General features: G+C 53.4%; 110 protein-coding genes and 1 riboswitch (2 of these 111 only partly in view). Of the genes, 38 read left to right on the top strand and 72 right to left on the bottom strand.

Going from position 1 to position 113361, the window contains the following annotated elements:
• Both HMPREF1207_RS17020 and HMPREF1207_RS17015 read right to left on the bottom strand, forming a co-directional pair.
• Positions 1-850 carry the 5' portion of a glycosyltransferase family 2 protein gene (locus tag HMPREF1207_RS17020; RefSeq protein ID WP_009672235.1) on the bottom strand. The gene continues 671 nt to the left of window position 1, outside the view, so the window shows 850 of its 1521 coding nt (coding positions 1-850); the start codon lies at positions 848-850; its stop codon lies beyond the left edge, outside the window.
• A gap of 102 nt (positions 851-952) precedes the next feature.
• Positions 953-1174, bottom strand: a complete 222-nt coding sequence (locus HMPREF1207_RS17015; RefSeq protein ID WP_009672156.1) for a bacteriocin-type signal sequence — start codon at positions 1172-1174, stop codon at positions 953-955.
• A 181-nt stretch (positions 1175-1355) separates the two neighbouring features.
• Between HMPREF1207_RS17015 and HMPREF1207_RS17010 the strand changes: the two genes are divergently transcribed.
• The 4 genes from HMPREF1207_RS17010 to HMPREF1207_RS16995 all read left to right on the top strand — a co-directional run bounded on the left by HMPREF1207_RS17010 (position 1356) and on the right by HMPREF1207_RS16995 (position 5693).
• Positions 1356-3545 carry a peptidase domain-containing ABC transporter gene (locus tag HMPREF1207_RS17010; RefSeq protein WP_016423833.1) on the top strand — a complete coding sequence of 730 codons (2190 nt, stop codon included), beginning with the start codon at positions 1356-1358 and terminating at the stop codon, positions 3543-3545.
• A 495-nt stretch (positions 3546-4040) separates the two neighbouring features.
• The gene (locus tag HMPREF1207_RS17005) at positions 4041-4523 is read left to right on the top strand and encodes an Lrp/AsnC family transcriptional regulator (RefSeq protein ID WP_009672074.1); all 483 of its coding nucleotides are present in this window, start codon (positions 4041-4043) and stop codon (positions 4521-4523) included.
• Between the two features lies 1 nt (position 4524).
• Positions 4525-5148, top strand: a complete 624-nt coding sequence (locus HMPREF1207_RS17000; protein WP_009672135.1) for a chromate transporter — start codon at positions 4525-4527, stop codon at positions 5146-5148.
• Positions 5148-5693 carry a chromate transporter gene (locus tag HMPREF1207_RS16995; RefSeq protein WP_269212178.1) on the top strand — a complete coding sequence of 182 codons (546 nt, stop codon included), beginning with the start codon at positions 5148-5150 and terminating at the stop codon, positions 5691-5693. Before HMPREF1207_RS17000 ends, HMPREF1207_RS16995 begins: the two co-directional genes overlap by 1 nt.
• Positions 5694-5871: 178 nt before the next feature.
• On the opposite strand, the gene HMPREF1207_RS16990 is transcribed toward HMPREF1207_RS16995, so the two are convergent.
• Entirely contained in the window at positions 5872-6663 is a 792-nt protein-coding gene (locus tag HMPREF1207_RS16990) for an NAD-dependent epimerase/dehydratase family protein (RefSeq protein WP_009672182.1), read from the bottom strand.
• A gap of 332 nt (positions 6664-6995) precedes the next feature.
• Here HMPREF1207_RS16990 and HMPREF1207_RS16985 point away from each other — a divergent pair, with 332 nt between their 5' ends.
• Both HMPREF1207_RS16985 and HMPREF1207_RS16980 read left to right on the top strand, forming a co-directional pair.
• A complete protein-coding gene (locus tag HMPREF1207_RS16985; RefSeq protein WP_009672126.1) occupies positions 6996-7823 on the top strand; it encodes a helix-turn-helix transcriptional regulator in 828 nt (275 codons plus the stop codon).
• 153 nt (positions 7824-7976) lie between these two features.
• Entirely contained in the window at positions 7977-9281 is a 1305-nt protein-coding gene (locus HMPREF1207_RS16980) for an NtaA/DmoA family FMN-dependent monooxygenase (RefSeq protein WP_016423832.1), read from the top strand.
• Between the two features lie 169 nt (positions 9282-9450).
• Here HMPREF1207_RS16980 and HMPREF1207_RS16975 read toward each other — a convergent pair whose 3' ends face one another.
• The 3 genes from HMPREF1207_RS16975 to rpoD form a co-directional block, all read right to left on the bottom strand.
• Entirely contained in the window at positions 9451-10641 is a 1191-nt protein-coding gene (locus HMPREF1207_RS16975) for a DHH family phosphoesterase (RefSeq protein WP_009672057.1), read from the bottom strand.
• 235 nt (positions 10642-10876) lie between these two features.
• On the bottom strand, positions 10877-11116 hold the full coding sequence (locus HMPREF1207_RS16970) for a hypothetical protein (protein WP_231392109.1): 240 nt from the start codon (positions 11114-11116) through the stop codon (positions 10877-10879).
• A 21-nt stretch (positions 11117-11137) separates the two neighbouring features.
• Positions 11138-12049 carry an RNA polymerase sigma factor RpoD gene (rpoD, locus tag HMPREF1207_RS16965; protein WP_196809670.1) on the bottom strand — a complete coding sequence of 304 codons (912 nt, stop codon included), beginning with the start codon at positions 12047-12049 and terminating at the stop codon, positions 11138-11140.
• 396 nt (positions 12050-12445) lie between these two features.
• Here rpoD and HMPREF1207_RS16960 point away from each other — a divergent pair, with 396 nt between their 5' ends.
• Positions 12446-13948, top strand: a complete 1503-nt coding sequence (locus tag HMPREF1207_RS16960) for a sensor domain-containing diguanylate cyclase (protein ID WP_148498302.1) — start codon at positions 12446-12448, stop codon at positions 13946-13948.
• Between the two features lie 177 nt (positions 13949-14125).
• Here HMPREF1207_RS16960 and HMPREF1207_RS16955 read toward each other — a convergent pair whose 3' ends face one another.
• Positions 14126-14455 carry a winged helix-turn-helix transcriptional regulator gene (locus HMPREF1207_RS16955; RefSeq protein ID WP_009672209.1) on the bottom strand — a complete coding sequence of 110 codons (330 nt, stop codon included), beginning with the start codon at positions 14453-14455 and terminating at the stop codon, positions 14126-14128.
• A 211-nt stretch (positions 14456-14666) separates the two neighbouring features.
• Between HMPREF1207_RS16955 and HMPREF1207_RS16950 the strand changes: the two genes are divergently transcribed.
• Positions 14667-15386 carry an SDR family oxidoreductase gene (locus HMPREF1207_RS16950; protein ID WP_009672272.1) on the top strand — a complete coding sequence of 240 codons (720 nt, stop codon included), beginning with the start codon at positions 14667-14669 and terminating at the stop codon, positions 15384-15386.
• A 57-nt stretch (positions 15387-15443) separates the two neighbouring features.
• Here HMPREF1207_RS16950 and HMPREF1207_RS16945 read toward each other — a convergent pair whose 3' ends face one another.
• From HMPREF1207_RS16945 to HMPREF1207_RS16910, 8 genes are all read right to left on the bottom strand, one after another.
• A complete protein-coding gene (locus HMPREF1207_RS16945) occupies positions 15444-15740 on the bottom strand; it encodes a spore coat protein (RefSeq protein WP_009672088.1) in 297 nt (98 codons plus the stop codon).
• Between the two features lie 11 nt (positions 15741-15751).
• Positions 15752-15955: a hypothetical protein gene (locus HMPREF1207_RS16940; RefSeq protein ID WP_009672022.1), complete on the bottom strand. Its 204-nt coding sequence runs from the start codon at positions 15953-15955 to the stop codon at positions 15752-15754.
• A 34-nt stretch (positions 15956-15989) separates the two neighbouring features.
• The gene (locus HMPREF1207_RS16935) at positions 15990-17126 is read right to left on the bottom strand and encodes a zinc-dependent alcohol dehydrogenase (RefSeq protein ID WP_009672237.1); all 1137 of its coding nucleotides are present in this window, start codon (positions 17124-17126) and stop codon (positions 15990-15992) included.
• A 19-nt stretch (positions 17127-17145) separates the two neighbouring features.
• Positions 17146-17508 carry a spore coat protein gene (locus tag HMPREF1207_RS16930; protein ID WP_009672158.1) on the bottom strand — a complete coding sequence of 121 codons (363 nt, stop codon included), beginning with the start codon at positions 17506-17508 and terminating at the stop codon, positions 17146-17148.
• A 35-nt stretch (positions 17509-17543) separates the two neighbouring features.
• Positions 17544-17750: a hypothetical protein gene (locus tag HMPREF1207_RS16925; protein ID WP_009672254.1), complete on the bottom strand. Its 207-nt coding sequence runs from the start codon at positions 17748-17750 to the stop codon at positions 17544-17546.
• 156 nt (positions 17751-17906) lie between these two features.
• A complete protein-coding gene (locus HMPREF1207_RS16920; RefSeq protein WP_009672076.1) occupies positions 17907-20492 on the bottom strand; it encodes an Ig-like domain-containing protein in 2586 nt (861 codons plus the stop codon).
• A gap of 468 nt (positions 20493-20960) precedes the next feature.
• Positions 20961-21995 (bottom strand): S-layer homology domain-containing protein, encoded by a 1035-nt coding sequence (locus HMPREF1207_RS16915; RefSeq protein ID WP_009672111.1) that lies wholly within the window; start codon positions 21993-21995, stop codon positions 20961-20963.
• Positions 21996-22321: 326 nt separating this feature from the next.
• Positions 22322-22537 (bottom strand): hypothetical protein, encoded by a 216-nt coding sequence (locus HMPREF1207_RS16910; protein WP_009672178.1) that lies wholly within the window; start codon positions 22535-22537, stop codon positions 22322-22324.
• Between the two features lie 321 nt (positions 22538-22858).
• Here HMPREF1207_RS16910 and HMPREF1207_RS16905 point away from each other — a divergent pair, with 321 nt between their 5' ends.
• Positions 22859-23458 carry a general stress protein gene (locus HMPREF1207_RS16905; protein ID WP_009672226.1) on the top strand — a complete coding sequence of 200 codons (600 nt, stop codon included), beginning with the start codon at positions 22859-22861 and terminating at the stop codon, positions 23456-23458.
• A 269-nt stretch (positions 23459-23727) separates the two neighbouring features.
• Here HMPREF1207_RS16905 and HMPREF1207_RS16900 read toward each other — a convergent pair whose 3' ends face one another.
• The 4 genes from HMPREF1207_RS16900 to sigI all read right to left on the bottom strand — a co-directional run bounded on the left by HMPREF1207_RS16900 (position 23728) and on the right by sigI (position 29467).
• On the bottom strand, positions 23728-25470 hold the full coding sequence (locus tag HMPREF1207_RS16900) for a leucyl aminopeptidase (RefSeq protein WP_009672047.1): 1743 nt from the start codon (positions 25468-25470) through the stop codon (positions 23728-23730).
• A 169-nt stretch (positions 25471-25639) separates the two neighbouring features.
• Complete coding sequence (locus HMPREF1207_RS16895; protein WP_009672262.1) at positions 25640-26998, bottom strand: ATP-binding protein; 1359 nt, start codon at positions 26996-26998, stop codon at positions 25640-25642.
• A gap of 350 nt (positions 26999-27348) precedes the next feature.
• On the bottom strand, positions 27349-28653 hold the full coding sequence (locus HMPREF1207_RS16890) for an anti-sigma factor domain-containing protein (RefSeq protein WP_009672101.1): 1305 nt from the start codon (positions 28651-28653) through the stop codon (positions 27349-27351).
• On the bottom strand, positions 28646-29467 hold the full coding sequence (gene sigI / locus HMPREF1207_RS16885; protein WP_009672036.1) for an RNA polymerase sigma factor SigI: 822 nt from the start codon (positions 29465-29467) through the stop codon (positions 28646-28648). Before sigI ends, HMPREF1207_RS16890 begins: the two co-directional genes overlap by 8 nt.
• Before the next feature lie 229 nt (positions 29468-29696).
• On the opposite strand from sigI, the gene HMPREF1207_RS16880 reads away from it, so the two are divergent.
• Positions 29697-30797 carry a hypothetical protein gene (locus HMPREF1207_RS16880; protein ID WP_009672221.1) on the top strand — a complete coding sequence of 367 codons (1101 nt, stop codon included), beginning with the start codon at positions 29697-29699 and terminating at the stop codon, positions 30795-30797.
• 148 nt (positions 30798-30945) lie between these two features.
• Here HMPREF1207_RS16880 and HMPREF1207_RS16875 read toward each other — a convergent pair whose 3' ends face one another.
• The gene (locus HMPREF1207_RS16875; RefSeq protein ID WP_009672238.1) at positions 30946-31371 is read right to left on the bottom strand and encodes a hypothetical protein; all 426 of its coding nucleotides are present in this window, start codon (positions 31369-31371) and stop codon (positions 30946-30948) included.
• Positions 31372-31689: 318 nt separating this feature from the next.
• On the opposite strand from HMPREF1207_RS16875, the gene HMPREF1207_RS16870 reads away from it, so the two are divergent.
• The 4 genes from HMPREF1207_RS16870 to HMPREF1207_RS16855 all read left to right on the top strand — a co-directional run bounded on the left by HMPREF1207_RS16870 (position 31690) and on the right by HMPREF1207_RS16855 (position 38164).
• Positions 31690-31905 carry a hypothetical protein gene (locus tag HMPREF1207_RS16870; protein ID WP_009672162.1) on the top strand — a complete coding sequence of 72 codons (216 nt, stop codon included), beginning with the start codon at positions 31690-31692 and terminating at the stop codon, positions 31903-31905.
• 244 nt (positions 31906-32149) lie between these two features.
• Entirely contained in the window at positions 32150-32602 is a 453-nt protein-coding gene (locus HMPREF1207_RS16865) for a DUF4912 domain-containing protein (protein ID WP_009672061.1), read from the top strand.
• Positions 32599-36126: a 1,4-alpha-glucan branching protein domain-containing protein gene (locus HMPREF1207_RS16860; RefSeq protein ID WP_009672230.1), complete on the top strand. Its 3528-nt coding sequence runs from the start codon at positions 32599-32601 to the stop codon at positions 36124-36126. Before HMPREF1207_RS16865 ends, HMPREF1207_RS16860 begins: the two co-directional genes overlap by 4 nt.
• A gap of 73 nt (positions 36127-36199) precedes the next feature.
• Positions 36200-38164: a glycoside hydrolase family 15 protein gene (locus HMPREF1207_RS16855; protein ID WP_009672233.1), complete on the top strand. Its 1965-nt coding sequence runs from the start codon at positions 36200-36202 to the stop codon at positions 38162-38164.
• 302 nt (positions 38165-38466) lie between these two features.
• Here HMPREF1207_RS16855 and gcvH read toward each other — a convergent pair whose 3' ends face one another.
• From gcvH to HMPREF1207_RS16790, 13 genes are all read right to left on the bottom strand, one after another.
• Positions 38467-38853 carry a glycine cleavage system protein GcvH gene (gene gcvH, locus HMPREF1207_RS16850; protein ID WP_009672168.1) on the bottom strand — a complete coding sequence of 129 codons (387 nt, stop codon included), beginning with the start codon at positions 38851-38853 and terminating at the stop codon, positions 38467-38469.
• Between the two features lie 111 nt (positions 38854-38964).
• A complete protein-coding gene (locus HMPREF1207_RS16845; protein ID WP_009672122.1) occupies positions 38965-39513 on the bottom strand; it encodes a peroxiredoxin in 549 nt (182 codons plus the stop codon).
• Between the two features lie 305 nt (positions 39514-39818).
• A complete protein-coding gene (gene leuB / locus HMPREF1207_RS16840; RefSeq protein WP_009672020.1) occupies positions 39819-40898 on the bottom strand; it encodes a 3-isopropylmalate dehydrogenase in 1080 nt (359 codons plus the stop codon).
• A 300-nt stretch (positions 40899-41198) separates the two neighbouring features.
• Complete coding sequence (locus HMPREF1207_RS16835) at positions 41199-42404, bottom strand: aminotransferase-like domain-containing protein (RefSeq protein WP_009672276.1); 1206 nt, start codon at positions 42402-42404, stop codon at positions 41199-41201.
• Between the two features lie 67 nt (positions 42405-42471).
• The gene (locus tag HMPREF1207_RS16830; RefSeq protein WP_009672140.1) at positions 42472-44019 is read right to left on the bottom strand and encodes a 2-isopropylmalate synthase; all 1548 of its coding nucleotides are present in this window, start codon (positions 44017-44019) and stop codon (positions 42472-42474) included.
• 49 nt (positions 44020-44068) lie between these two features.
• The gene (gene ilvC / locus HMPREF1207_RS16825; protein WP_009672081.1) at positions 44069-45061 is read right to left on the bottom strand and encodes a ketol-acid reductoisomerase; all 993 of its coding nucleotides are present in this window, start codon (positions 45059-45061) and stop codon (positions 44069-44071) included.
• A gap of 221 nt (positions 45062-45282) precedes the next feature.
• The gene (ilvN, locus tag HMPREF1207_RS16820) at positions 45283-45771 is read right to left on the bottom strand and encodes an acetolactate synthase small subunit (protein WP_009672217.1); all 489 of its coding nucleotides are present in this window, start codon (positions 45769-45771) and stop codon (positions 45283-45285) included.
• A 1-nt stretch (position 45772) separates the two neighbouring features.
• Positions 45773-47515, bottom strand: coding sequence for a biosynthetic-type acetolactate synthase large subunit (gene ilvB, locus HMPREF1207_RS16815; protein ID WP_009672153.1), 1743 nt, complete (start codon positions 47513-47515; stop codon positions 45773-45775).
• A 565-nt stretch (positions 47516-48080) separates the two neighbouring features.
• Positions 48081-48440, bottom strand: coding sequence for a 50S ribosomal protein L20 (gene rplT / locus HMPREF1207_RS16810; RefSeq protein ID WP_009672035.1), 360 nt, complete (start codon positions 48438-48440; stop codon positions 48081-48083).
• 44 nt (positions 48441-48484) lie between these two features.
• Positions 48485-48685 (bottom strand): 50S ribosomal protein L35, encoded by a 201-nt coding sequence (gene rpmI / locus HMPREF1207_RS16805; RefSeq protein WP_009672104.1) that lies wholly within the window; start codon positions 48683-48685, stop codon positions 48485-48487.
• 59 nt (positions 48686-48744) lie between these two features.
• Positions 48745-49245: a translation initiation factor IF-3 gene (gene infC / locus HMPREF1207_RS16800; RefSeq protein ID WP_036740165.1), complete on the bottom strand. Its 501-nt coding sequence runs from the start codon at positions 49243-49245 to the stop codon at positions 48745-48747.
• 280 nt (positions 49246-49525) lie between these two features.
• A complete protein-coding gene (locus tag HMPREF1207_RS16795) occupies positions 49526-50755 on the bottom strand; it encodes a glycosyltransferase family 2 protein (RefSeq protein ID WP_009672028.1) in 1230 nt (409 codons plus the stop codon).
• A gap of 413 nt (positions 50756-51168) precedes the next feature.
• The gene (locus HMPREF1207_RS16790; protein ID WP_009672133.1) at positions 51169-52341 is read right to left on the bottom strand and encodes a glycosyltransferase family 4 protein; all 1173 of its coding nucleotides are present in this window, start codon (positions 52339-52341) and stop codon (positions 51169-51171) included.
• Between the two features lie 341 nt (positions 52342-52682).
• On the opposite strand from HMPREF1207_RS16790, the gene HMPREF1207_RS16785 reads away from it, so the two are divergent.
• Together HMPREF1207_RS16785 and HMPREF1207_RS16780 are read left to right on the top strand one after the other, a co-directional pair.
• Positions 52683-53210, top strand: coding sequence for a phosphatase PAP2 family protein (locus HMPREF1207_RS16785; protein WP_009672199.1), 528 nt, complete (start codon positions 52683-52685; stop codon positions 53208-53210).
• Between the two features lie 55 nt (positions 53211-53265).
• Complete coding sequence (locus tag HMPREF1207_RS16780; RefSeq protein ID WP_009672245.1) at positions 53266-54402, top strand: UDP-N-acetylglucosamine--LPS N-acetylglucosamine transferase; 1137 nt, start codon at positions 53266-53268, stop codon at positions 54400-54402.
• On the opposite strand, the gene trmB is transcribed toward HMPREF1207_RS16780, so the two are convergent.
• The 3 genes from trmB to HMPREF1207_RS16765 all read right to left on the bottom strand — a co-directional run bounded on the left by trmB (position 54399) and on the right by HMPREF1207_RS16765 (position 56171).
• Positions 54399-55130: a tRNA (guanosine(46)-N7)-methyltransferase TrmB gene (gene trmB, locus HMPREF1207_RS16775; protein WP_009672170.1), complete on the bottom strand. Its 732-nt coding sequence runs from the start codon at positions 55128-55130 to the stop codon at positions 54399-54401. The two genes, HMPREF1207_RS16780 and trmB, sit on opposite strands and share 4 nt — an antisense overlap.
• A 165-nt stretch (positions 55131-55295) precedes the next feature.
• Complete coding sequence (locus HMPREF1207_RS16770; protein WP_009672050.1) at positions 55296-55481, bottom strand: hypothetical protein; 186 nt, start codon at positions 55479-55481, stop codon at positions 55296-55298.
• 93 nt (positions 55482-55574) lie between these two features.
• Positions 55575-56171 carry a WGxxGxxG-CTERM domain-containing protein gene (locus HMPREF1207_RS16765; protein WP_009672113.1) on the bottom strand — a complete coding sequence of 199 codons (597 nt, stop codon included), beginning with the start codon at positions 56169-56171 and terminating at the stop codon, positions 55575-55577.
• Between the two features lie 160 nt (positions 56172-56331).
• On the opposite strand from HMPREF1207_RS16765, the gene HMPREF1207_RS16760 reads away from it, so the two are divergent.
• Genes HMPREF1207_RS16760 through HMPREF1207_RS16750 form a run of 3 tightly spaced genes read left to right on the top strand, consistent with a single transcriptional unit; the run spans position 56332 to position 58880 of the window.
• Complete coding sequence (locus tag HMPREF1207_RS16760; protein WP_009672097.1) at positions 56332-57300, top strand: TIGR01212 family radical SAM protein; 969 nt, start codon at positions 56332-56334, stop codon at positions 57298-57300.
• A 12-nt stretch (positions 57301-57312) separates the two neighbouring features.
• Complete coding sequence (locus tag HMPREF1207_RS16755; RefSeq protein WP_009672267.1) at positions 57313-57918, top strand: class I SAM-dependent methyltransferase; 606 nt, start codon at positions 57313-57315, stop codon at positions 57916-57918.
• Positions 57915-58880 (top strand): type I phosphomannose isomerase catalytic subunit, encoded by a 966-nt coding sequence (locus tag HMPREF1207_RS16750; protein WP_009672060.1) that lies wholly within the window; start codon positions 57915-57917, stop codon positions 58878-58880. Before HMPREF1207_RS16755 ends, HMPREF1207_RS16750 begins: the two co-directional genes overlap by 4 nt.
• A gap of 127 nt (positions 58881-59007) precedes the next feature.
• On the opposite strand, the gene HMPREF1207_RS16745 is transcribed toward HMPREF1207_RS16750, so the two are convergent.
• Positions 59008-59817: a Cof-type HAD-IIB family hydrolase gene (locus HMPREF1207_RS16745; RefSeq protein ID WP_009672086.1), complete on the bottom strand. Its 810-nt coding sequence runs from the start codon at positions 59815-59817 to the stop codon at positions 59008-59010.
• A gap of 238 nt (positions 59818-60055) precedes the next feature.
• On the opposite strand from HMPREF1207_RS16745, the gene HMPREF1207_RS16740 reads away from it, so the two are divergent.
• Positions 60056-61033, top strand: a complete 978-nt coding sequence (locus HMPREF1207_RS16740) for a LacI family DNA-binding transcriptional regulator (RefSeq protein WP_009672019.1) — start codon at positions 60056-60058, stop codon at positions 61031-61033.
• Positions 61034-61385: 352 nt separating this feature from the next.
• Here HMPREF1207_RS16740 and HMPREF1207_RS16735 read toward each other — a convergent pair whose 3' ends face one another.
• Positions 61386-63167, bottom strand: a complete 1782-nt coding sequence (locus HMPREF1207_RS16735; RefSeq protein ID WP_009672137.1) for a B12-binding domain-containing radical SAM protein — start codon at positions 63165-63167, stop codon at positions 61386-61388.
• Positions 63168-63270: 103 nt separating this feature from the next.
• Positions 63271-63531 (bottom strand): hypothetical protein, encoded by a 261-nt coding sequence (locus HMPREF1207_RS16730; RefSeq protein WP_009672150.1) that lies wholly within the window; start codon positions 63529-63531, stop codon positions 63271-63273.
• Between the two features lie 214 nt (positions 63532-63745).
• On the opposite strand from HMPREF1207_RS16730, the gene HMPREF1207_RS16725 reads away from it, so the two are divergent.
• On the top strand, positions 63746-64459 hold the full coding sequence (locus HMPREF1207_RS16725; protein ID WP_009672218.1) for a stalk domain-containing protein: 714 nt from the start codon (positions 63746-63748) through the stop codon (positions 64457-64459).
• 98 nt (positions 64460-64557) lie between these two features.
• Here the strand turns inward: HMPREF1207_RS16725 and HMPREF1207_RS16720 are convergent, their stop codons facing one another.
• Both HMPREF1207_RS16720 and HMPREF1207_RS16715 read right to left on the bottom strand, forming a co-directional pair.
• Positions 64558-65658, bottom strand: a complete 1101-nt coding sequence (locus tag HMPREF1207_RS16720; RefSeq protein WP_009672118.1) for an ABC transporter permease — start codon at positions 65656-65658, stop codon at positions 64558-64560.
• A complete protein-coding gene (locus HMPREF1207_RS16715) occupies positions 65655-66626 on the bottom strand; it encodes an ABC transporter ATP-binding protein (RefSeq protein WP_009672206.1) in 972 nt (323 codons plus the stop codon). Before HMPREF1207_RS16715 ends, HMPREF1207_RS16720 begins: the two co-directional genes overlap by 4 nt.
• 206 nt (positions 66627-66832) lie before the next feature.
• Here HMPREF1207_RS16715 and HMPREF1207_RS16710 point away from each other — a divergent pair, with 206 nt between their 5' ends.
• From HMPREF1207_RS16710 to HMPREF1207_RS16685, 6 genes are all read left to right on the top strand, one after another.
• Positions 66833-67786: an RluA family pseudouridine synthase gene (locus tag HMPREF1207_RS16710; protein WP_009672252.1), complete on the top strand. Its 954-nt coding sequence runs from the start codon at positions 66833-66835 to the stop codon at positions 67784-67786.
• Between the two features lie 12 nt (positions 67787-67798).
• On the top strand, positions 67799-67999 hold the full coding sequence (locus HMPREF1207_RS16705) for a YwbE family protein (RefSeq protein ID WP_009672054.1): 201 nt from the start codon (positions 67799-67801) through the stop codon (positions 67997-67999).
• Between the two features lie 66 nt (positions 68000-68065).
• Positions 68066-68293 (top strand): hypothetical protein, encoded by a 228-nt coding sequence (locus HMPREF1207_RS16700; protein ID WP_009672142.1) that lies wholly within the window; start codon positions 68066-68068, stop codon positions 68291-68293.
• Positions 68294-68419: 126 nt separating this feature from the next.
• Complete coding sequence (locus HMPREF1207_RS16695; RefSeq protein ID WP_009672109.1) at positions 68420-68740, top strand: YnfA family protein; 321 nt, start codon at positions 68420-68422, stop codon at positions 68738-68740.
• A 28-nt stretch (positions 68741-68768) separates the two neighbouring features.
• Positions 68769-69164 carry a DnaJ family domain-containing protein gene (locus tag HMPREF1207_RS16690; protein WP_009672138.1) on the top strand — a complete coding sequence of 132 codons (396 nt, stop codon included), beginning with the start codon at positions 68769-68771 and terminating at the stop codon, positions 69162-69164.
• Between the two features lie 23 nt (positions 69165-69187).
• A complete protein-coding gene (locus HMPREF1207_RS16685) occupies positions 69188-69541 on the top strand; it encodes a cupin domain-containing protein (protein ID WP_009672040.1) in 354 nt (117 codons plus the stop codon).
• Between the two features lie 155 nt (positions 69542-69696).
• On the opposite strand, the gene HMPREF1207_RS16680 is transcribed toward HMPREF1207_RS16685, so the two are convergent.
• On the bottom strand, positions 69697-70518 hold the full coding sequence (locus HMPREF1207_RS16680; RefSeq protein WP_138918134.1) for an SDR family oxidoreductase: 822 nt from the start codon (positions 70516-70518) through the stop codon (positions 69697-69699).
• Positions 70519-70761: 243 nt separating this feature from the next.
• Positions 70762-70805: riboswitch (PreQ1 riboswitch) on the top strand.
• 195 nt (positions 70806-71000) lie between these two features.
• Between HMPREF1207_RS16680 and queC the strand changes: the two genes are divergently transcribed.
• From queC to HMPREF1207_RS16655, 5 genes are all read left to right on the top strand, one after another.
• A complete protein-coding gene (gene queC, locus HMPREF1207_RS16675; RefSeq protein ID WP_016423827.1) occupies positions 71001-71666 on the top strand; it encodes a 7-cyano-7-deazaguanine synthase QueC in 666 nt (221 codons plus the stop codon).
• Positions 71663-72151 (top strand): 6-carboxytetrahydropterin synthase QueD, encoded by a 489-nt coding sequence (gene queD, locus HMPREF1207_RS16670; protein WP_009672131.1) that lies wholly within the window; start codon positions 71663-71665, stop codon positions 72149-72151. The genes queC and queD overlap by 4 nt, the downstream gene beginning before the upstream one ends.
• The gene (queE, locus tag HMPREF1207_RS16665) at positions 72148-72975 is read left to right on the top strand and encodes a 7-carboxy-7-deazaguanine synthase QueE (protein WP_009672107.1); all 828 of its coding nucleotides are present in this window, start codon (positions 72148-72150) and stop codon (positions 72973-72975) included. The genes queD and queE overlap by 4 nt, the downstream gene beginning before the upstream one ends.
• A gap of 191 nt (positions 72976-73166) precedes the next feature.
• On the top strand, positions 73167-73661 hold the full coding sequence (gene queF / locus HMPREF1207_RS16660) for a preQ(1) synthase (protein WP_009672067.1): 495 nt from the start codon (positions 73167-73169) through the stop codon (positions 73659-73661).
• A gap of 217 nt (positions 73662-73878) precedes the next feature.
• The gene (locus HMPREF1207_RS16655; RefSeq protein WP_009672275.1) at positions 73879-75411 is read left to right on the top strand and encodes a sensor histidine kinase; all 1533 of its coding nucleotides are present in this window, start codon (positions 73879-73881) and stop codon (positions 75409-75411) included.
• 425 nt (positions 75412-75836) lie between these two features.
• Here HMPREF1207_RS16655 and HMPREF1207_RS16650 read toward each other — a convergent pair whose 3' ends face one another.
• Positions 75837-77336: a catalase gene (locus tag HMPREF1207_RS16650; RefSeq protein WP_009672160.1), complete on the bottom strand. Its 1500-nt coding sequence runs from the start codon at positions 77334-77336 to the stop codon at positions 75837-75839.
• A 257-nt stretch (positions 77337-77593) separates the two neighbouring features.
• Here HMPREF1207_RS16650 and HMPREF1207_RS16645 point away from each other — a divergent pair, with 257 nt between their 5' ends.
• Both HMPREF1207_RS16645 and HMPREF1207_RS16640 read left to right on the top strand, forming a co-directional pair.
• Positions 77594-78610, top strand: a complete 1017-nt coding sequence (locus HMPREF1207_RS16645; RefSeq protein WP_009672148.1) for a glycosyltransferase family 2 protein — start codon at positions 77594-77596, stop codon at positions 78608-78610.
• A 285-nt stretch (positions 78611-78895) separates the two neighbouring features.
• Entirely contained in the window at positions 78896-79186 is a 291-nt protein-coding gene (locus HMPREF1207_RS16640) for an alpha/beta-type small acid-soluble spore protein (protein ID WP_009672077.1), read from the top strand.
• Between the two features lie 90 nt (positions 79187-79276).
• On the opposite strand, the gene HMPREF1207_RS16635 is transcribed toward HMPREF1207_RS16640, so the two are convergent.
• From HMPREF1207_RS16635 to HMPREF1207_RS16625, 3 genes are all read right to left on the bottom strand, one after another.
• A complete protein-coding gene (locus tag HMPREF1207_RS16635) occupies positions 79277-79963 on the bottom strand; it encodes a hypothetical protein (RefSeq protein ID WP_009672180.1) in 687 nt (228 codons plus the stop codon).
• Between the two features lie 159 nt (positions 79964-80122).
• A complete protein-coding gene (locus tag HMPREF1207_RS16630; protein WP_016423826.1) occupies positions 80123-80401 on the bottom strand; it encodes a hypothetical protein in 279 nt (92 codons plus the stop codon).
• 238 nt (positions 80402-80639) lie between these two features.
• Complete coding sequence (locus tag HMPREF1207_RS16625) at positions 80640-80864, bottom strand: DUF1128 domain-containing protein (RefSeq protein WP_009672213.1); 225 nt, start codon at positions 80862-80864, stop codon at positions 80640-80642.
• A gap of 204 nt (positions 80865-81068) precedes the next feature.
• Between HMPREF1207_RS16625 and HMPREF1207_RS16620 the strand changes: the two genes are divergently transcribed.
• On the top strand, positions 81069-81470 hold the full coding sequence (locus HMPREF1207_RS16620) for a secondary thiamine-phosphate synthase enzyme YjbQ (protein ID WP_009672144.1): 402 nt from the start codon (positions 81069-81071) through the stop codon (positions 81468-81470).
• Here the strand turns inward: HMPREF1207_RS16620 and HMPREF1207_RS16615 are convergent.
• The 3 genes from HMPREF1207_RS16615 to HMPREF1207_RS16605 form a co-directional block, all read right to left on the bottom strand.
• Entirely contained in the window at positions 81451-82092 is a 642-nt protein-coding gene (locus HMPREF1207_RS16615; RefSeq protein ID WP_009672155.1) for a TetR/AcrR family transcriptional regulator, read from the bottom strand. The genes HMPREF1207_RS16620 and HMPREF1207_RS16615 overlap by 20 nt on opposite strands.
• Before the next feature lie 34 nt (positions 82093-82126).
• On the bottom strand, positions 82127-82765 hold the full coding sequence (locus tag HMPREF1207_RS16610; protein WP_009672084.1) for a YigZ family protein: 639 nt from the start codon (positions 82763-82765) through the stop codon (positions 82127-82129).
• A 196-nt stretch (positions 82766-82961) separates the two neighbouring features.
• Entirely contained in the window at positions 82962-84317 is a 1356-nt protein-coding gene (locus HMPREF1207_RS16605; protein ID WP_009672059.1) for a glucose-6-phosphate isomerase, read from the bottom strand.
• A 361-nt stretch (positions 84318-84678) separates the two neighbouring features.
• On the opposite strand from HMPREF1207_RS16605, the gene HMPREF1207_RS16600 reads away from it, so the two are divergent.
• Positions 84679-85578, top strand: a complete 900-nt coding sequence (locus HMPREF1207_RS16600; protein ID WP_009672260.1) for an NAD(P)-dependent oxidoreductase — start codon at positions 84679-84681, stop codon at positions 85576-85578.
• Positions 85579-86309: 731 nt separating this feature from the next.
• On the opposite strand, the gene ppnP is transcribed toward HMPREF1207_RS16600, so the two are convergent.
• Together ppnP and tkt are read right to left on the bottom strand one after the other, a co-directional pair.
• Complete coding sequence (ppnP, locus tag HMPREF1207_RS16595; RefSeq protein ID WP_009672106.1) at positions 86310-86627, bottom strand: pyrimidine/purine nucleoside phosphorylase; 318 nt, start codon at positions 86625-86627, stop codon at positions 86310-86312.
• 79 nt (positions 86628-86706) lie between these two features.
• The gene (gene tkt / locus HMPREF1207_RS16590) at positions 86707-88728 is read right to left on the bottom strand and encodes a transketolase (RefSeq protein WP_009672164.1); all 2022 of its coding nucleotides are present in this window, start codon (positions 88726-88728) and stop codon (positions 86707-86709) included.
• A 151-nt stretch (positions 88729-88879) separates the two neighbouring features.
• On the opposite strand from tkt, the gene HMPREF1207_RS16585 reads away from it, so the two are divergent.
• Complete coding sequence (locus tag HMPREF1207_RS16585) at positions 88880-89341, top strand: hypothetical protein (RefSeq protein ID WP_016423825.1); 462 nt, start codon at positions 88880-88882, stop codon at positions 89339-89341.
• Between the two features lie 122 nt (positions 89342-89463).
• Here the strand turns inward: HMPREF1207_RS16585 and purU are convergent, their stop codons facing one another.
• Together purU and HMPREF1207_RS16575 are read right to left on the bottom strand one after the other, a co-directional pair.
• Positions 89464-90351 carry a formyltetrahydrofolate deformylase gene (gene purU, locus HMPREF1207_RS16580; protein ID WP_009672196.1) on the bottom strand — a complete coding sequence of 296 codons (888 nt, stop codon included), beginning with the start codon at positions 90349-90351 and terminating at the stop codon, positions 89464-89466.
• An 81-nt stretch (positions 90352-90432) separates the two neighbouring features.
• The gene (locus HMPREF1207_RS16575; protein WP_009672265.1) at positions 90433-91560 is read right to left on the bottom strand and encodes a deoxyribonuclease IV; all 1128 of its coding nucleotides are present in this window, start codon (positions 91558-91560) and stop codon (positions 90433-90435) included.
• A gap of 167 nt (positions 91561-91727) precedes the next feature.
• On the opposite strand from HMPREF1207_RS16575, the gene HMPREF1207_RS16570 reads away from it, so the two are divergent.
• Positions 91728-92141 carry a DUF2621 domain-containing protein gene (locus HMPREF1207_RS16570; RefSeq protein ID WP_042229966.1) on the top strand — a complete coding sequence of 138 codons (414 nt, stop codon included), beginning with the start codon at positions 91728-91730 and terminating at the stop codon, positions 92139-92141.
• A 314-nt stretch (positions 92142-92455) separates the two neighbouring features.
• On the opposite strand, the gene HMPREF1207_RS16565 is transcribed toward HMPREF1207_RS16570, so the two are convergent.
• The 19 genes from HMPREF1207_RS16565 to HMPREF1207_RS16480 form a co-directional block, all read right to left on the bottom strand.
• Positions 92456-92674 carry a hypothetical protein gene (locus HMPREF1207_RS16565; RefSeq protein WP_009672203.1) on the bottom strand — a complete coding sequence of 73 codons (219 nt, stop codon included), beginning with the start codon at positions 92672-92674 and terminating at the stop codon, positions 92456-92458.
• A gap of 89 nt (positions 92675-92763) precedes the next feature.
• On the bottom strand, positions 92764-93342 hold the full coding sequence (locus tag HMPREF1207_RS16560) for a VanZ family protein (protein WP_016423823.1): 579 nt from the start codon (positions 93340-93342) through the stop codon (positions 92764-92766).
• Between the two features lie 57 nt (positions 93343-93399).
• Positions 93400-93573, bottom strand: coding sequence for a hypothetical protein (locus HMPREF1207_RS29865; protein WP_009672029.1), 174 nt, complete (start codon positions 93571-93573; stop codon positions 93400-93402).
• 19 nt (positions 93574-93592) lie between these two features.
• Entirely contained in the window at positions 93593-94756 is a 1164-nt protein-coding gene (locus HMPREF1207_RS16555) for a DegT/DnrJ/EryC1/StrS family aminotransferase (protein ID WP_009672139.1), read from the bottom strand.
• 5 nt (positions 94757-94761) lie between these two features.
• Positions 94762-95433: an acetyltransferase gene (locus HMPREF1207_RS16550; RefSeq protein WP_009672151.1), complete on the bottom strand. Its 672-nt coding sequence runs from the start codon at positions 95431-95433 to the stop codon at positions 94762-94764.
• Positions 95430-96041: a sugar transferase gene (locus HMPREF1207_RS16545; RefSeq protein ID WP_009672224.1), complete on the bottom strand. Its 612-nt coding sequence runs from the start codon at positions 96039-96041 to the stop codon at positions 95430-95432. Before HMPREF1207_RS16545 ends, HMPREF1207_RS16550 begins: the two co-directional genes overlap by 4 nt.
• A gap of 15 nt (positions 96042-96056) precedes the next feature.
• Complete coding sequence (locus tag HMPREF1207_RS16540; RefSeq protein ID WP_009672063.1) at positions 96057-97367, bottom strand: nucleotide sugar dehydrogenase; 1311 nt, start codon at positions 97365-97367, stop codon at positions 96057-96059.
• Positions 97368-97427: 60 nt separating this feature from the next.
• Complete coding sequence (locus HMPREF1207_RS16535) at positions 97428-98657, bottom strand: glycosyltransferase family 4 protein (protein WP_009672132.1); 1230 nt, start codon at positions 98655-98657, stop codon at positions 97428-97430.
• A complete protein-coding gene (locus HMPREF1207_RS16530; protein ID WP_009672169.1) occupies positions 98654-100777 on the bottom strand; it encodes an alginate lyase family protein in 2124 nt (707 codons plus the stop codon). Before HMPREF1207_RS16530 ends, HMPREF1207_RS16535 begins: the two co-directional genes overlap by 4 nt.
• Entirely contained in the window at positions 100770-102944 is a 2175-nt protein-coding gene (locus tag HMPREF1207_RS16525; protein WP_009672234.1) for a bi-domain-containing oxidoreductase, read from the bottom strand. The genes HMPREF1207_RS16530 and HMPREF1207_RS16525 overlap by 8 nt, the downstream gene beginning before the upstream one ends.
• Positions 102945-102997: 53 nt before the next feature.
• Entirely contained in the window at positions 102998-104152 is a 1155-nt protein-coding gene (locus tag HMPREF1207_RS16520) for a glycosyltransferase family 4 protein (RefSeq protein ID WP_009672274.1), read from the bottom strand.
• A 21-nt stretch (positions 104153-104173) separates the two neighbouring features.
• Positions 104174-105337 carry a glycosyltransferase gene (locus HMPREF1207_RS16515; RefSeq protein ID WP_009672046.1) on the bottom strand — a complete coding sequence of 388 codons (1164 nt, stop codon included), beginning with the start codon at positions 105335-105337 and terminating at the stop codon, positions 104174-104176.
• A complete protein-coding gene (locus HMPREF1207_RS16510) occupies positions 105327-106604 on the bottom strand; it encodes an O-antigen ligase family protein (RefSeq protein WP_231392107.1) in 1278 nt (425 codons plus the stop codon). Before HMPREF1207_RS16510 ends, HMPREF1207_RS16515 begins: the two co-directional genes overlap by 11 nt.
• A 94-nt stretch (positions 106605-106698) precedes the next feature.
• Positions 106699-107889, bottom strand: a complete 1191-nt coding sequence (locus HMPREF1207_RS16505; protein ID WP_009672041.1) for a glycosyltransferase — start codon at positions 107887-107889, stop codon at positions 106699-106701.
• Between the two features lie 3 nt (positions 107890-107892).
• Complete coding sequence (locus HMPREF1207_RS16500; protein WP_009672271.1) at positions 107893-109359, bottom strand: MOP flippase family protein; 1467 nt, start codon at positions 109357-109359, stop codon at positions 107893-107895.
• A gap of 26 nt (positions 109360-109385) precedes the next feature.
• On the bottom strand, positions 109386-111236 hold the full coding sequence (locus HMPREF1207_RS16495; protein ID WP_009672191.1) for a polysaccharide biosynthesis protein: 1851 nt from the start codon (positions 111234-111236) through the stop codon (positions 109386-109388).
• 38 nt (positions 111237-111274) lie between these two features.
• Positions 111275-112162 (bottom strand): UTP--glucose-1-phosphate uridylyltransferase GalU, encoded by an 888-nt coding sequence (gene galU / locus HMPREF1207_RS16490; RefSeq protein ID WP_009672048.1) that lies wholly within the window; start codon positions 112160-112162, stop codon positions 111275-111277.
• A gap of 247 nt (positions 112163-112409) precedes the next feature.
• A complete protein-coding gene (locus tag HMPREF1207_RS16485; RefSeq protein WP_009672244.1) occupies positions 112410-113102 on the bottom strand; it encodes a CpsD/CapB family tyrosine-protein kinase in 693 nt (230 codons plus the stop codon).
• A protein-coding gene (locus tag HMPREF1207_RS16480; RefSeq protein ID WP_009672268.1) for a YveK family protein crosses the window boundary here: on the bottom strand, positions 113083-113361 show its 3' end. Its footprint extends 480 nt past the window's final position; only the last 279 of its 759 coding nucleotides appear in the window; its start codon lies beyond the right edge, outside the window; the stop codon is at positions 113083-113085. The genes HMPREF1207_RS16485 and HMPREF1207_RS16480 overlap by 20 nt, the downstream gene beginning before the upstream one ends.

Below are 113361 nucleotides of genomic sequence, written 5' to 3'. Positions count from 1 at the left end.
CCATCTCCCTCCGGAGGTCCTCATGAATGACGCCGTAGTAGCGAAGCCCGTCTTCCCGGCGGTAAATTCTGCGGGTCAGCGTCAACTCCTGACCGTCGTGATTGACGATTCCGGGCGAGACGACAAGCGCCTCGGCCGGACAATCATAGAACAGCCGCAAAAAAGCTCTAAGCTCCGCCCCGTCGCCGATCAAAGCTTCGTCCGCATCCACGTGGAAGATCCAGTCTCCGGTCGCCAAGCCGTTCAGCCGGTTGCGGATTTCGGCAAAATCGTCCTTCCACTCCGTTAACTCGATCCGGACGTGGGGATAGCCGCTGCAGATCACGTCGACCGTGCCGTCCGTCGAGCCCGTATCGAGGACGATAATCTCGTCGGCCACCCCCTGCACACTGTCCAGACAGCGCGCGATGCACCGTTCTTCATTGAAGACGGGAATGACGACTGATATCGACGCCCGGCCGGACCGGAGCAGATCCTCGAGCAGCTCTCCGTATTCGCTGCCGCTCAGCGCCGCTATTTCTTCCCGCATGCCGGACGGCTCTTCTCCGATGAGCGAGACCAGCTCATCCGAGCATTCCCGCACCTTTTCCAGCAGGGTAATCCGCTCTTCGACCCGGCGGAGCAGGTTCTCCATTCGTCCGTCCGCGCTTAACGGTTGCGCGGAGTGGACAGACTCGGAGGACGGGAGCGGCGTCCCCGGCTCCGCTTGGGCGCGTGCCTCTCCGAATGCTTGCTCCGGCCCCGGGTTCCGGGACTCTTCCGCGGAACGAAGCAGCTCCTTATGTATGTTTTCAAAGAAAGGGAGATTATACCTGTACTTGTTCAGCCAATCCCGATCCGCGTTAACCATCCACTCACCCCTCTGCGCTATTGAACCCTTACGCTTCTATTATTTCCCTGGCTATCGAAATGAAAACAGGGCCGGTTAAACCGGCCCCGCCCCGTTTCCTGATTAGCAATTGCTGTTTTTGGCCGGATAAGGCGAGCAGCCCTTGGCCGGTTTGCTGTTGCCTCCGGTCACATCGCCGAGTCCGCAGCCGAGCGGATTAGAGAAGAGGCCCCGCAGGAAGTCAGCCGTCCAGCGCGCATGGTCTCTCCAGTCGCCGCCGTTGACATTCATCATTTCGGTTTCATCCAGCTTGGTGAAAGAGTGGTTACTTTTGAGTGTTTTCATTGTAAGTTCTCCTTTCCGAAGTAGGTTGAATAACCTCGACTTTATTTAACCCGGAGCTCCAAAATTTAATCGTGATTTGGATATATTATCCATTCATTTAGCGATTTTAACTATTAAAACTTGTTATTAATCTCTCTCTAACGGGTTATTTAAAGGTAATAACCTGCTGTAGGAAGGCGTGATGATGTTGAGCTTGAGCCGAAAACCGGTTTGTATCCGGCAGCACGACCGGAAAGATTGCGCCCCCGCCTGCCTGGCTGCCGTGGCCCGTTATTACGGCCTGAAAATGCCGCTCTCCCTGATCCGCGAAGCTTGCGGCACGGATCATACGGGGACGAACGCCTACGGCATCGTGCAGGGGGCCGAGAAGCTCGGCTTCACCGCCGAAGCGTTAAAAGGCGACGCCCCGGCTCTGTTCGCCGGGTTCGAACTTCCGGCTATCGCGCATGTGATCGACAAAGAAGTTCAGCATTATATCGTGATATACAAGATTACCGGGGATAAGGTCCTTGCAGCCGATCCGGCCGAAGGAATGCGGACATACAAAACAGAAGAATTCCTGAACCTGTGGACCGGCGTGCTTATTCTGCTGACGCCCGGCGAAAGCTTCGAACCCGGCAGCCGGGTGACGGGCGCTGCGAAGCGTTTCTTCCCCCTGCTCCGCAGCAACCGGAAGCTTCTCCTGCCGATTCTTGCCGCCTCGCTTCTCGTAACGGCGATCGGCATGGCCGGCGCTTTTTATTTTCAAATTCTGCTCGATACGATTATGGCCGAAAAGCTGCAAGGCACGCTCACGCTCGTTTCGGTCGGCATTATTGTCCTCTATGCGGTCCAGACCCTGCTTGACTTCGCGAGAAATCATCTGTTCCTGTATCTCGCCCAGCGGATCGACCGCGGTCTTGTGCTTCAATATTACAATCACGTCATTTCGCTGCCGATGAGCTTTTTCAGTTCGCGCAAAACAGGGGAAATCACCTCCAGACTGACCGACGCCTCCAACGTCCGAGACGCGCTCTCCGAAGCCTCTCTTCATATCGCGGTCGATTCCCTGACGCTGCTGATAGCGGCTGCCGTCCTTTATAACCAGAATCCGCTCCTCTTCGGCCTTACGCTGCTGCTCGTCCCGGTGTATGTGTTGATTATGGGAGGCTTCCGCGGATTTTTTGACCGGTATAACAGGAAGATGATGAACGAGAATGCCGAGCTGACTTCCTATGTCATCGAATCCATTAAAGGCATCGAGACCGTCAAAGCCTCCACCGCACAAAGGGAGGTAAAAGAGACCGCAAGGGCGAAATACGAAGCTTTTCTGGCTACGGCGTTTAAGTACGGTCTGATGAACAACGTCCAGTCGGCGTTGAAAACGGCCCTCCAGCTTATCAGCGGAGTCGTCCTGCTGTGGATCGGCGCCCGTCAGGTGCTGGAAGGGGAGATCACGGCCGGCCAGCTCATTACCTTTAACGTGCTCCTGGCCTATTTTCTAAGCCCGCTTCAGCGGCTGATCGACCTTCAGCCCGTACTCCAGTCGGCTTATGTCGCCGCTTCCAGGCTGGGTGAATATATGGATCTGGCGGCGGAAAAAGAGCTTTCGCCGGATGAAGCTGCCGTCTCCAGGGACGCCTTGGACCTGCGGGGAGATCTGCTGATCCGCCATCTCTCTTACCGCTACGGAAGCAGGCCCCTTACCTTAGACGATATAAATCTCACGATACGCGAGGGTTCCTCGACGGCTCTGGTCGGACCGAGCGGCTCCGGCAAAACGAGCCTCCTGAAGCTGATGATGAAATTTTTCGAAGCCGAGCAGGGAAGCATCGAGATCAACGGACACGATCTGCGCGATATTCCCGCCGGTGTCCTTCGCAGCCGGATCGCGTATGTGCCGCAGGAAACGTTTTTCTACCACGGCACGGTTTACGACAACTTGTGTCTGGGACTCGATCCCAAGCCATCCCTGGAAGAAGTTGCGGAAGTCTGCAAGCAGGCGCAAATTCACGATTTTATCGCCTCGCTTCCCCAGCATTACGAGACGGTGCTGGAGGAGAACGGCTCCAACTTGTCGGGAGGCCAGCGCCAGCGGCTTTCGGTAGCGAGGGCGCTCATGAAGAAGCCCCACCTGCTTCTGATGGACGAAGCGACAAGCAGCCTGGACGCCGTGACGGAGAAGGCCGTTACCTCGCTGGTCGCCGGCCTCGGCATCACGACAGTGATGATCTCTCACCGACTGAGCGGAGTGCGGCACTGCGACAGGATCTGCGTCATGGACAAAGGCCGTATCGTCGAGGCCGGCAGCCATGACGAGCTTATGCGGCGGGGCGGCGCTTACAGCGCTTTGTGGAACAGCCAGTTTGCGGAAGCGCAGGCCGCTTTGTAAGAAAGAGCGCGGGAGACCCGGTTTTGCTGCCGGGTCTTTTCGGTCGGGTCTTTTCGGTCGGCTCTTTTAGGTCAGCTCTTTTCGGTCGGGTCTTTTCGGCCTGCCCTTTCATGCGGCGGCCTCTTTCCGGTCAAACTAACCGGACGGCGGCTTGTTCTTCTCTATCCTCCGCAGCCTCACGCCCCCTTCTTCAATACCCGCAAGAGGGCTAAGAGGAAGCTCCTCGTCCGCTCCGGAATGGTCAAAGCATAACTCCAGGGGCCGGAACGAGATGCCGGATTTCCGGACCCAAGAGCTCCGTACCCGAAATTTCCGAACCCGGAAGCTCCGTCGTGCCGGGAATAAACCGGCTTATTTCCATGCGGACGCCACAATTTTCCGTAAAATAATTTGAAAACGAAAGAAAATACGTATATATTCTTACATAACGAAATATTTTCACTTTTTTATCCGACAATATGTTAACGAATAGAAATAAAAGGAGGCAATCCGAAAATGAACACCCAAGAGCCGCCGGGAACCAAATCCGTGGGAATCGACGAAACCGACCGCAAAATTATCCGGGCCTTGAACGCCAACGGCCGCATTTCCTATACCGACCTGGCCAAAGATATCGGGTTATCGCGTGTGGCCGTCCAGGGACGGATACAAGCTCTGATGGATACGGGAGTAATCGAAAGATTTACCGCGGTCATCAATCCCGAGAAAATCGGGATCGGGGTCTCCGCTTTTTTTAACGTGGAGGTAGAGCCCAAGTTTCTGCACCAAGTGGCCGACCGGCTGGCGGAAGAGCCTTCGGTGACGAGTCTCTATCACATGACGGGTCCGAGCAAGCTGCATATGCATGGGCTTTTTACGAATCATCAGGAGATGGAGCTGTTCCTCAAAGAAAAGCTGTACCCGCTGCCGGGCATTACGAGTGTGGACTGCCAGGTGCTGATTACCCGGTTCAAAAGCCGCATGGGAATGAGGTTGTAAGATGGAACAGGCTTCCCGCGGGCGAAAGCCCTACTACGAACTGACCTCGGCAATGGTCAAAACCGGCATTCTCGGCTACGGCGGAGGTCCGTCCGTCATTCCGCTGATCCGCTATGAGGCCGTCAATCATTACGGCTGGATGGAAGACGAGGAGTTCGGCGAAATTCTGGCGCTCGCCAACGCCCTCCCGGGTCCGATCGCGACGAAGATCGCCGCCTATCTCGGCTACCGGCAGAAAGGCACACCCGGCGCTATCGTCGCCGTCATCGCGCATATTCTGCCTTCGTCGGTGGCGATGATCGCGCTGCTTTCCGTGGTCGGCTACTTGAGCAGCTCAACCGTCGTGCAAGGGATGATCGCCGCCGTCGTCCCGGTCGTGGCCGTGATGATCGGCCTGATGGCCTACGAGTTCGCCGAACGGGCCGTCAAAGGGCTCGGCAAGCCGGCGGGCTTCGGATTTTTCGCGCTGTCGCTGGTGATGCTTGAGGTCATCCATATCCACGCGGCGATTGTGATCATCGCTTTCCTGGCCTACGGCGCGTTTCATTACAAAGCCGTCCGCCGGCTGCGGGGCAAGCTGGGCAAAAGCGGCACACCGGATGACGGAAAAGAGGACGGTTCATGATGGAAGAATGGCTGAACCTGTTCATCGGTTTTTTCGTCGCCAACGTCCTCGGTTACGGAGGAGGGCCCTCCTCCATTCCCCTCGTGTATCAGGAGGTTGTCACGCATTATCACTGGGCGGACGACCGCCAGTTCTCCAACATCCTTGCGCTGGGCAACACGCTGCCCGGGCCGATCGCGACGAAGATCGCCGCTTACGTCGGCTACGACGCCGCCGGCTGGTTCGGGCTGGCCGTCGCCATAGCCGCGACTGTCGTTCCTTCGGCGGTCGCTCTGATCGTGCTTCTGAAGCTGCTTCAGAAGCACCGGCAGTCCTCCGTCGTGAAAGGCATGACGCTGCTCGTCCAGCCCGTCATCGCCGTCATGATGGTCGTGCTGACCTGGCAGATGGCGGAAGGCTCCATCCAATCCATCGGCATCTGGCAGTCGCTCGGCATTGCCGCCGTCGCCTACTGGGCCATGCAAAGGCGCAAAATCCATCCGGCGTTCGTGATCATTGCCGCGTTCGTCTACGGCGGCGTGGTGATCGGGCATTTCGGGATCTGAGAGTGCCCGAAAAACGCCATCCCCTCCGCCGCCATCGGTGCCGGCACGCTTCAAAACCAAAAACCCCCGGTATTCTCTATACCGGGGGTTACGTTTATGCTTGCCTGCGTGCCGAGAGCCGGGTCCGGCTCCGGATACAACGGAAGTTACACGTAAACGTATAACTCCCGCGAGATTCCTAGGAAGGCTTCTTATCCACGAAGCTTCCCCCCTGATACGGAGTTTCGTCTTCCTTGATGTTCTCGCGCCGCTGCCGGGCTTCCTCCATCAGAACGGCGGAATCGTCCTGCGGAGCATAGCCGATCAGTTCTTTTAAATAGCCGATATCGTAATAATTGCCTGTATTCGCCGACGTTCCGTAGAGGACGAGGTACTTCATCGACGCGTCCGCTTCTATGCAGCGCTCGGCAAGCTGCACCATGTCCCGGGACGAAATCCAGATGTGAGCCGAACGTTCGGAATGAGGACGGTCATCGCCGGGAAAATTGCCGATCCGCATATTGAAGGAAGAAATCCCGTACTTATCCGCATACAAGCGCCCGAGCAGTTCGATAGTACACTTGCTGAGTCCGTAAAAGCTATCCGGCCGGTAAGGGTCCGTAACCTCCACGTCCTCCCCGACCTTGTAAAACCCCGTCGCATGATTGGAGCTGGCGAAAATGACCCGCTTCACTCCGTTCTTGCGGGCGGCTTCATAAACCCGGTAAGCGCCCGCCACGTTGATCGGCAGCACTTTCCCCAAGAAATCCTCGTCGTCCTTAGCCCAGGCAATGTGCAGAATCGTATCCACGCCTTTCGTCAGTTCCTCCAACCGGTCCGCATCCGTCACATCCAACCGGACGACTCCGGCCTCCTCATCGGCTTCCAGATCGGCCGCCGTGATGTCGTAACGGTCCAGGCTCCCCAGCCCGTCCAGCAGCGCGCTGCCGATTCTTCCCGACGCTCCCGTGATGAGAATTTTCCTTCTCACTGCCCTCTCCCCTTCCGAAAAACGTTTACGGGGCGGCTCCCTCGGCGGAAAGCGCCATTCACGGAAGTTTTCCCGCCCGTTATGTGTACACCTTACCCCCGATGCCCGCACCGTAATCTCCTTAAGGCCGTTCACCTTTAACGGCACAACAGATTTCATTCGAACAGGAGAGACAGCCGATTCAAATAGCTGAATTAATCGTATACATCCTTTGCGGCAGCGGTCCCCTTCCTCCGGGAAGCTGTTCTTTTATTTTGTAAAATGGGATAAATTATAAATGACATGAACCTTTAGGAAAGCCAATAGACCAGATAGGAAGCAGGTGTAGCACAATGATAGATTTGGATAAATTAGCCGAGATATATGCCAGCTGTTCCTGCGATATAGAAAGTGCCTACCGTTTAGTCATCCAGCCGGAAAGTATATTGAGCGACTTTAGGACCGTAAGCCACGGATTTCTTTTTATCATTCGCGGAGAAGCTAAAATGTGTGTGAACGGAACGGCCTACGAATTACTTCCGGGATCGGTATTCCATGCGGCTCCAGGCATGCGGCTGGACTCCCGAGTTATAGGACAATCAGAGCTCGAGTACTCTTTACTTTTTTATCGATTGGACAAATTAGGTGATGGAAATAGAGGTCATGAATGCGGCTCTCATTTCAAGCTTGAACCTGGAGTAAATCCGAGAGTGATACAGTTACTGATCATGCTCCATCAGAATGTCCATACCCTTGGAGGGATAGGAAAACTTCGCGTCAAGGAATTATTCTTAAGCATCGTGCATCAAGTTCTGGTAGGTTGCAGGTATCGGGAGAACGGCCATTTTCCAAATAAAAGAGTGATAGAGGAGGCCGTTGCATACATTAACGGGCATTATATGAATCCGTTGACACTCAGCGAGTTAGCTGAGCTGCATGCAATGAGTCCCAAACGCTTCTCCTACTTCTTTCACAAATATACGGGGCTGCGTCCCATCGATTATGTCATTCATTATCGTATGGAAAGAGCGAGTGAATTGCTTAAAGCAGGCCATTTTCCCATCCGCGATATTGCCGTCAGTGTCGGTTATGCCAATCAGCTCTATTTCAGCAGAGTATTTAAAAAGAAATTCGGTGTGTCTCCCTCCGCATACACACATAAAATAGAGAATCATAAATAACCGCACGGCAAGCCTGAATTAGATAATCATACATATAGCATTCGCGATTTGTGTATTTGCATTTTCTGTAGTCCTTGCTACACTATACATTGATAATGAGAATCATTATTACTATTGCGAAACTATTTTTATGATATAGAAAGGTTGATAGAATTGACCACTAACAGACAATTATGTATTGGATTGTCCTTATCTGCGACTTGGATGAAAGGAGACGGCTGGAGGCGTCCAGACAGCGGTGTGGAAAAAATGGATTCCATTGACTACTATATTGATTTGGCAAAGATGGCGGAGAAGGCAAAGCTCGACTTCCTTTTCAAAGCGGATTATCTTTATGTTAGCCCGCAGATGCTGGGCGATTCCGCTAATTTCGGCAGCCCCGACCCTACCATGATGTTTGCGGCGATTGCTCGTGAAACCAAGCGGATTGGATTGGTTACAACGGTTTCCACCACTTTCAATCCGCCGTATGTTGTCGCACGGCAGCTTCAGTCGCTGCACTGGCTCAGCAACGGTCGCGCCGGCTGGAATATCGTGACTTCGATTGAAGGCGCAGAAAATTTCGGTGATTCACCCATGCCTTCACCGCAAGAAAGATATGCGAAAGCCATGGAATTTACGGATGTCGTACGAAAGCTCTGGGAAAGTTTTCCGCATGAAGCAATTGTGATGGACCGCGAGTCAGGCCTATTTTCCGATAAGGACAAAATTTCCTCCATTCATCATTCGGGTGAGTTTTTCAGTGTCCGGGGACCGCTTACTTTGCCTGCCCATAAATCGGGATCCATTCCTTTATTTCAAGCAGGCGCGTCAGATATAGGACGAAACTTCGCCTCTTCCGTAGCGGATGCTATTTTTGCGGCGATGCCGGATCTTGAGTCCGGAGTGGAATTGCGAAATGATTTGAGAAGAAGAGCCCAGGAGCATGGACGCAATCCGGACGCCATCAGAGTTTTGCCCGGATTATATTTTTTCTTGGCTGAAACTCGCGAGGAGGCGCATGAATTACATAAGGCCGCACACGCACATTTGAGTACGGAGCGCAGACATGTATCGCTCAAATCCGTGCTTGGCCTTGATTTAAGCGGCTTTGCTTTGGATCATCGCGTAACTGCCGCTATGCTTCCCGATCCGGATCAGCCAGTCCGCAGCCGGACACATGCCGAGCTGTTGCGCCGGTATATTACAAACCATCAGCCTACAGTGGAAGAAGTGCTGGCAAGGCCGGAGGTCGTCGGATCCGCTCACTGGGTTTCCGTTGGAACGGTTGAGGACGTGTTGAACGATATTAGGGAGCGGTTTGAGGCTGGAGCGATTGACGGATTTATAGCTCTTCCGGGCGGTTCAGAACAATCTATGGAACTATTTTTTGAAAAACTTATGCCGCAGTTGGTTGAAAGAGGCTTGTTCAGAAGCGAATATGCAGGCTCGACTCTGAGGGCACATTTGGGTATTTAACATCCCATACTGATTAAAACATAGGACAGCCCTTATAAGCCTAAAGCTTGGAGGGACTGTCCCGTTTGTTTAAATAGGAAGCCGATGTTATCCCCATAAATTTGACAAAGTGCATACCGCGGGGTATGCACTTTGTCGTCTTCAGCAGCCTTCTGCCCGGCCGCACGGCTCAAGTTTCTTTTCTGAAATGCCTCATCAGAAATTTCACGAACACTTCATCCCGGACCAGCCACGCGGCATAATGCCGTTTAATAAAACGCTCGGCTTCCTCGTACGTTTCGTACGAAGCGTCGACTTCTTCGCCGTTACTCTCCATCTTCCACTTTCCGTCGAAGGGATAGAGGAAGAAGCGCGTGTCGCTGCGCCCTTCATACAGCGTTCCGAAGCTGCTGTTTTTCACGTTGTAGTAGTTGCGGAAAGCGTCCGTGCGGATCGGCTCGACGGAGAACGGCTCGGCCACATAGGCCGGGTAAACCTCGTCGGTCAGCGAGCAGCCGGAAGCCTTCGCATGACCGCCGCCGCCGTAGCGTCCGGCCACCTGGGAAACATCCACGTGATCGTGGATGGTCCGGAAGCTGACGCGCTTGCCGCCCATATTCAGAATCGCGATGTAGTCCAGATGCGGGTACTCCTTGCCCAGCTCGTTGCCCAGTTCGGAATGATACGATTCCGCGTGGACAATGCCTACGCAGTAATCGTGAATGAAGGTCTGGACGATTTCTCGGCGTTTTCTCCGGATATAGCGCTCGATTTTACTCTCTTCCATATCCAGAATTTTTTCTTCGAAATCATCGAAAGCGAACGGTTCGCTTCCCAGGAGTCGGGGCACCATTTTCTCCTCGAATTCGTCAATGGACACGAGGTAGAACAGATCGTTCAGCCGCTTGGCCTGCGCGTTGCCGTTCGCCTCCCATTCCCAAGTGTCGTACTGGCGGACCAGCTCGACGAATTCATCCAGCGCAGGAGTCGCTTTCAAAAACCCGTTCCGCATCAGGTGCTCGTAGAACAGGGACGTCGCGGAAGCGAGCCTCCCATCGGGATACGCCACGGTAACCGCCGCCCATGGATACGCATTGAAGTGCAGCGCCGTCTTATGGTGGTCGATCATGCTGATTTTGCCGCCGGATTGCGCGTATTCGTTCAGCTCCTGCTCGTTCTGTTCGTTAACGGACAAGTCTGTAATGTAGAGGTACTCGTGCTTGACCTTTCCCTGCCGGGCAAGTTCCAGAAACTTCTGGACCTGGACGTTCAGTCCTTCCACGGAGTTGTACCGGACCTCCGCTTCTTCACCGAACGCGCATTTGGCGAGAATGCCGCAGCCCACTCCGTCCAGGTCGTTATGTGTATACAAATGAATCATCGGACTCCGCCTCCTTGCCGTTAATTTCCCGTCCTTCGCCGGGCGGGCTTTAATCCCTGCTAATTTTTCCACAGAACGGCCGGACTATGCAACCCTCTTTCTTTCGCTTCAACAACAAAAGGCACTTCCGCCGGTGAGATACCGCGCCTCGCGCGAGTACCTGGACCGGGAAAGTGCCCTGCCGGAACGGCTCTATTCAATGCCATTGTTGAACGTGCAATCGGATGTTACCCGGTCAGTTGACCGGTTCCTTGCCGGATAAATCCCGCCATTTCACGACGAACTCGCTGTGAAACGCTTCGCCCTTGTATTCGCTGTGCTCCTCCAGAGCGTTCCCGCATTCGCAGGAAATCTGATCGGCGCCGTAATTGTCCGTGCCGAACACGATGCGCTCGTCCCGGTAAGCACGCTGGCCGGGCACCACTTTATGTTCTTCTCCGCAGTTCAGACAGCGGATGACAAACCCTGCAGTCATGCCTTTCATCTCCCCCTGCTCTTATGATTCGTCCAGAAAATCCTTCAACCGTTTGCTGCGGCTCGGGTGTCTAAGCTTACGCAGAGCCTTCGCCTCGATCTGGCGGATTCTTTCGCGGGTGACGCCGAATACCTGGCCGACCTCTTCCAGCGTGCGGGTACGCCCGTCGTCGAGCCCGAAGCGCAGGCGCAGCACGTTCTCCTCCCGCTCGCTCAGCGTGTCGAGCACGTCCTCCAGCTGCACCTTCAGCAGCTCGAACGCGGCGGCGTCGGCCGGAGCCATCGCGTCCTGGTCCTCGATGAAATCTCCCAGGTTCGTGTCGCTTTCTTCGCCGACAGGGGTTTCAAGCGACACCGGCTCCTGGGCGATCTTCATAATCTCGCGGACTTTCTCTACGCTGAGCTCCATCTCTTTGGCGATTTCCTCGGGAGCGGGCTCCCGTCCGAGATCCTGAAGGAGTTCGCGCGATACGCGGCTCAGCTTGTTGATCGTTTCCACCATATGAACGGGAATACGGATCGTGCGCGCCTGGTCGGCGATGGAGCGGGTGATGGCCTGACGGATCCACCAGGTCGCATAAGTACTGAATTTATATCCTTTGGTATAGTCGAACTTCTCGACGGCCTTCATCAGTCCCATATTGCCTTCCTGGATCAGATCAAGGAACAGCATGCCGCGGCCCGCGTATCTTCTGGCGATGCTGACGACCAGACGCAGATTCGCTTCCGCCAGAATACGCTTCGCTTCCTCGTCGCCCTGCTCGATCCGTTTGGCGATATTGACTTCCTCCTCAGCCGAAAGAAGCCCTACACGTCCGATTTCTTTCAGGTACATACGTACGGGATCATCCATGCGGATGCCATGCGGCAAAGATAGGTCATCCTGCTGCCCGCCCTGCTCCGCCTCCCGGGAGTCGTCTTTCCCCGGTTTCATAAACGGATCTAGTACCGGTTGGAATTGTCCTGCCTCTGTTCCTGTTTGTTGATCTTTTGTCATATGCTCAGCCCCCTGCTTCCCGAAACCGGAATCACGTCCAGTGCATTGTCGTTCTCTTCGTCTGCACCCGCCAAAGCCCCGGGTAATGACCGCAACTGCAACCGCTATAATTATGAGTATTGACACCAAGATGAAATTATGATATATTCTAAATATCTAACTTAAAAATAAGTACTTGTGATTTTATCACAACTTTCTTTAAAATTCAAGCCCTTTTTCACTTTCCGTGGAAAAGGGTTTTTCTATTTTTTTCTTCTCGTAAATCCGCCGAAAAAAGAATCGGCCTTTCCGCTTTTTGTGATAAAATGATTCATATTGTATAGCAGATAAAGGATGAGTACTTTGCGAGAATTGATCTTTCCCTCCAAACAGACCGGTGATTCGCTGCTGTTCACCCAGTCCCATCACGGACATTTGTTTCACCGGATCAAACTGGTTTCCATACTGCTGATTGCCGTCTATCCTTATTACTTCTACGCGGATTTTTTCCTTTACCTGGACGTTCCCGACGAGGCTTACAGATACGGCTCCATCGGCATACATTTGCTGAGTACGCTGATCTCGGTTCTGTTCCTCATCCTGTACCGTCTGCTCCGGAATCAGACAGCCGCTTCACGGACGATCTGGCCGCCCCTCCTTGTAACTGCCTACACGGCCCTCTACCTATTTATCGGCATGCTCTCTTCGATCAACAGCCAAAGCCTGACCGGAAACGTAGACGCCTATATCATCATTCTGCTGAGTGCGGCCATAATCCTTCCCATACACCCTAAGAATTTTTTGGTTATTCTATTAATTAACCATCCGGTGTTCCTAGTCCTTCTTTCTATGGCAAACAAAGACAAATTCGATCTGCTGACCAAGCAAATCAATACGACGGGGACGGCGGTTATCGCTTGCTTTATCGTCCTTACCTTGTATAACCTGAGAAAAAAAGATTTTATCAACACCCGGAAGCTTCGGGAAAACGAGATTCATTTCCGGAAGCTGTTCGCCGTGAATCCTTATCCGCTCGTCCTGTCCCGTATCCGGGACAATACCGTCGTGCAGCTGAACGCCGAAGCCGCGCATTTTTTTCAAATTCCGCTGGACAGCGGCACGCCTGCCGACGCCTCCATTACTTATCCAAGCAGCGCGGACAAGGATGAGATCCTCCATGAGCTGCTGCAAAAGGACAGCATCAAGAACCGTATCTGCCAGCTGTCCGTCTCGCCTCATTCCCAGAAATGGGTCATGATCAACTATGAGCTCATTATATACGACAACGAAACGTGCGTACTCGCGGGGATTACGGATATTACGGAGCTAAAAAAAGCCGAGGCCGAGCTCGCGCGCTACGCGTCCCTCGACGCCCTGACCGGTGTCCTGAACAGAGGCCATGGGATGGCCCTTCTCCAGCAGGAACTTGTCCAGTGCAGAGAGCAGGGCGGCGAGCTGGTCGTCTGCTTCGTCGATATCAACAATTTGAAGGAAGTCAACGACCGCTACGGTCACGCCGAAGGAGACTCGCTCATTAACAAGGCGTGCGAAGTACTGCAGAGAAACCTGGAGCCGGAAGATTATCTGTTCCGCTACGGAGGAGATGAATTCGTCCTGGTGTTCCATACCCGGCCGGACGCCGCCGACCTCATCTGGAGCCGCATCCGCGAAGATCTGCTCATTCTTAGCCGGGAGCCGGATAGTCCTTTTCCTGTTTCGGTCAGCCACGGTTTCTTTGCTGTCGGGCCCGGCACGGACATGTCCGCCGCCGAAGTTATCGAAGCCGCAGATAAAGAAATGTATATCGAGAAGCATTCGTACAAAAATAATACATGCTCCCCTCCGGATCCGATATAACCGTTACGTATCCCCGTTCGCCCGGTTCGTCGCTTTCCCTACCGGCTAAGAACGGGGATTTTTTTGTTGGCTGTACGGCAGTGAGAAGGACGCTATCTATGGTTCCTCCATGACTAGTTGGCTTCAGAGAGACGGCAGCTTTTAGCCGAAAGTAAAACAACCACTTGCTATGCCCCACTACAGTTTCAAGCCCCACACTTTCAGCTCGATGAAGATGGACTCCAGCTGTTTTCCCTTGTCGGTTAACGTGTATTCCACGCGGGGCGGCACTTCGGGATACACGGTTCTCACGACTATTCCGCTCTCTTCCAGCTCCCTCAGACGAACGGATAACGTTTTGGGGCTGATGCCCTCCAAAGATTTCAGCAGTTCTCCGAATCTCACCGTTCCGTCGATCAGCAAATCCCGGATAATAAGAAAGGTCCATTTGCTGCCGATTATCCCCAAGGCCGCCTCGATCGGACACTTCGTACCGGGGGCGCCCTTGCTTAATTTAACTTCTTCCACCGATAGACCTCCCGTTTTTATTGCGTGAATGGAACCAACTATATCACAATAGTTACTTTAGGGAAATAAGGTGAATTAAATATCACTACTTCCCTAAATGAATTTTTGGATTTAGAATAATCATCACCGGCCGCCCTTTGCCAATCTACCTATCCTGGTTACGGCAGAAACGGTCCATCATGGCGAACTCAAATCGAGGAGGAAATTTAACATGACACTCGCAGGAAAAAAAATCGTGATTATCGGAGGCAGCTCCGGAATCGGGCTGGAGACCGCGGCTTTGGCCCTGGAGCAGGGGGCCGAGGTTGTGATCGCCAGCCGATCGGCGGACAAGCTCCGACAAGCCCGGAATACGCTCGGGTCCTCCGTTTCGGCCTATGAGCTGGACATGGCCGACGAGCAGGCCGTCAAGGAATTTATGACGCGCGACGTCAAGCGCCTGGATCATCTGGTCGTCACCGCGGCGCAGACTTGGTCCGGCCCCTTCCTTGCCACCGAAACGGCCAAAGCCCGGCAGCTGTTTGACAGCAAATTCTGGGGGCAGTACCACGCGGCGAAGTATGCCGCTCCTCTCCTTGCGGAAGGCGGCTCCATCACTCTCTTCTCCGGCGTCGTTGCCTTCAAACCGATGGCCGGCTCCGCAAGCCTCGGTGCCGTGAATGCCGCCGTCGCTTCGCTCGGCCAGACGCTTGCCCTGGAGCTGGCTCCGCTGCGGGTCAATGTCGTCTCGCCCGGCATCATTGATACGCCTTCCCGTGCCGGCATGGATGACGCGGCCCGCAGCGCTTTCTACGAATCCGTGGCCACCAGACTGCCGGCCAAGCGGGTCGGCCGGTCCCGGGACGTGGCCGAGAGCGTGCTGTATCTGCTCCACAACAGCTTCGTAACCGGCACCGTCCTCCATGTCGAAGGCGGCCATCTGCTGACTTGATCGCAAAAAAAGACCAGGCTCTTCGGTGAGGAGAGCCTGGTCTTTTTCTTATACCTGTCAGGAAGGAATATTTAAAGTCGCCTGTACGTTTTGGCGGTCCAGCTTTATTTGCTCCACCGGATCATAGGGATGATAATATCCCTGCTCAATCATGTAATTCGTAATCCGCTCATGCGTGTGAACCGCTTCCCGCAAATGTTTGTGCAGAACCGCTTTGACTTCCGGAGTCGATGTCTCCGTAATCGCCACCGCGTAATTTTGAATGCCGGACTTTGCGGAAATAAGGAAATCCTGTGCAATTACCTGATCGGTCATGACATGCATGCCCGTTAAATACTCCAGTATGGGATTCACTTGTACGCCTCCTAATGGGATGTTCGGGACAGCAGCTGATCGAGCTCCTGGAGCTGGCGGCTCGATACCTGGACATCCTGCTGCAGGATGGATTTCAAGGCATCGTCGGAAACAAGCGCCTGCATGGTTTTCGCTTTAGTCAGACACACGTTTTTGAAGGCGGTGATTTCATGCAAATCCAGGGTCTCGTGCAGAGCCAATTTCGTAGGGGTCATTGTCTTCACCTCCGGACGGAAAATAAACCCAAAACTACGGTTTCAGAAGAACTTTAATGCAGCCGTCCGTCTTCGTATCGAAGACCTCGTACCCCTTCTTCGCTTCCGATAACGGAAGGATATGGGTGAACACATCCGACGGGTCCAGTTTGCCTTCTTCAATCAGATTATAGAGATACGGCATATAATGAATGACCGGCGCCTGTCCGGTGCGGAGATTGACGTTCCGCTGGAAAATATCGCCGAGAGGAAATCCGTTATATCGGGCTCCGTATACGCCGGTAATCTGGATCGTTCCGCCTTTACGGACGGCTTGGGTCGCGATTACAAGCGAGCCCATGGCTCCGCCCTGAAGCTTCAACCCCGTCGCCAGAAATTCCAGGGGCGTCATTTTTCCGTCCATTCCAACCGCGTCGATCACCACGTCGGCCCCGCCCTGAGTAATCTCTTTCAAGTGATTGCCGATGTTTTCTTCTTTCTCGAAATTGACGATTTCTACTTTATTCGTCCGTTTCGCATGCTCCAGCCGGTAGTCCACATAATCGACGGCAATAACCCGCTTGGCGCCCTTGAGCCAGGCGGCCTTCTGGGCAAGCAGTCCCACGGGTCCGCATCCCAGGATAATGACCGTGTCCCCGCTTTTTACGCCGGAGTTGTCCACACTCCAGTAAGCGGTCGACATGGCGTCCGCAAGCGGTGCCAGCTTCTCGTCTGGAAGTTCGCTGCTTTCGGGCACTTTAAACGGTGTAAAGTTGCCGTAAGGAACGCGCATGTATTCCGCTTGTCCGCCAGCATATCCTCCAGCCGTCTCCGAATAGCCGAAGTACGCGCCCATGTCCCCGTGCGGATTGGAATTGTCGCACTGGCTTTCCAGCTCGTGATTACAGTACCAGCACGATCCGCACGCCACGTTGAACGGGACAATAACCCTGTCGCCTTTTTTCAGCTTCGTAACCTCGGGACCGACTTCTTCCACGACTCCCATCGGCTCGTGGCCGATTATGTAATCCTGCGGAAAGTTCGGGATCATCCCGTGAATCAAATGAAGATCGGAGCCGCAGATGGCCGTGCTGGTCAGTTTGACGATAATGTCGTCCGCTTTCTCGATCCGCGGATCTTTCACTTCTTTGACCTGAACATTTTTAATGCCCTGGTAGGTGACTGCTTTCATAATCCGATATCCTCCTCCATTAATGTTCCAGGTCCGCAAACAAGCCGAGGCGCGCCGTATCTTCGGGAAATAATTTCATACCCGCTATTTGTACGGTCATCTGTGCGGAAGTCAGGTCCAACTGGAATTGTTCGCTTACATTGTACGGATGCAGCCACTTCTTATCGATCATCAGCTTGCTGATTTCCTCGTGAAGCTGTATGGCCTGCTCAAGCTGGCCCATCAACATCTTGCGCACTTCAGGTGTGGCCGTCTCCGATAACGCGAAAGCGCAGTTTCTTACCCCGTTCTTGACCGTAAGCAGAAAATCGAGCGCAAACATCGCATCCGCCTGATTTGGCATTCCTCTGGAATTAACGGGGTCCAGATAATCATTATTCATGGTAAGCTCCTCCATGCGCAGCCGCGCTAAATGGTTTACTGCACAGGTGCTTTGGCATAAAGCCCCTGCAGTTGTTGAATGGCCTGGACGGATTGCTGGACGTCTTTTTCCATCAGCGCTTTCAAATCCCTATCGAAAACAATCCCTTGCATAAATTTAGATTTAGTCAGGGCAACCGTCTTAAAATTTAGCATTTCGTGAATTTCCATCGTTTCATGCGGTGCCAGATGCTTTTGATCCATGTGCTAGTCACCTCATTTCCCGGCTTGTTAACAAGGCTATTTTCACCCCGTTCCGGTTGTTCATACGAGTGGATTCCCTTGTAAATCCTCCCAAAAGCCTTGCGATAATATGAAAAAAAGGACCTGCGGCTGCAGGTCCTTTTTGTATACATGCTATTAGTTGACCGTCACGTAGACTTTGGTCGATTTCTTCGCATACGTAACCGTAATCGTGGCCTTCCCTTTGCCGGTTGCCCGGATGATACCGTCTTTCACATCCGCTACACGGATGTTGGAAGATTTCCACAACGCCTGGACCGTAGCGTCCTGCTCGGACAGATCCTCGAACGTTGCCGTAGCCTTCACGTTCGCCGTAGCTCCCGCTTTCAGCTCCACGGTAACTTTGTCGGTCTGCAAGTATTTCAATTTGTCCACATCGACGGGAATCGAAATGCTCTTGCCGCCGAACGTTGCGGAAACCGTCGTGCTTCCCGCGCTGACGCCCGTCACTTTCCCTGCGCTCACATCCGCAATTTTGTAGTTGCTGGACTTCCAGAGGACGCTCGAAGTAACGTCTTTCTTGCTTCCGTCCGAAAGAGTCGCCGTTACTTTGATTTGAACGCTCGATCCGGATTTGGTCGTCACGAAACGCTTGTCCACTTCGAGAGTAGAAACGACGCCGATTTCGACCGGAATTGTAACCGTCTTGCCGCCGTACTTCGCGGTGATCGTCGTTTTGCCGCGGGAGACCGGAGTCACGAGACCGTTATCCACCGTCGCGACTGCCGCGCTGCTGGAGGTCCACTCCGCCTCTTTCGTCACGTCTTTCGGCGTTCCGCTTCCGTCCGTGCTCGTAAGGGTGATCAGTTTGTTCTCGCCGAGATCGAAATTCAGGAACGACGGATTCGCCGTCAGTTTGTCCGCCATATCGACTTGAACCTTGAATGTAACCGTCTTGTTATTGAAAGTGGCCGTAATGGTAGACTCGCCGGAAGCGACACCCGTTACCAGACCGGCATCTACGGTCGCCGCTTTCTCATTGGAGCTCGTCCAGGCCGCTTCTTTCGTCACATCTTCTTTGGTGCCGTCCGAATATGTCGCCGTCAGGTCCAGCACCTGAGTACCGGCCTTTTTCAATGAAATGGTGGTCTTGCTGCCGGTGGTCAACGTTTTCAATACACCTACGGACACTTGAACGACAGCCGTTCTCGTACCGTACTTAGCCGTCACTGTGGCGGCACCTGTACCTACGCCGGTAATCACGCCTTTGCGTACTTCCGCGATGTCCGCGGCGCTGGAGGTCCAGTCGGCTTTCTCCGTTACGTCTTCCACCTTGCCGTCGCTGTAGATCGCGTTCAGCGTTACCTTCTCGTAGCTCCCTACTTGGAAGTTAACGGTTTTCACGCTTGCTTTGATCGTGTTCGGAATATCGACCGACACTTTAACAGTAACGGTTTTGCCGCCGTAAGTCGCGGTTACGTTGGCTTCTCCGGCTTTACGTGCGGTCACTTTGCCGTCCGTCACGCTGACAACCGCTTCGTTGTCGACCGTCCATTTGGCTTCATCCGCCACGTCTTCCTTCGTATCGTCGGCATAGGTCGCCCATAGGACGATCTGCTCCTCTTTGCCGGTTTGCAGGAACAACGGCTCCTTCTCGGCTTCCAGACGCTTCGGAACATCCACGTCTACGACGACCGAAACGGTTTTCGTGCCGTACTTGGCCGTAACGGTCACTTCGCCCGTAGCATTCGCGAACAGCTTGCCTTTGACGACGCTGACGATATTCTCGTCGCTGGAAGTCCAGTCCGCGCGAGCCGTAATATCATCGGAGCTCCCGTCGGCATAAGTCGCTTTCAGGTTCAGCTGCTCCGTGCCGTTTTTCTTCAGCAGAACCGTTTCCTTGCCCAAGTCCAGCTTGATGGCATTGTCCACGTCTACCTTGATAGACGCCGACTTCGTGCCGTAGCTTGCCTTGATCGTAGCTTTACCCGGTCCATACCCGGTAACTTTGCCTTTCAGGACATCCGCCACATTCGGGTTGTCGGATTCCCACTCGGCGATGTCCGAAACATCCTCGGAAGTACCGTCGGGATAAGTCGCGATTAACGTGATCGCTTCCGAGTCTTTCAGAAGCATGGAGATCTGCGATTTATCGGGATCTACCCGCTTCGCGATTTCGATGCTGACCGGTACGGAAACGGTCTGGTTGTTATATTTCGCGGATACGATCGCCGTACCCGAGCTTTGACCTGTGACGAGACCGTTGACTACCGTAGCCACGGAACCGTTGTCGATGTTCCATTCGGCCTTCTTCGTTACGTCTTCGTTCGTACCGTCGTCATAGTAGGCCGTCAGTTTAATTTGTTCGGATTTGCCTTTGCGCAAATCAATCGTTTGTACGTCTTTAATGAGAGAACGGACATGCTTGCTTACCGTCACGTTGACGATAACCGTTTTCCCTTTATGGGTGGCCGTAATGACGGCTTTGCCTTCTTTCTTCGCCGTAACCGATCCCGCATACACGGATGCGATTTCCGGAGAACCTGAGGTCCAGTCGGTTTTAACCGTTACGTTCTCGGTCGCGCCGCTGTCGTAGACCGCGGTTGCCGTAAGGGAAGCGGTGCCGCCTACCTCCAGCGAAAGTTCGTTTTTGTTCAGCACCAGGCTGGTAACTTCCAACGCCATCGCGCTCATTGCGCCGAAGCTGCTCGATACCAGAGTTAAGGTAAGGAATAAAGCCAAAATCCTCATTGCCCGCATCATTTCATCTCCTAGTCTTTGTTCTTGTTGGACAGCTTCGCGGAAACCTGCTTAGACAAACATTCCTTCCGCAACTGTTCAAAAAGCTGACCTTCTTTTCGTGCCGAACCCGAACTGTAATTTCGACGTCCTTGTCGGTACCTGGAAAATGTGATCCTCCTTTTAGGTCAATGGCGTTCGCCCGGCAGAAACGGTAACTTCCGATTAAGCGTTTCATTAACGCTTGACTGGCGGTTTACCCAATTGTTGGAATACCCTCTTCTAATATCGACAAAAGAGAACAAAATGTTTAGCCTCAATCTCCATAAACAATCATCCGTGCAGAAAATTTTCGTCCTTTTTCCCGTTCGGTTCCCCTTGCTCACAAAAACGCATTGCCCGGCAGCACGTAAAAAAGCCCGAGACTTTGCCCGGGCTTTTAAGATTTCCGTTCCGCGCTCAACCCCAAGGTACAAGGGACGCATTCCGTTATTATTGGTTTTGGTGCTTTTCGAACAAATCGTTCAGCTTGCGCGCCGCCTCGTTATACGGCTGGATGCCGCCGTTATCGACGTGGAAATAGAAATTGCCGTCCGCGAAGCCCAGGTACATGAACTGATCCTTCGCCATCAGGATTTCCTCCGTCTGCTCCAGGTAATAATAAGTAGTGTCGAAGCCTTTGAAAACGGCCGCGCCCGGAAGCTCGACATCGCCGGACTTAAGCTTCTCATCTACCGCTTTATACATAATCCTCGATGTCTTGCCCTCATAGTAAGCGACATAGAAGTTTTTATACTCTTCCACAGCATCCCCGTCCAGTTCATCCTGCCCTTTCAGGAACGGAGTTCCGAGAATAGCGGAAACTTCCTCCGCCTTCTGCCCCAGATGCAGTCCGTTCAGGACAAATGCCCCGCCTTCCACACCGACAACCGGCTTGTCGAAGCGCTTGCCGTACTTGCCCGTTTTCTCCATGACACGGTCGATCAGGACGGCCGCTTCCGCACGGGTAACGGGAGCCTCCAAGGCCAGATCACCTTCGGCACGCCCCTGCAGGATGCCTTCTTTTACGCAGAGCGCCACGGCGTCCTCGTCCGGAACCGATTTAAACCTCCATTCCGGCTGAATCAGCTTGCTCACCACACGCACGATTTCGAGGCGGGAAGCCGGATCGAGCATCGTTTTCGAGAAAGCTTCGTCCACAAGACCGATCTCCGCTTGCGCTTTATTTAAATAAGCTCCGTACCAGGCTGCATAGCTGCCCAGATCGGGTTCGTAAGACGGATCGCTCGCCATCACGGCCATCTTCACGAACTGGATGCCCGTTACCTTCGCACCCGGATCGAACGTTTTCTCGGACACCCCGTCAATCACGCGCATTTGAGACGTGCTGATTAAACTCTCCTGCGCCCAAGGAACCCCGTCAATATCCTCGTAAAGCCAGTGAGCGCTTGCGGGCGACGCAGCCGTGACCAGCACGAGCGCGGTTCCGGCGACCAGTGCGCTTTTTTTCCAAAAAGACCATTTCATTCTCCTATGCTCCCCCTCATTGTTTGGATGTGCATTTTATCCCCACATGGTATGCAGTATTTTTCGCGATAGAAGCAGCAAAGTCCTCTCTTAAACGGAACGCTAAACAAACCAAGTGTCCTTAAAAACCTTTAGGACCGAATACGCTTTTGAAATCGCTTTCTTTTCTGCAATAAAAAGATGGCCCCCCAAGGTCATCTTTTTATGTCCGGGACCAGAGGCAAATTAATCGACCCGGCCCCTTCCTTTAACCTTTTCAGGCCCATCTTGTCCTCACATACTCGCCTGCGCGCTTGCGCGTCTCTTCAGGCTCCGCCGGCAGCCTCTTACTGCATTTTCCGCCGGTACACCACGCGGGACCACAGAAAAATCGCATTGCCTAGAAGCAGAATCGTAAACTCCCATCCCGTCTTCCCCGTGCTGAAAAAATTATAAAGCCCCCAGACAAGCAGCGCCGCCGTATAAAAAATAAAAGCAATCTTCGCCGACTTCTCCGTCTGATATCGTTCCATTTCATCCGCTTTACGCAGGTTCAGTTTCATACCCTTTTCCTCCCGGTCCATGATGAAAAAGCTCTTTTGTGATTTTATTTAAAATGTCAAATATATTTTACATACCTTCATTATAAAAGAACGGACAGGAATGTCAAATAGTTTTTACATTTTAAAAATCGCTTCCTTAAAGGGAAACGTTGTTCGCGCTTCATCACGGTTATTCGCGGGATCCGTTAATATCTGGAAACGTCCGTAAGTTGTCCGAAACCCGTTTACCGGCGGTGCCTGCGGGGTAAGGATATGCTGTAACCGGAAGAAAGCTAAGCGAAATGAGAGAATCCTGTACGAAACTTGAGGAGGTAGTTCAAAATGGATAAGAAAATTGTTGGTGTTTTCGATACAGAAAGAGAAGCTATTCAAGCGATCGATGGTCTTAAACAGCAAGGTTTCCATGCCGACGATATCTCCGTTATTGCCAAGGATAAACAAGATTCAGCCGATATTTTAGATGAAACCGGAACGAAAGCGCCTGAAGGCGTAGCCACGGGCGCAGCTACAGGCGGCGTTCTCGGCGGTGTGACCGGCCTGTTGGCCGGAATCGGCGCGCTGGCCATTCCAGGCGTCGGCCCCTTCATCGCGGCGGGACCAATTGCCGCTACATTGACGGGTGCCGCTGTCGGAGCGGGCGCAGGCGGTATCGTGGGCGGCCTGGTAGGCATGGGCATCCCGGAGGATGAAGCCCGGCAGTACGACAACTATGTCAATGACGGCAAAATCCTCGTCCTCGTCGATTCCGATGCCGAACGCGACGCTCACGTTTACGACACCTTCCGTACGAACCGCTCCCTGAACGCATCCACTTACGACGATCAGGTGTTCCGCGATACGGATACCCCGGCCTACGATGTCAATTCGGGTCTGCCTTACAATGCGCCGAATGATGACATTGACCGTTCGCGCCGTCTGTAAGACCGCGCCAAGCCGATCGGACACGTTCCCTATTCAAATAAAACCGAAAGACCCGGTCCTCGTATAAGGACCGGGTCTTTTCTTTATAAATTTCCTGACCGGGTTGACCAACGTGACCAGCGCCATGCTAGGCCATATTACAGCCCTTGAGCTTGTCCGGTGCGGAATGCTGTATGATCTAAGACCTGCCGAACCCGGACCGTGCACCTCGCCATTTCGACGGACAAGCCGTCTGTTCCGCCCGTGCAGAATGTATCGAAGGGAGTGGCTTACACTCCGGCGCCGCAAATATATTCGGCCAGCGTACGCACCATGGCGCCGGTGCCGCCCTTCGGATCGACACCCCGATCTCCCCAAAGCCACGCCGTACCGCCCGTATCCAGATGAATCCACGGCTTATCTTCGATGAACGCCTCGATAAACGAGCCGCCCATAATCGCTCCCGCCCACTTATGAGCGGCGGCATTTTTGATATCGGCGACCGTGCTGCGCAGCATTTCCCGGTATTCCGGAAAATTCGGGAGCTGCCACACCTTTTCTCCCGCTTGTATCGAGGCTTGCAGAACGGAAGCGAGGAAAGCATCGTCGTTCGTCTGGGCGCTTGTGGCAACATCGGCGAAAGAGACGAGAACCGCGCCTGTCAGCGTAGCGATATCGATCAGACGGGTCGCCCCTTTCTCAATCGCATACGTGACGCCGTCCGCAAGAATGAGCCGCCCTTCCGCATCCGTATTCAGCACTTCGACTGTGCGCCCGCTTAAGGTCGTGATAACATCTCCCGGGCGCATCGCCGTTCCGGACGGCATATTCTCGGCGGCCGGTATGACAATCCGCAGGTTGATGCGCGGCTTCAGCCGGCCCACCACGATCAGCAGCCCGAGCAGCACCGCCGCTCCGCCCATGTCGCTGATCATCTCTTCCATGCCTCCCGCAGGCTTGATGGAAATGCCGCCGGTGTCAAAGGTGACGCCTTTGCCGACAAGCCCCAGCACCTCACCCGACGACGGATCGCCGTCGTAGCTCAGCGTAATCATGCGCGGCGGGTTCGCGCTGCCGAGGCCGACGGCCGCGAGCGCTCCCATGCCGCGCTCCACAATCGCCTGCTCATCCAGCACCTCGCAGGCGATTCCGAACTGCCCGGCCAGCTTCTCCGCTTCCTCCGCCAGATCGGAAGGAAGCAGCAGATTGCCGGGCAGGTTCGTCAGGTCGCGCGCATAGTTCGTCGCGACCGCATACGCTTCGGCGGCGGCCACCGCCGCCTGCAGCGCTTCCCCGTTCAGCGCGTCCCGCTGAACGAACAGCTGCGCCGCGGCCAATTCCTGCCGCGGCTTCGCCTCCCGCGCGTACGTCGCGATGCGGTACGCGCCGAGCAGCAGCCCTTCCGCCACGGTGAACACCGTCGTGGCGGAAGAAGTAGCGCCCGCAGGCTCCGCGTCTGCCGCGCTCGCGCTCTGTGATGCAGGCCGCGCCTCTGCCGCCGTCCGTGCATCCGCTCCGCTCTCGCCCTGCGGCTCCGCTTGCACGCCGTCACCGCTTGCGCTTGCGGACTTCACCGAAGCGCCTCCCGCGGCGCCGGCTCCGCCTGCGCCCTGCGCCGCAAGCGGAGCCGCGTACGTCCCGCCGCGCGGGGGCTCAGCCGGGAAGGCTCCCTCCGGCAACAGCACGGCCAGGCGGCCCAGCCCGAGACGCTGTGCTTCGCGGGCCGCTTGTACCGCGGCAAGCCGCAGCGTGTCGCGGCCCGCCGGCGCCGCACCGAGACCGGCGGCGATCACGTACGGCGCGGCCAGGCGCCCGTATGCCGGAAGCACGGTTACTTCACCGGCGCCTCCTTTGAAGCGTCCGGTCCGCTTCAACCGGTCCAACTCAGCCCGGAGCTCCGCCGGCAGATCCGGCAGGCTCCCCGGGTCTTCCCCCTCAGTCGTGAAGAACAGCAGGGCATCCGCCTCCGCCGAGGCCCATCCGCCGCTTTCCGTGACAGAAATTTTCGTATTTGTTGTATAGTCCGCTCTCATCTAAGAATTCAGCCCCTCTCATGCCTTTGGCGGCAAGTCTTTCCCTTCGGTCCGCGTTTGCAGTATTCCCGTTCTAAATAGTCAAAACTCCCTCAGGCCGGCGAGTTGATCAGCAACATCGTCAGCGGGGAGCATATGGTATTCTTTTCTATTGTAATACACCGTAGCGTCAGTTTAAAGGGAGCTGAATCCGGAAGCTTGTCCCCTCCCCAACCTCGCTTTCCACATGAATGACGCCGCCATGGTTTTTGATGATGCGGTAGCAAACGGAAAGCCCCAGGCCGGTTCCGTCTTCTTTCGTCGTAAAAAACGGATCGAACAGCTTTGAAAGCGTTTTCTGATCCATTCCTCTGCCGTTGTCTTCTATGTAAATCCATACTTGATGATCCACTTTAATCGTCCGGATGCGAATAAGCCCATGCTCTTTCTGTCCGTCGGACATCACTTCTATGGCATTTTTAACAATGTTGAGCAGCACCTGCTTGATCTGCTTCACGTCCACCCATACGTATAAATTCGGGTCGGATTCGCTTAACTGGATATCGCAGCCTTTTAACAAAGCCTCGCTCTCGAACAACAGCACGACTTCCTTAATAAGCGAGGCGATCTGGATCTTCTGCTTCACCGGAGCCGTAGGCTTGGACGAATTCAGAAATTCAAAAATGATATCGTTGGCGCGGTCGATTTCACTTAAAATAATATCGGCGTAATCCTGTTTGCCCAGACGAAGCAGTTCAGGCTGCAAAAGCTGAATAAACCCGCGGATCGAGGTAAGCGGATTACGGATTTCGTGAGCGATGGAAGCCGCGATTTTGCCCAGCATGGCCAGCTTGTCGTTATAATAGACGGATTGCTCGATCCGCTTGAAGTCGGTCACGTCCTTGACGGAAATGAGAATGTCCCCGTCCAGCTCCTCATCGTACTTGGCCGTCACCAGAAAGTGCTGGCCCTTCTCGTCCAGAACTTCCTGAAAGGGCAGCCGGTACACGAACATCTCGCGGTGAAGCTTGATCAGAAGTTTACGCATGCCCCTCGAAAGCTTCCGCAGCCTGACCAGCTCGTAGAACGTGCGTCCGATCATGCTTTTGCGGGGCAGACCCAGGAATTGGCCGAGCTTTACGTTGGCAAACGAAAGAAAGCCTTCCTGGTCGAATAACGCTATCCCGCTGTCCATATGCTGGAGCACATTCTCATACTTGCTGTTGGACGACTGGTAGGAAGAGTCCTGCATCAATCTGCCGGTAAAGCGTCTTGACGGTTCTTTACCGGACTGCTCGGATTGAGACGTGCAAAAGGATATCGCTTCATTAAGTATTTGGAACGATTGCTGATAATACAGCAGAGCATCTTCAGGTCTGGCAGGGCCGGTTAACTCCCGCATGCATCTATCATGCAGAAGAGTCACCTCTTCCGGCAGCATAGAGGAGATAAGCGGCTTAAGGGTGCTGGAATATGAGCGGGCTTCCTCCGGTCCGCTTTGCATCAATACTTGCAAAACTTGCAGATACATCGTTCGGATATCCGGCATGTGACTCCTCCTAGATTATGCGTGGGGTTGTGTACCCGGCACGACGACACTTTTCGTCAAAAATCAAGGTTTTTTCGTCATTTTCTTACATTTCCTCGCGAATTTGCTAATTATCGGAATCTCACTCATTGTAACATAGGAAGGTTAAAATTACGATACGATTTGGAGCGTAAAAAGAGGAAAATGTAAAATCCCGCCTTAAAAACGGCAGCGTCTGCCTCTGCCGAAATCCACTTTCTGCCTGGATGTGCGAGCTAAATAACCCCGCGGTCGGCGGGGTTATCTTTTCTTATTAGAGCCTTTTTTGCAGATGGTCTGCTTATTCGTTCAAGCGTTGAACGGGCGCCCGCTCAGCCGATGTGATAATAAACCGGGCCCTCCTTGAATGGAATCCGGAAAGAATGTCCGCCCTTCCAGGAATCACGATCATCCCTGTCGTCGTCCTTCTCGTGATTCTTGTCTTTCTTTTCTTTTTCTTTCTGCTTCTCGCGTTCTTTCTCCCGTGCTTTTCTTTCTTTTTCTTCTTTTTCCTTCTGCGCTTCCTGTTTCCTCTTCAACTCTTCCTGAGCGCGCTTGTATTCCCGCTCCACCTTCTGACGAAGCCATTCTTCCCGTGCGTTGTCCGCGTTGCCGCTGCCGGTGTAGGTATTCTCCTTCTTCGGGGTCGGTGTAGGTACAGGCGTCACTTTGGTTCCGGAGGCCTTGCCGCCCGTATTCGCCGTGTTTCCTGCAGAATTGTCCGAAGGCGTAGGCGTAGGAACCGGCGTCTTGGAGGGAACCGGCTGATTCTTTTCTTCTTCACCAGGCAGAGCCACGTTATCCTTGTTCCAGGAGCCTTCCTTTTCCATGGCCAGCCAATTTGTAAGGTTGTCTTTGTTGATGGGCTGCGTGCGGTTATACAGCTTCCCCATTCCGCCCATCTGCTTGGCCAGTGTGTAAATGGACATCTCACGCAGCTGATCCAGGCTGATTTCGGTCCCCATACTCTTCGCGTTCAAATAAATCGCGTACTTGCCCGTGGACAGCTGATGCGTACCCGCTTCCTGCCGCAGTTCAGGCGGCGCCGCGAAAGCCGCGACCGCATATTTACTCAGGTCGGCATGGTTCGCGAGCAGATGGTCCGTTACCTGCTTCTCCATTTTGTCGGCCAGCAGAACGTCGCTCACCTTGCGCTCGTTGCCTACAACCGTACTCGAAATGATAATATCCCCTTCGCCTTTGGCGAGCGGGCCTTGATCAAGCCAATCCAGAATAACGGACGCGGCCTGGGTCAGGGGCTTGCCTTCCACATGAAGCGCCTTGGCCATCCGGGCGCCGTCCTGATTGAGCCCTCTGACCTCCCGTACGATCTCCTCATCGTCGAGCGCAAGCTCTACGCTCGGGTTAACGTCCATCGTCACATACGCCGCCACTTTTACCTGACTGCCCATGTTTAACAAGCCGCCGATGAAGACAAAACAAATAATCGCGGCAGCCGTAAGCCCGGATGTCAGCACCAAAATCTGAGAACGCCCGAATCCCCGTGTCGATTTGTAACGGATTTCTTGTCCGACTTGGCAGTTTCGCCCTTTCTTAGAAATGCGCTCGAAACGCCCCTCCTCCGTCATGACAATAATGCTGTTTCCCTTCAGCTCCATGACGATGCCTTTACTCATATGCCTCTCTTCTTTCCTGGAAAGTTTGCTTTGATTGCTCTTTAATATGCAGATATTCTTTGAGATATGGATAGGAGCCGGTGTGTATGAGCGCTATGGCAATCAAATACTTTCGGTTACGTTCCAGCGTTTTGCGGGAGACGCTAACCTTACCCAGAAGTTCCTTAATAGGAAGCTGCTTTTTGCTAAGCAGAAGACGCATCAGTTCAGGGTCTTCGGAGAGGAGCTTGCCGATCCCGAATAGCATGATACGAGAATCTTCGTGCTTGGGAGAGGCATCGACCAAATCGGTAAATTGAATGGAGAAAACGGCAAGATTGCGGTTAAATTCCACAATTTCTCCGCGGCGTTCTTCTATTCCCTTCTGTTTCTCATACTGTTCCAGCGCTTGATGAATCTCGATAGGATTCACGTAATGATCTTCTTCGTCTTCCTGGTCAAACGCACTGTACGGAATCTGTCCTTTGAACCGCTGCTCCTTTCTCAAATAGTCGATCAGTCTGCGGCGCATCACCGTCTCGGCAAAACCGAGAAACGAACGCCCCATGTCATGGGAGAACTGATTAATGGCCTCGTTAAATGCGGCTAAAGCAATACTAAATTCGTCGTCTCTGGCAGGATCAATGTATCTTTTGCAAAAGCGGCTTGCCACCTTGATGACAAACGGCTGGTAATCCGAGATAAACTGATTGCGCAGACGCAGGTCTCCCTGCTGTATTTTTTTCACAACCTCTTCAGGTTGCGGTGCGTTTTTTTGGTGGTGGCTGGACTGACGCTTGCTGCCGAATAACTTCTTAAACAGTACCAGAATCACTGTTCCACCTCACTTATACAATTCGATTTCCAGCAATTTCTTCGGGGGGTCAATCTTTGCTATTATAGCACAAGCTTTAATATCGGCGAAAAAGTTAAGAGATTTCACAGGAGTTTCTCAGAAAAAAGAGCCGAATACCACTCATTTTCTCAAAAAACGCAGAAAAAGCATAATTATATTCCAGCATAAGTAAATTAATGGTATTATCAGGTGGAAAGGAGTGAAGAAAATGTTTCACAAAAAATGGCTCGTTTCCGCCGTTGCCGTAAGCCTGCTTGTTTCGGGGAGCACCTTCGCCGCCTCAGCAGCCCCGGCATCCGGAGAAGCCGAAAACTGGGATAAACCGTCTACCGCTAAGTTTCAGTCTTATAAAATCGAACATAAGCTGCTGTACACGAAAGCAGACGTACGGTGGAGCGGCGAACAGCTTGACAAGTTTCAGAACACGGACCGCTACCGGCAGTTTTTTCCGGCCTTCCATTTGCAGGTCCAAGAATCGGTAGACACCCGCGCCAAATTAATGGTCTCCAACCTGCCGGGAGCCAAATTTACACGGACAAAAGCCGGGTATACGGACGGGGAGGAGATAAAACTTTCCGTTCTGGACACTTCCTCACTAACCCAGAATAAACCGTATACGTTCTATACGGCCTGGCTGAACCTACTGGAAGACCATCCCACCGTCTCTCTTAGTTCGCTTCAAAGATATTCCCAGCCCGGCGGCAGCCTGTACGATCTTTCCGGTCCCGCAGACCTGCTTCACAAGGAAAATTTTACAAATGCAGAGCCCTTGGATATGAAATATAACCGCTTGGGCCTGCCGTCCGGTTTTGACGACCTCTTCAAACAATATCCGCATCAAAAAGAACCTTCCGCAACCAAAGTAAAAAGTTATGCGCTTATCAATTCCAAGGAAGCCCTGGAGGCCTTCAAAAAGGAAGCTGCCAGGACGCTGCATAACTCTTTCGACAGCGAGAAAGTTCAATTTGCGGTTACGTTTACTAAACCTTTCACGGCGCAGCATTTAAAGCAACTCGAAGAGAAATACGAGTTGAATCTGGCTCAAATTTATGCGGCCGGAACTACAGCCAACAAAGAAGAGTACACCGTAAGCTGGTTTGACTCCGATGTGGAGACCGCTTCCTTGTTAAGAATCCCGCAAGCCGGATTTATTCACTTCAACTTGACCGAGCTGGAAGGCACCGCAACCGTGGAAGGCTTAAACAAACTCAGACTCGATCTGAACCCCGATGTTATAGAAATCGCGCCGCTTGATGAACCGGCCCCGACGGGTATCCATTGGCTGAACCGAAAATTTCTTAACCAATAATTCATCCACTTATCAATTAAGCTGTGTGGACCTCTTTTCACCCGGTTGTCCCAGAGCCTATGCACAAACCAAAAAGCCGGTCAGAACACTCTGACCGGCCTTTTTCGTATGAGAATACCATCTATGATAAGTGCAATTGCTTTGAGGCTTAAGGACTTTGAGGCGTACGCCCTTTAACAAGCTTGCTCCGGCGGCGGCTGAGCACCTGAAGACGTTTTTTGAGCTGGTCCTCCCACGCGCTGTCCCCGAGAGACTTAGCGACCGAAAGCAGATCCAGTCCCATGTCGATCTGATTCTGGACAATTTCCATCGGTTCCTCATCCTCGTGGTTCACGCAGTTCTCATAAATAGCCGGTCCCTGCTTGCCTTCCACATAGTCGATGAAATCAACCTCGGCGGCACCGTCTCCGTGCGCGTATTCGGCCAATAACTCGTACTCGTTTTCTATCAGATGATGAACCTCGATCCGGTGACAAACCGGACAGAAAAGGATCGGAACATTGTGAATGCTTGTTCGTATATGTTTAAGGGTCCCCTTCGACCCGATCATACTTGCACCGCAGCAGAAACTCATAATACTTCCCTCCCAAGGATCGTCCTGCAGACCTTCCCGGCCTGCGGAAGTGAATTTACGCATGTCGTTTGCATGTGATGCTTTATTTTACAACATTCCTATTCACCGGCACAAAGGAAAATTCCTCTTTTTCTAGCAAAATAGGCCTAGCTGGACTCCGATTTTTAATCCGCAACTGTAAGCTTATCCCTTTCGGGGCCAAGCTTTGCCGTGCTTCTAACTCTAACACAGCCCGCATAAAATGAGAGGAACAGGACTTCCGGGAACTGCGCTAACCATGCCGGAGTCCGTTTTACCACCAGATCGGAGGGACGTGCAATGACGATTATTCCCATCATTTCTCGGCAGATTGCTTTTGCCAAATTCGAGGGCCAGACCGGTGAATTCTCGGTCTATTACCACACGGGAAAGGTGGAGAATTACACCGGTTTCGACCTGGAAGACATTCAAGCCCTTTGGGACTCGGCGAACCGTTACGATACGCTGATGCGCTTGACGGAATCGCGGCGGCTTCCCCAGACCACCCCTACATGAAGATGACGGACCGGAGGTAAAATAAGCGGCAGTAACCGGACAGCGGGAAGCGGGACACCCTGCCGTCGCTACATTCTCCGGCTTCCTCCCCTCAAAGATTGGGAGCTTCCTTCCGCTGTGCTACAATAGAACCATTCAAAACGATACGGCATACGCCCGGCAAGGAAGAGAGGAATTTACTCTGCACGGTATCCGTCCAATCCATTCCCCGCTGCTGCAGCCCAAGCTCGGCAATGTGCATCTTATGATTCAGCAGCAGACGGTTCTGTTTGTTTACTGGTCGCTTTCATCCCGCCTGGCTTCCATGATCGCCGAGTACGGAGGAACCGAAGCCGAACAAGGTCTGGTATCCGTCCGCATAAGCGGATATGGTGAAGGCTCCGGCGAGTCTGTCGTCTATGAGGTCCGAACCATGCCACCGGCCGAAAATGCCGGTTCCGCCTATATCCGCACGCAAGGCCGGAAGGGTCTATGGCTGGCGGAATTGGGAATGCTGATTGCCAATGACGGCTTTCTTCCTTTATTGAGGTCCGCTCCCGTTAGGACGGGTGACGGTTCCGGCGAAAATCCATTCCCGGAAGAAGGGCGGCACAGCGAGAACAATCATCCCCCGTTTCCTCTTCTGCCGGTTGATTTTGGCTTCTATTCTACTTACACGATCTATCCGCCGCCCAAACAGGAAGGAGAAAAGCCGTGAGCATATCCCAGCCCGTTCCCGCTCTGCTCGTTTTTCACGCGCATTTGCCTTACGTCTACCGGCCCGACGGCGGTCTCACTCTAGAAGAATATTGGTTTCATGAAGCGATGTGCGACGTCTATCTGCCCTTCGTGGATTGTATGGATCGTCTGCTAAACGGCAAGGTCTGCTCTCCGGTGACCTTGTCCGTAAGCCCCGTGCTTCTGTCTATGTGGGAGAATCCCGAACTGCAGGAACGTACGCGGGAAATATTGAAACGGCGTGTGGAGCTGGGCCGCAAAGAAAAAGAACGGCTTACAGACAAGCCCGGGCCGGCCTCCCTTGCCTACCGCTATGCCGGAAGGTATGCGGACATGCTTGCTTTACTCGACAAGATAGACGGTAAAATGATCCCGCGGCTGCGCCTTTATGCCGACCGCGGCCTGATCCAGCTGATTCCCGCAGCCGCTACCCACCCTTTCCTCCCTTTGTTCAAAACGGAGGAAGCCGCGTTCGCGCAGCTGTATACCGCCGTGACGGAGTTCCGGCGGTATTTCGGCTTCGCCCCCTCCGGGATCTGGCTGCCGGAATGCGGGTACACGCCCAAGCTGGAGCCTATCCTGCTTAGGCTGGGGCTCCGCTTTACAATCCTGGAGGCGCCGGACGGCAAATCCGGGGCCGGGCAGGGATCGGCCGCTCCGTACGTCACACCGGACGGCCTCCAGGTTTTCACCCGGGATGCGGCCGCCTCGGCTCTCGTGTGGAGCCGGGATAGCGGCTACCCCGGCCATCCCGATTATCGCGAATATTACCGCGATATCGGGTATGAGCTCGGCCGCGGCACTCCGGCCGAGCAAGCTTACATCCGGCCGTACGTGCTGCCGGATGGCACTCCCGCTGCGACAGGCTACAAGTACTGTCGCATAACGGGCGCCGCCGGGGGCGGAGACGGAGCCGGAGGCAAAGCCCCGTACGACGCCGGCCGCGCCGCGGAGCTGGCCGCCGCGCATGCGAGGCATTTCCTCGCATCGCTCGGCGCAGCGGTGCCTCGGGGCAGCGAAGCGACAGCGCGCGGGGCGGCCGGCGTTGATGCCGCTGATTCCGCAGCCGATTGGGAAGCTGCCGTGCCGACCGCCCAGGCGGCAGCCGGGCTTGCCTCCTCCGTCTCCGCTGCCGCCAAACGCCAGCCTGCGGAGGCTTTCCCGGCTTCGGGCCTTGCGGGAGACGCCGCACGGCGAACGCAGGCTGCCTGCACAGCGCCGGAAGCCGAGCACACCCGCGCCTCCGGCTGTTATGCTGGGGAAGGCGGGGCCTCCCGACCGGCCGCTTCCGCTTCGGAGGCACGCCTCCTGCCGCCCCGGCCGGTTGCCGTCTGCGCCTTCGACCTGGAGCTTTTCGGACACTGGTGGCACGAAGGCCCCCTCTGGCTGGAAACCCTGCTGCGCGAAGGCGACCTTGAACAGCGGCGGCGGTATGCCGCCAGCGGTTCGCACAGCGGCCCTTCACTTCCCGATTCGGAGAAGCAGCCCGTGTTTCTTACGCCCTCTCTATATGAGGAGCGCTACGCTTTCGACAAAGGCACGGCCCCCGCTCTATCCAGCTGGGGACGGGGAGGGGATGCCAGAGTCTGGCTGAATCCGGCTACAGACTGGATGTATCCGCTTCTGCATGCCGCAGAAGAAGCCATGGCGCTGGCCGCCGCAAGAGCCGCCCGGACAGACACCGCAGCAGGAAAGGCTCACCAAGCCCTCGCTGCGGAACATGACGCCATTTCAAGCTCGGATCCTTTGTCCTTCCATTCCCCTGACTCCGGCCCGAATCGACGCGATCACGAAAATCTTTCGCACACCGCTCTCACCGACAGAATTTTGCGACAGGCTGCGCGGGAGCTTATGCTCGCCCAAAGCAGCGATTGGGCGTTTATGATCGAATCGGGAGACATGGCGGGCTATGCCGCCGAAAGATTTCACGAGCATAGGAATAACTTCTATCAACTGCTACCGATACTGGATGATATAGATGAGAGACAACCCGACGTTCTTTCACCCGGGAAGCTAGAATTGCTTCATAGAATGGAAAGAAGCGCTCCTATCTTTGCCGATGTGAATTGGAGAGCCTACCTCCCGAGGTATCTTTCCGAAACGCTAGCGGATAAAAAACCGTCCCGGGCCCCCGCCTTTGCTCCCGCCGGTCTTTCGCCTGAAGAGCAAACGGCCGCCGAAGAGCGCGAAACTGGCAAGCCATCCGCCGGAAGTTCACAGGCAAAACCGCCTGCCGCAAACAGCTTCACCGCTGCTCCGAATACCGACAAAAAAGCCTCCCTCCGCGTTCTCGTGCTGGCCTGGGAATTCCCGCCTCATCTAATTGGAGGGCTGGGGCGAGCGGTCGGAGACCTTGCGTCACAACTGGCCCGTGACGGCCATATTGTGCATGTGATAACATGCCGCCGGGATGACGAGGCCTCGGACAGTCTTTGGAACGGAGTGCACGTTCATCGCGTGGAAGTCCTGCAAAGCTCCGAATCCCCGGCTTTTCTCGACTGGGTGTTCAGGTTGAACATCGCCATGATTTTACGGGTGGAACGTCTGATGGAGGAAAATCAGGAGCTTCGGTTCGATACCCTCCACGCGCATGACTGGCTGGTGTATTACGCCGCCCGTGACTGCCGGCAGGCTCTTCGCCTGCCGCTTGTCGTTACCCTGCACGCAACCGAACACGGCCGCAAGCTGGGCCGGCTGGACGATCCCGTCTCCCGCAAAATTCACGCCGCCGAAAGCAGCCTGGCAGAGCTGGCCGACAAACTTATCGTTTGCAGCGATTCGATGGCGGAGGAAGTGACGTCGCTTTTCAACCGTAAAAAATCCGGCGTGACGGTCATTCCGAACGGTCTTCCTGCCTCTTCCGATGCGGAAAACAACCGGGAGCCGCATCCGGTTCCGGCATGTGCCGGAGATTCCGGATATCCGCAGCGCCCGCCGTCTGCAAAGCGCCGGATTCTATATCTCGGACGCCTCGTCCCCGAGAAGAACATTCCGCTGCTTCTGGCAGCGCTCCCCTACGTCCTGGAGCAGTTCCCGGAAACGGAACTGATCATTGCCGGAACGGGACCGGAGGAGGCTTTTATCGGCGGGCTGGCCTCTCCTTTCGGAGACCGCGTACGCTTTACGGGCTTCGCCGACGAAGCCGCCAAAGCCCGGCTTTTGGCGGAAGCCGATGTCTGCGCCATTCCGAGCCTATACGAGCCTTTCGGAATCGTGGCGCTTGAAGCGATGAGAGCGGGCGTCCCTCTCGTCGCTTCGGACACCGGCGGGCTCGCGGGACTTGTCGAAGACGGTGTAGACGGTTTCCGGCTTCCTCCTGCGGATCCCCGGGCTTGGGCCGGGAAGATTTGCCTTCTGCTGGTCGATCCGGAGCTTGCGGCTCTTTTTACGAAGCGCGCCTCCGCTAAATTACGCACATGCTTTAATATGAAGGAAATCGGAACCGCCACCACGAACGTTTACCAAAGCGCCATAAATTGCCAAAGATCGACAAAAACTTGTTGACCTCTTCTTCTGAAAACGGTAACCTTATGGCGAATAACCTGGATTTACCAGTAACCAGTAAGGAAGTGATTTTTTGCCCAGACATTTCGTTGTCGGTAACGGGAAGTTTCTCATCAATCTGGATGAACACTCTTACATGCGGGATTTGTACTATCCTTATGTAGGGCAGCTGAATCATATCGGCGGGTATCATTGTCGTGTCGGAATTTGGGTGGACGGTGCTTTTTCGTGGTTGGACGCGCCTGAATGGCAGTTTCAGCGTGCTTATGTGGAAGACTCCTTAGTGACCGACGTGAAGGCGACGCATCCCGGCCTCGGGGTTACGCTTCGCATTCAAGACGGCGTGCATCAGCGGGAGGATATTTTTCTGAAGCGGATTCAGATCACCAACCATCACTCGGCGGTGAAGGAAGTCCGGGTATTTTTTAACCAGGATCTCGTAATCAACGAGACGGAGGTCGGCGACACTGCCGCCTATTACCCGGCCAATCACACCGTTTTCCATTATAAAAAAGACAAATACTTCATGTTCAACGGAAGTACGGGAACGGACGGCATTTTTCAGTATACGACCGGGGTCAAGCGCTTTTACAATGCCGAAGGCACATGGCGCGACGCCGAGGACGGCCATCTGATGGGCAATCCGATCTCGCAAGGCTCGGTCGACAGCACCATTTCGTTCCGGATGTATGTGCCGCCTTCCGGCGATCATACCCTGTACTACTGGCTGAGTGCGGGCCACACGCTTGAGGACGTGAAAAAGCTCGATAAGTATGTCAAGGAAAGCCATCCCGGCAAGCTGCTCGACCGCGTTCAGATTTACTGGCAGCGCTGGGTCAACAAGACGGAGCGGTCGTTCGGCGATCTGAGCGAAGAAGTTATCCGCTTGTTCAAGCAGAGTCTCCTCATTGTGCGTACCCAAACCGACGTGAACGGCGCGATTATCGCGGCCAACGATTCGGACATCATGCAGAGCAACCGTGACCATTACAGCTACATGTGGCCTCGAGACGGCGCTCTGGTCGCCTACTCCATGTCCATGGCCGGCCATCAGGCGATGATGGAGCCGTTCTACCGCTTCTGCGCCAACGTGATTTCTCCCGAGGGGTATTTGCACCACAAATACAACCCGGACGGAACCGTCGGATCGAGCTGGCATCCGTATGTACACAACGGCGGCGAGCAGCTGCCGATTCAGGAAGACGAGACGGCGCTCGTGCTGTTCGCTCTCTGGCAGGACTATAAGAAGCACGGAAATCTGGAGCTGGTACAGTCCCTCTACCGCGATCTGATCCGCAAGGCCGCACGTTTCATGTCCACTTATATCGACCAGGAACTGAGCCTGCCTAAGCCGAGCTATGATCTGTGGGAAGAACGGTACGGCATCTATACGTTCACCGCTTCCGCGGTTTACGGAGGACTGATCGCCGCGGCTAACTTCTGCAACCTGTTCGGCGATGAGGAACGCAGCAGCCGCTACCGCCATACGGCCGAGAAAATCAAAAACGGCATCCTCACTCATCTCTGGGATGAGAAAGAAGGCCGTTTCGCCCGCGGTTTGTACCAAAAGGACGGAACCTGGGTCCGCGATATGACGCTGGAAAGCTCGGTCTACGGTATATTCGAGTTCGGCGTTCTGCCGGCGGACGACGACCGCGTGGTACGCACCATGCAGGCCAACAAGAACGGCCTGTCCATCAAGACCCCTGTCGGCGGCGTAGCCCGCTATCATCACGATTATTATTTCCAGCGGTCGCAGGATGTGGACCAAGTGCCAGGCAATCCCTGGATCATCTGTACGCTGTGGATCGCCGAATGGGAAATCGAATGCGCCAAGACGCTTGCAGACCTGGAGACACCGCGGCAGACGCTGGAATGGGTCGTAAACCATCAGATGGAGAGCGGAATTCTTCCCGAGCAGCTCGATCCGTATAACGGCGATCCTGTGTCCGTGGCCCCTCTCACCTGGTCGCACGCCACCTTTGTTCTCGCCGTCGTCAAATACTTGAGCAAATATGAGCAGCTTGCGGGAAAATAATCCTGCCTGCTCCTGAAAAAAACCGCAAGCCGTTCCAATTCGGCCTGCGGTTTTTTTCAGCACTTTCCTCTTTTATCAGGCGGTCAGCACGGTCCCTTGCAAAAGAGCAAAGCCACTCTCCACCCGAAAAGGTTTTACAGACGCTTATCGGCGGCTTAGAAGAGCGTTTCCGGCCCCCCACGGGCGGTGAAGATCTGCTGTTTTTATCCCCCGCCGCTGTACACGCTTGGACGCTCCGTTCCGCTGCACCGGAAAGAACGAAAGGCGTCAAGACCATACCGGCACCTCATGACCGGCGGCGTCTACAGCCGCTCTCCAAACACTTCGGCATATTTCTTCGCGCTCCATAAAGCCTCAAGCTCTTCCGGCTTGTTCATCTCAATCTGAATAAGCCATCCCGAGCCGTAGGGAAAACGGTTGATATAATGGGAGTTCTTAACCAGCTCCCGGTTAGTGGATACAATCGTTCCGGACAACGGCATAAACACATCCGCTTCCGCCGTAACGGACTCCATTGTCCCCAGAAGATCGCCGGCCTGCAGCTCCTCCCCTTCCTCCGGAAGCTCTGCAAACACAATCATTCCGATCTCCATTTGCGCGTAATCCGTCAATCCGATCGTAGCCCGGCTTCCGTCTACCCGGACCCACTCATGATTCGGGGTATACAACAGTTCCTGCGGGATATCCATCCTGCTCCTCCTTTCTTCCTGAAAGGCTAGGGCTTTCTCAATCGTAACAAAAGCTCCCCGCCCGCCGCCGTTAAGCGGAAAGTGAGGAGCTCCTATAATCAGTCCGTCATCTTACTTTACGGACAGGTTTTTGTCGCCGGGTTTCCAGTTCATCGGGCACAGGCCACCGGACTGAAGAGCTTGCAGGACGCGAAGAGTTTCTTCTACGCTGCGACCTACGTCGTTGTGGTTAACGACTTGGTATTTCAGTTCGCCTTCCGGATCGATGATGAACAGGCCGCGCAGAGCTACGCCTTCTTCTTCGATCAGGACGCCGTAGTCGCGAGCTACGGATTTCGTCAGGTCAGCCGCCAGCGGGAAGTTCAACTTGCCCAGGCCGTTGTCCTCACGAGCGGTGTTGATCCATGCACGGTGAGAGTGCTTGCTGTCCACGGAAACACCGAGGATTTCGGTTTTCAGATCCTTGAAAGTGGAAGCAGCTTCACTGAGCGCCGTAATTTCAGTCGGGCATACAAAAGTGAAATCAAGAGGATAGAAGAAAAGTACCAACCATTTGCCTTTGTAATCGGAAAGAGAAGCCGTACCAAAATCCGTTCCGTCTCCAAGTGCAGTTTCCATAGTGAAAGCCGGAGCCGGTTTACCTACCAAACGTTCTGCCATGTCAAAATTCCTCCTTTGATCTTTTCCTTGTCGAATAATAAAATGGTATCATCCACCCAAAAGAAAGTCAAGATTATAGAGTCTATTAAATAATAATTATTATAAAAATATGACCAATGTGCGAACATTTGCTGCCATTACGGCCTTCGGCTTCTTGATTTTTGTTCGCTAACGCGAAGTTTTCAAACGAATCTCTACCTATTATAATAGTGCGTATTTTGCATCCCGACGCCTACATCTTTTCTTTACAAAAGAAAACACGCAGAAAGCAAATTCTCTTCTGCGTGTCGGTATCAGGCATTCTTTTATTTACGGATGGCCGCGACAATCAGGTCGCCCATTTCTTTAGTGCCGATCGCTTTCGACTTATCGACCGCGATATCGCCCGTGCGGTGGCCCGCATCAAGCACTTCTTTCACGGCACGCTCGATCGCGTTCGCCGCTTCGTGGTAGCCGAACGTCAGGCGGAACATCAGCGCTACCGAGAGGATCGTCGCGATCGGGTTGGAGATCCCTTGACCGGCGATGTCCGGTGCGGAGCCGTGTACCGGCTCGTACAGGCCGAAGCTGCCTTCGCCCAGCGAGGCGGAAGAGAGCATGCCGATCGATCCGGTCAGCATCGCCGCTTCGTCGCTCAGGATGTCTCCGAACATGTTCTCGGTGACGATAACGTCGAAGCTGGAAGGACGGCGCAGAAGCTGCATCGCGCAGTTGTCGACGAGCACGTGCTCAAGTTCGACATCCGGGTAATCCGCGGAAATGCGGATGACCGTCTCTCTCCACAATCGGGAAGTCTCCAGCACGTTCGCCTTGTCGACCGAAGCCAGCTTCTTGCTGCGCGTGCGGGCGATTTCGAACGCCTGGCGTGCGATGCGTTCCACTTCGCTTACGTTGTAAGCGCAGGTATCGACCGCTTCTTGTCCGTTCTCTGTCTCGCGGCGGAATTTCTCGCCGAAGTAAATGCCTCCTGTCAGCTCGCGGACCACGATAAGATCCGTACCGTCAAGCACTTCCGGCTTGAGAGTGGACGCGTCCTTCAGGCAGTCGAACACGACAGCCGGGCGGATGTTCGAGAACAAGCCGAGCGCTTTGCGGATACCGAGGAGGCCCGTTTCCGGACGAAGCTCCTTCGGATTGTTGTCCCACTTCGGACCGCCTACGGCTCCGAGCAGCACCGCGTCGGCGCGCTGGCACAGTTCCAGCGTTTCCTGCGGCAGCGGCGTGCCTTTCTCGTCGATGGCGATGCCGCCGAACAAGCCGTGCTCCGTCTCAAAGCGATGACCGAAAAGCTCCTCGGTTTTCTTGAGAACTTTCTCCGCTTCCGCAACGACTTCCGGGCCGATTCCATCCCCCGCGATGACGGCGATTTTTTTCACGTCTGACATGTTCGTTCACTCCTTTGGATTGTCCGTAGCTGACAGGGCCGTGCTAATCCGATCCCTACTGCATCTCTACTTTCAGTTTTAACACATTTGGTAACGGATGACTAAGATATAAAAGCTATCAGTTTCATAGGAAAAACCTATAAACACCTTTTCGACGAGGCTGCCATCCTTTTTTTACTTCATGATGCCGTTGCCTCCATCCATTTTTTCATGAACGCAAAAAGACCCTCCCGGTTCCATCAGAGTTCTTAACGTTCTCCGACAAAACCAGGCAGGATCTTTTACTAACCTTTAAAAGCGTTATACTTTCGGCGCAGCCGCCAGCAGAGGCTGTAGAACAGCATCCAGGCGTTCGAGGCCCAGCCTGATCTCCGCTTCTCCGGCATGCGTGTAATTCAGGCGCATGGTGTTGCGCTCCGGCTCGTCGGCGAAGAAAGAAACGCCGGGCACGAAGGCCACTCCCTGCTGAACGGCGGCCGCCAGCAGCACCTGCGTGTCAATGTGCGCCGGAAGTTCCAGCCACAGGAACATGCCGCCTTGGGGATCGTTCCAGTGGACGCCCGGCCAGTTCTTCTCCTGAAGCACCTGCACCATCGTGCGCATCCGCTTTTCGTACTCGACCGAGATCAGCCCGATATGGGCATCCATGTCGAACTGCTCCATCAGCTGGAACAGCGTCATCTGATCGAGGGTGCTCGAGTGCAGATCCGCCGCCTGCTTGGCCTGGGCCATGCTGCGGATAACGGCGCGGTCGCCCATGACCCAACCGGTGCGCAGTGCGGGCGCCACGATTTTGGAGAACGTGCTCGTGTACACGACGCAGCTTCCCTCAGGATGCTGATCGAGCGAGAAGATGGACGGCATGATTTCGGTCGTGCCGAATTTCAGCTCGCCGTACGGATCATCCTCAAGGATGAGCACATCGTTCTGACGGCAGGCCGCCAGAAGGCCTTTGCGGCGCTCCAGACTCCACACGCGGCCGGCCGGGTTGGAGAAACTCGGATTCACATACACCATCTTCGGCCGGTGCTGCTTGATTTGGACGGCGAGATCCTCCAGGTCCATTCCGTGGCGGTCGCTCCGGACCGACACGATTTTGGCGCCGCGCGCCTGGAATACCTGAATGGCCGCGAGGTAGGTCGGACGCTCTACGAGAATGACGTCGCCTTCGTCGATATAGACGCGGGTAAGCAGATCAATCGACTGCTGGGAGCCTGTCGTCAGCAGCATGTCATCCGGCGTAACCTGCATGCCTTTCGTTGCCATGCGGTTGCAGATGCTCTGGCGCAGCGGAGTGTAGCCTTCCGTCAGCCCGTACTGCAGGGCGGACTTGCCGCCCTCCATGACTCTTCCGATCGCTTCTTTGACGGCTTCTACCGGAAAAAATTCCTCAGCCGGAAGGCCCCCGGCAAAAGAAATGATGGACTTGCCCTGCGTAAGCTTGAGAATTTCACGTACAGCGGAGGAGGAAAAAGCCTCCAAAGTTTTTGAGAACCGATATTTCATGATGCCGCCCCTTTCGTGTTAACAAAACACCTCACTTCCGCGCCCGGCGGGAGTGAGGTGCTGCGTATTAAATCAACGTGACATTGCTGCGTTTGGCAGTCGGTGTTTTACGCTTTTCGATCAGACGGTTCAAGGCGTCAATATAGGCTTTGGCACTTGCCTCCAGAATATCCGTGGAAATTCCGCGACCCTGTACGGAAACACCTTTTTGGCCCAAAATGACATGAACTTCGCCGAGAGCGTCTTTGCCGTAGGAAACCGATTTGATCGTGTAATCCTCCAGCTCCACTTCCTCGCCGGTCGTTTTATCGATTGCGTTGTAGATGGCATCTACGGAACCGTTGCCGTCTGCCGATTCTTCCAGCACTTTGCCGTCCTCGGCATGGATACGCACCGTAGCGTTCGGAACGGCTTGGTTGCTGTACGATACCTGCAGGGAATCCAGCACATATACTTCCGGCGTGCTGACCAGCTTCTCTTCGAGAAGAGCGCGGATGTCGTCATCCAGCACGTTCTTCTTCTTGTCGGCCAGATCCTTGAATTTAGCGAACGCCGCGTTCACCTGCTCGTCGCTGAGGTCGTACCCCATATCGATGAGCTTCTCGCGGAACGCGTGGCGGCCGGAATGCTTGCCGAGTACGAGCTTGCTTTCCTTGAGACCGATCGTCTCCGGGGACATGATCTCGTACGTCGTCTTCTCCTTCAGCATGCCATCCTGGTGGATGCCCGATTCATGCGCGAAGGCATTGGCGCCGACGATCGCTTTGTTGCCCGGCACATCCATCCCCGTCAATTTGCTGACGAGACGGCTAGTGCGGTAAATTTCGGAGAGCACCAGAGATGTCTTCGCCTGGAAAAACTCCTGGCGGGTTTCCAGCGCCATGGCGACTTCCTCGATCGACGTATTGCCGGCACGCTCGCCGATCCCGTTGATGGTGCCTTCGATTTGATCGGCACCGTTCAGAACCGCCGCCAGCGCGTTGGCCGTAGCCATGCCGAGGTCATCGTGACAGTGGGCGCTGAGCTGGATTTTCTCGATGCCCGGCACGTTTTCTTTCAGCGTTTTGAAAATGTTCCCGAACTCGCTCGGATTCAGAAATCCGACCGTATCCGGAATATTCACCACCGTAGCGCCTGCGCGGATCGCCATCTCGGTTACTTCGCAGAGGAAGTCGAGCTCGGTCCGTCCGGCATCTTCCGGGGAAAATTCGATTTTATCGAAATATTTCTTCGCATAGCGGATAGCGGCTTCAGCCGTCTCCAGCACCTGCTGCTTCTCCATCCGCAGCTTATGCTTGCGGTGAATCGGCGAAGTGGCCAAGAACAAATGCAGGCAAGGATCCTGAGCGTGCCTTAGCGCTTCGCGCGCCGCATCGATATCCTGTTCCCGCGAGCGGGAAAGACCGATAATCGTTGCGTTTCTCACAGCACGGGCTACGGAAGCGACGCCTTCCAGATCTCCCGGAGAAGCGGCCGGGAACCCGGCCTCGATCCGGTCAACGCCCAGCTTCTCAAGCTGAAGCGCAATTTCGACCTTCTCCTGCATGTTGAGATTGACCCCCGGTGACTGCTCTCCGTCCCGGAGCGTCGTATCAAACACATAGATTTTTCTCACTTGCGTTCACCTCCTGAAGCTTGAGTTTTGGCTATCTATTCGGCTCTGCTTACTTCTTGATCCAGTGCATCAGTTCACGCAGTTGGGAACCGACTTGCTCCAGCGGGTGCTCGGCTTCGTTTCTACGTGTCGCGTTCATGAACGCGTTGTTGGATTGGTTCTCAAGGATGAAGTCGCGTGCGAATTTACCTTGTTGGATATCCGTCAGCACGTCTTTCATCGCTTTTTTCGTTTCAGCCGTGATGATGCGAGGGCCCGTTACATAGTCGCCGTACTCCGCCGTGTTGGAGATGGAGCTGCGCATGGAAGACAGACCGCCTTCGTACATCATGTCAACGATCAGCTTCAGTTCGTGCAGACACTCGAAGTAAGCCATTTCAGGCGCATAACCCGCTTCAACCAGTGTTTCAAAACCGGCTTTAACGAGCTCGCTTGCACCGCCGCAAAGAACGGCTTGCTCACCGAACAGATCCGTTTCGGTTTCTTCTTTGAAGGTAGTTTCGATAACTCCCGCGCGTGTACAGCCGATCCCTTTGGCATAAGCGAGACCGATTTGCTTCGCGTTGCCGGTTGCGTCCTGCTCGATCGCGATCAGGCCGGGAACGCCGAAACCTTCCACATACGTACGGCGAACCATGTGGCCCGGGGATTTTGGCGCTACGAGGAATACGTCTGCGTCGGCAGGCGCTTTAATTTGGCCGAAGTGAATGTTGAAGCCGTGGGAGAACATGAGCGCTACGCCTTTTTTCATGTTCGGCTCGATCGCTTCTTTGTATACGCGTGCTTGCGTTTCGTCCGGCATAAGGATTTGGATTACGTCTGCGCGTGCAGCCGCTTCTTCAACCGTGAATACTTCAAATCCGTCGTTTTGTGCGGTGTTCCAGGATTTACCCTGGCGAAGACCGATGATTACATTCAGTCCGCTGTCGCGAAGGTTTTGCGCTTGAGCGTGACCTTGGGAACCGTAACCTACGATTGCGATCGTTTTACCTTGAAGGGATGCGAAGTCTGCGTCTTTTTCATAGTACATAGTAGCTGCCATTGGATAATATCCTCCTTAAATTAAATAACCGTGTATGATTTCCCCATTGAATGGGCCTTTCAGCTTTCAACCGTCAATGAATTACTGATTTGCAGCAGCAAAGAGTTAAGGGCTGAAAGTCCCATTCAAGGGGACTTAGCCGACGAATCGGCCTTTCTGATTTCCGTAAAGAACGAAGAATGAAGGTAGAAGGTTAAAAAGTCCGGCGGTATCCAACCGCTTTACTTGATAGCGCCCCGGATCATCGCGGTAACGCCCGTTCTGGAAAGCTCGCGTATTCCGTAAGGACGGAGCAGTTCAATCATCGCGTCGATTTTCTCGGAATCGCCGATTGTCTGGACAATCAGGGAGCTTGGACCGATATCGACTACAGCGGCCCGGAATGTGTCCACGATGCCGAGAATCTCAGGGCGCTGGGCGGGCTCCGAATTGACCTTGATCAATGCGAGCTCCCGGGCGACCATCGGATTTTTGCTGAGATCGATCACTTTGATCACATCGATCAATTTGTACAGCTGCTTCGAAATCTGCTCCAGCGTATTGTCGTCGCCTTCGGTGACGATCACCATCCGGGAGAGTCCGGCTTCTTCGGACTCTCCCACAGTGATGCTTTCGATGTTGTATCCTCTGCGGCCGAACAAGCCGGATACCCGCTGGAGGACGCCGGGCTGATTGTTAACCAGAATGGATATGGTATGTTTCGTGATCATATTAGTCGTCCTCCCCCATCAACATCTCGCTGATCGTGCTGCCTTGCGTTACCATCGGGAACACATTCTCGTGCTTGGCAACCACGAAATCGATTAGAACCGGCCCCGGCGTATCCAAAGCTTCCTGCCAAGCCCGCTGAGCTTCCTCTTTGTTCGTGGCCCGCAGACCCTTAACGCCGTAAGCTTCCGCCAGTTTGACAAAGTCCGGGCTTCCCGCGAGGTCGATATGGCTATACCGGTTGTCGTAAATAATTTCCTGCCACTGCCGGACCATGCCGAGCACCTGGTTATTGATGACAACGATTTTGACCGGAATGTTGTTGATGGCGCAGATGGCGAGTTCCTGGGAACACATCTGCATGCCGCCGTCCCCGTTGATCGAGACGACCAGCTTATCCGGATTGCCCATTTGCGCTCCGATGGCGGAAGGGAAACCGAAGCCCATCGTGCCCAGGCCGCCCGAGGAGATCCAGGAGCGCGGATGCTGGAATTTATAGTACTGGGCTACCCACATCTGGTGCTGGCCGACATCCGTCGTCACGATCGCTTCGCCTTTGGTCGTTTCGTTGATCATCTCGATCACGTACTGCGGCTTCAACACCGTGTCGGAGTCTTTATACTTCAGCGGGAAGTTCCGCTTGTTCTCCTGAAGCCGCGCGATCCAGTTTTCCGATTTGGCCGGCTTCGCTTTCGTATTGGCGTATTCCAGCACGGAGCGGATATCGCCGACAACCGGAATGTCCGTCTTCACGTTCTTGCCGATTTCGGCGGGGTCGATGTCGATGTGGGCGATTTTTTTCGCTTTCGGCGCGAAGCCGTCCAGCTTCATCGTCACCCGGTCGTCGAAGCGGGAGCCGATCGAGATCAGCAGATCCGCATTCTGGATCGCCTGGTTTGCCGTGTACGTGCCGTGCATGCCCGGCATTCCGACCCACAATTCGTGAGCGCTTGGGAATCCGCCAAGACCGAGAAGCGTCGTCGTAACCGGAATCCGTGTCTTGTTGATAAACTCCAGCAGTTCTTTGGACGCGTTGGAGTAAACGACTCCGCCCCCGGCGATGATAAGCGGCTGCTCCGCCTCTTCGATCGCCTTGATCAGCTTCTCTACCTGCAGCTTGTTCGGATGAACCGTCGGGTTGTAACCGCGGATGTTAACTTCGCTTGCCGGGTGGAACATGGCCGTCTGTGCCGATACGTCCTTCGGAATATCGATCAGCACCGGGCCTTTGCGTCCCGTATTTGCAATGAAGAAGGCCTCGTGAATGATCCGCGGCAGGTCGTTCACATCGCGTACCAGGTAACTGTGCTTCGTAATCGGCATCGTGATTCCCGTGATATCCGCTTCCTGGAAGGCATCCGTACCAATCGCCGTCGTCGCTACGTTGCCGGTGATGACGACAAGCGGTACGGAGTCCATGAACGCCGTTGCGATTCCGGTTACCAGGTTAGTTGCCCCCGGGCCCGACGTCGCGATGCAAACCCCCACGTTGCCAGTCGATCTCGCATAACCGTCCGCCGCGTGAATCGCGCCTTGCTCGTGCCGCGTCAGCAGGTGGTTAAAATCGGAGAATCCATGCATAGCGTCGTAAATATAAAGTACCGAGCCTCCGGGATAACCGAAGACGCATTCCACACCCTCGAGCACCAGGCTCCGCAGCAAGATTTCCGAACCGTTAATCAGTTCCGGCTTGCGCATCGCTTCCATCAATTCCTCTTTAGACCTTTTGGCTGTCCCCACATTCATGAGAATCCTCCTCTCGTTTCGTTTCCATTTTTTTAAAATCAACGCATGGCAGCATGCAAAAAACCCCAATCCTCCCGGCGCCGGAATTCCGGCGTCATACGGGACGAAAGGGGTTTGAATTCTTCCGTGGTACCACCCTAGTTTGTCGTGCGCCTCGCGGCACAGGACCTTAACAGGTTACATTATGTCAGACATAATGCACACTTGGCACGGTAACGTGTGCCGCTCCGATTCTCCCTAATCACCAAGCGTTAAGGCTTAACCAGCCCGCTTGCTTTTCAGGAAAACAGCTCCGAGGTGAGCTCGTACAAAGGGATTATGGCGATGGTTTCAGCGTTTCCGATCGCTCTCTGAGCATAAGGGCCCTTATAACTTCGTCCTCTTCATAGCCGATTTCTGATGAGTCTTACAATTTAGAATATTGATTTAGAGATAATTATATGCACGCCGCTCTCTATAGTCAACAACTTTTCTTTAAAATAATTGTAAGCCCGGTTTACAAGCTCTGACAAAAAAAGAATCGCCATGCGAGGTTATCACGCATGACGATTCGGAAAACGCCGGTTTAGGCGTTCACTTTTTGCTTTGCAGCCGTTGCCAGATCAGCGAAGCCTTTAGCGTCGTTGACAGCCAGATCAGCCAGGATTTTACGGTTAACTTCGATGCCGGCCAGTTTCAGACCATGCATCAGTTTGCTGTAGCTAAGTCCGTTTACGCGAGCAGCCGCGTTAATACGCACGATCCACAATCTGCGGAAATCGCGTTTTTTCGTACGACGGTCACGGTATGCGTAAAGCAGGGATTTCATTACCTGCTCATTAGCTGTTTTAAACAGACGGTGTTTGGAACCGAAATAACCTTTTGCGAGTTTCAGAACTTTTTTATGACGACGACGGGATGTGAATCCGCCCTTGACTCTTGCCATAATGATGACCTCCTAAACGATTTTGGGTAATGGAAACGAAGTGATTACTTAATTTGTGCAAGACCTTGCTTCAGGCGTCTAACGTCGCCAGGAGCCATAACCGGATTTGTAGCGAGTACGCGCTTTTGACGGCCGGATTTGCCGCTGAGCAGGTGGTTTCTGTAAGCTTTGTATCTTTTCACTTTACCGGTACCGGTAATTTTAAAACGGCCTTTCAAGCTGCTGTGGGTTTTCATCTTAGGCATCTGGAAGTCCTCCTCAAATAAAATTCATAGGCAGGGCGCGTTTACACGCGCCCAGAAATTTAGGTTGTTACTTTCGGTGTTAAGATCATGATCATGCTGCGTCCTTCGAGCTTAGGAGCGCGCTCCATGCTGGAGATCTCCTCAGTTTCGGTTGCAAGACGCTGCAGTACTTTCCTTCCGTTCTCGGCGTGAGCAATCTCACGGCCGCGGAAACGGACGGAAGCTTTCACTTTGTCACCGTCATTCAAAAATTTAACCGCATTGCGCAGCTTCGTTTGGAAATCATGTTCGTCGATCGTAGCGCTCAGGCGAATTTCTTTGATGTCCACGATTTTCTGGTTCTTGCGGGCTTCTTTTTCTTTCTTCTGCATCTCGTAACGGTATTTCCCATAGTCCATGATGCGGCATACCGGCGGTTTAGCCGTTGGCGCTACGTTCACCAGATCCAAGTTGGCGTCAATCGCCATTTGGAGCGCTTCACGAATCGGTTTAATGCCGAGCTGTTCGCTCTCGGGCCCGATCAAACGGACTTCTTTCGCGCGAATCTCATCGTTAACCATGTGATCTTTACTAATATTCTCCACCTCCAACCATTGTTTCCAAGCTTGTTGCAAGGACATAAAAAAGGGATGCAGGCTAACAGCCCACATCCCCACGGTTCGTTTGTCACATAAAAACAAAACGTTGACGTTATTTCATCGTAACCAGCCGACGGAATCGGTCAGGTGAGAAGCGGGCGCCTCTTCTTTCAAAAATATGCAGTTGTGCAATCACTCGTACTACTATACCACTCCGGAGAAGACAAGTCAACTTTATTCTGCTCGAATTCCCGTAAGTAAGTTAGCTGACCTGCTTGCTCTGCACTTCTTCCAGGCGGATAACACGCGTATGCTTCGTATGACTCCACTGCTTGTTGTTCTGCGTGAAGAACGCGTATACGGTAATCGGCCACCAGGACAGCATGAAGATCGGATAAGCGATCAGGTACTTGTATGTCTTGCCGGACGCCTTCTCGATAAACAACGAGATCGGCAGCATCACATAAATCGAGATGGCCAGGACGTTGACAATCGGAGCCAATTCGTACAGATTCATGTCCGTTCCGCCCGGTACGATGGCTTTGATCCAGATCGCCACGCTCAGGATGGAACCGAAGAAATAGTTATATACGTTAGCCGAATAGAAAGCGGCGTCGATTTTGGTCCAGCTGCGCTCTTTAAGTCCCTGCCACAGAAGCGGGAACAGATAGCGGCGGCAGACGTCGAAGTGTCCCTGCATCCAGCGCAGGCGCTGTTTGACGGACGCTCTGAACGTCAGCGGCTTCTCGTCGTAGACTTTCGCGTAGTAGTTCATCGTCGGCTTAACGCCGAGCTTTACGCAGCGCATCGAAAACTCAAGGTCTTCGACGAGGCTCGTCGCGCCCCAGCCGATCTGCTTCAGCAGGTTCGACTCAAAGCACATGCCTGTACCGCCAAGATAGTTGGCGAGGCCCAGATTCGTACGCGGAACCTGCCAGAAGCGGTTCGCGAAATAATACGAGATGGCGTAGGAAGCCGTAACCCAGGAATCGTTCGGATTCTTGGTGTCCAGATAAGCTTGGATGACTTGGGAACCGCTGCACAGGTCGTCGTTCATATGACGCAGATAGTCGTGGCCGACGAGGTTGTCGGCGTCGAACATCACGACGGCGTCATACTGGCGCGGACGCTTCCACAGCTCTTTGAGCATCCATTCGATGGCGTACCCTTTGCCCCGCAGATTCGGGTTGTTGCGCTCGCACGCATACAGTCCGTGGCTGCGCACAATATCGGCGGTGCTGTCCGTACAGTTGTCGCAAATGACGAAAACGTCGTACAGCTCTTTCGGATAGTCGAGCTGCTTCAGGTTTTCGAGCAAGGCCCCTACTACTTCTTCTTCGTTATGCGCCGCTACCAGAACTGCGAATGATTTCTGCGGCGGATGCTGCGTTTTCTTTTTCGGACGCTTCCAGCCAAAGAATGTTAGAAACAACTGATAAGCCCCGAATAACACCAATACAATTTGCAAGACCAGCAAAATTGTATCCAGCATCGTAAACCCCCCTTTTAATGTTCACAACAAAGTCTGTTTTTATATTTATCGCTTTGTATGTAACCCATTTTGTTCCAATTGAAGCCATTGTAATCATTTTTGTGTAGAAGCCAATGCAATCGTTCTTGATTGTGACGGGTTTCCATGCTTTTGTCAAAACCCTATTAATGGACTATTTGGTCGGTTCGAACATTTTAGCGCGAAAAGACCCCAGTAAAGTAATCGGCGCTCGTTCTCGTGTGCGATTGCGGCTTCTTCCCCCGGTTTTCTACTTTTTTGTGACTTTGGCCTCTGTAAAACTCCAAGTTTGCGGGCCTTTTTTGATTTTAATTTTCGGCGGGGCAGGCCGTCTGCTCCATTATAATCGAGCCGCAGGGCCAAAACAACTTGGACGGACTGTCCAGGCGCGGCGCTTATTTCACGATGCCCGCCGCCCTTCGGGCTCCGCCGCCGGCGTCTCCCGCAACCTCCCTATAGCTTTCGTAGAGGGTTGCGAAAATTGAGTCCCAACTCCTGGTAAGCGCATGCGACCGGCCCTCAAGCGCCAGTTTTCGACGCAGTTCGGGGGCTTCGTAAAGCCTTTGCACCGCCGCGGCCAAAGCGGACGCATCGTCAGGCGGACAAAGCAGGCCGGTATACCCATGCCTGACGTTATCCGCCACTCCGCCTGCGTTTACACCGACGACGGCCGTTCCCGACGCCATCGCCTCCAGCACCACGTTGCCGAACGTTTCCGAGGCGGACGGGAACACGAATACGTCGGCGGCCGCGTAGAGCTCCGCCAGCTCCCTGCCCTCCACGAAGCCGCAGAAGCGGACGTCCGGGTACGGGGCCAGCCGCTTCTCCAGCTCCGCCCGCATGGGGCCGTCTCCCGCAAGAATCAGCGCGCACTTCGCGCGGAAAACTTCGGGCAGATTGGCGAAGGCGCGCACCAGCGCATCCAAACCTTTTTCGGGCGCGAGGCGTCCTACATAGAGTAATACGAATTTGGCGGGCAAAAGGTTGTGCTTATGCAAAACTTTTCGTCTGTCCGTATGAGGGCGGAATTCGGCCGTATCGATGCCCCGCCCCCATAATTCGATACCCGTGAGCCCTTTTGTATGGAGTATTTTACCGGTCGAAGGCGAGGGTACATATATTTTTACACAGTTTTGGTGAAACCAAAGCAGATATTTCCAGAGCATCGGTTCCATCCATTGGAGGCGGTAATGCGCCAAATACTGGTCGAAATGCGTGTGATAGGAGGCGACCAGAGGGATGCGGTGCTTTTTCCCGTAGTGGAGGCCCGTCAGGCCGAGGTTAAACGGCGTCGCCAGATGGATGAGGGTCGGGCGGAATTCCTTGAGCATCCTGCCGACCAGCAGGGGATTGGGTATCGCCATTCTGCAATCCGGATACAATGAGAAAGGAATACTGTAAAATCGTTCCACGCTCCGGATGCCCGAGGTTCCAGCCTCCCCGGCCGCAGGCGCAAATACGCGGCACACCGCCCCACGGGACTCCAGGTAGCGGACCCAGCGTCCCAGCGTTTTGGCGACCCCGTTGACATCGGGAAGAAACGTATCCGTAAATAACGCGACTCTCATAAGACAGCCCTCCGTTTCCACAGCTCGGATGCCCCCCGGAAACTGCAGTCCGCTGCGCTCCGAGGAGTTTCTCTTCTCGATTGTATAGGGCGTTTGTTAACGAGAAAGCTTTGAAAAGTCATAACCCGGTTAATAACTTGTAAATATCCGGCGGCGGCCTCCGTTGATACTGCGCTAACAAAATGCTTTTATACTGAAGGTGTCAGAGGGAATTCCTCGTCAAAATTAGAAACGAAGAAAATCCATGAAAAATTAAACCTTTCTTAAGAATTAGCACTCGTTCTCGTTAAGAATTAACAGGTACACTACGGTTGTTAGCTATCAGGGAAGGAGGCATCATCATGAGCAAAGTCGTTCATTGGATGCACCGGCACGAAACACGCATGTTTCTCTATGTCAACCAGCGGTTCCGGCACACCATACTGGATGGTATCCTCGGGACGCTTACTCATCTCGGGGGAGCGACTGCCACCATTGCGATCACGCTGCTCCTGTCCCTATTCGGAAAAGGAGTCTGGCAGATCGCCGGCATTCAGGCGCTCGCCGCCCTTGCGATAAGCCATATTCCGGTAGCCATCGTCAAAAAACTGTATCCTCGCAGACGCCCGTATCTGGTTGTGCCCAATACGAGAACCGGCCGAAATCCGCTGCAGGACCACAGCTTTCCATCCGGTCATACGACCGCCATCTTCTCTGTGATCGTCCCGTTCGCGGCCCACATGCCCGTTCTAGGTTTCGTCCTCATTCCGCTCGCCCTGCTGGTTGCTCTGTCCCGCATGTACCTCGGGCTTCATTATCCCAGCGATTGCCTGGCCGGCGCGGTAATCGGCTCGGGAGCGGCTGCTGCCTCCGTTGCGCTGTGGCCTTAAATTGAGTATGGTAACAGGATGGAAATTCATGGATAAGAAGGAAAGGTGAATAGACTTGCGCAAAAAAAGAGTACTGCTATTATCCGAAGGCTTCGGTGCCGGACATACCCAGGCCGCTTACGCCCTTTCCGAAAATATGCGGCAGCTGTATCCAGGCATCCAGACGCGCGTTCTGGAACTCGGCGCTTTCCTTCACCCCACGTTAGCCAGATGGATTTTTTCCGCCTATCGCAAAACGCTTCATTCCCAGCCGAAATTATACGGAAAGCTTTATCGCTTCCAATACAAAAAATCATTGAATCCCATCACGCAAATGGCGCTTCACCGGATCTTTTACGCCCAAACGGCCCAGATCATCACCCAACTGCGTCCGGACGCTATCGTCTGCACGCACCCGTTCCCGAGCATCGTCGTATCCCGTCTGAAACGGGCCGGACTGTCTGTGCCTTTATGCACGGTCATAACGGACTATGACGTGCACGGCACCTGGATTTCGCCGGAAGTCAACAAATATCTCGTCTCTTCCGACAAAGTCAAAACCAAGCTGCTTCACCGCGGAGTGGCCGGCGACAAGATCGAAATCACCGGCATTCCGGTGCATCCCGGTTTCCGCCAGCCTCACGACAAGACGGAAATACGCCGCCGGTTCGAGCTGGCCTCCATTCCTACGGTGCTTGTCATGGGAGGGGGCTGGGGACTCATCGGGGGCGACACCGTTCTGGACGAAATGCTCCGCTGGCGCGACCGGGTTCAGCTTATTTTCTGCTTCGGCAGCAATCAGAAGGCATTGGCGAAATGCCAGGAGGACCCGCGGTTCCTTCATCCTCACGTGAAGCTGCTCGGCTTTACGAACGAAGTCGACAAGCTGATGGAAGTCTCGGATCTGCTGGTGACCAAGCCGGGCGGAATGACCTGCACGGAAGGTCTGGCCAAAGGCATTCCGATGCTCTTCCACAAGCCTATCCCGGGACAGGAAGAGGAAAATCTGCTGTTCTTCACGGAAAACGGCTTCGGGGAATCCATTTTGTCGGAAGAAACCATCCGCTTGTGGTTCAAAGGTTTATCGGAACGCGGAAACGAAATGCGGCGGATGCGGGAAGATATCCGGGAAAGCTGCCGCAATATGTTCCAAACGGACTACTCTCAAGTCATCATGACGCTTATACACAAAGAAGAACAGCAGTCCGTTTAGGACTGCTGTTCTTCTTTTAGGCGTTCCACGTGTTCGGCAAGAGCCCGGGACCCGAGCACCACTTCCACACGGTGTATGTTCATGCCCTGCTTGGCAAATTTCGTTTCGTACTCCGTCATGACGTGATCCGGATTAAACCCTTCCTCGAAACCGCCGTGCAGATCGAGAGAGATGTTCCGCATTCTCAGATCCAGATCCGCAAAAGAATTCAACGAGAATTCGAACAAGGATTTGGAGTCCGTTTTGAAGTGAATTTCGCCGCGCTCGTTAAGCGCGTGTTTGTATTTATGGACGAAGCCCGCATGAGTCAGGCGGCGTCTGGCATGTTTCTTCTTGGGCCACGGATCGCTGAAATTCAGATAAATCCGCTCCAGTTCATTCTCGTCGAAAACTTCTTCCAGCCGTTCGATATTGAACAGAGCAAGCCGGATGTTCTCAAGCGATACATCCACGGCCGATTCCTCGATGCCGTGCGCGATCCGGACTTTCTCGCTGGCTCTGCGGATCAGTTCATCGTACATATCTACCCCGATGAAATTGATCCCGGGATTGCGCCGGCTCATTTCACTGATGAACTGGCCTTTCCCCATCCCGAGCTCCACATGAATCGGATTGCCGTTCCCAAACACTTCCGCCCACTTTCCTTTATATAAAGCCGGTTCCAGAACAATGAGATCGCGCTGCTTCTCAATTGCTTCCCGGATGCCTTTTCTTCCTCTTAAACGCATTGCTTACCTCCCCTAATCCTTATCCGGTCACCTGCAGCCATTCCCTGTGGGATCACGGAAACATGCTTCAAATAATAGACGATTCCCCCGGAAAATGCAAAGGAAAATAAGCATCCGGCAAGCCCCGGAAACGTTAAAAATCAACGCTCTATCCGGCCAAAAGCCTCAGCGGTTAATCAAAACGGCATCCAATTGACGGCGTACTTTGCGGCGCGCTTCGGCCGCGGCCCGGGCGTCGTAAGCAAAATTTGCGGTTCCCGCCAGAATCATGGCTTCTTTCGGGGTAAGCTCCAGCGTGATTCCAGTCGTTTCCTGCCCCTGAAGGTCGCCGCTGCGGGTCAGAGTCAGCATCTCTTTTCACCTCCCTGTCAGCGAATTAACAATTTCGTTTAAAAAGACGGGAAAGGACATCTCCAAAAGAGATGCCCTTCTGCTTCCCGTGGATTAACGGTTATGAATTTCGTTCTCTCTTCTGTTGCGTCCGCCCAGACCGGCCAGACCGACGAGGCCGAGAAGACCGAGCCAGCCCCAGTTCGTATTGTTGCGGGTCGTTCCGTACGTACGGTAAGTGGACGTGTCGTAAGCACCGCGGTTGTTGGTGCCCGTCGTGCTCATGCGGTCCATCATACGGTTGCCGTTGGTACCGACCGTACCGGTCGTTCCGTACGTGCCTGTGTTGCCGTTATAACCCGTACCGTAGGTATTCACGCCGCTGGTTGTGCCTGTCGCTGCGCCTGTCGCCGCACCCGTTGCTGCGCCGTTTACGGCACCGGTGACGGCACCGGTCACACCGCCGGTTACAGCGCCTACCGTACCTGTTACGGCGTTACGGCCCGTGCTGTATGCGCGGTTCAGCTGATCCGGAGCTGTGGCGTTCGGGTTGACACCGTTCATGGTTGTCCCCGGAGTCGTCGTGCCGGTCACCGTCGTGTTGGTCGTTCCTGTTGTCGAACCTGTTCCCAACGTGCTGGCGTGCGCGGCACCCACCGTAAGCATAGAAGTCAGGGCAACAGCAAGCGTAGCATAGCGAAGCTTTTTCATGGACAGTCCCCTTTCAAAGCAGTTGTTTTATTGCTCCCTTAGGATGTCCGGCCCGGGTTGCTTTAAACGGGGTACATACTGGCAGAGGAAGGGGTGCATTCCCTTTTGTTTTGGGCTACAATAGGAAAAGTCAGATTTGAAAAAGGAGTACTGAAACCTCATGAACGCAATTACAACCGAGCCTCTCCTGTGGGGGGATAAACGGTTTCATACATGGAATTACGAGATGCGCCGCCAGTTCGGCGAGAAGGTATTTAAAGTCATGCTGGACGCGGGTTTCACATGCCCGAACAGGGACGGCAAAATCGCTACCGGAGGCTGCACATTCTGCAGCGCAAGAGGGTCCGGCGACTTTGCGGGAAGACGCCGCGACGACCTGGTGACGCAGTTTAACACGATCCGGGACCGCCAGCACCAGAAATGGCCGGATGCGAAGTACATCGGCTATTTTCAAGCCTACACCAACACTTACGCGCCCGTGGACGAGCTGCGGGAGTATTACGAAGTCATTCTTCAGCAGCCCGGCGTTGTAGGGCTCTCCATCGCCACGCGGCCGGACTGCCTGCCCGACGATGTCGTGGAATATCTGGCCGAGCTTAATGAGCGCACCTACCTGTGGGTCGAGATGGGCCTTCAGACCATTCACGAAAGCACGTCGACCCTTATTAACCGGGCCCATGACACGCAGTGCTACACGGAAGCGGTCGCCAAGCTGAGAAAACACAACATCCGCACTTGTGCGCATATTATTTACGGACTGCCTCAGGAAACCGATGATATGATGATCGAAACCGGGAAAGCCGTCGCCGCCATGGATGTGCAGGGCATCAAAATCCATCTGCTCCACCTGATGCGCAAAACGCCGATGGTGAAGCAGTACGAAGCGGGCCTGCTGCGCTTCCTGGAGCAGGATGAATACATCAAGCTCATCGTCGATACGCTCGAGCTGCTCCCGCCGGAAATGATCGTTCACCGGCTGACCGGCGATGCGCCGCGCGATCTGCTCATCGGCCCCATGTGGAGCCTGAAGAAATGGGAAGTGCTGAACGCGATCGACGCCGAACTCAAACGCCGGGATACTTGGCAGGGGAAGCTCTGGACGCCCGCAACCCCCGCCGGACCGGTATAAGCGGAGGCCGCCATGGGATTTCTCTCCATTCTGAGCTGCGCGCATAAATGGATCGAGGAACGTGTCCGCCCCGGCGATACGGTGGTAGATGCCACCGTAGGCAACGGAGTGGACACCCTCTTCCTCGCCAGGCTCGTCGGCCGCGTCGGCCGCGTGTACGGCTTCGATATCCAGCCGCAGGCGCTGGATACGGCCCGTACGCGGCTGGAACGCGAGCTGGACGGCTCCGGCGGCGCGCAGCGGGTCTCGCTTCTGCTGCGCAGCCATGCCGACATGGCGGACGCTGTCCCGGACGACTGCCTGGGACGGACGGCCGCCGTCATGTTCAACCTTGGGTATCTGCCCGGCGCAGATCCCGGGGTTATTACCGTGCCGGCTTCCACGCTGCCCGCTCTGGAAGCCGCGCTCCTACTTCTGCGCGAAGGCGGCATCCTCACCATCGCCCTGTATCCGGGCCACGATGGCGGAGCTTCCGAGGCGCAGGCGGTCGAAAGCTGGGCCGCCGCGCTTCCCCAGGAGATGTGGAGCGTGCTCTGCTACCGGTTTATCAACAGTGCGGCACGGTCGCCTTACTTGATTGGTATAGAGAAAAAGAAACCGAGAGGAGTACTGAAATGAAACCTTACCCGATTCATTTTCAACCCGATTTTAAACACCGTGTATGGGGCGGCCGCGCCCTGGAGGAATTCGGCTACGAGATTCCCGAAGGCCATGTCGGCGAAGGCTGGATGATCGCGGATCATGCGAACGGCACCTCTACCGTTACAAATGGAGAACTGAAAGGCCTCGGCCTGGACGAAGTCCGGGAAAAGCTGGGCGCCGAATGGTTCGGTACGAAAGGCGCTTCCGCCGGAAACGGACGTTTTCCTCTGCTCGTCAAGCTGCTTGACTGCAACGACGACCTCTCCGTTCAGGTGCACCCCGGCAATGACTATGAGAACCTCGCGCAGGGCGAGCTTGGAAAGACCGAGATGTGGTACGTGCTGGACGCCAAACCCGGAGCCAAGATCATTTACGGGCTGAAGGACGGAATCACGCGTTCCGAATTTCAAACGGCCGTTCAAGAGGATCGCATTCTCGATACCATGATGTCCGTGGAAGCCGAGAAGGGCGACAGCTTCTATATTCCTTCGGGTACGGTCCATGCGCTGGGCTCCGGCGTCCTGGTAGCGGAAATCCAGCAAAACTCGGATACGACTTACCGCCTGTACGACTATAACCGCCCCGGACTCGACGGCAAGCCGCGGGAACTTCATATCGAAGACTCCCTGAACGTCATCGCCTTCGGAAAGGCCGGCGCTACTTTCATGAAAACGATGGACGCTGCGCCGAACGAATGGCTGGAGCTGGCCGCTTCCCCTTATTTCGTGGTGGAAAAAGGCATCGTAACCGCTCCGTGGAACTTGTCCACGACACCGGAAAGCTTCACGCTGCTGATCGCCTGCGAAGGCAGCGGTTCGCTGGAATGGGCGGACGGCTCTCTGGCGATGAAGCCGGGCGACTGCTTCCTGCTCCCGGCCACGCTGGGCGGTTACACGCTAAGCGGCAGCCAGACGGTGCTGCGCTCTTATCTGCCTTAGGCCCGAGGCATCAGGCTCTTAGCCTATAGATAAGCCCCTGCGGCCGAACATAAAAAAAGCCTTCTTCCCTCCGTGCCGACGCACGAAAAGGAAGAAGGCTTTTTAGCGTTGTACGAGACGGAAGATCTCAACGGGCATGTTCGCCCAGGTTCTCCAGAGCCTCTTCGGGAAGCAGCCCTACCCGGACTAGTCCCTTGAGAATGCCGTCTTCGGAGCACGAGTCCGTGACCACATCCGCCGCGGCTTTCGCTTCGGGGGCCGCATTGCCCATCGCGATTCCCGTTCCTACGCTGGTGAGCATCTGAATATCGTTCAGCCCGTCGCCGAAAGCGTAACAATTCTCGTTCGGAATTCCGACGGCTTTGAGCATTTCCTGAATGCCGATCGCTTTGGAGCTTCCGGCAGGCAGAACATCAAGAGCATGCTCGTGCCAGCGGATGAACTGATAATGCGGGTACCGCTCGGCGTACAGTTTCTCGGCTTCGGCGTCGCAGAATAAATGTCCCTGAAATACCGCAGAATGTTTGTAAAACTCCGGATCGGCTTCCGGACACGGAATCTTGAGGTTATCGTAGCTTTCCTTTACATGCGGATGCGAGCTGCTTACGCGAGTCTCGGGGTGGCCGCAGTACGCCAGGGGATGGCCCTGCTCGTCCGCCGCTTGGACCAGTTCCGCAAGCTTCGCGGGATCCATCGGATTCGAATAAATTTCACGGCCTTCGAACAGCACGTACTGTCCGTTAATGGACACGTAGGACGAAATGCCGAGTTCTTCCCTCACGTCCTTGAACATGGACGGTACGCGCCCGGTCGCTATGGCCGTAAACACGCCCCGTTCCTGCAGCAGCCTGACGGCTTTACGGGTGGATGCGGGAATCTGTTTATTTTCATCCAGCAAAGTCCCGTCGATATCAAAAAATACGATCGCTCTCTCCATCTCTCTATACCCCTTCCGGTATAAGTTCGTTCTAAAAAATCTGTCGAGGTATCAAGGTCTTGATAAGAAGCCCACCGCCTCATCCGTAACGCCCCGGAGGTTACGCCGGACGGAGACGTGAAGGCTTGCGAATTAAGCGTAAAGTATGAAATGCTTTTCACGTCAAGTCTCTCTCCCGAAATTTTTGACGCGGACGATCGGGCTGCTTTAAACTGAGGACAGAAAGGAGGCCGGACCTATGGCCAACATCAAGGACATTGCCAGACTGGCCGGAGTCTCCGTAGCGACCGTTTCCCGCGTGCTCAACGACCATCCTTACGTCAGCGAAGCCAAACGCGCGGCTGTACAGGAAGTCGTACACCGCCTTAACTATTCCCGCAATGTGAATGCGGTTCATCTCATCACCGGCAAAACGAACATGGTCGGGGTGGTCATCCCCTACCTTAATCTGCCCTACTTCAACAGCATTATGGAAGGAATCGCGCAAGAGGCGCTGGAAGCCAATGTGCATCTGCTCGTCAGCCAGACGAACTATGCGGCGGATAAAGAGACCGAGCTGCTGAACATGCTAAAGATCAAACAGATCGACGGCCTGCTGATCTGTTCCCGATCCCTGGAGTGGGAAGTCATCGAGGCTTACTCGCAGTTCGGACCGATCATTGCCTGCGAATATATCGAGAGCGACCGGATCTCGTCCGTCCATATCGACCATTACGGCAGCTTCCGGCTGGCTATGCAGCTTCTTCTGGAAAAAGGACACACCCGCATCGGCTACTGTCTGGGGCGGGGGCACAGCTTTAACAGCCGGAACCGGCGGCGTGCCTTTTCCGACGCCCTCTCTTCGGCGGGTGTTCCCGTCCGGGAGGAGTGGATGTTCTACCAGATCTACTCCATCGAAGACGGAGCGGAGGTAGTCCGCAGCATCCTGGACATGGAGGAGCGTCCGACCGCTCTGCTCGTGGCGGGCGACCAGGTAGCCGCCGGCATCATCAGCGAGGCGGTCAAAAACGGCCTCCGCGTACCGGAGGATCTGGCGATCGTCTCTTTCGACAACCACCCGATTGCGCAGCTGTTCGATATCACCACGATCGACAACCGGCTCGTCGAAATCGGGCGCACGGCCTTCTCCCTGCTGCTGAAGCGCCTGCAGGACCCCGCCAGCCCCGTGGAACACCGGGAGCTGCCGTTCCGCCTCATTGAACGCGCGACCGTGTAGCGCCGCTTCAAGAGTGCCGGGCTTGGCACGGAGCGGCATGCCGTTTGGCGCCCGTCTTGCGGCCCTTCCGCTCGGCAGGAGCCCGGCAGCGCGGCGGCAGCCTTGGGCAACGCGGCGGGCTGCGACAGGAGCCCGGGGCGTAGTTGCCGCGCATCGTGCGGCTTCGCCCCGGGAAGCTGGTGGCGGACCCGGACCAGCCGCCATTACCCGGCCGCGTGAGGTTCCTAACAGCGGATACGTGATAAATCCGGCAAAAGGAACCGAGCGCATCGCCTCACTACGAAGCCTATGCGCAAAAAAAGGCTCCCGCCCCCTCGTTACGGGGGCGGGAGCCTTTCTGCCGTGCGCCTGCTCAGTTCCCGGCAGACGCGGACGCCGCCGATGCGCGGCCCAGCGGCATCGAATACACGGACGGCCGACCGCCCGCTTCCGGCCGGTACACGGCCAGCAGCAGCGATTCCGCCGAAGTATCGAGCGAGCCGTCCTGCAGGTAGCGCTGCAAGTCGAACGGGATCACTTCGATGACGGCATGCTTGTGCAGGTCCTTTTCGCCCATGCGCAGCTCGCTGAAATTGCCGGAAACTTCATCCGGACGATCCGCGGCTCTTTTTAAATAATCGCTCTGTTCGGCTTTGTCCAGCTTGAAATCCCACCAGATTTTACGCGGCTTGTATTTGTGATTCAGGAAATAATCAAGCTTCATCAGCCCTTCGATAACGTCCATCCGTTCGGTGCCCCGCCAAGTCAGGAAAGCATGCAGCCGGGTGAATAAATCTTCCAGCTGGTGGCCGATTTTCTGCCAGCCTCTTTCCTCCCAGTAATCGCCGAACTCCTGGAAGAAATCGAATGCCGAAGAAAATTCCGAGGCAATCAAGTCATTCACGGTATGGTCCGTGCGGTGGGCGTTCCAATATTTCTCCAGCACGTCTTCTACACGTTTGATCCGGATCAGGTCGGTAAACGGCAGAATGTCGTTGCCCAGAATCTCATAGGGCGCCTGATCCATGAAAATGTAGCCGTACTTAGCCGCATCGATGCGCAGACCGGTTCCCCGGAGCATTTTCAGGAACCCGAGCTGAAGCTCCTCGGGGCCAAGCGCGAAGACGTCGTTGAACGTTTTGCGGAAGGAGTCGTAGTTTTCCTCGGGAAGGCCGGCGATCAGATCCAGATGCTGGTCGATTTTGCCGCTTTCCTTCACCTTCGTCACCGTGCGGGTAAGCTTGGCGAAATTTTGGCGGCGCTTCACCAGGTTGTTCGTCTCATCGTTCGTGGACTGGACGCCGATCTCGAAGCGGAAAATTCCCGGAGGCGCGTTCTCGGCGAGGAAATCCAGCACTTCGGGCCGCATAATATCGGCCGTAATCTCGAACTGGAACACGCAGCCCTGATGATTGTCAATCAGGAACTGGAAAATTTCCAGGGCGTAATCCCGCTTAATGTTAAACGTCCGGTCGACAAACTTAATAAGTTTGGCTCCGTTCGCTATGAGATACAGGATTTCGGACTTCGTCCGCTCCATATCAAAATAGCGCACCCCCACCTCGATGGAGGATAGGCAGAACTGGCATGAGAACGGGCAGCCCCGGCTCGTTTCGAAGTAAACGACCCGGTTCCCGAGGTCCTTAAGATCTTCTTCGAACCGGTGTGGAGAAGGAATCGCATTCAGGTCCAGCTTCGGACGGCCGGGGGTCAAAATAATTTCTTCCCCTTTGCGGTACGCGATGCCGTACACGAAATGAAACTTCCGCGTAGTCGACAGCTCCTGAAGGAAATGCTTGAACGTCTCTTCCCCTTCGCCCATAACGATAAAATCTACTTCCGGAACGGTGCGCATCCATTCCTCCGTATCGTAGGAGACTTCCGGTCCGCCGAGTACGATGGTCAGATCGGGACGGATTTTTTTGATCATGCGGATGACGCGGAGTGTTTCTTCAATGTTCCAGATGTAGCATGAAAAACCGAGCACGTCGGGATTTTTGCCGTATAAGTCCGAAACGATGTTCATCGCCGGATCTTTGATCGTGTACTCCACGATATCAATCGGAAATTCGGGCTCGCTGAATGCCTTCAGGTACCGCAGAGCCAGCGAAGTATGAATGTATTTGGCGTTCAATGTGGCAAGAACGATATTCATGGTCGTTTACAACCTCTTTTATCAATAAAATCAAGGATCGTTCTTATTCTACACGAACCCCGCCGAGTTGACAAAGCGGAGGGATACGGGCGCATGCGCCTTGTCAGCGCGGCGTGTCGAATTCCGGCTCTGTGTCCTCCCACCCGGCGCCCGTCTCGGAAGACCAGGAAGGAAACTGATCGGCGGCGGGCAAGGCAGGCACATCGGCGTACACGTTCCTCCACCGCTCCGCCTGTTCCATCAACTGCCGCTCCACCTGTTCCTTGCGCTGCATAAGTTCACCGGGGTCCCCCGCCTCCTGCTGAATCGCCTTGCGGATGCTGGTATGCTCCTGAAGCCATTGGGTAAGCTGGTACAAGATCATGGGCGTCTCCTCCTTTTAAAGCGCTGTCATTTAGGTATCAGGTTGCCCTTTTAGACGCCGGGTCATACCGTTTGGAGAAACCGTAAATCGCAAAACATACATATTTTTCTTTTATTGAAACATTTCTCCTGCCCTTGCAGTCTAAAGTTTCAAAGCCGCCGGACCTAGTTCACGGATAAACCCGACGGACCGAAAATTCAGGAGGGATTCGATTATGAAAAGCAAAAAGCCGGTTTTTTATTTAACGGGAGGCATTCTGATCGGAACGCTCTTCTCCCAGACAGATGTGTGGGCCAAGCCTGTAATCGACTATCTTCTTCAAGCGGCGACCTATCCGGTAACCGTTGACGGGCAGACATACAACTCTCCCGATCTTCCCCTGCTAAATTACGAGGGCAGCACGTATGTCCCCCTGAAATCGTTGGGTGATTTGCTCGGAGCTTCCGTGACCTGGAACGATTCGCTCAAACAAGCGGAAATTCTCAAGACCAAGCCATCGGCCGCAAAAGAAGATCTCTCCGTCGCTGCCAAAGATTATTACGGCGCCGTGGAGCAATGGACGTTTGACACGCTTTATCAGCCGGATAAAGGAACCTTGGATGAGAAGGGCCGCGGAGAACTGTTGAAACAGCTCGAAACCGTCTACGGACCGAATCTGGCCGCCCGCTTTTTCGACTACGGCTATATGAAAGAAAGCGACGGCAGCTATCTCTCGCGTCCGGGGGACCATCTCCCCCTGCGGAAGCTGAACCGCAACATCATCGCCACCCATGAGATCGCAGGCGGGAAAACTATCGTTACCATTAAGGGAGAAATCGAATATAACCTGGACGGAAAAACATTCACAGACCGGTACAAACAGCAGTATACAATTGATCCTCTTACGTTAAAGATTATCGATATCGCTTATCTGGCTCTTCCGATCTGAATGTACGGAGCCTTTTATCAAAACAATAAAAGAACCGCTTCCTGTTACGGAAACGGTTCTTTGCTCTATATTCAGGCGGTTCCTATATGACGTCCGCCTTACTCCCACTTGAAGGTAAAACTCGCGATCGCGAAAGCCACGACCATCCAGCCGCCGAGGATAAGGGCCTGCGGCCACAGCACGGTTAAATCCGCCCCCACGTTCATGACCTGCCGCATAGCCGTCGACAGATGCGTGATCGGGATCAGGTTCACGACCGGCTGGAGGAAAGACGGGATGCTGTCCGCCGAGAAGAAGACGCCCCCCAGAAAGAGCATCGGGAACGAAATAAATCCCGCGATCGGTCCGGCGCTTTCCGGTGTTTTCGCCAGCGACGCGACGATAAAGCCGACCGACATAAACGCCAGCGTGCCGAGAATAACGAAAAGCAGAAGCAGCCCCCACGAGCCGTTCACTTTCGTTCCGAAGATGACGGACGCGATGAGCAGAACGATCACCGCCTGAAGTCCGTTCAGCAAGAGCCTCGCCGTGATTTGCGAGGCGATGAACGTGGACGACTTCAGCGTGGTGCTCTGCATCCGTCGAAGAATGCCCCTCTCCCTCCAGGAGGCGATCTGTCCCGCCACACCGTTGAGGTTGTTGGACATGATCATCATCGACACGATGCCGGGAACGAGAAAGTCGATATACGACAGCTTCAGCGCCTGAACGCCTTCCGCTTTGACCGTTATCGCCGGCTTGTAGGCGGTCTTCTCTTTGGAGATGCCGTCCGCCACCTGGGCCACGACGGTTTTGCCGAGCTCGGCGGTCATCATGTTCGTCTGGTCATAGTAAACGTTGACGGAGGAGGCCTCTCCCCCTTTGACGGCGGCATCGAGTCTGTTGCCGTATCCCGCGGGGATGACGACCACCATCTGAAGATTGCCGTCCTTGAGCTTTTGGAGCCCCGGAGCCGTGTGCTCCTCCTGTTTGAGCTTCATGGCAGGCGTCTTCATCAGAGCGCCGACCAATTGAGCCGACTGGGCCGACCGGTCCTGGTCGATGACGACTCCGTTGATGGACATGCTGCTGCCCCCTCCGAAGAACGTGCCGAACATGACCATGAAGAAGACAGGGAACAGAAAAGACCAGAGAAGCACCTGCTTGTTCCGGATAAAAATCCGGAGCTGTGCGAGCGTCAATTGAAGGTACGCTTTCATTCTTCTCTCAGGCTCCTTCCTGTCATGTGAATGAACACGTCCTCCAGCGTGGCTGTCCGTGTCAGCAGATCCGTCAGCTTCCAGCCCCGCAGCTCCGCCTCCCGGATCAGGCCGGTGAGCGACTGCTGGAGATGGTCAGTGTACAGCACGAGGGTGTCGCGGGCAAGCTCCACCTGCTTCACGCCCTGGAGCCTGCGCAGCGTGTCCGTCAGCTCCGTCCGCTCCCGCGGGGAAGCCGACTCCGCCTGGGGCAGCCGGAATTCAATCGCGTTCTCCGATTGAAGGCTGCGCACCAGGTTGGCCGGCGTATCCAGCGCGACGACCTGACCCTTGTCGATCAGGCAGATCCGGTCGCACAGCACGTGCGCCTCGTCCATGTAATGCGTGGACAGGACGATGGTCTTGCCCTTCTCCTTCAAGCGCAGGATAATGTCCCAGAGCGTGCGCCGCGCCTGCGGGTCGAGACCCGTGGTCGGCTCGTCCAGGAACAGCACCTGCGGGTCGTTGACCAGCGCGATCGCGATGGCGAGCCGCTGCTTCTGTCCGCCGGACAGATGCTTCACGCGGTCACCCGCTTTCTCTTCCAGCGTCATATCCGCGAGCAGGGGGCCGACAGGCACCGATTTCGGGTAGAAGCTGGCGTACATCTCCACGATCTCGCGCACCTTCAGCAGATCGAACAAGGAGGTCGATTGCAGCTGGACGCCGATCACTTCCTTGACCTTGCGAAGCTCCCGGATGGTGTCGTACCCCGCAATACGCGCCGTTCCCCCGTCGGGCTTGCGCAGCCCTTCCATCATTTCGATGGTCGTGGTCTTGCCCGCACCGTTGGGACCGAGCAGCCCGAACACCTCTCCCTTGCGTACCTGGAAGCGCACGCCGTTTACGGCCGTGAAGCTTCCGTACGTTTTGACCAGCCCGTCCACATCAATGAGAATTTCGTCTGATAATCCGTCCGTCTGCGGCATTCCCAGCCTCCTTTATTCCATTTTTATGTACGTTTTGTTCCGGCGGATGCCGAACCAAGTACGAATTTCGCGTTCATTTTCCCAAAAGGAATTCCAGCTTTTCCATTATATCACTCGATCAGGCACTTATCACGAGCCCGGGCGGGGTGAAAATAATTCCCCAATGCGCTATAGTAAATGGATAGAAGATCCGAAGGAGCCAACCTATGCGAAAACAGCGTCCCCCTTTTAACTCCAAAACGAAACCGGCCAGGCCAGCCGCCCCGAAAACGGACAAAGAACCGACTCAATTCGAAATCGGGCAGCCGGCCGAACTGATGAAATTTTTGCTTGAAAAGCTTGCGAATAAAGGAAGAAACACCGTTAAGGGCATTCTGTCCAGAGGCCAAGTATCCGTGAACGGCAAAAAAACGACCCGCCACGACCATCCCCTCCAGCCCGGCGACCGCGTTACGGTTCAGTGGAGCGTCGTTACCGAAGAGGAGAAACCGATCGGACTGCACATACTGCATGAAGACGAGGACCTTCTGGTTATCAATAAAGAAGCGGGCCTTCTTTCGATCTCCGGCGGAGACGAGAAGGAATTGACCGCCTATTGGCAGCTGACCGAGCATGTCCGCAGAAAAGACCCGAAAGCGCGTATTTTCGTCGTCCACCGGCTGGACCGGGATACGTCGGGCGTTATGCTTTTCGCCAAGAACGAGAAAACCCAGCAGACGCTTCAAACCGCCTGGCAGGAGGCCGTGCACGAGCGCTCCTACGTAGCCCTCGTCGAACGAAAGGTCAAGAAGCCCGAGGGTACGATCGTCTCCTGGCTGAAAGAAAGCAAAACGCTGCTGATGTACTCCAGTCCCGTGGATAACGGCGGACAGAAGGCGGTCACGCATTATAAAGTGCTGCAGGCTTCCTCCGACTACTCCCTGCTTGAAGTTCAGCTCGAAACGGGCCGTAAAAACCAAATCCGCGTCCACATGCAGGACATCGGCCATCCGGTTGTCGGCGACAAGAAGTACGGCTCCGTGAAAAACACGATCGGCCGGCTCGGTTTACACGCCCGGGTCATCGCGTTCGAGCATCCTTCCACGGGACAGCCAATGCGGTTCGAGACCCAAATTCCGGGCAAGTTTCTGCGGGTTTTCGCCAGCAAGCCCACTTCATAAAAGGAGAATCCCATGAACGGACAATCGAGAAAAAATATCCATGCCGGACTGACCGTCGACATTGTGCTCAAACAGGATCAGCGTACAGGCAAACGGACGCGCGGAGTCGTGAAAGATATTTTGACGAATTCGCCCAATCATCCCCACGGCATCAAAGTCAGACTGACGGACGGCCAGGTCGGACGGGTGCAGGAAATTGTACAAGAGCCCTGAAACCCTATTGTAAAGCGCCCTGAAAACCAATAAACTAAAAGTAATGAACGCAGTGAGGTGATACGAATGTCAGAGAATCAACAGACACCGCAATCCGCAGAAACACAACCGGCCGAAGGGGCCGAGCCGCGCAAAGTTTCGCTCGCGGAAGCCATGAAACAGAAAATGGCCCAGAAGAAAGCGGCGCAAGCCCAAGCCAACTCCCAGCAGAAGCACCAGGTAACCGGCAATCAGATGATGAAAAGCCAGCAGACCAAGAAACAAAACAATCAAAGAAGACGTATGGGTGTCTAAACTTTGAACGTCATAAGCAGTAGGCAAAGACATGAGGGTTCCGCTTCATGTCTTTATTTTTGCAGGAACCGGCGGTAAATCCGCCTAAACTCCTGCTGCAACATACTTCCGCCGGAGGTTCCTGAGATGTCCATGCTTTTATTTGTGATCGCCGGGCTCGCGGAAATCGGAGGCGGTTATCTCGTCTGGCTGTGGCTCCGCGAGGGCAAGCCTGTCGGATACGGAATCGCGGGCAGCCTTGTGCTCGTCCTGTACGGAATTATCCCGACTCTCCAGGCCTTTCCTTCTTTCGGACGGGTCTATGCCGCATACGGGGGCGTTTTTGTCGTACTCGCCGTAGTGTGGGGATGGCTTGTGGACAAAAAGACCCCCGATTTCTACGATTGGCTCGGCGCGGCCGTTTGCATCATCGGCGTGTCCATTATTTTGTGGGCGCCCAGAACCTGATCTGACGTCTTGAAGGAGGAGTTAACTTATGAACTTTCTCGACAGTCTGGTAGAGCAGCGCATTCAAGAAGCGATTCGAAACGGCGATTTCGACCATCTGCCCGGCAAAGGCAAGCCGCTCGTTCTCGAAGATTGGTCCGCTGTTCCGGAAGAGCTTCGTTTGTCGTATAAAATCATGAAAAATTCAGGATTCCTTCCCGAAGAAATGCAGCTCCGCAAAGACATGATCACACTGGAGGAACTCCTTGCATGCTGTCATGACGAAGAGGAACGAGGCAAGCTGAAGAAAACACTCAACGCGAAGAAGCTCCGCTTCAATATGTTAATGGAAGAGCGGAGCATGAACCTCTCGCCCGCGCTTGCCCTGTACCGGGACCGGATCGAAACGAAATTTTCCGCAGAACCGGATAAACCGTCCGAATAGGAAGAGAAACAGGAGAAACCGAGATGAACCTTACTACTCAAAATTTGCTTGAACTTACCCGGGACATCCAAGAGCGGCACGTCAACTTTGCCGTTTCGGACGTAAACTCGCATGTGCTCCGCATCGCGGTCATGACCGGCAATTACCGCTGGCATTTTCATCCCGATTCGGATGAACTGTTTATGGTGCTTGAAGGAGAACTCTTCATAGACTTCGAGGACGGAACGACTGCCTCGCTGAAAGCGAACGACACGCTTACGATTCCGGCGGGCACGGTTCACCGGACGAGGGCGGACGTGCGCACCGTCAATCTCTGCTTCGAAGCCAAAGAAGCGGAAACGGTTTTCGTGGACGAGCCTGCGGGGCAGGCAAAATAAAACGAGCTCTGCAGCCTGTTCTGCAGAGCTCGTTTTATTTCTTCATCCAGCTTGGCCTTGGGCGAGTCAGGGTTTGCTCGGTTCAACTGGGCCCATTCAAGGGAGCAAGGGGCATCCAAAGGCATTGTTGCACGCCCACAAAAAAACCGAAATGGTTACCTGAGCCGAAAGCCGCCCTCCGAATGGAGGATCTGGCCCGTAATCCACTCCGCTTCCTCGCCCGCGAGAAATGCGATCAGTCTGGCGGCGTCTTCCGGTCTGCCGATCCGGCCGAACGGGAACTGACCTGCGAGCCCGTTCCGGAGCTCTTCCGTTATCCAGCCGGTGTCGGTCGGACCGGGATTGACCGCGTTGACGGTCATCCCTTTGGGAGCCAGCTCGGCAGCCAATGTGACGGTCATCGCTTCGACAGCGGCCTTCGTAGCCGCATAAGCGATCTCACCCCGCATCGGCCCCAAAGACTGGCCGGATGTCAGGTTAATAATCCGGCCGCCCGATCCCCGGTTAAACCGGCGGCCGAATTCCACGCTGAGCAGGGCCGTGCCCCTCATGTTCACGGCGTAATGGGCATCCAGAGTCGCCGCATCAAGCTTCTCGTACCCGTCATTCACCGAGTAGGCCGCATTATTGACGAGGACTGACGGAAACCCGAGCCGCTTCTCCGTTTCGTCCACAATTCGCTTCGCCGCTTCCGGATCGGACTGGTCGATCTCCAGTCTTTCGCAGCGGACTCCCGACTCGGCCAGCTCCCGCAGAATCGCGTCAGGCCCCTCTTCATCCGCTCCCCAGGGCATTCCCTTATCGAATGCGGTCCAGGATGTGAATAGCACATCCATTCCTTTGGCCGCCAGCGCCCGGCATATAGCGGCGCCGATACCGATCCGGCGGGAAACTCCCGTGACGATGGCAACAGGTGCGTGGCCTTCCTTGGTTCTTATAGCAGCCTCATTTGCCGAATCCGGCCTATTTCCGTGCATGAATACCTCCATCCGCCTCCTACTAACGTTGATTAGGGAGGGCTTTTTGTTACCTTCAGTATAGAACGGCATCACGATCCCCTGCTGAGATTGTTCGATTATAAAGGAAATTTCCACCGCTCCCTTACATGGGCGGGTCAAATGCGTTATAATGAGACGGTTCTGATGCGCGGCACGGCTTGGAACGGAACAAGGAAGTGCCGGATTCATAACCCAATAAGAAAATCCATATGCTCCGCGCATATGGGAGAGGTTCGCGAACTCCCTCTATAAAAAACTAAGGAAAAACAATATCCCTGGATATTCGGGCACAGCTGCTTAAAAAGCGGGCGCTAGGTGTACGTTTTTTTGACGTTCACTTCCGGTTCGCTTTATGCTTGCGCTGCGTCCTTCCTTGAGGCATTGTTTTTGTTTTGTTTAAAATGACGGATCAAGAACTCTCTCCATCACCTATTTTTTATTTAAAAGGAGACGGAAGAGCGATGAAACATGAAAAAGCGGTTGTCGTATTCAGCGGCGGACAAGACAGCACGACGTGTCTGTTCTGGGCCCTGAAGCATTTTGGCGAGGTGGAGACGCTCACGTTCGATTACGGGCAGCGCCATAAACTCGAAATCGAATGCGCGGCGCAGATTGCGCGCGAGCTTGGCGTAAAGAACACCGTACTGGACATGAGCCTGCTGAACCAACTCGCACCCAATGCGCTGACGCGCGCCGATATCGAAATTGAAGAAAAAGAAGGCGAGCTTCCTTCCACGTTCGTGGACGGACGCAACCTGCTGTTCCTTTCGTTTGCAGGCGTATACGCCAAAGGGGCCGGGGCCAGACACCTCGTTACCGGCGTGTGCGAGACGGATTTCAGCGGCTACCCGGACTGCCGGGACGCTTTCGTAAAATCCCTTAACGTGACTCTGAACTTATCCATGGATTATCCATTCGTTATCCATACGCCGCTAATGTGGCTGAATAAAGCGGAAACGTGGAAGCTTTCCGACGAGCTGGGAGCTTTCGATTTTGTGCGCACCAAGACGCTTACATGCTATAACGGCATCGTCGGGGACGGCTGCGGCGAGTGCCCGGCATGCAAGCTCCGTTCGGCCGGTCTGCAGAACTATCTTCTGGAGCGCGAAGGAGCCGAGACCCGATGAAAACGCCCGGCGAATTTCGCATCGTAGAGAACCTTCAGCAGTACGGGCAGGACATCCGGCACGAACAGCTCCGTTACCATACCAAGCGCGTCCTCGTTTCCAAAGAGTTTACGTTCGACGCGGCGCATCATCTGCACGCTTACGAGGGCAAGTGCAAAAACCTTCACGGCCATACGTACAAAGCCGTTTACGGAATCAGCGGCTATGTCAACGAGATTGGCCTCACGCTTGATTTCGGAGAAATCAAAGACATCTGGAAAACCCGGATCGAGCCTTATCTCGATCACCGGTATCTGAATGAGACGCTCCCGCCCATGAACACCACCGCCGAGAATATGGTCGTCTGGCTGTACGAACAGATGGAGACGGCTCTGCAGTCGGATGAGATGCAGGCGAAAGCCCGGGGCGGACGGGTCGAATTCGTCCGTCTGTACGAGACGCCGACGAGTTATGCCGAAGCGCGACGGGAGTGGATGTCCGAATGAGCGCAAGCCATACAAACGCTGCGGTCCCGTCCCCTCCGCGGACCTTGCCTGCAGCGGGCAAACCGGCGGATGCTGCCGTGTCCCCACCGGGCAAAGCAGCAGCGGGTGAAGCAACCATCCCCGTGCTCGAAATCTTCGGCCCGACAGTCCAGGGCGAGGGCATGGTCATCGGGCGCAAGACGATGTTCGTGCGCACCGCCGGCTGCGATTACCGCTGCTCCTGGTGCGATTCCGCGTTTACGTGGGACGGATCGGGCGCAGGCGATATCCGTCCGCTCACCGCGGAAGCGGTCTGGGAGGAGCTCGTCCGCACCGGCGGCAGCCGCTTCTCCCACGTGACCTTGTCGGGCGGCAATCCCGCCCTCCTGCGCAGCCTGGGCCCGCTCGTGAAGCTGCTGCGGGCCAAAGGCATCCGCACCGCCGTCGAGACGCAGGGCTCCCGCTGGCAGGACTGGCTGACCGAGATCGACGAGGTCACGCTCTCTCCCAAGCCGCCAAGCTCCGGCATGGAGACGGACTTCGCCAAGCTGGACGACATCGTCCGGCGGCTGAACCCGGACGGCATCAGCCTCAAGGTGGTCGTGTTCGACGAACGCGATTTCGCGTTCGCCCGGGAAGTCCACCGCCGCTACCCTGCCGTCCCGTTCTACCTGCAGGCGGGCAATGAGGACGTCCGACTCGCGGACGACGACCTGCTTCGCGGGCAGCTGCTGCGCAAATACGAGTGGCTCGTCGACCTGACGATGGCGTCCGAGGATCTTAACGACGTGCGCGTGCTGCCTCAGCTTCACGCCCTGCTGTGGGGCAACAAGCGGGGCGTATGATCTCCGAGGATGGCAGTGGCCTGACCCTGCATCCGTCCAAGGCGGTTGACCGCCCAAATCAGAGCTCCAGCATGTTACCCCGGCAGACTTGCTTGCATCTTGCTTATCGACAGCATAGCAGCATGCTTTCTTGCAGTATGCCTATCATGCGGCCCTCGCACTTTTACAAACTTAAAACCGGAGGTGCCTTTATGGCCGGAAGAAACCAGGAAGATCTCGATCTCACCCTGCTGGGCAACCAGCAGACACAATATCCGTTTAATTATGCGCCGCAGGTGCTTGAATCCTTTGATAATAAACACCCTTACCGGGATTATTTCGTCAAATTCAACTGCCCGGAGTTTACGAGCCTGTGCCCGATTACGGGACAGCCCGATTTTGCCACCATTTATATCAGCTATATGCCGGACGCCAAAATGGTCGAAAGCAAATCGCTCAAACTATACCTGTTCAGCTTCCGCAATCACGGCGATTTCCATGAGGACTGCATGAACATCATTATGAACGATCTGATCAAGCTCATGGACCCGAAATACATTGAGGTCTGGGGCAAATTCACTCCGCGGGGCGGGATCTCCATCGATCCTTACTGCAATTACGGACGTCCCGGCACCAAGTACGAGCAGATGGCGGAACACCGCCTGATGAACCACGACCTTTACCCGGAAAAAGTCGATAACCGCTAAGCCGCCGACCCTTTAACCGGCTATAAACGGCTTAGCCCATACCCGTACCTGACCGAAAATAAGTTCCGGTATTTTCAACGTATCGCCCGCCGATATGCCTAAAGACCCCTTGGGGGTCTTTTTTTCTGCCGATGGGATGCCGATAACTTTGGTATACTAGGAAAGAACATCTAATTGGAGCTGGGTTGAAGGGCTTTCGGAATGGGAAGGGAAATAAATGGATAATATAGGGGACTATTTCAAATCGTTTTTTGCCAATATAAGCACCTTGCTCACATTTACTTATTTAGGCAGTCTGGCTTACAAATATGTTTTGTACCGGGTCCCCGTCAACTGGATGAAAGTGCTGTACATCCTGCTTTCGATAGCGGCGGGCTGGCTCTCCATGATGTACGGAGCCCGGCTGACCCCGACAGTCATCTTCGATTTAAGATTCGTTCCTATCCTGGCGGCTCCCCTGTTCCTGTCGCGTCCCTCCCACATTATGCTCATCGGAATCGGAATCGGACTGACGCGCTTATCGTTCGGCTTGAACCACGCCGCTTGGGCGGGCTTCGGCAATATGGTCATCCTCGGCGTCGTAACCGCGCTGACCAGCGAGCTGCTCAAACGCACCTCTCTGCGTCAGACCGCCCGGATTTTGCTGCTGATTCTTATCGTAAATCTGTTCAACGTGGCGGACATCGCGATTCTCGGGGTATATCCGGTCGCTACGTATCTGATCGAGCTTGCTCCGCTGTCCGGTACGGCGGGCCTGTTTTTCAGCTTTTTCTTTACATTCATCCTGCACGATTTCAAAGCGGATTTTCTCCGGCGGGAAGCGCTGAACAAGACCAATCGGGAATTGGCCGAACAGTTCCGGCTGGCCGAAGAAAGAACCGCGGAGCTTCAACAAATTCACGACGAGCTGGAAGTGAAAAACGAAGAACTGGTGGCCGCTTCCCGTTACAAATCCGAATTTCTGGCGAACATGTCTCACGAGCTCCGGACCCCGCTGAACAGCATGCTGATTCTGTCCCAGTTCCTGGCCGAAAATCAGAACGGGACGCTTTCGGAAGAAGAGATTGAATTTGCCGGGATTATTCACAGCTCCGGCCAGGATCTGCTTACGCTGATTAACGATATTCTGGATTTGTCCAAAATCGAAGCGGGACATATGTCCATCATGCCGGGAGAAGTGAACGTCAGCGAAGTCGTCGAAGCGATGACCCGCACGTTCGAACCCGTTGCCGCCCAGAAGGGCTTGTACTTTCACATCCGTTCAACCGGCGTTCCCGACATCATTCATACGGACGAACAGCGGCTTCAGCAGATTTTGAAAAATCTGTTGTCCAACGCGTTCAAATTTACCCAGCGGGGCGGTGTTACGCTTACCTTTTACGTTGAAATGGACGCCGAAGGCATTCAGCATCCCGCCGCCGCCATCCGGGATACCGGCATCGGCATCCGGGCGGACAAGCGGGAGCAGATCTTCGAGGCCTTCTACCAGGCGGACGGCACGACCAGCCGCAAATTCGGCGGAACCGGACTCGGCCTTTCTATTTCACGCCAGTTTGCCCGGCTGCTGGGCGGAGAAATCCGGCTGGCCAGTGAAGAGGGAACCGGAAGCACGTTTACCCTCCTCCTTCCTTCCAGCAGCTTGAGCGGTCAGGAGCAGGAGCTTCGGCAGCTCGCGGACGACGCCAAGCTTCCCCGGCTTACGCCGCTTTCTTCTCCGCTTCCGGAGGGAAGCAACCGATCGTCGCTCTGAGCGCCCGGTCCCTTCCCGGCGACCGGGAAGCCTGCATCGAAGCCGGGGCAACGGACTACATCACGAAGCCGGCCGATAACCACGCGCTCATGATGCCGGTGAAGCAATGCAGCATCAGGCCCGGCTGAGCTCAGAGAAAAAAAGCCTTCTTTCCTTGTCGGAAAGAAGGCTTTTTTGGTTCCGGCCCTTGAAGACACGGCCTACGGCATCCTTGCTCGAGCCGATGGACCACAGGGCCATCTATCTTAAAAACCTCGCGCCGGAAACGATAGAGCGGCCGGTGCCCTTCGACCATCCGCGAAAGCGGGCGCCGTGACACCATGCGGGAAGGGGGGAATTCCTTCTGCATGGCGGCGGGCCGCTTAACCCGATACTGTCGAAGAACATTGCCGCGCTGCTTTTCCCAGGCTCTTACCCGTGACAAATTAACGCGGAGGCATTTGTCCGGAACCGGAACCCGCTCCCTGCGGAATAAAACCGCTGAGATCGATTCCAAGCCCTTCCGCAAGCCGTGTCCCGTATTCCACATCGGCACGGAAGAAATTGCAGACGGCGCGAAGCTGGATTTGCATGTCCGTTTGTTTGAGGTCGTTCACGAGGTTATCGATCAGGTTAGCGCGTTCTTCCGGCGTAATCCGGCGGTAACGCTCGCCTGCCTGCGTGAAATCATCCGTTTTCTCGATTTTGCGGCGTGTAGTGGAGCCCGTCAGCGGATTCTCGCTCTCCGCATAGGTGCTTCCCGCTTCTTTCGGCGAATGGTCGTAGGAATTCGGCTCGTAATTGATCGGCGAATGGTCCTGGCGAACCGCCATTTGACCGTCCCGCTGATAATTGCGGACCGGCGCATAAGGGCAGTTTACCGGAATCTGCATATAGTTCGGTCCCAGCCGGTGGCGCTGTGTATCCGGGTAGGAGAACAGACGGCCCTGCAGAAGTTTGTCTTCGGAGGGTTCGATCCCCGGCACAAGCACGCTTGGCGCAAAAGCCGACTGCTCGACTTCGGCGAAGAAATTTTTAGGATTCTCGTTCAAGGTCATTCGTCCTACTTTAACGAACGGAACAAGATCTTCCGGCCACTCCTTCGTCGGATCGAGGGGATCGAAACTGAACTGATCCAAACGCTCCGGTTCCAGGATTTGCACATTCAGCTCCCATTCCGGATAATTGCCCGCCTCGATAGCGTCATACAAATCGCGCGTCGCGTGATTGTGGTCGCGGCCTCCTTGCTCCTCCGCTTCTTTGCGGCTTAAGGAACGGACACCTTGGAGCGATTTCCAGGTGTATTTGACGTAAACGACCTTGCTTTCCGCGTTTACCCATTTGAAGGCATGCACCCCGAATCCGTCCATTTCCCGGTAGTTGGCGGGAGTGCCTCGGTCGGAGAAGACCCAGGTCAGCATGTGGGTCGATTCGGGAGAAAGCGACATGAAATCCCACAAGTGATTTGGCGTTTGAACATTTGTATGCGGAGCCGGCTTCAGCGAGTGAACCATGTCCGGGAATTTCAGCGCATCGCGGATAAAGAATACGGGCAAATTGTTGCCGACGAGGTCATAATTTCCTTCGGACGTGTAGAACTTAACCGCAAAGCCGCGGGGGTCACGAAGCGTCTCCGGCGATCCGCTCGGATGAATAACCGTCGAGAAGCGGACAAGCACTTTCGTTTCAATGGAAGGGTCTTGCAGAAAAGTGGCTTTCGTATACTCGCTCATACTGGCATAAGGCCGGAATACTCCGAACGCCCCCGCACCCCGCGCGTGCACGACACGCTCCGGAATACGCTCGCGGTCAAAATGAGCCAGTTTCTCCAAAAGGTGATAATCTTCGAGCAGCGTCGGGCCGTGAGTACCGGCTGTCTTTGAATTCTGGTTGTCGGCAACGGGCGTGCCTTGATTTGTTGTGAGATAAGGACGATGTGGATTCATTCTGCACCTCTTTATAATTATTATTATATGAAAATGATTATCAATGTCATGACGGTAGTATAGCATCGTCTTCTTGTCTTCGTCAATAGAATGACTATAAAATTATAATGATTTTAATGTAGAAATAAAATCGCCTGATTTTTACAAATTCCGACGAGAAGGCAATTGCTTTAACCGACCGTGCTTGTTTACAATAAGAATAATCCGGTGGGAAGCAGCAATGTCCAGTCCAGGATAAGAAAGGAAGATTTTACAGGATGTCGAGCCCTATTTTAACAATCGTGGTGCCTTGCTATAACGAAGAAGAAGTTCTCCCGGAAACGGTAAGCCGGTTAAGCGCGGTTCTGGACCGCCTCATCCAAGAAAAGCTTGTCGCAAGAGAAAGTGTGATGCTTCTTGTCGATGACGGCAGCAAAGACCGGACCTGGGAGCTTATCGATCAATACAGCCGTTCCCATGACTATGTAACAGGCGTTAAGCTCGCACGGAATGCGGGCCATCAGAATGCCCTGCTTGCAGGTTTGATGACGGCGCGGCATACATCGGACATCGTGATTTCCATCGATGCGGATCTGCAGGACGATACGGACGCGATACGCGAATTTGTACTTAAGTATCTGGAGGGGGCCGAGATCGTTTACGGAATCCGCAGCGACCGGACGACCGACACCTGGTTCAAAAAAACGACCGCCGAATCCTTCTATAAATTAATGCTACGTCTGGGCGTCCAGATTAAGAACAATCATGCGGATTACCGGCTTATGAGCAAACGCGCGCTGGATTATTTGTCACGCTATAAGGAAGTCAATGTGTTTCTGAGGGGGATTGTCCCGCTCCTGGGACTGCGTACGGCCGAGGTCATGTACGAGAGGAAAGAACGTTTTGCCGGGGAATCGAAGTATCCGCTGCGCAAAATGCTGTCTTTTGCACTGGACGGGATTACGTCCTTCAGTGTCAAACCGATCCGCATGGTGACGATCACGGGATTTCTGCTTTCCATCTTCAGCGTGTTCGCCGGCGCTTACGCCATCATTTCTAAATTATGGGGAACGACGGCTTCCGGTTGGACTTCTCTTATTTTATCCGTCTGGTTTATCGGCGGAGTGCAGCTTCTTGCCCTGGGGCTGATCGGAGAATATATCGGCAAAATCTACCGGGAGGTCAAACAACGTCCCTTGTATCTCATCGAAAAGTCAATCCCGGCGCAGCAAGACTATGCAGATCCGGCAGACTTTGACCGAATTCCGGTAGGAGCGGGACGAGCGAGGCGTTAGTTTTTAGACGGGAACCGGTTTTCCGTGAAATTATGGGCATTCGCCCTTTTGCCGGAATCCCGGGACGGGATATCCTGACGGCCAGCTTCAGCACGGGGCTTACCTCTGCGCTGCGAGCCTTATGCCCCTAGTCTTGTCATCACACCGTGTGCTTACTGCGCACGGTGTTTTTCTATACGGGCTGCCTCAGGCTCCGAGGCTTATGACTATCTTACCGGACCGGATACCGCTGACCCCTTGATACTCCGGGAACTCTTGGGCATCCTAACCGCAGGAGGTGATAGCATGGCAAGAAGACGAAGCCGCAGAGCCGCTGTTCCCGGAAGCGAGCGCAGTCTGGATAAGTTCAAGAGCCAGGTTATGAGGGACGCGGGTTACAACGTGTCCGACGATCAGCCGAACCTGGTTAAATACGAAGTCGCCCGCACCCTTGGAGTGCCTCTGGAGCCGGGCAACAACGGTCAGCTTCGCACCGAGGATGCCGGTAAAATCGGCGGCGAAATCGGCGGCCGCATGGTGCGGGAGCTTGTCCGGATGGCGCAGAAGCAGCTGGCGGAACGCAGCGGACCGAAGTGATCCCGGAACGCCGGAACGCCCCCTGCAAGGTTGACTGCCCGCAAGTGCAGCCGCTCTGCGCGGAGGAGCATAAAACCGCGAATCCATCCGTCACCGGCGGGCCAAATCGGCCCGGATGACCAGACAGCCGTCTTCGCGGGTCATCCGGCATGAACCCGGCCGGATAGGCCTGAACAGGCGAATGATCTGCTTCCCGCCAATCCGGTTGCCGCTAAGGCGGATGCTCGACCTGTCCGCCGCCAGTTCAATCTCTCCCGGGCGTATCCCCGAAGGCTGCTGCACGATAACCATCAGCCCGCCCGCGCCCTCGGTTATCGAATAGGCAAAAGGCTCCGCCGCCTTGACCTTGGCGGTTTGCCGCTTCTTGCTTCCCGCAGCGAGGCCTTTAACCGGCTTTCGGCCGGAAAAGAGATTGGCCGCGGGAAGCTGGGCGACGGCAGGCTGATCTCCGCTCGCCCGGCGTTTCTCCCCGCCGCGCGGCGGAGTGCCTCCCTGCGCGCTCTGGTCCGCCGGACCCCCGGCCGGTTCGTTTTCCCAATCGGTTCCCATCCACTCCGGAATCCGGTAGCCCGGCATTGCCTCCCGGAGGAGCTTATCCAGCCATTGGTCCAGCCACACCGTGTTTTCCGGGTCTTCTGAAATCCGTTTGGACAGCTCGGTAAATAAAGTCTCCCCGCCTCCAAAAATGGAGGAAAACGAAGGAATCTCACCGGAACGAAATCCGAATTTCCGTTCCCACTCTTTTTCATAGTCGAACTCGCTCTTTCCTCCGCTCATCTTCTTCCCCTCTTTCCGCTTGTTTCAAGAAACGCAGCGTATCCCGCCGCCTTATACACACCAGACTATTCCGGAGCCGTACCTTTAGTGTTGGGTCAAGCCCGCCCGCAACTAAAAAAAACAGGTCCCGTAACCGGAACCTGTTGTACTGTCTCGCTCTTACCAGAAAAATCCGGGGCCGCCAAAACCGCCGCCGTAACCGAAACCGCCGCCGAAACCGAATCCGTTGACAAACGGGGATGTGCCGATGGCAAGCAAATCGAACAAGACGAGAGGAACGAACGCTTTTGTTTGAGCGGTTCCCTCTTGAGGCTCGAGAATCAGCTGGTCACCTTGAATACGTACCAGTTTGCCTCTGACCATGGAACCATCCTTGCGAACGGCCACGATGTTCTGACCAACTAGTTTGGACGCGTCATTACGAAGTGTGGAACTCATACCGTAATACCTCCCTTTTCAGCGAATCATGCATGCTACCTTACACCATATGCGGCCAGCTAACGGCCCGATTGGATAGCTGTCCCTTCTCCCTGTTTTATTGGGTCAAGGTATTCTTTCCAAGAGAGTGCGAGGAGTGCAAGCAGAAGGAAGGTGTCTTTTTTTCATAGAAAAAAGCCCCCTGCCGGAAGAATCCATCTCCATGCAGAAAGGCTTTTCACAAAAGGGTAAGCAGGCTTCAGGCCTTGCGAAGCTTGCCCAGTTCCGTTGTGATCGCGTCAATTTCGCTAATGCTGAAATTGGGTTTGCTCATCACCAGATCGTACAGATCCTTAAGATCTTCATATTGTTCCTGGCTAAAGTTGGACGCTTTAATCGATCCGCCTGTCGCCATTCTCAGTTTGGTTTTGATTTCGTCGAACATATACTCTACATTCCGTTCCGACCATACCGCCAAATCCAATGCGTTTCATCCTCTCGTTATCCGGTTATGCTTTTATTGTAACACGTTTTGACACCGGAAATCCCGTCCGTTACGATAGAATCTGACCCAAGCCCGGGCTTGACCACGCCGCGCATACAAGAGGATACGCAGCCTGTTCGGCTTCCTAGGCCTCCAACCCTTATTGCACGCTGGTTACAAAAGCCGCAAGGAGGAAATTCGCTTATGCTGCATACCTACGATCTTGTTACCCGCAGACGGGACGAAATGGTTGAAATTACAGACATCGTGGCTAGGCTGGTTCAGGAGAGCAGTCTGGAAGACGGCACCGCCATTGTATACTGCCCTCATACGACGGCAGGAATTACGATCAACGAAAATGCCGATCCCGATGTAAAAAGAGATGTACTCATGCGCCTGGATGAAGTGTTTCCCTGGGAGCACCCGCGCGACCGTCATGCGGAAGGCAATACGGCCGCTCATCTGAAAGCCATGACCGTCGGAGCCTCGCAAACCGTATTTATCCGCGGAGGCCGCCTTCAACTGGGCCGCTGGCAGGGAATCTACTTCTGCGAATTTGACGGGCCCCGCAGCCGTACGTTTACCGTTAAGCTGATTCGTGATTGACCAGACTGACTTTGGAAGATTCGGAACGGGCCGCCGTGGAGACCATGTTGCTGCACAGCAGCTGCACATGCTCTTCGGCAAGCTGTTCCACCAGCTCGTACGTCTGTCCGTAATGAATGGAATGCGAGATGAATCCGTGCATGGACATGAACAAGTTCCATGGGAGCCGGTATTCCTGATCTTCTTTGTCCGGCATTCCGGAAATGACCTGGCGTACGACCGTGGCAAACAGATCGAAACATTTCGCCTGCTCGGTACGCGAGTACTGGCGCAGCTCCTCGTCCCGGATCATAAACATGATTTCGTAGTGATGCGGGTTCTCCAACCCGAACCGGATAAACTCCATCATCAGTTTCTGCAGCAGGGGAACCCCGAGAACAGCGGATTCGACGATGATTTGCCGCTGCCGCTGCAGAAGTATGCCGAAATCCTCCAGAATGAGCGCATTGAACAGCTCTGCTTTTTCTCTAAAATGATAGTATAACGCGCCATGGCTGTAACCCATTGCTTTAGCGATGCTTCGCATCGTTAAAGCGCGATAACCGCGAGTTACGAATAACTCCCTGGCCTCTTCAAGAATCCGCTCTCTGCTAAGTTCCTGAGCGACTGCCTTCCTCGCCATAAGAATCCCTCCGCTTCGGTGGTGTATGAAATTGTTAGGGTAGCTCGCTATGTTCGATATATGTATGTTCGCCGCGTATGATGTTTCCTTGACCTTGGGTCAAATCGGTAAACCAGTCGGCGAAAGAATCCGCTTCGGCAGATAAGGGATAGCACCGGAGGATAACCTTGTCGGTAAATTCCGTATCGCCCATCCGCATGTTGCGGTTCCGCAGCTCATTCTCCACTTTACCCAGCCAAGTATAATCGATTTCAGCGAGCAGTTCCTGATGACTTACTTTGTAAACGGGCACCGCGGCCTGTATTCCCGCGACGGCGCCATCCGTGTAGGCTCTGATCAGCCCGCCGGCTCCCAGCATAATACCGCCGAAATACCGGGTGACGACCACGGCCACGTTCTTGAGATCCATATTCCGGATCACTTCGAGAATCGGCTTGCCGGCTGTGCCGCTCGGCTCCCCGTCATCCGACTGTTTCTGAATCTCATTTCGTTCCCCGATCATATAAGCGGAGCAATTGTGGGTCGCCATCGAGTGTTCTTTCTTCACGCCGGCAATAAAAGCAAGCGCTTCCTCCTCGGACGAAACCTGCAACGCCTGACCGATAAACCGGGAACGTTTGATGATGATTTCATCGGCTCCATGCTTCTGTACCGTTCTGTAGGATGCTATCATGTCGCTTCTTCATTCCATTTCCTAACGAATGCGCCTTCTGTTTCATATCATTTTACACAAATCAGAATATTAGTACAATAGTTAATTTAGTTCTAAGATTATTTCCAATAAAAAACAGACCTAATCCCGAAGGAAAAGGCCTGTTTTCGTCGAAAATCGGCTTATAGAGCCCGATACCGGTTCTGTCTGGACGAAACTAACCGTTCAGACGAGCTTCCAATCTGGCTTTGTCTTCTTCGTAGCCGGGCTTGCCCAGCAGCGCAAACATGTTCTTCTTGTAGGCTTCCACACCCGGCTGGTCGAACGGATTTACTCCGAGGAGGTAACCGCTGATGCCGCATGCTTTTTCGAAGAAGTAGACCATATAACCGAACGTGTGCGCCGAAGTGTCAGGCAGTGTCACGATCAGGTTAGGCACTCCTCCATCCGTATGAGCCAGCATAGTGCCCTGGAACGCTTTTTTATTCACGAAATCCATCGTTTTGCCGCTCAGGAAGTTAAGCCCGTCCAGGTTCTCTTCATCGGTCCCGATGACGATCTCCTCTGCGGACTGGTCTACGAACAGAACCGTTTCAAACAGGTTGCGATTGCCTTCCTGGATGAATTGGCCCATGGAGTGAAGGTCTGTCGTGAAATCGACGGCAGCCGGGAAGATCCCTTTGTTGTCTTTGCCTTCGCTCTCGCCGTAAAGCTGCTTCCACCACTCCGATACATAATGCAGGGAAGGCTCGTAGTTCACGAGAATCTCCGTGGTTTTGCCTTTGCGGTAGAGCGCGTTGCGGACAGCCGCATACTGGTAGCTCGCGTTCTCACTCAGCTCGGGGCTGGAGAAAGCTTCGCGCGCGTCGGCCGCGCCCTGCATCATTTCTTCGATGTCGATGCCGGCCACGGCGATCGGCAGCAGGCCTACGGCCGTCAGCACGGAGTAGCGTCCGCCTACATCGTCCGGGATAACGAAGGACTCGTAGCCTTCGCCGTTGGCAAGCTGCTTAAGAGCGCCCATCTCGCGGTCGGTCGTGGCGTAGATGCGCTTGCGCGCGGCTTCTTTGCCGTATTTTTTCTCCAGCAGCTCGCGGAAAATACGGAAAGCAATCGCCGGCTCCGTCGTCGTTCCGGATTTGGAAATGACGTTTACGGAGAAGTCTTTGCCTTCCAGCAGTTGCAGAAGGTGCGTTACGTATGTAGAACTGATATTCTGGCCGACGAAGTACACGGCCGGAGTTTTACGCTTGTCTTTATCAAGCAGGTTATAGAAAGAATGGGACAGCATTTCAATCGCCGCGCGAGCCCCCAGGTAGGAGCCGCCGATGCCGATCACGACAAGCGCTTCGGAATCGGATTGAATTTGTTTCGCCGCCTTCTGGATTCTGCCGAACTCTTCTTTGTCGTAAGCGACCGGAAGATCGATCCACCCTAAATAATCACTACCGGCTCCGGTTCCGTTATGCAGTTGGTCATGTGCGGTACGGATCGGCCCGGCCAGGTAATCAATTTCGTGCTGGGCAACGAAGTCAAGCGCCTTGCTGTAATCAAATTGCAGCTTCTGGGTCAACTTTCTCTCCTCCTCGGTTCTTTTACTTGGTTCTTTCCTCTAGCATACCGCTTCTGTGCCGCTGTCCGCAAGTCACGCGCCCGAGGCATGCTGCCTCTCCGCAAAACGTGCTACAATAGGAAAAACGCCTAGTGCCGTACCTTCACCCAAACGCTTGCGGGGACGGCTTCATAGAACGGATACGTGCGGGCGGGGCCTGCCCGACAACCCTTCGGTAGTATTGCCAGGGCGGCGGATTTATTCTCCGAAAACACCCGGCGCATCGGCTTCGCATGCATTGATTCCTTACTATAAAAGCTTTCCGGACAAACTGCAAGTGAAATTATCGTGTCTGGCGTGACTCTAAACGAGGTGATTAGTGATGAAACAAATCGGATTTATCGGATTAGGCACCATGGGCGCTCCGATGGCCCTGAATCTTCTCCGCAAAGGGTACGCGGTCACCGTATACAACCGCAGTGCCGATAAAGCGGCGGAACTTGTCCAGGCGGGCGCTTCGCTTGCCGCAACCCCTGCGGAAGCCGTCTCCGGCGCCGGGGTTCTGTTCACGATGCTGAGCAACGATTCCGCCATCGAGAGCGTTTTTTACGGCGAGAATGGGGTTCTGGAGAAGGCCGGTGAAGGCCTTACCGTGATTGATTCCAGCACCGTCTCCCCGGCCCTCAGCCAGCGTCTTTACGCCGATCTGGGCAAACGCGGGGCGTACTTCCTGGACGCGCCCGTAACGGGAAGCAAGCCCGCTGCCGAAGCGGCGACGCTCGTGTTCATGGTCGGCGGAGACCGCCCCGTGTTCGACGCCCAGCATGCGCTGCTGAGCGATCTCGGCAGCAAGGTGCTTTACATGGGGCCGTCGGGTTCCGGCTCCTATACGAAGCTGGCCCACAACACGATTGTGGGCATCAATGCGATCGGCTTGATGGAAGGCCTCTCGATCGCGACGAAAGCGGGCCTTGCCCCCGAGCAGTTCCTGCAGATCGTGCAGGCGGGTTCCGGGAACAGCAAGCAGGCCGAGCTCAAAGGCCCGAAGATCCTCGAGCGCGATTTCAGCAACCAATTCTCGCTGAAGCTGATGCTGAAGGATCTGCTGCTCGCGTCGGACCTGACAGGCAAATTCCAATTGCCCGCTCCCATGCTGCATGCAGCCACCACCGTCTTCCAGATGGGCCTGAGCAAAGGCCTGGGCGAGGAAGACCTGGCCGCCGCCATCCAGTGCTACGAGGAATGGATGAATGAGCGGGTGGAGAAAAAAGGCGAGCGGTAAAGCGCGCCTTGAAACCGGCGGGTACCCACGTAGCGGCTGACCGGGCTTGCATCTCCGCTTGCCTCGTGATTTATCCGCCGTATAGGGACTCGTAATCGTTGAATACGCGGCATTCGTCCATTCATAGCACCGGCATCGCATTCGGTTCTATCGGTGTTTATCGCGTACTGCCGCATACCGTGTAAAACAAGCTAGCATAGGCGGAGTAAGCTCGCCGCTCCGCCTGCGTACTCTCGCGAGATCCGTAGGGGGCACACGCCCCTGAAACCCGGGCTCCGGTGGACCATCGTCGTGCGAAGCCAAACACCGCGTGCGGAGAGCTCCGCACGGCAAGAAAGGCCCTTCCGAACGCTGCATTCGGAAGGGCCTTTTCTATTGCCTGCTGTGGTGCATTACGCTGCGTATGGCCTGCACTCGCGTATTGCCCGCGCTCGCGTATTGCCTGCGTATACCTGCAATGCGTGTACCTGTTGTTGCTGTACAGCCCGCACTGCGTATGCCTGTTGTTGCGTGTACCTCGGTCGCGTACTGCCCGCAGTTTCGTGCTGCCTGCTGTTGCGTATACCCGCAGCCGCGTATATCTTCTGTCGCACATACCTGCTGTTGCTGTACAGCCCGCCCTGCGTATGCATGCTGTTGCGTGTACCTCGGTCGCGTACTGCCCGCAGTTTCGTGCTGCCTGCTGTTGCGTATACCCGCAGACGTACTGGCCCGCAGACGTAGCCGAAAGCCTATTCCGCGATGTAAGAGCAGCAGTAATCCGTGACGGTCCGGACTTTCAGCTTGAATTTCGCGTTAGCCGGGACGGTAAACTCCCCTTCACCCTGAATGTCCGTCCAATCGGATTCGCCGGGAAGGAGGACGCTCAGGTCGCCGGCCAGGATTTCCATGATCTCTTTGGAGTCCGTACCGAATTCATACTCCCCCGGAAGCATGATGCCCAGCGTCTTCTTCGTGCCATCCGCGAACAGAACGGCACGGCTGGTCACTTTTCCCTCAAAATAAACGTTCGCTTTCTTGACTACGGTAACTCCTTCGAAATTCGACAACCTGTTCTCCCCCTCGTGATTGGCGGCTGCACATAAGGACGACCCTGTGGAAGCGGTCGTCCGGATGGCATTCCTTTATTTATTTAAGCAGTTCTTTGACGCGCTTGGCGACATTCTCTGCCGTAAATCCGAATTCCTTGATGAGCAGATCGCCCGGAGCCGAAGCGCCGAACGTGCTGATTCCGAGGATAGAACCCTCATCGCCTACATAACGCTCCCATCCGAGCGGATAAGCCATCTCTACGCCGAGACGCTTTTTGACATTCGGAAGCAGGACGGAATCCTTGTACTCCTGGGACTGCTTCTCGAACAGCTCCCAGCTCGGCATGCTGACAACGCGGACTTGGATGCCTTCTTCGGCGAGCAGCTTCTGAGCGGCCACACCGTGCTGAACTTCCGATCCCGTCGCAAGGATAAGCGCGTCCGGCTTGCCGTTAGGCGCGTCGGATACGACATAAGCGCCTTTGGAGAAGTTCTCGCGCGCAGATTTGGCGGAGCCTTCGAGCTGCGGCAGGTTTTGACGGGTCAGAATGAGTGCGTACGGTCCGTCATTGTGCTCCATCACGTAACGCCAAGCTTCGCTCGTTTCGTTGCCGTCCGCAGGACGGAGAACGGTCATGCCCGGAATGACGCGGAGAGCCGCAAGCTGTTCAACCGGCTCGTGAGTCGGGCCGTCTTCGCCTACGCCGATGCTGTCGTGCGTGAAGACGTAGATCACCGGCTGCTTCATCAGGGCAGCCAGGCGGATCGACGGACGCAGGTAGTCGGAGAACACGAAGAACGTGCCGCCGTATACGCGGAGACCGCCGTGCAGGGAAATTCCGTTCAGGGCGGCGCCCATTCCGAATTCGCGCACGCCGAACCAGATGTTGCGGCCCGCGTAATTTTCCGCATTGAAGATCGGAGCGTTCTTAATCTCCGTGTTGTTGGAGCTTGCCAGGTCGGCGGAACCCCCGAAGAAGAACGGAACGTTCTTCGCTACGGCGTTCAGCGCGTTACCGGAAGCGGCGCGAGTTGCCAGAGCCTTGTCTTCCGGCGTGTAAACCGGCAGATCGCGGTCCCAGCCTTCCGGAAGCTTGCCGCTTTCGCCCAGTTCAAACTGCTCGGCGAGCTCAGGGAAAGCTTTGCGGTAGTCGTCGAACAGCTTTCTCCATGCCTGCTCGGCCTGGATGCCTTTTTCTTTAACCGCCGCATAATGCTCACGGACTTCTTCAGGAACATAGAAATCTTCTTCGTAGTTCCACTTGTAGAATTCCTTCGTCAGCTTGGCTTCTTCCAGACCGAGCGGGGAACCGTGCGGTCCGGCATGTCCGCCTTTGCCGCCTTTGTTCGGGCTGCCGTAGCCGATCGTCGTTTTCACTTCGATCAGAGTCGGACGGGTGGTGTCGGCTTTTGCCTCTTCAACCGCACGGTTGAGGGCTTCCAGATCGTTCTGCTCTTCTACGCGGAGCACCTGCCAGCCGTAAGCTTCGAAACGCTTTTGAACATTCTCTGTAAAGGAAACGTGCAGATCGCCGTCGAGCGAAATGTCGTTGGAGTCGTACATCATGATCAGCTTGCCCAGTTTAAGGGTTGCGGCCAGAGAGACGGCCTCGGAAGACACACCTTCCATCATGTCGCCGTCTCCGCAGATGGCGTATGTATAGTGATCGATAACCGGGTAACCTTCACGGTTGTACAGGCCTGCCAGATGGGCTTCGGCCATCGCCATACCTACGGCCATGCCGATACCTTGTCCGAGCGGACCGGTTGTCGCGTCAACGCCCGCCGTGTGACCGAACTCGGGATGTCCCGGAGTCAAGCTGCCCCACTGGCGGAAATTTTTGATTTCTTCCATCGGAAGATCGTAGCCCGTCAGGTGCAGAATCGCGTAAAGCAGCATAGAGCCGTGGCCTGCGGACAGGACAAAGCGGTCGCGGTTGATCCATGTCGGGTTGGCCGGGTTATGGGTCATTTGATGCGCGAACAGCGTATAAGCCATAGGCGCGGCTCCCATAACGATGCCGGGGTGACCGGACTTGGCTTTCTCGATAGCGTCGATTCCGAGTGTACGGATCGTGTGAACGGCAAGTTGCTGAATAGGCGTATTGCTTGCAGACATGGTGTATCCTCCTATGAATGGTCTCGTGTTATACTGTTGTTATTCTCACCAATATTGAAGCTTTAGTTCCATTATAAAGCTAAAATCCGAAACCGCAATGTCAGTCCTTGGTGTTAGCGCCCGCATGGTGACAAGGGAGAGTGAGGAGCGGATGAGCCGCCCTTTTTTTGAAAACGGAAACATGCTTGTCCTGCGGGGCTTTGCTTTCGGGCTGGTGCCCGGGGCCGCACTCGCTCTGCTTTTTAAAGCCGTGGAATTCTTTGCAGGTTCCCGCGTCTATACGCTGCTGCTCAATGTCGACTTTATCCCGGGTCTTGGGAGCGGTCAGCCTGAATGGTTCGAACTGACCCTGCATCTGGCCGTTTCGGTTCTTATCGGTTTCCTGTACGCGATTCTGCTCGGACGTACGGGAAAACCGTGGCTGCCGGGGATCCTGCTCGGCATCTCGCCTATCCCCTTGTTCGTACCTCTTACCCAATTGGCCGTATCGGCGAAAACACCCGTCCTTTCGGATGTAACCGCCATGATCTGGTGGATCGCGGGCCACCTTCTTTACGGCGTGATACTCGCCGCCTTAGGCACAAAAGCTCTGCAAGCCTCTAAAAAGGAATGAACCGCTTTAAAGCGACATAGTCCAGAGGAATGCTCCTTTAATAAAATCCGAAGCGGCAGAAAAGCCTCTTCGGATTTCTTTCTGAATAAGCCTCGGTACGATATCGCTCCACGGCTGCGGTTCTAGCTGAATACGACCGTTTTGTTCTGATGAACGAGGATGCGGTCTTCCGTATGCCAGGAAACGGCCCTTGCCAAGACGATCCGCTCGATATGGCGGCCGATGCGCTTCAAATCGTCGACATTGTCGCGGTGGCTGACGCGCTGCACGTCCTGCTCGATGATCGGACCTCCATCCAGCTCCTCGGTCACGTAATGCGCGGTCGCCCCGATCAGCTTAACTCCCCGCCCGTGAGCCTGCGCGTAAGGTTTGCCTCCGACGAAAGCCGGAAGGAAGGAATGATGGATATTAATGATCCGGTTCTGGTAATGCTTGATAAAAGAAGCCGGAATAATCTGCATGTACCGGGCGAGGATGATCAGATCCACCTGGCCTTCGAGCAGCTCCAGATGGCGCTTCTCCACCTCGGCTTTCGTATCCGGAGTTACCGGAATATGGTGGTACGGAATACCGAACGGCTCGACGAGCGGCGCCATATCCGGATGGTTGCTGACGACCATGGCGATATCCGCGTCGAGATCCCCGGCGCGCCAGTGCCACAGCAGCTCAAGCAGACAGTGATCTTCCTTGGACACGAAGATCGCCAGGCGTTTTCTCTGACTGGCCAGCGACAGGCTCCAGTCCATGGAGAATTCGGCCGCCACTCCGGCAAAATCGGCCTCAAGCTGCGGCTTGCGCTGCTCAAGGTCGGTTAAGTCAAATTCGATCCGGATAAAGAACATGCCGCCCTCCGGATCCATGGTGTACTGGTCCGACTGGACGATGTTCGCCCCGTATTCGGACAAAAACTTGGATACCGCGGCCACGATTCCAGGCCGGTCCGGGCAGGAAATGAGCATTCTGCCGCGGTTTTGCTTGCCGGCTGCGCCGGACGTTTTTGCTGCTGCCATCTCTACTGGATTCTCCTTTGTACCTGCAAAATAGTCACCTATCCGGTCCGAGCCGGTGATGAAACGGCGTTAACCGTTCACTTACAAAGATTTAAGCAGATCTTTGCCGGCAAACCATGCCGTCAGACGCTGATTGATCTGCTCTTCGGTCAGCTCCGGGAACAGATGCTCTTCCGCGATCATGTCGTACAGGCGCTCCATCGGTTCGCGTCCGTCCGCTTTCTTGGCTTTCGCGTCGGTTTTGAGCAGCTCCCAGGTTTGCAGGACGAAACCGCGCGGATCGACTTCTTTCTTCTCGAAAAAGAAAGCCAGCCGCTCCACGTCTTCCGCGAAGGATTCGCCGAACCGTTCCAAGACGGTTCCGCTGAGCAGCGCGATTTCCGCTTCGTACATCGGACGCTGGGTTTTCGGGTCCTTCCCGATCCACGGAGTCTCCAGGATCATCGGCAGGCCGATCAGCTTCTCGTGATGAACGACGCGGTTCATCGCTTCGAAGCCGATCCAGCCCGCTCCGACCGGAGCATGGCGGTCTTTGGACGCGCCGCGCGGATTCTTGCTGTCGTTCAGGTGGACGACTCCGATGCGGTCCAGACCGACCACGCGGTCGAACTGGTCCAGCACGCCGTCCAGGTCGCCTACGACATCATACCCTGCATCGTGGATGTGGCAGGTATCCAGACATACCGTCAGGCGGCCGTTGTCTTCGACCTTGTCGATAATCAGCGCCAGCTCCTCGAAGCTGCGGCCCATCTCGGTGCCTTTGCCCGCCATCGTTTCCAGGGCGATATGCACACCCGTGTCCTTGACGCCGGCGAGGACTTCGTTCAGCCCTTCCGAAATGCGGGCGAGGCCGTACTCCGCATCCTTGTCCGTAAAAGCGCCGGGATGAAGCACGATATTTTTAACGCCCAGATAGTCCGTGCGGCGGATTTCATCCTGCAGGAATTGGACCGCCAGCTCGTACGTGTTCTCTTTGTAGGAACCGAGGTTGATGATGTAAGGGGCATGAACGACGATTTCGCCGATCCCGTGCTCCTGCATGACTTCCCGGCCCTCTTCGATATATTGCGTTTCAATAGGCTTGCGCCGTGTATTCTGAGGTGCACCCGTATAGATCATGAATGTGCCGGAGCCGTACGAAACAGCTTCCCGGGCCGCATTCAGCAAGCCTTTGTCGGAAAATGAAACGTGTGAACCGATTTTAATCATAGGGAATAGGCTCCTTGCTTAGTAAAATCTTTTCCCCCTATTTTACAGGCAATGTCGCAAGAAAGCCAGAAATAAGGTATAATTTCAAGAGAGATCCAGTGCTTAAACCTGGCCCAGCGCGGGAATAATAGATTCCGAGGTGACGAGTTTTGAACAACTCCCTGTTTATGTGGTTTATTACTTTCTGGCCCCTTGTCCTCATTGGTCTGATGGCGATCGGCGGTTATTTTATGTTCCGCAAATTCCTGAAAGTGCTCCCCAAGGCCGACGGAAAATCCAAGCTCGACTGGCAGAACTATTACGTGGAGAAATCCCGCCATATGTGGACGGACGATTCCAAAGCCTTTCTTAACAAACTTGTCGCCCCTGTACCCGGCCCGTTCCGTGACATCGCCAAGCACTCCATCGCGGCCAAGATCGGGCAGATCGCCTTGGAAGAAGAGGCGGCGGAAGTTACACGCGAGCACTGCATCAAAGGTTATATCATCGCCACTCCCAAGCGGGATTACCGGAGCCTGATGAATTTCCTCGAACGCGAGAAGATTGATTACACGCCTTACAAACATCTGATCAATTCCTGATTCTTCTATTATACTCGCAGGAAGATTTCAGGAAGTCTGATCGGGGTACACGCCAAAAAAACCGCTCGGCCCTCTCGGGACAGGAGCGGTCATTTTTTTACGCAAAGTCAAAGCGGCACACAACGCGGCGGGATCGGCTAGAACAGCCAGAGGCCCAGCGCCAATGAAACGATCCCCAGAAGCAAATAAAGCGAGCTGATCAGCCAGCGGAGCCAAGGCTTCCATGCTTTATCCCCCTCAACAACCATTCTTCTCATCCTACTTTCCCTGACCTGAACGTTACCGACTTGGGGAGCATGTAACCCGGTTCTGCTTTACGCCATCAACGGAAGGCGAGTCTCGTACTCGTTCAAACGTCCGTGATGCGGCAGATCGTGACAGCCCGTGGTGTTCGAATTCGGGGTTGCACAGCTTTTGCAGCTTGCCAGCGGTACCGACACCCGGTAAAATCCGGTTTTGAAAATGTGATCCGCCTGTGTCCGGGACACAATCGAACCGCAGTGAATGCAGTAGACCAAATCCAAAGCTTTCATCCTCACACACCTCTTCATTTTGCTTCTTGTTGTCGCAACTTGTTACATTCTGTATTTGTAAATTATTATAAGATACGTTTTGTAACAAATCAAGAAGTTTTTGGGTGATTTGGTGCGTTTTTACGAGATTTTTGTAGAATTTTTAGAAAAAAATAATACATCGCTGTACCCAGAAGGGCACCGCAGGTGTCCAGGATAACGTCTTCCGTCATCGAGGTCCTATGCGACGTAAATTTCTGATGCCATTCATCCGTGACCGCGAAAATGACACAGACCGCTAGCATGATGCCTGTCTGCTTGCGCTTGCTCATCAAGCGCAGGCTTCCGAGCCAATAGCCCGCAAGCAGAGCCAGGATGGCGTACTCCACGACATGGGCCGTTTTGCGTATGAAAAATTCGACATAGCCGTAGGTCCCCAGTCTTTTAACACTTACCACGGACCGGCCGTACTGAAACGATCCCGCGGGAACCGCTTTTTTTAATTGCAGTTCCGAGATATGTTCACGCAGCAGAGGCTTTAAGCTTTGTTTCTGGTACGGTTGCGAGGAGAGATAGAACATGAACGACATCCACGCCAGCACCAGCAGAAGGCGGAACATTTTATTGCGGCCGAGAGCCCTCATAAGCGCATTCACCTGTTTCCGATTTAACGTTTTCCCGGTTAACAAAATAAAGCCCCCCAATATCGCATCCGATATTAGAGGGCTTTGAATCTATCTTTTATCTTATTTATAAGTAGTAAGCAAGGACATTTCCGTCTGATTCACATGCTTAAGCATAATTTGCTTTAAATCGTCCACGTAGGGCTTGACCGTAGGAACGGGTTCACTCTGCTCTTCCACCCTATGTACAAATTGCTCCAACTCCAGCAGCAACTGACGCATGTCCGGGTTCTGCATAATAACCGCCTCTACCGGGTTAGCGGTTCGGGATAGCTATGGTATGCAGCACCATATCCATCACCCTGTTTTGATCGGCCGGAGTCAAGCTGGAGCCGGAAGGCAGACACAGCCCCGTCGAGAAAAGCCGATCAGAGACGCTGATCTCCTCTTCATGGGGATAATAAGCGCATCCCTCGAAAAGCGGCTGGAGATGCAGCGGTTTCCATACGGGGCGCGCCTCGATATTTTGAGCCGCCAGGCGGTCCACGATTTCCGTCGAGGAAACGCCCGTTACCCGTTCATCGACCGTAATCGCCGTCAGCCATCGGGTAGAACGCCCGTAATCCGCCTCCGGCATGAAGGAAATTCCTTCTATGGATTCGAAGGCTCTGCGGTACTGCCCGAAGACTTCTCTCCGTGCCTGTATCCGGTCATTTAAAACCCGGAGCTGGCCTCTTCCGATGCCGGCCAGAACATTGCTCATCCGGTAATTATAGCCCACTTCCGAGTGCTGGTAATGCCGGGCGGTATCCCGGGCCTGCGTAGCCCAGAATCTGGCCTTCTCCAATGCTTCCAGGTCGTCGGAAACGAGCATGCCGCCCCCGGAAGTCGAAATGATTTTATTTCCGTTAAACGAGTAGACACCGAATCTACCAAACGTCCCGCTCTGTTTTCCCTCATAAGTGGCTCCCAAAGATTCGGCCGCATCCTCAATTACCGGAATGTCGTACTTTCCGCACAGAGTCAGAATCGGATTCATATCGGCACTTTGTCCGTAAAGATTAACGACGATAACGGCCTTCGGCAGGTTTCCTTCCCGGTCCGCCTCTTCAAGAGCTCTCCGGAGAGCTCCGGCGGACATATTCCATGTGTCCGGATCGGAATCGATGAATACGGGAATCCCGCCCTCGTACAGAATCGGATTCGCACTGGCCACGAATGTCAGGGAAGAGCAAAAAATCCGGTCACCCTGGCAGATGCCCACAAGCTTGAGCGCCAGATGAATGGCCGAGGTGCCGGAACTTAATGCGGCAGCCCCGGCAGCTCCCGTATATGCGGCCAATTCTTCTTCAAAAGCATTGACGTTCGGGCCCAGAGGAGCGATCCAGTTCGTCTCGAACGCTTCCCTGACATACTGCTGTTCGTATTCCCCCATATGGGGGGGAGATAAATAAATTTTCGGGTTCACAGGAATAGCCATTCTTTTCACTCCTTCTCTCTCTTAATGGGCCTGGCAGGTACGCCTACAACCGTGCAGTCGCCCGGCAGGGGACGGGTCACCACGGCGCCTGCGCCGATTACCGCATCGGAGCCGATTCGCAGCCCCGGCAGAATAACCGAGCCTGCCCCTACATCTCCCGCATGGCCGATCTGCACATGACCCGACACTCTTGCTCCGGGTAATATGCTGCTGTAATCCCCGATAGCGGAATCATGGCCGACCGTCGCACCGTAATTAATCAAGACGTGGCGTCCGAGACGGACATCGGTCGATACCAGGGTATGAGCCGCGACTATGCATCCTTCCGAAATCCGGGCGCTCTCGGAGATAACGGCGGTGGGATGATAAAGCGAGGCGTACCGGACCAGCGGGAACGCCTCTTCGATTTTTCCGGCAACGACCGTCTTAGTCCGAGAACTGCCGATCGCGAAGATCAGCCTGGTTTCTTCCCAATCGGTTTGGGCCAGGGCCGTGTAAGGATGGAGAACGGGATAACCGCTCACCATCTTTCCCTGTATCTGCTCACTCTCATCAAGAATACCGAGTATGTCCCAGGAAGAGGAGAGGCGGTTGATATCGCTGACCAGTTGCACGGTTTCGCGCCCCTGCCCGCCGGCTCCGTAAATCCATAACTTCAAGGGCCGGAAAGGTTTCATTTCTCAACGGCCCCGTTCGATGTGTACCCTTGGAATTCCGGCATCGTTACGTGCCCGGTCCTGCTCACACCTTCGGTTTTGATCACCTTGATCACGGTCATCCATAAAATTTTCATGTCCAGAAGGAAAGACTGATGATCCACATACCAGACATCGAGCTCAAACTTCTGCTCCCAGCTTAAATCGTTGCGTCCGTTTACCTGCGCCCAGCCTGTAATACCGGGTCTGACATCGTGCCGGCGCGCCTGTTCGCTCGTATAACGGTTCATATAATCCATGAGCAGGGGCCTGGGTCCGACAAGACTCAGTTCGCCGCGCAGCACGTTTAACAGCTGCGGCAGTTCGTCGAGGCTCAATTTGCGGAGCAGCATCCCGAATCGGGTCAGCCTTACCTCATCGGGAAGCAGGCGCCCGTGTTCGTCGCACTTGCTGGTCATCGTCCGGAATTTGAAAATAGCAAATGGTTTTCCGCGCAGTCCGGGCCGTGTCTGCTTAAACAACACCGGCGATCCCAATTTTATCCGGATCAGTACAGCGACCAGAAAAATAACCGGAAGCAAGATAGTTAGAGCGATTAGGGCGACAAGAAAATCAAACGTGCGTTTCATGGGAAAACCGACTCCTTATGCTAATTGGCTAACCGGAACGGCAACCGTATCCACGCGGCTCAATTCATGCAAATTCCCGTAATTATAAAGTTTTCCTGCCGACTGCGGCACATGCGAAGACTCCACGCAATTTTTGGTATCCAGGATAACGGGAGATTTCATCCGGGAAAGCAGGCTCAGATCCAGTGCTTTGAATTCGTTGTGATCCGTCAGAATCAGCAGGCATTCCGCATCGGCCACAGCCTCTTCCGCCGTGAACATCGGGAACGGGGCAAGCTCTGCCAGCACGTGCGGGTCGTGGACACGGACATCGAATCCGTTCTCGCCGAGCATATGCACCACTTCCAATGCCGGTGATTCCCGGATGTCGTCCACATTGCCTTTATAGGTAATCCCGAATACGGCCACTCGTTTTCCGGCATGGAAAGGCGTGATTTTGCCGGTCTGCTCGACGACAAAGGCGGGCATGGAATTATTAATGGCGCGTGAAGCCGTCATAAGCGGAGTCAGCTCAGGCGCTTTCTCGATAATAAAATAAGGGTCGACCGCAATGCAGTGGCCGCCTACGCCGGGCCCCGGCGTATGAAGATTAACACGCGGGTGCTTGTTGGCCAGGCCGATCACTTCCAGCGCATCGACACCGATTGAAGCGGACACCTTCGCCAATTCGTTGGCTAGCGCGATATTCACATCGCGGAAGGTGTTCTCCATCAGCTTTGCCATTTCGGCAGACGTAGCGGAGGTCAGGATGATTTCGCCTTTAACGAAAGCGCGGTAGACTTCGGCGGCTTTCTCGGCGGACTGAGGATTGTATCCTCCCACGATCCGGTTGTTTTCCACCAGTTCCTGGAAGATGCGTCCAGGCAATACTCTCTCCGGGCAGTGTGCCAAGTAAATTTCCTCGCCCACACGCCATCCCGCTTTCGTCAGTACGGGAGCGACAACATCGTCGATCGTTCTCGGAGGAATGGTCGATTCTACAATGACGGTGTTGCCTTTGCGGAGATAAGGCAGCACCGCTTCCGTCGCCGATACGACATAATCGACGTTGGCCGTATGATCCGCGTTGACAGGAGTAGGTACCGCGATAATGTATGTATCCGCAGGCTCCGGATGACGCTGTGCTTTGAAGGCATAGTTGGTACGGACATCTTGAAAAATTTCTTCCAGGCCGTTCTCTTCAATGTGAACTTCGCCCGCGTTCAGGGCCGATACGACTCTTTCGCTAACGTCGACACCGATAACCTCGAAACCGGCTCTGGCGAATACAAGCGATGTCGGAAAACCGATATAGCCCAATCCGATTACACAAATCTTTTTAGTCATAAGTATGTTCCTCCTCATATATCTATAAGTTACATTTTGTATCACAAGGTGCAAAAAAATTTAAATCGCCATATTCCTAAGCTCGGTCTGATACCGGTCCGCAAGAGACTCTCTCGAAAAGTTCTCCGACACATACCGGTACCCGTTATTCCCGAGACTCTCGGCCAGCTCCCGGTTGCTCATCAGCAGACGTATCTTTTCTTTGAAATCTTCCGGATCCTCCGGGTCCACGTAATAGCCGGACCCGCTATCTTCCACAAGAGCTCTCGCTACTCCGTCGATTCCGATGAAAATCGGTTTGGCACAGGACATGTAATCGAAAACTTTATTGGGATAAACCGTTTTAAAAGTATCCACCTTTTTCAAAACAGCCGTACACACGTCTGACGCTCTGCAAAAATCAGGCACAGCCGATTTGGGCTGCGGGGGCACAAACAGAACATTTTCGATACAATTTGTATCAACATAGGCTTGAAGGGACTTCTTTTCCATTCCGTCCCCTACGAGCATAAACAAGAGATCCGGAATGTCCCGGCAAGCTTCCGCAACCTTAATGATGGACATTAAGTGATTGGCGACTCCGTGAGCGCCCAGGTAAGTAACGACGAATTTGTTTTCGAGCCCGTATTTTTCACGCACCCAATTTTCCTTGGGGCCCGGCTGGAAAATATCCAAATCCGCCCCGTTGGGCACGAAGATGATTTTGTTCGTGCTGATCCCTTTTTCCTCAATCAACTTATGGCGGAAAGCCGGGGTCAGCACGTTTATTTTCGAAGCAAACCGGTAAGAAAGCTTCTCGACCAGATAGGCGGCTTTGATCAGCAGGGAATTTTTGAGCACACCCGTATCGATTGCCGATTCCGGCCACAGGTCCCTAACCTCGAACACCATGGGCATTCTCTTCAGCCAACTGACGATAATGCCGGTAATTCCGACAAATAAAGGAGGAGAAGTGACGATCATCACGTCGTGTCTTTTAATATGAAACAAACAAACCAGGAGCGAAGAGAAGGTGAACGAAAAATACGCCCACAGCCGGCCGAGAAACGATTTGTTATAGGATTCCGAAACATAAGTCCGGTAAATTTCCGTCCGTTCCGAATACTGCTCCTTCACGACAAACTTTCCCCGGTACTTTTCCTCCTTCTGTCCCGTCGTGTAGTTCACATTTCCGGCAACCACCGTAATATCGTGCCCCATTTTGTTCCAGTGTTTAACAAACTGGTTGAAACGTGAACCGCCCGGATCGTTATCTCCCAAAAAGTATTGATGAAGAATCAGTATTCTCATAGAGTCACCTTTTCTTGCGATAGAATAGCTCCGGTTCCGACCGGGTTAAGCCGCAAAGACCTTTCCTGTATCCTCAGCAGGTTTTGCCCCGGATCGTAGGTGACTTGCCCCGCCACCGGGGAAAGTACGGTTACCAGACGGACCGGCTTCCCGGAGCGAAGGCTCCGGACGATCTGGTAAGCGGGCTCCTTCTCCCCGTAGTACAGAGATCGCCAGCCTCTGCGCGCTTTTTCGTCCCCGTGGTAAATCCGGAACGTACTGCTCTGCGTATCCAGCGTCTCGATAAAATACGGGCCTGTCGGAGTTTCCAGCTCGATCAAGCCCTTCTCGCCGGTGGCCTTCGCTCCCCGGGCCGCGCTCAGCCAAGAAGCGGATATGGCCCTTTCGGTTCCATTAAAGTCCCCGGCAATTTCGTCGATGACCGCGATGACCGCATCGGATTGAATGACCGCTCTGCGGTGAATAAGCGGGCCATAGCCGTAATGTTCTCCCTCGAACAGCGTCATTCCGTCCGCAGCCGCTTCCGCTCGTTTGGTATGGGATTTGGTCCAGTTATACCAGATAAAACGGGACCCCTTCTCCATTTGATCGTCATCACCGATCATCACCGTATTGTGCGAAGCGGTGCCCATAAAATAAGCGCTCCATTCGGCATCCGTGTTGTAGGAATAGGTTCCGGCATCACAGATCACGTTCGTACCTTCGCGCCATATATCGAGATGAAGCATGTCGGCCTGGGCAGGACGATGCCGGTAGGTTCCGCAGCGGATCATGGCGCTTCCTCCATTCATCCGGATGGAATAATACCCGCCTTCCGGATAAGCCTTCAGCGCCGCTCTTGGAAAGGAGTCCCGAGGAGCGCTCGAAGCCGATTCACCGGCCAGCCAGACAAGACTCTCCTCATGAGGGCCGTCCGGATAAAGCCTCTTACCTGTGAGGATAAAATAGAACGCACCCAACTGCGGACGGTAATCCAGATACTCGCATTGCGACAACGGATGAATAAGGGCACCGTCGTTCATCCCGTAGTTGGGCAGCCGACCGGTTGCCTCATCCTGGAACTGGTACAGGAAATCGAAGGTTTTATACAGCCGCTCCTTCAGCTTGTTCGAGAAGGTTTCGCCGTTTAACTCGGCCAGGCGCAGGGCCCAGGTGTAATCTTGCACGACAAGTCTGTGATAATTCATGGAATGCTGAAGGTAGGAACCGTCTTCGTAAATCTGCCACATTCCCTCCGCTTCCAGATGACGGAATCCTTTCTTCTTCCACCTCCCGCTCCGGTCAAAGAAAGGGAAAAGAAGCCCGACCGTATACAGGCCCGCAGCTTCGCTGATCGTATGATTGTTTTTCACCGACTTCAGGGCAAAATCGAAATGTTTATCGATATGATCGGTATGGCAGTAAACTTGTTTAAGCAGGCTGAACACTCTCTTGTCCATAGAAGAAGAATGGTTCGCAAAAGCATACAAGGCGAAGATCCAGGCCATGACGCGCAGCGACATCTCCTGGCAGCACTTATAGTTGACTCCCCGCTCCTCCGGGTTATTTTTCACCCAATCTTCAAACAGGTTCCAGAACGTTTCCGGATATAAAGAGGACCCGGTTAAGGCATACGCCCGGACCAGCGTGTACGCGAACGAAAATCTGGACAACTCCCATATATACTTGATATCGCCGAATGCCCCGCTTAGATCGGGAATTTTCGACCAATGCAGATCTCGTGGAGATTCTTCATTGGTGATAGGATTCCAGTGCCAGTTCGGAGTGCCTTGATGGACATTCCATCTGCTGAAATACGTAAACGTTCCCTCGCAGATCCGGTCGGCCTGGTTCAGAAGCTCTTGCTCCGATGCCCCCAACGCTTTTTGAAGAACCGGCTTCAGACCGTTCAGTTTATCCGGATGAAAGAAAAAAGGCCGTGCTTGAGCCCTCCACTCCCGGACGACTTGATCGGGTGAGGCGGCATGAGACGACCAGCGTTTCAAAAATTCCTCTTCGGTCATGGACACGGCCGGAAACTCTTTTTCCAGAAAACCTGCCCGTTTCTTCAGCTCGTACTTGATCCGGAATAACGTCCACCCCAGCCCCATGTTCTGCATCATCCGGAGTTGATTACGCATATTCCGCCTGCCTCCGCTGTTGCTGCCGCTCCTGCTCCCGCAGCTGCTCGACAATGTCCAGGCAGGCTTCCGTCACTTCGTAAATCTCGCTTAAAGGTATCGGGGAGCCCGATCCGGTCACAACAGCATCCACAAATGCTTTCATTTCTTGTTTATGGCCTTTGTCCTGGGACCACAGCTTCATCTTGGTAAACCCGTTCCAGCCATATCCGCGGAGTTCCTTGAAGTTGTTCATCTCCAGGATTTTGCCTGCCGCGAAAACCTCAATGCGTTCTTTCGGAAACGATTTGTGACCATTCGCAAAATAATGAACCGTTCCGAGTGAACCGTCTTCAAAGCGCAACGTTATGGTCGCTTTGTCTTCTATGATTTTAACGCCCGGCTGTCTTCCGACCGTATGGGAAGTTACTTCCGTTATGGGGTGCCCCACCAGAAATCTCAGCGTATCGACAAAATGACACGCTTCTCCGATGATGCGGCCGCCGCCGACTTCCGGGTCCTGGGTCCAATGTTCGGCGGGAATATCGCCTGCGTTGACGGTCATAATTAGCGTTTTCGGCTCCTTAACCGTATCCAGGAGCTGTTTCATTTTCACGGTAAAAGGCGAAAAGCGCCGGTTGAAACCGACCATAAGGATCTGCTTGGGCTGCAGGCGCAAGTTTTTGATATCCTGCAGTTCGTTCCGGTTCAAACAGAGCGGTTTTTCAACAAACACATGTTTACCCGCCTTGATCGCTTCTTCTGCGTAACGCGCATGCGTGTTATGGCGGGTCGTGACGAATATGGTGTTGATGGCGGGATCGGCCAGCATGGCTCCCGTGTCCGTCGTCGTCTGAACGAATCCGTGTCTCCGGCCCACATGAAGGCCGTTCACTCCCCCGCTGCTGGCGATCGTGTGAAGGGAGGCTTTCGTTTGTTTTAAAGCCGGCAGCAGCACCTGATTCGTATAGTTCCCCGCTCCGATAATGCCGACGGAAGCTTCTCCGGTCCGTGCTTCATCGGCAGGCGCCAAAGCGAGCTCGACCGTCTTCCGGTTTAGCAGGGCTTGAACGTTCTGCTTCGGATCATAATGCAGAATGATGCCGAGCGAAGATTTCCCCTGGCCCAGGACCTCATACGCTTCTACCGCCTGCCCGATCGGAAACCGGTGAGTAATGAGCGACTTCAGATCGAGCTTGCCGTCGGCCAGCATATCCAGAATCGCTTCGAAGTTCCGCTGCTCAGTCCAACGCACGAAACCGACGGGGTAATCCTGCCCCTTCTCTTCGTATTCTGGATCATAGCGCCCCGGACCGTAAGAACATGAGACCTGGAAGCTCAACTCTTTCTCGTAAAAATCCGCCCGCGAAAGCTCCAGTCCCGTTACGCCGACAAGGACGATACGGCCGCGTTTGCGGCACATATGCGCGGCCTGGTGAACAGGCTCGCTGCTTTTGGTGGAAGCGGTAATGAGGACACCGTCGACACCGCGGCCCTTGGAGAACGTTCGCGCCGCCGAAAGAGGGTCCTCCCCTTTGGACAAATCCACGATTTCCGCTCCCAGCGACTTCGCAATTTGCAGCTTACCTGGGTCGAAATCGGCGCCCAGTACCCGGCACCCGTGAGCCCGGAGCAGCTGAACGGTGATCAGACCGATCAATCCGAGTCCGGTTACCACGAACGTTTCCCCGAGTGTCGGATTGGCCAGCCGGATTCCCTGCAGTCCGATCGAGGCGATAACCGTAAAGGCTGCTTCCTCATCGTCCACTCCGTCAGGAATTTTAGCGCATAATTGCTTGGGCACATGCACAATTTCCGCATGAGGACCGTTAGAGATGACACGGTCACCGACAGCGAAGCCTTCGACTCCCCTGCCTACTTCCACCACGGTCCCCACGTTGCTGTATCCCAGAGCCAGCGGCTGGTCCAGCTTCGTCCTCACAGCCTCCAAGGTAGGAGCAAGACCATCGGTCTTGATCTTATCCATCACCTGCTTGACCTTATCCGGCTGCTGCTTCGCCTTCTCCAGCAAGTTCGCCTTGCCGAATTCGACAAGCATTCTTTCCGTACCTGCCGAAACGACACTCATTCTCGTTTGAATCAATAAGTGCCCCGTCCGGACTTGGGGACAAGGGATATCGGCGATCTCCGTCGCCCCGGTTTTTAAATTTTGAAGGATCTGATTCATAATGGGTTAGCCATTTGTCTCCACACAAACGGCTTCATTCACCTCGTCTTTTTTTATTGGGCCTGAACTTGAATCCGGGAGGATTTTAGCGATTCGAACACCTTTATATACTGCCTTGCCGCGGTATCCCAGGAAAAATCCCGGGCCCGTTCTAACGACAATTTGGAGTAATGCTCCAATTTGTCTTTATCCGAAAGCAGTTCATACACCTGCAAAGCTGTCTTCTCGATATCCTCGACATCAGTCAGCAGAATCCCATGCCCGTTTATAATCTCGGGCATAACGCTCGCGTCGTTGACCAGGACGGGCACCCCGCACGTCATCGCTTCCACGATAGGCAGACCGAACGATTCCAGAGAGGAGAGCGTGATAAAAATGCTGGCCTGGTGATAATAACGCGGCAGTTCTTCGTTCGGCACAAACCCTTCGAAAATAATGTGCTCCGCCATGTTTCGTTCCCGGATTATGTTCTCCAGCCTTCTCGCTTCTTCGTGATCCTTGTTGCCGACGATTCTTAACTTGTTCCGTATATGACGGGTTTCTTTCAGGTGCATGTATAGATGAACCAGTTTATCGATGTTCTTGTGTTTGGCAAAGCTCGATACACAGAGAATATCGCCATCCGCTACCGGGAAGCCGCCGGTTCCGAAAGAATGGTGGACTCCTTCATAAATAATGCTGATTTTGGACTCGCACGCCTCCAGCTTATCCGAGAACGAAACGATATTCCGGGACGTTTCCTCGGAGACCGCTATAACTCGGTCGGCCGCGATGATCGAACGGGGGGTAAGATTTCCGAAATAAATTTGCTTGATACGGCCCAGTACATTCGCCGGGCGCTGTTCCTGCTCTTTTTGGAAATATTTAATGTTCTGAATAACGAGCACGGTTTTGGTGAAATTCACAAGCGGCAGCGTATCCGCCGGGCCCACTAGCACGTCGATATCCAGCGCCTTCAGTCTGAACGGAAGATAGACACTCTCGTACAAAATGCGGAAGTGGGGTTTGCTCGTGATCTCATGAGCTTCCGCAAACTGGACGTGCTCCTCGATCTCACCGAATATGGAGCGGTTCCGTTTATTAACAAGAAGCACGTACGTATTGATCTTGTCGTTTGCAATCAAATGCCGGACCAGGTTTTTGATAAACACTTCTCCGCCGCCGTTTCGATTAGGAAGCACGGAAAGCGTGTTGATTGCGATTCTCATCCCTACCATCCTTTTTAGAAGTTATCCGGTGCGTTGTTCTTTTTCTATATTTCTGTGACTAAGATTGAATTTGGCGAACTCGCTAATCAATTTTTCCTTCTCGTTATCCCAGTTATGTTCCTCAACAAATCTTCCTAAATTAGTTTGATATAGCGGGAGATTTTTTGCTATTTCCTTGATGGATTCGGCAATTTTTATTGGTATGGCATTTGGCCGGTCTTCATCCACAGCAACTACAGCACCCAGTCTATAAGTTTCAATATAATGTTTAAGCGGAGGCTGGTCTGTCGCAATAACGGCAAGCCCCGCCTGGGTATATTCATATAGCTTGTTCGGCGCACAGTAAATATTGTTCAATCCTTTATAGGGATAACTGATAATCCCTAAATCAAAGGAGGGCAGCATGGCCTGCAATTTATCCCTGGTTACTTTCCCTATAATATGAACCGATTCTTGCAATCCTTCTGTCACTACCAATTCCTTTATCCGGGGCAAATCTGTACCTCCGCCAATAAGAAACAATTTGTATGGAGACGGCAGATACTTAAAAGCAAGCAAAAATTTTAACAACCCTCTTTCCAGACTCATATCCCCTTGATAGACCAGTTTAAAATCCGGTTCGGTATCTTCCCTGACTGCCGCTTGCTCTTCCTTAATAAAATGCTTTGCGGCAGGTGGAATATTCCGCACAACAAGCGGTGAAGTTGTTAGTTGGTAGAAATCTTGCATTAGTCGTGCACGTTCTTCGTTAGCCGCAATGATTTTATCCGCTCTATGTACGACCCATTTTTCCAAATAAAAAAAGAAGCGCTGCCGCTTCCCCAGCTCTTCTCCTTGGTCCGGTATAATAAGTTCATGAGCGTCATACACGTATACACTCCCTGTCAGTTTTGAAGCGATCCAACCTGGAAATGCCATGAAATAATCATGTGCGTAAATGACTGCCGGCTTACTCTTTATCGAATAAATAATGAACCAGAGACTGAACAAAACAAAGTGTAATTTTTTTAGACGGGCCGGACGTTTCCACAACCGCGTTTTAAATAGAGCGTTATGGTAAGGATGATTGGAATCGACGGAGCAGACGGTTACATCAAAATTTTGTCCTATGGCTTCGGCAGCCCTCTGGACTCTCCCGTCATAATCGATTTCATTAAATACAGGCATTAGCACTTTAGCCGACATAATGCCCTCCTCTGTTGGATTGACCGGATGTATTCCCATCCGACTTCATTATATTTAGAACACAGATCGTTATGGCCGGCAATAGCCATGTAATCCCCATTCCCGCCACGGAGCTGGATTCGATACATGAAACCGTAAATACCAGCAGAGAGAAGAAGAGAGGATACATATAATGGGCATTAGAAGTCTTTTGAAGAAGACTTTTGCCGATCAGGAATAAAGAAAAAACCATAAATAAAACATAACCGCTGAAAACAAATATCCCGTAATTCGCCAATATTTCTATCCACCAATTATGTACATTCACTATCCTTCCCACATTCGTGCCAAACTGGTCCAGATAATATTCGATATTCCCGGCACCGACACCAAAGATATTATTTTGGGCTATATTCCATGCATCGGCAGTCAATACTCTTCTTACTTCCACTGAACCGTCGTCGCCTTTTAAAGAGATGATTTGCTGCCAAAAGTCTGTTAACTGCTTCAAAAAAGCTAAACAGAATACAAGGACACCGGCTATTATGGACAATACTATTTTTATTTTGCGGTAGAAGATGAGATACCCCATATAAAGAAAAATCATGCCAATCAGCAGAATATAGATCATCCTGGCTTGAGCCAAGTAAATGAAATAAACCGAGCTTAGCATAATCAGCCAACTAAAAGCCTTCATCCCTACGTTTTTGTCACTGATACTAAAAAATAAAACAGGTAAACTGACGATTAGGAAAAACGCAAAATCATTCGGATTATAAAAAGCCGCCGTAGCGACTTCATCCAGTTGATATTGAAGTGCTCCCGACTTGGGCAGATGGTTTCCTGTAAGGACCTCCCACCAGCCGATACCAATCATCAGAACGAGGCTGAATAACCAGGCGTTATAAACCGTAATCAGTTTCTTGAACGTCTGGACATGTAAACTGAAAAGAATGACAAGCCCGACACCATAAACTAAGTTTTTGACATATTTTATCGTGTTTTCCGTCATAATGATCCATTCCATCTGAATAACCGCATAAAGCAGCCACCCGATGAAAAAAATTAGGCCTATTTTTGCCACTGTATGAATTTGAGGTTGATTCTTTGAAGTTATCAGGCGCAAAGCGATGTAATAGCCATAAACAAGAAGAGTAATTAGCCAGGTCCCGTAGAGCGAAAATAATGCCAAACAAACGGTTAAATAAATCATTGCCGTATCTATCTTGTTTATCCTTAGCAAAAACACCGCGCCTATAAATCCAATGGCTGCTCCTGTAGTCTGCAAGGGAAAGTAACTTGCCCCCAAGGATGTGAACACAAATGCAAATGTAAGTAGGAGCCAATATATAATCCTGGGCCATCCGCTTATACTCATATCTTCACCTGTTTTCATAGGTATGTTTCAGGCTTAAAGAATAATCCCGGTGTTTCTTATTTGTGTCGATCAGACTTGCGTAAATCCCCTGCATTTGTTCCTTGTACCTGTCTGCCGAAAAACGGTTCTCAATCGTCTGTCTGATTATACTGGAATCGTAAGTTCGGTATCTTGCGGCCATTAACAGCATGCCTTCACAAAGAGCGTCCACAGATTCATTCGCCACCAGCAATCCCACACTATCATCAACAAAATCTTCAGGTCCGCCCGACCGGGTTGCCACGACGGGCAAACCGCAGCTCATCGCCTCGATCAAAACAACACCGAAAGTTTCCGTGCGGCTGCTGGAAACAAAGAAGTCGGCTTCCCAATAAAACTCTTGGAGTTTATCGTTGGCTACACTACCCGGAAAATCGACATTTTCCGTTATCCCATGTTCATCCCTCAGCGTCAGAAGGTTGTCCTTGTTGGGCCCTTCACCGATAATTTTACATTGAAAGGGAATCCCCTTCTCTTTAAGCTTAGCCAGAGCTTTTATAAGAATTTCATATCCCTTTTTGTCGTTTAATTCAAAGCTGCCTACCGTAAGGATATTCAGAGCTTGCTTAGGCTGCTTCTCTTCGTGTTGTTTACCATCGCGCAAACTGAACTTTGCCGTGTTAACTATATTGTGCTTAACCTCTATAGGTCGAGATATATACTTCAACATAGTGTCCCGCAATGAACGGCTTACGGCAAATACCATATCGGCTTCTTGTAAGGCCATTTTAATTTTTCTGCCGAAATAAAACGTGTTCACTCGATGTTCAAAGAAAGTGGCGTGCTCGGTAATACAGAAAGGAATATGAAGTTTACGAACTGTATCTGCGACGATCCAACTGTAATAACTTGAAAAATGAACATGAATTAAATCGGGTTGTTCCTCTTTTATCAGCTGCTCAAATACTTTCTTAACAAGAGAGTTATAAAGAAATAAACGCACTCTTGGAAGATTGGATTTTTTGATCTTCAGGAGAATCATTCTGTACCCGTCTTCCTGAATAATCTCATGAACATTTCTATTTTTTTCGTTAATATCAACCTTGATAACCGATAGTTCACAAACTCCTTTAATTGCTTCCACTCTGCTTTTAATAAATGAATAATAAGTCGGTTTTTCTCGAGAAGGATAGTCAGATAGGATAAAAATTTTCACAGGTCAGGCTCCTTCTTTAATTCTTGAATTGCCTAATTTGCCCTTGATTTTATGCAACAGGTCCGGACTGTAAACAAGGATCGTTACTGCATAGACGGCTATTCCAGTTAATATTTGTATGGCCAATGCAATTCCGGCGGATAAATAGTCTGTCGTTACCAAACCGGATAAATACACACCTATACACATGATGACACTTGCATACAGCGGTTCCCTTAAACTGCGCAGCAGGTCAATGAAGCAAGGTCCTAACATGGTCTTGAGCATGACGAGATAATTGGTTATAAAATAGACTGATTTTAAGCTTAGAAAAGCGACAGCGACTCCAATAACTCCTCCCGCATAAGCCCCGAATATAATCACAGGAATTTGCAAAACGGTTTTGAAAGAATTATAAAGAAACCCGCGACCTACCTTTCCCGTCGCCATAACCAAGGAGCCTACCGGGTTAGCAATAGATCTTAGTATCCCTACGCCGCATAGAATTTGTGTGATAAGAATGCTCGGTCCCCATTGCGCCCCGAACATGATGGGAATGAATAAAGGTGCAGTTGCGATCAGCCCGAAATATAAGGGAAGGTTTACAAGACTCAACGTATTTATGACTTTCATATACCCCTTCTTCATCTGTTCCCGGTTATCTTGAATCTTCGAAAAAATGGGGAAAGCAACCCGGTTTACGATAGGATTTATCCGAATCAACGGAATGATAATTAAGTTAAATGCGATCGAATAATATCCTAAGGCTTCTGCTCCCAGAAACCGGCCGATAATAATTTTGTCCAAGTTATTATTGAAATACGTGACGGTACGATCACCCATTTGAAACATTCCAAAGGAAAGATACCCTTTTAAATCGGATCTGCGGAAATGCATTTGAGGTTTCCACTTTTTCCAGCTCAAGGTGATTAAAAGGATCGAATTCACAGCTGAAGTACTTAATTGACCTAAGACCAAGGCAAAAACACCCATACCGAAATAAGCGGCGCTGATACTTATTACAGTTCCTGCAAGCATGGATAAAATGGATAGTTGTGAAATCACCTTAAACCTGAGTTCTTTTTGCAGCAATACCTGAAACTGCTGACCGGATGCGATAATGGGAAATAAAAAAGAGGACCAAACCAGCAAATCAGCCAGCTCAGGACTCTTATAGAAAAATGCAATAGGTTCTTTAGTCATCCAGACAACAAATCCTGCAACGAGTCCGGTAGCTATGTTTAACCAATACAGACTGGATAGCTCATTCCGCGTTGTTTCTTTTCTCTGAATGATGGCACTTGAAATGCCCATGTCGGTAAAAGATTGAGCAAACCCGACAATGATCATGATCATACCCATTAAGCCAAATGCTTTTGCGTCCAGAAATCTGGATATAACCGCAATTTGAGCCATTTGGAGCAAGACGATGGACAGAGTCGATATAGCTGTCCATTTGCCTCCGTTTAATGCTTGCTGTCTTAAAGACATCGTTTGCACCTGATTTCTAAACAAAATTAAACCAGGGTGAGCTCTTTTGCTTCCTGATTTGATGGACGGTTATAGGTAGGCACAATGTGTTGAAGAACAGAACGAATATCATCCACTGAATCCCCAAGCAGCTTTTCCAGTTTCTTGACTTCGAACTGAATATGCTCCCGGTTTAAATTAGCCGGGCGTCCGATAAATATCCGATTATGCAGCGTCGAGGTGAGCCCCTCTTCACTAGTCAAGAGTTCCTCGTACAGTTTTTCCCCCGGCCGCATGCCCGTATATTGAATCGCAATATCTTCGTTGGGAACGAACCCGGACAATCTGATTAAATCTTTGGCCAAGTTCAAAATTTTTACGGGTTCTCCCATGTCGAGAATAAAAACTTCTCCGCCTTGGGCGATCGCCCCCGCTTGAATCACAAGCTGAACCGCTTCGGGAATGGTCATAAAATAACGAATCATCTCGGGATGAGTAACCGTTACCGGTCCGCCATGTGCGATTTGTTGCTTGAACTGGGGAATGACACTTCCCCTGCTTCCAAGAACATTCCCAAAACGGACAGCGGCAAATATAGTTTTGCTCGTCATATTCAGGCTCTGAATATACATCTCTGCAATCCGCTTAGTTGTGCCCATCACACTGGTCGGATTTACAGCCTTATCTGTAGAGATTAAGACAAATCGCTCCGATCCGAATTTGTCCGCACAATCAGCCACGTTTCGGGTGCCTAATACGTTATTCTTGATAGCTTCCGTCGGGTTCTTCTCCATTAGTGGCACGTGTTTATGAGCGGCGGCGTGAAAAACGACCTGGGGTAAAAATTCTTTAAATATGGTTTCCAACCTTTTTTGATCCTGAATATCCGCAATGATGGTTCCCAGTTTAATTTTAGGGAATAGCCGGCTTAATTCCATTTCGATCGCGTAAATACTGTTTTCTCCATGGCCGAGCAATAAAAGTTTAGACGGATTGAAACTGGCAATCTGTCTGCATAATTCAGAACCTATTGAACCTCCCGCACCTGTTACCAACACGCTCTTATCGGATAGATAATCCGCAATTCCATGTAAATCAACCTTAACCGGGTCTCTTCCCAGCAGATCCTCCACATCCACATCCCGAATCTCTTGAATACTGACTTTCCCATGAATTAAGTCACTCAACTTAGGGATTATTTTCAGCTTAGCTTTGGTCTTTTTGCAAATCTCAATAATTTCTGTAATTTGTTTTTTGGTTGCAGATGGAATTGCAATTACGATGTCACTGATATCATGGGCTTCCGTTACATCAATAATGGCTTCTCTGTTTCCCAGCACAGGCAGCCCGTATATTTGGTGTTTATGCTTTAATAAATCATCGTCAATAAAAGCAATCGGGTACATCTGGGAAGCGGAATTGTGTTTAAGCTCTCTGGCAATGATTGTCCCGCAGTCTCCCGCTCCGATAATTAACGCCTTATGCTGTCCCTGCTTCTGTTTGTAATAGTTATCTCTGAACAAGCGCCATGCAAAACGCGCCCCTCCCATCAAGAAAAGCATCGATTGGAAAGTACCGAGAAAAATAGAAATGGGAACACCTATTCCGGATATAAAATAAGAAACGATATACGATAAAGAGCTGCTGACGACCACCGCTCTGAAGATCGATAACATTTCGCCCACACTTGCATATTGCCAAATACGGTTATACAGCTTGAAGAAGGACATACTGACTACACTAAAAAAGACCGTGACGGTCATATAGATAATCATTTGTTTTATGTAAATAACCGGCAAGTCACCATCGAAACGAAGCATATACGCCACGTATACACTGCCAAGCGCTATTAGAAAATCCATACTGAACAAAGGAATAAATCTTTTACGATAACTCAAAATTTTCCACTCCCCTGCAACTGATTTTACATATGAGGCTAGACATTTTGCGGTTTGGCCTCTCTTTGCAGAATTTCTTCCAAAGCGTTTAGAAGCGGAGTTCGCAACTCATTGTTTCGCAAAGCAAAATCCAAAGTAGTTAAAATGTATCCCAGTTTCTCGCCCACATCGTACCGAATTCCTTCAAAGTGATAGGCATATACTTGCTGAAACTCATTCAACGCTTGAATGGCATCCGTTAATTGAACTTCTCCGTTAGCCCCCTGTTCTTGGTTCTCCAGCAAATCAAAAATTTCTGGAGTTAGGATATACCGTCCCATAATGGCGAAATTGGAAGGCGCTTGTTCTTTTGTCGGTTTTTCTATTAGCTGGTTCACTTCTAACAAGCGTCCCTCCGTCTCTTTGGAGCCTATAACACCATAGCGATGAATCTCTTCAGCAGGTACGGGCTGCACTCCGATTATAGAGCGCCCTGTTCGTTCGAACTGGCCTATTAATTGCTTAAGACATGGAGTCTTCCCTTCCACAATGTCGTCACCCAGCAGTACGGCAAACGGCTCATTCCCGATGAATTTTCTCGCACACCATACGGCGTGGCCAAGACCTTTGGGAAATTTTTGACGGATGTAATGAATTTCCACTTTAGCTGACAACTGCACTTCTTTTAGCAGATCAAATTTACCCTTTTCCATTAAATTCTGTTCTAAGTCAAACGCATTATCAAAATGGTCTTCGATTGAACGTTTGTTCTTGCCCGTAACAATTAAGATATCTTCAATACCTGATTTAACCGCCTCTTCTACGATGTATTGAATGGTAGGCTTATCGACAATAGGAAGCATTTCTTTCGGCATAGCTTTCGTAGCGGGTAAAAAACGGGTCCCTAAACCTGCTGCCGGGATAATGGCTTTTCTGACTTTATGCATGACGGTTCCTCCTCGAACTCCCAAATAGATCTATTTTTCTATAAACATAAAAATACGAGGTCTATTGTCTATTTCGAAACAACATAGCTCGTATTTTTATGCAAAATAAGTAAGAAAGCAGGGCATTTAACCCCCCCTCACATCACACCTTTGACAATGAATGTCTAAGGCGACTAGCGCCCACGGCATGACCGAGTGCCTACGGTGATAAAGGTGCGGTAGGCATGACCTTGTTTCGGAAGATCTTTTACTTACTTTCGCCGTAATAAGAATAGTAAGAAGAACTAGTTTTAGTATTCGTTTTATTATTGATAACAACGCCTAGCGGTTTAACTCCTACATGCTCCAACCTATCAACTGCTCTCTTAGCTACTTCCCTTTTTACTTTTCCATGATTCAGAACAAGAATCACACCCTCACATTTAGTCGCCAATATTTGGGCGTCCGTTACAGCCAAAATGGGAGGGGAATCAATTAAGACGATATCGTATTCCGCTTTTGCCTGTTCTATAAACTGCGTCATACGTTTGGAAGCTAACATTTCAGCCGGATTTGGGGTAGAAGGCCCAGAAGGAATCAAATACAAATTGGGCAGATGAGATGGAATGGCGACCTCACGAACGGGGGCTTCACCCAGGAGTAAATTAGTCAGTCCGCTTCGATTCGAAATACCGAATAACTTATGCATGGTAGGTTTACGCAAATCAGCATCAATTAACAACACGTTCTTCTCTTCCTGCGCATAAGTTATGGCTAAATTTGAAACTGTGGTAGACTTTCCTTCCGCAGGCTGAGCCGAAGTTACCAAAATGGTTGTGATCTCTTTATCAATGGAGGAGTATTGAATGTTCGTTCGCAATACCCGGTAAGCTTCTGAAATTTGAGATTTGGGATTAACATCCGCGATCAATACTTTGCTATTATTGGTTGACGCCAGCATAAGCCGTTTCACCTGCCATTTTTTTATGAGGCTCCGAAGGAGCATTATTTTTGAGATCCGCTGTTTTAATTTTTGAGATTACGGCAAGAGTAGGAACCCCCAGAAATTTCTCTACATCTTTCTCCGTTTTAACCGTGTCGTCCAGGTGCTCGATTAAGAAAACCAGACCTACGGAAATCAGTAAAGATACAATGAAAGCCGCCGCCACGTTAAGCTTAATATTGGGAGTGACGGGACCGACGTTATCTGTGGTTTTGGC

The organism is Paenibacillus sp. HGH0039 (assembly GCF_000411255.1).
Classification (GTDB): domain Bacteria; phylum Bacillota; class Bacilli; order Paenibacillales; family NBRC-103111; genus Paenibacillus_F.
The sequence above is the reverse complement of the archived record's forward strand: the minus strand, read 5'-3'. Positions and strand labels throughout refer to the sequence as shown.

What these genes read in the sequence shown, in the direction of transcription:
- HMPREF1207_RS16705 (WP_009672054.1), top strand. Translation starts at nt 67,799, where the DNA reads ATGAACGGACAATCGAGAAAAAATATCCATGCCGGACTGACCGTCGAC.
- HMPREF1207_RS16520 (WP_009672274.1), bottom strand. Translation starts at nt 104,152, where the DNA reads ATGAGAATCGCAATCAACACGCTTTCCGTGCTTCCTAATCGAAACGGC.
- HMPREF1207_RS16525 (WP_009672234.1), bottom strand. Translation starts at nt 102,944, where the DNA reads ATGAATCAGATCCTTCAAAATTTAAAAACCGGGGCGACGGAGATCGCC.
- HMPREF1207_RS16585 (WP_016423825.1), top strand. Translation starts at nt 88,880, where the DNA reads ATGAGCCGCCCTTTTTTTGAAAACGGAAACATGCTTGTCCTGCGGGGC.
- HMPREF1207_RS16575 (WP_009672265.1), bottom strand. Translation starts at nt 91,560, where the DNA reads ATGATTAAAATCGGTTCACACGTTTCATTTTCCGACAAAGGCTTGCTG.
- rpmI (WP_009672104.1), bottom strand. Translation starts at nt 48,685, where the DNA reads ATGCCTAAGATGAAAACCCACAGCAGCTTGAAAGGCCGTTTTAAAATT.
- HMPREF1207_RS16795 (WP_009672028.1), bottom strand. Translation starts at nt 50,755, where the DNA reads ATGCTGGATACAATTTTGCTGGTCTTGCAAATTGTATTGGTGTTATTC.
- HMPREF1207_RS16985 (WP_009672126.1), top strand. Translation starts at nt 6,996, where the DNA reads ATGATAGATTTGGATAAATTAGCCGAGATATATGCCAGCTGTTCCTGC.
- HMPREF1207_RS16975 (WP_009672057.1), bottom strand. Translation starts at nt 10,641, where the DNA reads ATGATTCATTTGTATACACATAACGACCTGGACGGAGTGGGCTGCGGC.
- HMPREF1207_RS16565 (WP_009672203.1), bottom strand. Translation starts at nt 92,674, where the DNA reads ATGAAAGCTTTGGATTTGGTCTACTGCATTCACTGCGGTTCGATTGTG.
- rplT (WP_009672035.1), bottom strand. Translation starts at nt 48,440, where the DNA reads ATGGCAAGAGTCAAGGGCGGATTCACATCCCGTCGTCGTCATAAAAAA.
- HMPREF1207_RS17005 (WP_009672074.1), top strand. Translation starts at nt 4,041, where the DNA reads ATGAACACCCAAGAGCCGCCGGGAACCAAATCCGTGGGAATCGACGAA.
- HMPREF1207_RS16680 (WP_138918134.1), bottom strand. Translation starts at nt 70,518, where the DNA reads ATGCACGGAAATAGGCCGGATTCGGCAAATGAGGCTGCTATAAGAACC.
- HMPREF1207_RS16725 (WP_009672218.1), top strand. Translation starts at nt 63,746, where the DNA reads ATGAAAAGCAAAAAGCCGGTTTTTTATTTAACGGGAGGCATTCTGATC.
- HMPREF1207_RS16920 (WP_009672076.1), bottom strand. Translation starts at nt 20,492, where the DNA reads ATGATGCGGGCAATGAGGATTTTGGCTTTATTCCTTACCTTAACTCTG.
- HMPREF1207_RS16635 (WP_009672180.1), bottom strand. Translation starts at nt 79,963, where the DNA reads ATGAGCGGAGGAAAGAGCGAGTTCGACTATGAAAAAGAGTGGGAACGG.
- HMPREF1207_RS16655 (WP_009672275.1), top strand. Translation starts at nt 73,879, where the DNA reads ATGGATAATATAGGGGACTATTTCAAATCGTTTTTTGCCAATATAAGC.
- HMPREF1207_RS16925 (WP_009672254.1), bottom strand. Translation starts at nt 17,750, where the DNA reads ATGGATCAAAAGCATCTGGCACCGCATGAAACGATGGAAATTCACGAA.
- HMPREF1207_RS16765 (WP_009672113.1), bottom strand. Translation starts at nt 56,171, where the DNA reads ATGAAAAAGCTTCGCTATGCTACGCTTGCTGTTGCCCTGACTTCTATG.
- HMPREF1207_RS16695 (WP_009672109.1), top strand. Translation starts at nt 68,420, where the DNA reads ATGTCCATGCTTTTATTTGTGATCGCCGGGCTCGCGGAAATCGGAGGC.
- HMPREF1207_RS16715 (WP_009672206.1), bottom strand. Translation starts at nt 66,626, where the DNA reads ATGCCGCAGACGGACGGATTATCAGACGAAATTCTCATTGATGTGGAC.
- HMPREF1207_RS16555 (WP_009672139.1), bottom strand. Translation starts at nt 94,756, where the DNA reads ATGGCTATTCCTGTGAACCCGAAAATTTATTTATCTCCCCCCCATATG.
- ilvN (WP_009672217.1), bottom strand. Translation starts at nt 45,771, where the DNA reads ATGATCACGAAACATACCATATCCATTCTGGTTAACAATCAGCCCGGC.
- HMPREF1207_RS16845 (WP_009672122.1), bottom strand. Translation starts at nt 39,513, where the DNA reads ATGGCAGAACGTTTGGTAGGTAAACCGGCTCCGGCTTTCACTATGGAA.
- HMPREF1207_RS29865 (WP_009672029.1), bottom strand. Translation starts at nt 93,573, where the DNA reads ATGCAGAACCCGGACATGCGTCAGTTGCTGCTGGAGTTGGAGCAATTT.
- rpoD (WP_196809670.1), bottom strand. Translation starts at nt 12,049, where the DNA reads ATGAAACCGGGGAAAGACGACTCCCGGGAGGCGGAGCAGGGCGGGCAG.
- HMPREF1207_RS16610 (WP_009672084.1), bottom strand. Translation starts at nt 82,765, where the DNA reads ATGATAGCATCCTACAGAACGGTACAGAAGCATGGAGCCGATGAAATC.
- HMPREF1207_RS16685 (WP_009672040.1), top strand. Translation starts at nt 69,188, where the DNA reads ATGAACCTTACTACTCAAAATTTGCTTGAACTTACCCGGGACATCCAA.
- HMPREF1207_RS16640 (WP_009672077.1), top strand. Translation starts at nt 78,896, where the DNA reads ATGGCAAGAAGACGAAGCCGCAGAGCCGCTGTTCCCGGAAGCGAGCGC.
- queF (WP_009672067.1), top strand. Translation starts at nt 73,167, where the DNA reads ATGGCCGGAAGAAACCAGGAAGATCTCGATCTCACCCTGCTGGGCAAC.
- queE (WP_009672107.1), top strand. Translation starts at nt 72,148, where the DNA reads ATGAGCGCAAGCCATACAAACGCTGCGGTCCCGTCCCCTCCGCGGACC.
- HMPREF1207_RS16630 (WP_016423826.1), bottom strand. Translation starts at nt 80,401, where the DNA reads ATGAGTTCCACACTTCGTAATGACGCGTCCAAACTAGTTGGTCAGAAC.
- HMPREF1207_RS16735 (WP_009672137.1), bottom strand. Translation starts at nt 63,167, where the DNA reads ATGAATATCGTTCTTGCCACATTGAACGCCAAATACATTCATACTTCG.
- ilvC (WP_009672081.1), bottom strand. Translation starts at nt 45,061, where the DNA reads ATGGCAGCTACTATGTACTATGAAAAAGACGCAGACTTCGCATCCCTT.
- HMPREF1207_RS16940 (WP_009672022.1), bottom strand. Translation starts at nt 15,955, where the DNA reads ATGACCCCTACGAAATTGGCTCTGCACGAGACCCTGGATTTGCATGAA.
- HMPREF1207_RS16960 (WP_148498302.1), top strand. Translation starts at nt 12,446, where the DNA reads ATGAGTACTTTGCGAGAATTGATCTTTCCCTCCAAACAGACCGGTGAT.
- HMPREF1207_RS16915 (WP_009672111.1), bottom strand. Translation starts at nt 21,995, where the DNA reads ATGAAATGGTCTTTTTGGAAAAAAAGCGCACTGGTCGCCGGAACCGCG.
- HMPREF1207_RS16935 (WP_009672237.1), bottom strand. Translation starts at nt 17,126, where the DNA reads ATGAAAGCAGTCACCTACCAGGGCATTAAAAATGTTCAGGTCAAAGAA.
- gcvH (WP_009672168.1), bottom strand. Translation starts at nt 38,853, where the DNA reads ATGGATATCCCGCAGGAACTGTTGTATACCCCGAATCATGAGTGGGTC.
- HMPREF1207_RS16700 (WP_009672142.1), top strand. Translation starts at nt 68,066, where the DNA reads ATGTCAGAGAATCAACAGACACCGCAATCCGCAGAAACACAACCGGCC.
- HMPREF1207_RS16835 (WP_009672276.1), bottom strand. Translation starts at nt 42,404, where the DNA reads ATGAAATATCGGTTCTCAAAAACTTTGGAGGCTTTTTCCTCCTCCGCT.
- HMPREF1207_RS16785 (WP_009672199.1), top strand. Translation starts at nt 52,683, where the DNA reads ATGAGCAAAGTCGTTCATTGGATGCACCGGCACGAAACACGCATGTTT.
- HMPREF1207_RS16880 (WP_009672221.1), top strand. Translation starts at nt 29,697, where the DNA reads ATGTTTCACAAAAAATGGCTCGTTTCCGCCGTTGCCGTAAGCCTGCTT.
- HMPREF1207_RS16910 (WP_009672178.1), bottom strand. Translation starts at nt 22,537, where the DNA reads ATGAAACTGAACCTGCGTAAAGCGGATGAAATGGAACGATATCAGACG.
- galU (WP_009672048.1), bottom strand. Translation starts at nt 112,162, where the DNA reads ATGCATAAAGTCAGAAAAGCCATTATCCCGGCAGCAGGTTTAGGGACC.
- tkt (WP_009672164.1), bottom strand. Translation starts at nt 88,728, where the DNA reads ATGTCTGCAAGCAATACGCCTATTCAGCAACTTGCCGTTCACACGATC.
- HMPREF1207_RS16995 (WP_269212178.1), top strand. Translation starts at nt 5,148, where the DNA reads ATGGAAGAATGGCTGAACCTGTTCATCGGTTTTTTCGTCGCCAACGTC.
- infC (WP_036740165.1), bottom strand. Translation starts at nt 49,245, where the DNA reads ATGGTTAACGATGAGATTCGCGCGAAAGAAGTCCGTTTGATCGGGCCC.
- HMPREF1207_RS17010 (WP_016423833.1), top strand. Translation starts at nt 1,356, where the DNA reads ATGATGTTGAGCTTGAGCCGAAAACCGGTTTGTATCCGGCAGCACGAC.
- HMPREF1207_RS16550 (WP_009672151.1), bottom strand. Translation starts at nt 95,433, where the DNA reads ATGAAACCTTTCCGGCCCTTGAAGTTATGGATTTACGGAGCCGGCGGG.
- HMPREF1207_RS17015 (WP_009672156.1), bottom strand. Translation starts at nt 1,174, where the DNA reads ATGAAAACACTCAAAAGTAACCACTCTTTCACCAAGCTGGATGAAACC.
- HMPREF1207_RS16865 (WP_009672061.1), top strand. Translation starts at nt 32,150, where the DNA reads ATGATTCAGCAGCAGACGGTTCTGTTTGTTTACTGGTCGCTTTCATCC.
- HMPREF1207_RS16515 (WP_009672046.1), bottom strand. Translation starts at nt 105,337, where the DNA reads ATGTCGGCTAAAGTGCTAATGCCTGTATTTAATGAAATCGATTATGAC.
- queC (WP_016423827.1), top strand. Translation starts at nt 71,001, where the DNA reads ATGAAACATGAAAAAGCGGTTGTCGTATTCAGCGGCGGACAAGACAGC.
- HMPREF1207_RS16545 (WP_009672224.1), bottom strand. Translation starts at nt 96,041, where the DNA reads ATGAAACGCACGTTTGATTTTCTTGTCGCCCTAATCGCTCTAACTATC.
- HMPREF1207_RS16890 (WP_009672101.1), bottom strand. Translation starts at nt 28,653, where the DNA reads ATGAGTAAAGGCATCGTCATGGAGCTGAAGGGAAACAGCATTATTGTC.
- HMPREF1207_RS17000 (WP_009672135.1), top strand. Translation starts at nt 4,525, where the DNA reads ATGGAACAGGCTTCCCGCGGGCGAAAGCCCTACTACGAACTGACCTCG.
- HMPREF1207_RS16950 (WP_009672272.1), top strand. Translation starts at nt 14,667, where the DNA reads ATGACACTCGCAGGAAAAAAAATCGTGATTATCGGAGGCAGCTCCGGA.
- HMPREF1207_RS16650 (WP_009672160.1), bottom strand. Translation starts at nt 77,336, where the DNA reads ATGAATCCACATCGTCCTTATCTCACAACAAATCAAGGCACGCCCGTT.
- HMPREF1207_RS16875 (WP_009672238.1), bottom strand. Translation starts at nt 31,371, where the DNA reads ATGAGTTTCTGCTGCGGTGCAAGTATGATCGGGTCGAAGGGGACCCTT.
- HMPREF1207_RS16645 (WP_009672148.1), top strand. Translation starts at nt 77,594, where the DNA reads ATGTCGAGCCCTATTTTAACAATCGTGGTGCCTTGCTATAACGAAGAA.
- HMPREF1207_RS16535 (WP_009672132.1), bottom strand. Translation starts at nt 98,657, where the DNA reads ATGAGAATACTGATTCTTCATCAATACTTTTTGGGAGATAACGATCCG.
- HMPREF1207_RS16530 (WP_009672169.1), bottom strand. Translation starts at nt 100,777, where the DNA reads ATGCGTAATCAACTCCGGATGATGCAGAACATGGGGCTGGGGTGGACG.
- HMPREF1207_RS16760 (WP_009672097.1), top strand. Translation starts at nt 56,332, where the DNA reads ATGAACGCAATTACAACCGAGCCTCTCCTGTGGGGGGATAAACGGTTT.
- HMPREF1207_RS16500 (WP_009672271.1), bottom strand. Translation starts at nt 109,359, where the DNA reads ATGTCTTTAAGACAGCAAGCATTAAACGGAGGCAAATGGACAGCTATA.
- HMPREF1207_RS16970 (WP_231392109.1), bottom strand. Translation starts at nt 11,116, where the DNA reads ATGACTGCAGGGTTTGTCATCCGCTGTCTGAACTGCGGAGAAGAACAT.
- HMPREF1207_RS16720 (WP_009672118.1), bottom strand. Translation starts at nt 65,658, where the DNA reads ATGAAAGCGTACCTTCAATTGACGCTCGCACAGCTCCGGATTTTTATC.
- HMPREF1207_RS16620 (WP_009672144.1), top strand. Translation starts at nt 81,069, where the DNA reads ATGCTGCATACCTACGATCTTGTTACCCGCAGACGGGACGAAATGGTT.
- HMPREF1207_RS16905 (WP_009672226.1), top strand. Translation starts at nt 22,859, where the DNA reads ATGGATAAGAAAATTGTTGGTGTTTTCGATACAGAAAGAGAAGCTATT.
- HMPREF1207_RS16895 (WP_009672262.1), bottom strand. Translation starts at nt 26,998, where the DNA reads ATGCCGGATATCCGAACGATGTATCTGCAAGTTTTGCAAGTATTGATG.
- HMPREF1207_RS16710 (WP_009672252.1), top strand. Translation starts at nt 66,833, where the DNA reads ATGCGAAAACAGCGTCCCCCTTTTAACTCCAAAACGAAACCGGCCAGG.
- HMPREF1207_RS16930 (WP_009672158.1), bottom strand. Translation starts at nt 17,508, where the DNA reads ATGAATAATGATTATCTGGACCCCGTTAATTCCAGAGGAATGCCAAAT.
- HMPREF1207_RS16790 (WP_009672133.1), bottom strand. Translation starts at nt 52,341, where the DNA reads ATGAGAGTCGCGTTATTTACGGATACGTTTCTTCCCGATGTCAACGGG.
- HMPREF1207_RS16870 (WP_009672162.1), top strand. Translation starts at nt 31,690, where the DNA reads ATGACGATTATTCCCATCATTTCTCGGCAGATTGCTTTTGCCAAATTC.
- HMPREF1207_RS16540 (WP_009672063.1), bottom strand. Translation starts at nt 97,367, where the DNA reads ATGACTAAAAAGATTTGTGTAATCGGATTGGGCTATATCGGTTTTCCG.
- HMPREF1207_RS16570 (WP_042229966.1), top strand. Translation starts at nt 91,728, where the DNA reads ATGTGGTTTATTACTTTCTGGCCCCTTGTCCTCATTGGTCTGATGGCG.
- HMPREF1207_RS16770 (WP_009672050.1), bottom strand. Translation starts at nt 55,481, where the DNA reads ATGCTGACTCTGACCCGCAGCGGCGACCTTCAGGGGCAGGAAACGACT.
- HMPREF1207_RS16690 (WP_009672138.1), top strand. Translation starts at nt 68,769, where the DNA reads ATGAACTTTCTCGACAGTCTGGTAGAGCAGCGCATTCAAGAAGCGATT.
- HMPREF1207_RS16485 (WP_009672244.1), bottom strand. Translation starts at nt 113,102, where the DNA reads ATGCTGGCGTCAACCAATAATAGCAAAGTATTGATCGCGGATGTTAAT.
- HMPREF1207_RS16600 (WP_009672260.1), top strand. Translation starts at nt 84,679, where the DNA reads ATGAAACAAATCGGATTTATCGGATTAGGCACCATGGGCGCTCCGATG.
- trmB (WP_009672170.1), bottom strand. Translation starts at nt 55,130, where the DNA reads ATGCGTTTAAGAGGAAGAAAAGGCATCCGGGAAGCAATTGAGAAGCAG.
- HMPREF1207_RS16900 (WP_009672047.1), bottom strand. Translation starts at nt 25,470, where the DNA reads ATGAGAGCGGACTATACAACAAATACGAAAATTTCTGTCACGGAAAGC.
- ilvB (WP_009672153.1), bottom strand. Translation starts at nt 47,515, where the DNA reads ATGAATGTGGGGACAGCCAAAAGGTCTAAAGAGGAATTGATGGAAGCG.
- queD (WP_009672131.1), top strand. Translation starts at nt 71,663, where the DNA reads ATGAAAACGCCCGGCGAATTTCGCATCGTAGAGAACCTTCAGCAGTAC.
- purU (WP_009672196.1), bottom strand. Translation starts at nt 90,351, where the DNA reads ATGGCAGCAGCAAAAACGTCCGGCGCAGCCGGCAAGCAAAACCGCGGC.
- HMPREF1207_RS16740 (WP_009672019.1), top strand. Translation starts at nt 60,056, where the DNA reads ATGGCCAACATCAAGGACATTGCCAGACTGGCCGGAGTCTCCGTAGCG.
- leuB (WP_009672020.1), bottom strand. Translation starts at nt 40,898, where the DNA reads ATGTCAGACGTGAAAAAAATCGCCGTCATCGCGGGGGATGGAATCGGC.
- HMPREF1207_RS16745 (WP_009672086.1), bottom strand. Translation starts at nt 59,817, where the DNA reads ATGGAGAGAGCGATCGTATTTTTTGATATCGACGGGACTTTGCTGGAT.
- HMPREF1207_RS16615 (WP_009672155.1), bottom strand. Translation starts at nt 82,092, where the DNA reads ATGGCGAGGAAGGCAGTCGCTCAGGAACTTAGCAGAGAGCGGATTCTT.
- HMPREF1207_RS16750 (WP_009672060.1), top strand. Translation starts at nt 57,915, where the DNA reads ATGAAACCTTACCCGATTCATTTTCAACCCGATTTTAAACACCGTGTA.
- HMPREF1207_RS16730 (WP_009672150.1), bottom strand. Translation starts at nt 63,531, where the DNA reads ATGATCTTGTACCAGCTTACCCAATGGCTTCAGGAGCATACCAGCATC.
- HMPREF1207_RS16755 (WP_009672267.1), top strand. Translation starts at nt 57,313, where the DNA reads ATGGGATTTCTCTCCATTCTGAGCTGCGCGCATAAATGGATCGAGGAA.